The 115,343-nt window shown below is 35.1% G+C and carries 95 protein-coding genes, 3 tRNA genes, 1 other RNA gene and 7 pseudogenes (1 of these 106 running past the window's edge); 66 read left to right on the forward strand and 40 right to left on the reverse strand.

Translation table 11 applies throughout. The features are described from left to right. The 7 genes from glgC to sixA all read left to right on the forward strand — a co-directional run. Positions 1–1,106, forward strand: partial view of a glucose-1-phosphate adenylyltransferase gene (gene glgC / locus IPH11_01235; protein ID MBK6912357.1) — the 3' portion only. It extends 136 nt beyond the left edge of the window; 1,106 of the gene's 1,242 nt are visible here — the last part of the coding sequence; its start codon lies off the left edge, out of view; its stop codon occupies positions 1,104–1,106. Positions 1,107–1,124: 18 nt separating this feature from the next. Then, a complete protein-coding gene (locus tag IPH11_01240; protein MBK6912358.1) occupies positions 1,125–2,957 on the forward strand; it encodes an excinuclease ABC subunit C in 1,833 nt (610 codons plus the stop codon). After that, the gene (locus tag IPH11_01245) at positions 2,950–3,849 is read left to right on the forward strand and encodes a L,D-transpeptidase (GenBank protein ID MBK6912359.1); all 900 of its coding nucleotides are present in this window, start codon (positions 2,950–2,952) and stop codon (positions 3,847–3,849) included. The genes IPH11_01240 and IPH11_01245 overlap by 8 nt, the downstream gene beginning before the upstream one ends. Before the next feature lie 31 nt (positions 3,850–3,880). Then, positions 3,881–4,201, forward strand: coding sequence for a hypothetical protein (locus tag IPH11_01250; GenBank protein ID MBK6912360.1), 321 nt, complete (start codon positions 3,881–3,883; stop codon positions 4,199–4,201). Between the two features lie 320 nt (positions 4,202–4,521). Then, positions 4,522–5,112: a hypothetical protein gene (locus tag IPH11_01255; protein MBK6912361.1), complete on the forward strand. Its 591-nt coding sequence runs from the start codon at positions 4,522–4,524 to the stop codon at positions 5,110–5,112. Further along, complete coding sequence (locus tag IPH11_01260; GenBank protein MBK6912362.1) at positions 5,112–5,411, forward strand: hypothetical protein; 300 nt, start codon at positions 5,112–5,114, stop codon at positions 5,409–5,411. Before IPH11_01255 ends, IPH11_01260 begins: the two co-directional genes overlap by 1 nt. Beyond that, entirely contained in the window at positions 5,408–5,887 is a 480-nt protein-coding gene (gene sixA / locus IPH11_01265; GenBank protein ID MBK6912363.1) for a phosphohistidine phosphatase SixA, read from the forward strand. The genes IPH11_01260 and sixA overlap by 4 nt, the downstream gene beginning before the upstream one ends. On the opposite strand, the gene ffs is transcribed toward sixA, so the two are convergent. The 5 genes and pseudogenes from ffs to IPH11_01290 form a co-directional block, all read right to left on the reverse strand. Then, positions 5,886–5,979: signal recognition particle sRNA small type (gene ffs / locus IPH11_01270), an RNA gene on the reverse strand. The genes sixA and ffs overlap by 2 nt on opposite strands. Positions 5,980–6,019: 40 nt before the next feature. Then, a pseudogene (locus tag IPH11_01275) lies at positions 6,020–6,975 on the reverse strand (site-specific DNA-methyltransferase). A gap of 30 nt (positions 6,976–7,005) precedes the next feature. After that, entirely contained in the window at positions 7,006–7,359 is a 354-nt protein-coding gene (locus IPH11_01280; GenBank protein MBK6912364.1) for an Hpt domain-containing protein, read from the reverse strand. After that, positions 7,328–8,062, reverse strand: coding sequence for a response regulator (locus IPH11_01285; GenBank protein ID MBK6912365.1), 735 nt, complete (start codon positions 8,060–8,062; stop codon positions 7,328–7,330). Before IPH11_01285 ends, IPH11_01280 begins: the two co-directional genes overlap by 32 nt. Continuing rightward, entirely contained in the window at positions 8,063–10,444 is a 2,382-nt protein-coding gene (locus tag IPH11_01290) for a PAS domain S-box protein (protein ID MBK6912366.1), read from the reverse strand. It lies immediately after the preceding gene. A 393-nt stretch (positions 10,445–10,837) separates the two neighbouring features. Between IPH11_01290 and IPH11_01295 the strand changes: the two genes are divergently transcribed. The 12 genes and pseudogenes from IPH11_01295 to IPH11_01350 all read left to right on the forward strand — a co-directional run bounded on the left by IPH11_01295 (position 10,838) and on the right by IPH11_01350 (position 23,852). Then, positions 10,838–12,031, forward strand: coding sequence for an isocitrate/isopropylmalate dehydrogenase family protein (locus tag IPH11_01295; GenBank protein MBK6912367.1), 1,194 nt, complete (start codon positions 10,838–10,840; stop codon positions 12,029–12,031). A 53-nt stretch (positions 12,032–12,084) separates the two neighbouring features. Next, complete coding sequence (locus IPH11_01300; GenBank protein MBK6912368.1) at positions 12,085–13,719, forward strand: carbon starvation protein A; 1,635 nt, start codon at positions 12,085–12,087, stop codon at positions 13,717–13,719. 95 nt (positions 13,720–13,814) lie between these two features. Further along, positions 13,815–14,348, forward strand: a complete 534-nt coding sequence (locus IPH11_01305; protein ID MBK6912369.1) for an HD domain-containing protein — start codon at positions 13,815–13,817, stop codon at positions 14,346–14,348. A gap of 100 nt (positions 14,349–14,448) precedes the next feature. Beyond that, the gene (locus IPH11_01310; GenBank protein MBK6912370.1) at positions 14,449–14,745 is read left to right on the forward strand and encodes a GIY-YIG nuclease family protein; all 297 of its coding nucleotides are present in this window, start codon (positions 14,449–14,451) and stop codon (positions 14,743–14,745) included. 55 nt (positions 14,746–14,800) lie between these two features. Continuing rightward, the gene (lysF, locus tag IPH11_01315) at positions 14,801–16,813 is read left to right on the forward strand and encodes a homoaconitase (GenBank protein ID MBK6912371.1); all 2,013 of its coding nucleotides are present in this window, start codon (positions 14,801–14,803) and stop codon (positions 16,811–16,813) included. A 175-nt stretch (positions 16,814–16,988) separates the two neighbouring features. After that, a complete protein-coding gene (locus IPH11_01320; GenBank protein MBK6912372.1) occupies positions 16,989–17,510 on the forward strand; it encodes an ORF6N domain-containing protein in 522 nt (173 codons plus the stop codon). A gap of 230 nt (positions 17,511–17,740) precedes the next feature. Further along, a pseudogene (locus IPH11_01325) lies at positions 17,741–18,758 on the forward strand (virulence RhuM family protein). Between the two features lie 41 nt (positions 18,759–18,799). Next, positions 18,800–20,233, forward strand: a complete 1,434-nt coding sequence (locus IPH11_01330; GenBank protein MBK6912373.1) for an MmgE/PrpD family protein — start codon at positions 18,800–18,802, stop codon at positions 20,231–20,233. A 179-nt stretch (positions 20,234–20,412) separates the two neighbouring features. Beyond that, positions 20,413–20,712, forward strand: a complete 300-nt coding sequence (locus IPH11_01335) for a type II toxin-antitoxin system Phd/YefM family antitoxin (GenBank protein ID MBK6912374.1) — start codon at positions 20,413–20,415, stop codon at positions 20,710–20,712. Positions 20,713–20,717: 5 nt separating this feature from the next. Then, a complete protein-coding gene (locus tag IPH11_01340; GenBank protein ID MBK6912375.1) occupies positions 20,718–20,984 on the forward strand; it encodes a Txe/YoeB family addiction module toxin in 267 nt (88 codons plus the stop codon). After that, a complete protein-coding gene (locus tag IPH11_01345) occupies positions 20,977–22,200 on the forward strand; it encodes an HpcH/HpaI aldolase/citrate lyase family protein (GenBank protein MBK6912376.1) in 1,224 nt (407 codons plus the stop codon). The genes IPH11_01340 and IPH11_01345 overlap by 8 nt, the downstream gene beginning before the upstream one ends. A 96-nt stretch (positions 22,201–22,296) precedes the next feature. Beyond that, a pseudogene (locus tag IPH11_01350) lies at positions 22,297–23,852 on the forward strand (citrate lyase subunit alpha). Between the two features lie 104 nt (positions 23,853–23,956). Here IPH11_01350 and IPH11_01355 read toward each other — a convergent pair. Next, a complete protein-coding gene (locus IPH11_01355) occupies positions 23,957–25,831 on the reverse strand; it encodes a T9SS type A sorting domain-containing protein (protein MBK6912377.1) in 1,875 nt (624 codons plus the stop codon). Positions 25,832–26,068: 237 nt separating this feature from the next. Here IPH11_01355 and IPH11_01360 point away from each other — a divergent pair, with 237 nt between their 5' ends. Beyond that, entirely contained in the window at positions 26,069–26,842 is a 774-nt protein-coding gene (locus IPH11_01360; GenBank protein ID MBK6912378.1) for an AMP nucleosidase, read from the forward strand. Positions 26,843–26,854: 12 nt separating this feature from the next. Here IPH11_01360 and IPH11_01365 read toward each other — a convergent pair whose 3' ends face one another. Continuing rightward, entirely contained in the window at positions 26,855–27,451 is a 597-nt protein-coding gene (locus IPH11_01365; protein ID MBK6912379.1) for a phosphatase PAP2 family protein, read from the reverse strand. Between the two features lie 463 nt (positions 27,452–27,914). Here IPH11_01365 and bshC point away from each other — a divergent pair, with 463 nt between their 5' ends. Then, complete coding sequence (gene bshC, locus IPH11_01370) at positions 27,915–29,540, forward strand: bacillithiol biosynthesis cysteine-adding enzyme BshC (protein ID MBK6912380.1); 1,626 nt, start codon at positions 27,915–27,917, stop codon at positions 29,538–29,540. Position 29,541: 1 nt separating this feature from the next. On the opposite strand, the gene aroA is transcribed toward bshC, so the two are convergent. The 7 genes and pseudogenes from aroA to IPH11_01405 all read right to left on the reverse strand — a co-directional run bounded on the left by aroA (position 29,542) and on the right by IPH11_01405 (position 35,109). Then, a complete protein-coding gene (gene aroA / locus IPH11_01375; GenBank protein MBK6912381.1) occupies positions 29,542–30,825 on the reverse strand; it encodes a 3-phosphoshikimate 1-carboxyvinyltransferase in 1,284 nt (427 codons plus the stop codon). Positions 30,826–30,835: 10 nt separating this feature from the next. Beyond that, positions 30,836–31,423: an RNA methyltransferase gene (locus IPH11_01380; GenBank protein MBK6912382.1), complete on the reverse strand. Its 588-nt coding sequence runs from the start codon at positions 31,421–31,423 to the stop codon at positions 30,836–30,838. Positions 31,424–31,426: 3 nt separating this feature from the next. After that, the gene (locus IPH11_01385) at positions 31,427–31,648 is read right to left on the reverse strand and encodes a hypothetical protein (GenBank protein ID MBK6912383.1); all 222 of its coding nucleotides are present in this window, start codon (positions 31,646–31,648) and stop codon (positions 31,427–31,429) included. Between the two features lie 2 nt (positions 31,649–31,650). Continuing rightward, positions 31,651–32,312 (reverse strand): annotated as a pseudogene (gene deoC, locus IPH11_01390) (deoxyribose-phosphate aldolase). Positions 32,313–32,416: 104 nt separating this feature from the next. Continuing rightward, entirely contained in the window at positions 32,417–33,298 is an 882-nt protein-coding gene (gene folD, locus IPH11_01395; GenBank protein MBK6912384.1) for a bifunctional methylenetetrahydrofolate dehydrogenase/methenyltetrahydrofolate cyclohydrolase FolD, read from the reverse strand. Then, positions 33,295–34,302: a site-specific DNA-methyltransferase gene (locus IPH11_01400; GenBank protein ID MBK6912385.1), complete on the reverse strand. Its 1,008-nt coding sequence runs from the start codon at positions 34,300–34,302 to the stop codon at positions 33,295–33,297. The genes folD and IPH11_01400 overlap by 4 nt, the downstream gene beginning before the upstream one ends. A gap of 3 nt (positions 34,303–34,305) precedes the next feature. Continuing rightward, positions 34,306–35,109, reverse strand: coding sequence for a TIGR00282 family metallophosphoesterase (locus tag IPH11_01405; GenBank protein ID MBK6912386.1), 804 nt, complete (start codon positions 35,107–35,109; stop codon positions 34,306–34,308). 84 nt (positions 35,110–35,193) lie between these two features. On the opposite strand from IPH11_01405, the gene IPH11_01410 reads away from it, so the two are divergent. From IPH11_01410 to IPH11_01420, 3 genes are read left to right on the forward strand one after another with little or no spacing between them, the layout of a single operon-like run. Next, positions 35,194–36,906, forward strand: coding sequence for a GIY-YIG nuclease family protein (locus IPH11_01410; protein MBK6912387.1), 1,713 nt, complete (start codon positions 35,194–35,196; stop codon positions 36,904–36,906). Between the two features lie 7 nt (positions 36,907–36,913). Next, the gene (locus IPH11_01415) at positions 36,914–37,276 is read left to right on the forward strand and encodes a hypothetical protein (protein ID MBK6912388.1); all 363 of its coding nucleotides are present in this window, start codon (positions 36,914–36,916) and stop codon (positions 37,274–37,276) included. A gap of 45 nt (positions 37,277–37,321) precedes the next feature. Continuing rightward, positions 37,322–37,711 carry a hypothetical protein gene (locus tag IPH11_01420; GenBank protein MBK6912389.1) on the forward strand — a complete coding sequence of 130 codons (390 nt, stop codon included), beginning with the start codon at positions 37,322–37,324 and terminating at the stop codon, positions 37,709–37,711. On the opposite strand, the gene IPH11_01425 is transcribed toward IPH11_01420, so the two are convergent. From IPH11_01425 to IPH11_01450, 6 genes are all read right to left on the reverse strand, one after another. Continuing rightward, positions 37,708–39,060: an MATE family efflux transporter gene (locus tag IPH11_01425; GenBank protein ID MBK6912390.1), complete on the reverse strand. Its 1,353-nt coding sequence runs from the start codon at positions 39,058–39,060 to the stop codon at positions 37,708–37,710. The two genes, IPH11_01420 and IPH11_01425, sit on opposite strands and share 4 nt — an antisense overlap. Positions 39,061–39,212: 152 nt before the next feature. Beyond that, a complete protein-coding gene (locus IPH11_01430; protein ID MBK6912391.1) occupies positions 39,213–39,455 on the reverse strand; it encodes a hypothetical protein in 243 nt (80 codons plus the stop codon). Positions 39,456–39,472: 17 nt separating this feature from the next. After that, entirely contained in the window at positions 39,473–40,324 is an 852-nt protein-coding gene (locus tag IPH11_01435) for a T9SS type A sorting domain-containing protein (GenBank protein ID MBK6912392.1), read from the reverse strand. A 30-nt stretch (positions 40,325–40,354) separates the two neighbouring features. Continuing rightward, a complete protein-coding gene (locus IPH11_01440) occupies positions 40,355–40,942 on the reverse strand; it encodes a polysaccharide deacetylase family protein (GenBank protein MBK6912393.1) in 588 nt (195 codons plus the stop codon). Positions 40,943–41,155: 213 nt separating this feature from the next. Then, positions 41,156–41,243: transfer RNA gene (locus IPH11_01445), tRNA-Ser, on the reverse strand. A gap of 18 nt (positions 41,244–41,261) precedes the next feature. Beyond that, positions 41,262–42,002: a ZIP family metal transporter gene (locus IPH11_01450; protein MBK6912394.1), complete on the reverse strand. Its 741-nt coding sequence runs from the start codon at positions 42,000–42,002 to the stop codon at positions 41,262–41,264. A gap of 115 nt (positions 42,003–42,117) precedes the next feature. Between IPH11_01450 and IPH11_01455 the strand changes: the two genes are divergently transcribed. The 20 genes and pseudogenes from IPH11_01455 to selB all read left to right on the forward strand — a co-directional run bounded on the left by IPH11_01455 (position 42,118) and on the right by selB (position 64,686). Then, positions 42,118–42,207, forward strand: a tRNA-Ser gene (locus tag IPH11_01455). 385 nt (positions 42,208–42,592) lie between these two features. Beyond that, a pseudogene (locus IPH11_01460) lies at positions 42,593–42,865 on the forward strand (hypothetical protein). 72 nt (positions 42,866–42,937) lie between these two features. Next, positions 42,938–44,143, forward strand: a complete 1,206-nt coding sequence (locus tag IPH11_01465; GenBank protein ID MBK6912395.1) for a hypothetical protein — start codon at positions 42,938–42,940, stop codon at positions 44,141–44,143. Between the two features lie 103 nt (positions 44,144–44,246). After that, the gene (locus IPH11_01470; protein MBK6912396.1) at positions 44,247–44,885 is read left to right on the forward strand and encodes a response regulator transcription factor; all 639 of its coding nucleotides are present in this window, start codon (positions 44,247–44,249) and stop codon (positions 44,883–44,885) included. Between the two features lie 122 nt (positions 44,886–45,007). After that, positions 45,008–46,825, forward strand: a complete 1,818-nt coding sequence (locus tag IPH11_01475; protein ID MBK6912397.1) for a T9SS type A sorting domain-containing protein — start codon at positions 45,008–45,010, stop codon at positions 46,823–46,825. 316 nt (positions 46,826–47,141) lie between these two features. Then, a complete protein-coding gene (locus IPH11_01480; GenBank protein MBK6912398.1) occupies positions 47,142–49,562 on the forward strand; it encodes a T9SS type A sorting domain-containing protein in 2,421 nt (806 codons plus the stop codon). A 363-nt stretch (positions 49,563–49,925) separates the two neighbouring features. Further along, positions 49,926–50,327: a PEGA domain-containing protein gene (locus tag IPH11_01485; protein MBK6912399.1), complete on the forward strand. Its 402-nt coding sequence runs from the start codon at positions 49,926–49,928 to the stop codon at positions 50,325–50,327. Positions 50,328–51,264: 937 nt separating this feature from the next. Further along, positions 51,265–51,858 carry a hypothetical protein gene (locus IPH11_01490; GenBank protein ID MBK6912400.1) on the forward strand — a complete coding sequence of 198 codons (594 nt, stop codon included), beginning with the start codon at positions 51,265–51,267 and terminating at the stop codon, positions 51,856–51,858. Positions 51,859–51,894: 36 nt separating this feature from the next. Beyond that, entirely contained in the window at positions 51,895–52,761 is an 867-nt protein-coding gene (gene fdhD, locus IPH11_01495) for a formate dehydrogenase accessory sulfurtransferase FdhD (GenBank protein ID MBK6912401.1), read from the forward strand. A 39-nt stretch (positions 52,762–52,800) separates the two neighbouring features. Beyond that, positions 52,801–53,196: a hypothetical protein gene (locus IPH11_01500; protein ID MBK6912402.1), complete on the forward strand. Its 396-nt coding sequence runs from the start codon at positions 52,801–52,803 to the stop codon at positions 53,194–53,196. After that, the gene (locus IPH11_01505; GenBank protein MBK6912403.1) at positions 53,175–53,915 is read left to right on the forward strand and encodes a hypothetical protein; all 741 of its coding nucleotides are present in this window, start codon (positions 53,175–53,177) and stop codon (positions 53,913–53,915) included. Before IPH11_01500 ends, IPH11_01505 begins: the two co-directional genes overlap by 22 nt. 15 nt (positions 53,916–53,930) lie before the next feature. Further along, a complete protein-coding gene (locus IPH11_01510; GenBank protein MBK6912404.1) occupies positions 53,931–54,845 on the forward strand; it encodes a formate dehydrogenase accessory protein FdhE in 915 nt (304 codons plus the stop codon). Positions 54,846–54,889: 44 nt separating this feature from the next. Beyond that, positions 54,890–57,946: a formate dehydrogenase-N subunit alpha gene (gene fdnG / locus IPH11_01515; GenBank protein ID MBK6912405.1), complete on the forward strand. Its 3,057-nt coding sequence runs from the start codon at positions 54,890–54,892 to the stop codon at positions 57,944–57,946. Beyond that, entirely contained in the window at positions 57,943–58,737 is a 795-nt protein-coding gene (locus IPH11_01520; GenBank protein ID MBK6912406.1) for a 4Fe-4S dicluster domain-containing protein, read from the forward strand. The genes fdnG and IPH11_01520 overlap by 4 nt, the downstream gene beginning before the upstream one ends. A 4-nt stretch (positions 58,738–58,741) precedes the next feature. Beyond that, positions 58,742–59,212, forward strand: coding sequence for a polysulfide reductase NrfD (nrfD, locus tag IPH11_01525; protein ID MBK6912407.1), 471 nt, complete (start codon positions 58,742–58,744; stop codon positions 59,210–59,212). Next, the gene (gene nrfD / locus IPH11_01530) at positions 59,164–60,039 is read left to right on the forward strand and encodes a polysulfide reductase NrfD (GenBank protein MBK6912408.1); all 876 of its coding nucleotides are present in this window, start codon (positions 59,164–59,166) and stop codon (positions 60,037–60,039) included. The genes nrfD (IPH11_01525) and nrfD (IPH11_01530) overlap by 49 nt, the downstream gene beginning before the upstream one ends. Before the next feature lie 19 nt (positions 60,040–60,058). Beyond that, positions 60,059–60,577, forward strand: coding sequence for a hypothetical protein (locus IPH11_01535; GenBank protein ID MBK6912409.1), 519 nt, complete (start codon positions 60,059–60,061; stop codon positions 60,575–60,577). Positions 60,578–60,637: 60 nt separating this feature from the next. After that, positions 60,638–60,728: transfer RNA gene (locus IPH11_01540), tRNA-Sec, on the forward strand. A gap of 46 nt (positions 60,729–60,774) precedes the next feature. Then, the gene (selA, locus tag IPH11_01545; protein ID MBK6912410.1) at positions 60,775–62,163 is read left to right on the forward strand and encodes an L-seryl-tRNA(Sec) selenium transferase; all 1,389 of its coding nucleotides are present in this window, start codon (positions 60,775–60,777) and stop codon (positions 62,161–62,163) included. 54 nt (positions 62,164–62,217) lie between these two features. Next, positions 62,218–64,686, forward strand: coding sequence for a selenocysteine-specific translation elongation factor (gene selB, locus IPH11_01550; GenBank protein ID MBK6912411.1), 2,469 nt, complete (start codon positions 62,218–62,220; stop codon positions 64,684–64,686). Positions 64,687–64,732: 46 nt separating this feature from the next. Here selB and IPH11_01555 read toward each other — a convergent pair whose 3' ends face one another. From IPH11_01555 to IPH11_01565, 3 genes are all read right to left on the reverse strand, one after another. Next, positions 64,733–66,700, reverse strand: coding sequence for a cache domain-containing protein (locus IPH11_01555; GenBank protein MBK6912412.1), 1,968 nt, complete (start codon positions 66,698–66,700; stop codon positions 64,733–64,735). Between the two features lie 215 nt (positions 66,701–66,915). Then, positions 66,916–68,535: an NAD(P)-dependent oxidoreductase gene (locus tag IPH11_01560; GenBank protein MBK6912413.1), complete on the reverse strand. Its 1,620-nt coding sequence runs from the start codon at positions 68,533–68,535 to the stop codon at positions 66,916–66,918. Between the two features lie 13 nt (positions 68,536–68,548). Beyond that, on the reverse strand, positions 68,549–68,950 hold the full coding sequence (locus IPH11_01565; GenBank protein ID MBK6912414.1) for a hypothetical protein: 402 nt from the start codon (positions 68,948–68,950) through the stop codon (positions 68,549–68,551). Positions 68,951–69,137: 187 nt separating this feature from the next. Between IPH11_01565 and selD the strand changes: the two are divergent. Continuing rightward, a pseudogene (gene selD / locus IPH11_01570) lies at positions 69,138–71,341 on the forward strand (selenide, water dikinase SelD). 200 nt (positions 71,342–71,541) lie between these two features. Then, positions 71,542–73,311: a CotH kinase family protein gene (locus tag IPH11_01575; GenBank protein MBK6912415.1), complete on the forward strand. Its 1,770-nt coding sequence runs from the start codon at positions 71,542–71,544 to the stop codon at positions 73,309–73,311. A 343-nt stretch (positions 73,312–73,654) separates the two neighbouring features. On the opposite strand, the gene IPH11_01580 is transcribed toward IPH11_01575, so the two are convergent. The 5 genes from IPH11_01580 to IPH11_01600 all read right to left on the reverse strand — a co-directional run bounded on the left by IPH11_01580 (position 73,655) and on the right by IPH11_01600 (position 79,459). Beyond that, the gene (locus tag IPH11_01580; GenBank protein ID MBK6912416.1) at positions 73,655–74,680 is read right to left on the reverse strand and encodes a hypothetical protein; all 1,026 of its coding nucleotides are present in this window, start codon (positions 74,678–74,680) and stop codon (positions 73,655–73,657) included. A gap of 1 nt (position 74,681) precedes the next feature. Continuing rightward, positions 74,682–75,887, reverse strand: a complete 1,206-nt coding sequence (locus tag IPH11_01585) for a cytochrome c3 family protein (GenBank protein MBK6912417.1) — start codon at positions 75,885–75,887, stop codon at positions 74,682–74,684. A 1-nt stretch (position 75,888) separates the two neighbouring features. Then, a complete protein-coding gene (locus IPH11_01590; GenBank protein ID MBK6912418.1) occupies positions 75,889–77,016 on the reverse strand; it encodes a hypothetical protein in 1,128 nt (375 codons plus the stop codon). 186 nt (positions 77,017–77,202) lie between these two features. After that, positions 77,203–77,742 carry a cytochrome c family protein gene (locus tag IPH11_01595; protein MBK6912419.1) on the reverse strand — a complete coding sequence of 180 codons (540 nt, stop codon included), beginning with the start codon at positions 77,740–77,742 and terminating at the stop codon, positions 77,203–77,205. A gap of 130 nt (positions 77,743–77,872) precedes the next feature. After that, positions 77,873–79,459: a T9SS type A sorting domain-containing protein gene (locus IPH11_01600; GenBank protein MBK6912420.1), complete on the reverse strand. Its 1,587-nt coding sequence runs from the start codon at positions 79,457–79,459 to the stop codon at positions 77,873–77,875. 284 nt (positions 79,460–79,743) lie between these two features. Here IPH11_01600 and IPH11_01605 point away from each other — a divergent pair, with 284 nt between their 5' ends. Next, a complete protein-coding gene (locus IPH11_01605; GenBank protein MBK6912421.1) occupies positions 79,744–80,181 on the forward strand; it encodes a hypothetical protein in 438 nt (145 codons plus the stop codon). A gap of 1 nt (position 80,182) precedes the next feature. After that, positions 80,183–80,572: an SET domain-containing protein gene (locus tag IPH11_01610; protein MBK6912422.1), complete on the forward strand. Its 390-nt coding sequence runs from the start codon at positions 80,183–80,185 to the stop codon at positions 80,570–80,572. Positions 80,573–80,576: 4 nt separating this feature from the next. On the opposite strand, the gene typA is transcribed toward IPH11_01610, so the two are convergent. Together typA and IPH11_01620 are read right to left on the reverse strand one after the other, a co-directional pair. After that, the gene (gene typA / locus IPH11_01615; GenBank protein MBK6912423.1) at positions 80,577–82,418 is read right to left on the reverse strand and encodes a translational GTPase TypA; all 1,842 of its coding nucleotides are present in this window, start codon (positions 82,416–82,418) and stop codon (positions 80,577–80,579) included. A 101-nt stretch (positions 82,419–82,519) separates the two neighbouring features. Further along, a complete protein-coding gene (locus tag IPH11_01620; GenBank protein MBK6912424.1) occupies positions 82,520–82,810 on the reverse strand; it encodes an ATP-dependent Clp protease adaptor ClpS in 291 nt (96 codons plus the stop codon). 137 nt (positions 82,811–82,947) lie between these two features. Here IPH11_01620 and IPH11_01625 point away from each other — a divergent pair, with 137 nt between their 5' ends. Genes IPH11_01625 through IPH11_01635 form a run of 3 tightly spaced genes read left to right on the forward strand, consistent with a single transcriptional unit; the run spans position 82,948 to position 85,294 of the window. Further along, positions 82,948–83,700, forward strand: coding sequence for an electron transfer flavoprotein subunit beta/FixA family protein (locus IPH11_01625; protein MBK6912425.1), 753 nt, complete (start codon positions 82,948–82,950; stop codon positions 83,698–83,700). Between the two features lie 14 nt (positions 83,701–83,714). Then, positions 83,715–84,683 (forward strand): electron transfer flavoprotein subunit alpha/FixB family protein, encoded by a 969-nt coding sequence (locus tag IPH11_01630; protein MBK6912426.1) that lies wholly within the window; start codon positions 83,715–83,717, stop codon positions 84,681–84,683. Between the two features lie 14 nt (positions 84,684–84,697). Further along, positions 84,698–85,294, forward strand: a complete 597-nt coding sequence (locus tag IPH11_01635; GenBank protein ID MBK6912427.1) for a bifunctional nuclease family protein — start codon at positions 84,698–84,700, stop codon at positions 85,292–85,294. On the opposite strand, the gene IPH11_01640 is transcribed toward IPH11_01635, so the two are convergent. The 10 genes from IPH11_01640 to purN all read right to left on the reverse strand — a co-directional run bounded on the left by IPH11_01640 (position 85,291) and on the right by purN (position 95,381). After that, on the reverse strand, positions 85,291–86,769 hold the full coding sequence (locus tag IPH11_01640; protein ID MBK6912428.1) for a DUF2851 family protein: 1,479 nt from the start codon (positions 86,767–86,769) through the stop codon (positions 85,291–85,293). The two genes, IPH11_01635 and IPH11_01640, sit on opposite strands and share 4 nt — an antisense overlap. A gap of 252 nt (positions 86,770–87,021) precedes the next feature. After that, on the reverse strand, positions 87,022–87,837 hold the full coding sequence (pyrF, locus tag IPH11_01645) for an orotidine-5'-phosphate decarboxylase (GenBank protein MBK6912429.1): 816 nt from the start codon (positions 87,835–87,837) through the stop codon (positions 87,022–87,024). A 5-nt stretch (positions 87,838–87,842) separates the two neighbouring features. Continuing rightward, positions 87,843–89,072 (reverse strand): rod shape-determining protein RodA, encoded by a 1,230-nt coding sequence (gene rodA, locus IPH11_01650; protein MBK6912430.1) that lies wholly within the window; start codon positions 89,070–89,072, stop codon positions 87,843–87,845. 9 nt (positions 89,073–89,081) lie between these two features. Continuing rightward, positions 89,082–90,122, reverse strand: coding sequence for a hypothetical protein (locus tag IPH11_01655; GenBank protein ID MBK6912431.1), 1,041 nt, complete (start codon positions 90,120–90,122; stop codon positions 89,082–89,084). Then, the gene (locus IPH11_01660; GenBank protein ID MBK6912432.1) at positions 90,089–90,880 is read right to left on the reverse strand and encodes a hypothetical protein; all 792 of its coding nucleotides are present in this window, start codon (positions 90,878–90,880) and stop codon (positions 90,089–90,091) included. Before IPH11_01660 ends, IPH11_01655 begins: the two co-directional genes overlap by 34 nt. Continuing rightward, positions 90,877–91,365: a rod shape-determining protein MreD gene (gene mreD / locus IPH11_01665; protein ID MBK6912433.1), complete on the reverse strand. Its 489-nt coding sequence runs from the start codon at positions 91,363–91,365 to the stop codon at positions 90,877–90,879. Before mreD ends, IPH11_01660 begins: the two co-directional genes overlap by 4 nt. Positions 91,366–91,368: 3 nt before the next feature. Beyond that, the gene (gene mreC, locus IPH11_01670) at positions 91,369–92,202 is read right to left on the reverse strand and encodes a rod shape-determining protein MreC (protein MBK6912434.1); all 834 of its coding nucleotides are present in this window, start codon (positions 92,200–92,202) and stop codon (positions 91,369–91,371) included. Beyond that, positions 92,202–93,227, reverse strand: coding sequence for a rod shape-determining protein (locus IPH11_01675; GenBank protein MBK6912435.1), 1,026 nt, complete (start codon positions 93,225–93,227; stop codon positions 92,202–92,204). The genes mreC and IPH11_01675 overlap by 1 nt, the downstream gene beginning before the upstream one ends. Before the next feature lie 8 nt (positions 93,228–93,235). Further along, positions 93,236–94,759 carry a bifunctional phosphoribosylaminoimidazolecarboxamide formyltransferase/IMP cyclohydrolase gene (gene purH / locus IPH11_01680; protein MBK6912436.1) on the reverse strand — a complete coding sequence of 508 codons (1,524 nt, stop codon included), beginning with the start codon at positions 94,757–94,759 and terminating at the stop codon, positions 93,236–93,238. A gap of 16 nt (positions 94,760–94,775) precedes the next feature. Beyond that, positions 94,776–95,381 (reverse strand): phosphoribosylglycinamide formyltransferase, encoded by a 606-nt coding sequence (gene purN, locus IPH11_01685; GenBank protein MBK6912437.1) that lies wholly within the window; start codon positions 95,379–95,381, stop codon positions 94,776–94,778. 1,042 nt (positions 95,382–96,423) lie between these two features. Between purN and IPH11_01690 the strand changes: the two genes are divergently transcribed. The 15 genes and pseudogenes from IPH11_01690 (at position 96,424) to IPH11_01760 (ending at position 115,019) form a co-directional block, all read left to right on the forward strand. Continuing rightward, positions 96,424–99,168 (forward strand): DEAD/DEAH box helicase family protein, encoded by a 2,745-nt coding sequence (locus IPH11_01690; GenBank protein ID MBK6912438.1) that lies wholly within the window; start codon positions 96,424–96,426, stop codon positions 99,166–99,168. 152 nt (positions 99,169–99,320) lie between these two features. Further along, positions 99,321–99,743 (forward strand): endonuclease domain-containing protein, encoded by a 423-nt coding sequence (locus IPH11_01695; GenBank protein ID MBK6912439.1) that lies wholly within the window; start codon positions 99,321–99,323, stop codon positions 99,741–99,743. Between the two features lie 55 nt (positions 99,744–99,798). Next, the gene (locus tag IPH11_01700; protein MBK6912440.1) at positions 99,799–100,002 is read left to right on the forward strand and encodes a hypothetical protein; all 204 of its coding nucleotides are present in this window, start codon (positions 99,799–99,801) and stop codon (positions 100,000–100,002) included. Then, positions 99,968–101,233: a hypothetical protein gene (locus IPH11_01705; protein ID MBK6912441.1), complete on the forward strand. Its 1,266-nt coding sequence runs from the start codon at positions 99,968–99,970 to the stop codon at positions 101,231–101,233. Before IPH11_01700 ends, IPH11_01705 begins: the two co-directional genes overlap by 35 nt. Further along, positions 101,230–101,763, forward strand: coding sequence for a hypothetical protein (locus tag IPH11_01710; protein MBK6912442.1), 534 nt, complete (start codon positions 101,230–101,232; stop codon positions 101,761–101,763). The genes IPH11_01705 and IPH11_01710 overlap by 4 nt, the downstream gene beginning before the upstream one ends. Positions 101,764–101,768: 5 nt before the next feature. After that, entirely contained in the window at positions 101,769–103,277 is a 1,509-nt protein-coding gene (locus IPH11_01715; GenBank protein MBK6912443.1) for an SAM-dependent DNA methyltransferase, read from the forward strand. Between the two features lie 258 nt (positions 103,278–103,535). Beyond that, positions 103,536–104,885 (forward strand): restriction endonuclease subunit S, encoded by a 1,350-nt coding sequence (locus tag IPH11_01720; protein ID MBK6912444.1) that lies wholly within the window; start codon positions 103,536–103,538, stop codon positions 104,883–104,885. Positions 104,886–105,311: 426 nt separating this feature from the next. After that, the gene (locus tag IPH11_01725; protein ID MBK6912445.1) at positions 105,312–107,408 is read left to right on the forward strand and encodes a HAMP domain-containing protein; all 2,097 of its coding nucleotides are present in this window, start codon (positions 105,312–105,314) and stop codon (positions 107,406–107,408) included. Positions 107,409–107,485: 77 nt separating this feature from the next. Further along, positions 107,486–108,856, forward strand: a complete 1,371-nt coding sequence (locus IPH11_01730; protein ID MBK6912446.1) for a sigma-54-dependent Fis family transcriptional regulator — start codon at positions 107,486–107,488, stop codon at positions 108,854–108,856. A gap of 6 nt (positions 108,857–108,862) precedes the next feature. After that, positions 108,863–110,109: pseudogene (locus IPH11_01735) on the forward strand (hypothetical protein). Positions 110,110–110,414: 305 nt separating this feature from the next. Beyond that, entirely contained in the window at positions 110,415–111,215 is an 801-nt protein-coding gene (locus tag IPH11_01740; protein MBK6912447.1) for a prohibitin family protein, read from the forward strand. Between the two features lie 133 nt (positions 111,216–111,348). Then, complete coding sequence (locus tag IPH11_01745; GenBank protein MBK6912448.1) at positions 111,349–112,569, forward strand: hypothetical protein; 1,221 nt, start codon at positions 111,349–111,351, stop codon at positions 112,567–112,569. Next, on the forward strand, positions 112,556–113,482 hold the full coding sequence (locus tag IPH11_01750; protein MBK6912449.1) for a T9SS type A sorting domain-containing protein: 927 nt from the start codon (positions 112,556–112,558) through the stop codon (positions 113,480–113,482). Before IPH11_01745 ends, IPH11_01750 begins: the two co-directional genes overlap by 14 nt. 117 nt (positions 113,483–113,599) lie before the next feature. After that, the gene (locus tag IPH11_01755) at positions 113,600–114,061 is read left to right on the forward strand and encodes a hypothetical protein (GenBank protein ID MBK6912450.1); all 462 of its coding nucleotides are present in this window, start codon (positions 113,600–113,602) and stop codon (positions 114,059–114,061) included. Between the two features lie 4 nt (positions 114,062–114,065). Beyond that, positions 114,066–115,019, forward strand: a complete 954-nt coding sequence (locus IPH11_01760; GenBank protein ID MBK6912451.1) for a tetratricopeptide repeat protein — start codon at positions 114,066–114,068, stop codon at positions 115,017–115,019. The last annotated feature ends 324 nt before the right edge of the window (positions 115,020–115,343 follow it).

The following is a 115,343-nucleotide window of genomic DNA, read 5'->3' on the forward strand; positions in this document are numbered from 1 at the left end:
TTGATTTCGTTTTATCCAATTGTCTTAACTCCGGATTGAGACGGATTTATGTTCTAACTCAATATAAATCTGATTCATTAAATCAACATATTTTTGAAGCTTGGAGTATTTTCAATCCCGAGCTTGGAGAATTTATTTATTCGATTCCACCGCAGCGTAAGCTAAATAATGAATGGTATCTCGGAACGGCAAATGCAATCAACCAAAATATAAATCTCTTTTCTTCCGATAAAAAAGCAAAATGGGTGCTGTGCCTAAGCGGAGATCATATTTATAAGATGGACTACATGAGATTCTTACAATTTCATGTTGATAAAAAATCAGACCTGTCCATTGCCTGCATTGAAGTTCCTCGAAAAGAGGCAAGCCGTTTTGGTATTGTTGGAGTTAATGAAAATAACGAAGTTCAATCATTCATTGAAAAGCCCGCTGATCCTCCCGCTATCCCAAGCAAACCTGAATACTCATACGTGAACATGGGTATCTATGTTTTTAATGCTGAAGTTCTACGTGGAATATTTCAAGAAATGGAAGCAAAAAAAATTAGGAACTATGATTTTGGTCAGGACATAATTCCGTATATGATAAAACAAAACATGCAAGTGAATGCATATCAATTTTTCGATGAGAATAAAAAATCGCATCCTTACTGGAAAGATATCGGAACAATAGAAAGTTATTTTGATGCAAGCATGGATTTGATTTCGGTTAACCCGGATTTTAATTTTTACGATTTAAGCTGGCCAATGAGAACTTATCAATATCAATTTCCGCCTGCAAAAACGGTATCGCACGAAGGCGAGCGCGTCGGTCGTACTCTAAATTCTATTATTTGTGACGGGACTATTGTTTCTGGAGGATTGGTAGAGAAATCTCTGCTCGGTCCAGGTGTTAAGGTTAATAGCTTTAGCTACATCACTGATTCGATCATCATGAGTAATTGCAATATTGGACGACATTCGCGTATTCGAAAAACTATTATAGATAAAAAAGTAATTGTTCCTGAAAGCACAGAAATCGGTTTCGATCTTGAAAAAGATAAAAAAATGTTTACCATTTCTGAAACAGGCATTGTTGTGATCCCAAAAAATTATGTTTTTAAATAACATTATTTTAAAAATGTTATGAATCCTTCACTTGAATCTAAACTCAAAAACCTGCCGGATAAACCCGGTATCTACCAGTTCTTCGGCGATAAGACTAAAATAATCTATGTTGGTAAAGCAAAGAGTTTAAGGAATAGAGTTCGTTCTTACTTTCAGAAAAATCTTGAATCGCCAAAAACCCAGGCACTGGTGAATAAAATTAGAGATATTGAATTGATCGTAACAGATAGTGAGATCGAAGCATTAGTTCTCGAAAACAATTTGATTAAAAAATTCAAACCCAGATATAATGTCAACTTAAAAGATGATAAATCCTTTCCATTTATTAAAGTAACTAAAGAAGCTTTCCCAAGAATTTATTCCACCAGAAATTTAATCAGGGATGGGGCAAAGTATTTTGGACCATATACAGATGTAAAAAATATGAAAGCTTCACTCAAAATTATTAATGAAGTTTTTAGAATAAGAAGCTGCAGACTTGATTTATCTCAAGAAAATATTCAGAAGAAAAAATTTAAAGTTTGCCTTGATTACCATATCAAAAAATGCGATGGACCTTGCGAAGGCTTATATTCACAGCAAGATTATAACGAAATGGTTTCGGAAGCAATAAAAGTTTTAAAAGGTAAAACCGATGATCTGATTCAAGAGTTGAAACAAAAAATGGGGCAATTTGTTGAGGCGTTGGAATTTGAAAAAGCCGCAGAGTTACGGGATAAGATTGAAAAACTTTCAGTACTTTCTTCTAAACAAAAAATTGTAAGTGATGATTTTGAAGATAGAGATATTATCTCGGCTGCTTATGAAGGGAAAGATTCTTCCTGTTCAGTTTTCAATATTAGGAACGGGAAACTTATATCGAAAAAGCAGCTTAGACTTTCAGCAGTGGAAAATGAGGAACTGGCAGAAATATATTCCGCAGCAATAAAGTTTTATTATGCCGACCAAACAGAAATTCCTAAAGAAGTTGTTTTAGAAACCGAACCGGTTGATTCGCTTTTGCTTGAAGAATGGCTATCACAAAAAGCAGAACGTAAAATAAAATTATTTATTCCACAGCGTGGTGAATTGAAATCACTCGTAAAAATGTGTAAAGAAAATGCTATCCTTCAATTGAAAGAAATTCAAATTCAGAAAATGAAAAACCTTGGTAATGCTCCTTATTCTTTATCTGCATTACAAAGAGATTTACGTTTGAAAGTTTTGCCAAGAAAAATTGAATGCTTTGATATTTCAAACATACAAGGAAGCGACAGCGTTGCAAGCATGGTTGTTTTTGTTGACGGAAAACCCAAAAAGAATCTTTATAGAAAATTTATTATTAAAACGGTTGAAGGTCCCGATGATTTCTTAAGCATGCAGGAAGTTATTGGAAGAAGGTATTCAAAATTGATTGAACAAAAAGAACCACTACCCGATTTGATTATGGTTGATGGAGGCAAAGGTCAGCTTTCAAGTGCAGTAGAAATACTGAATAAACTTCAACTTAAAAATTTTAATATAATAGGACTTGCGAAGAGGCTCGAAGAAGTATATTTCCCGGGTAATTCAGAACCCGAATCTATTCCAAAAACTTCTTCCGGTCTAAAATTGTTACAGCAAGTACGGGATGAAGCTCATCGTTTCGCAATAACTTTCCATAGAAAAAGAAGATCAAAACGAACAATAAAGACAGAATTGACGGATATTAAGGGAGTGGGAAGTTCGACGGCACAAAAATTGTTAAAAGAATTAGGAAGTTTGGCAGCAGTCCGTAATTCTGAATTGGTTACAATTGCAAAAATTGTCGGAATGAAAAAGGCAAAACTTTTAAATGATTATTTCAAAATTGAAGAAGTTAAAAATGATTAGAATTTCAGCCGTAATAATTTTTATTTCATCGGTAATTCTCATTCAGAACGACTCTGAAAGAATTACTTCGAACAGTGATGAAGATACTGCAAAATCAAACTCAATTTTTCTTGTAACAGATTTTTCAGGGCTGCGTGATACTGTTTATACAGATAAGCCTTATTTCATCGAAGTTAATCTGAAGACGCAAATGGGTTATTTACATTCACTAAACGATTCAACGAAATCGTTCGGAATTTCGAGCGGAACTGATAGATTATTTGAAGGCGTTAATACTAAGGAAGGGCTTTTTGTGATTCAGTCAATGATGCCGCAATGGCACTCGAGGCAATTCGACAGCACTTTGATGCTTAATTGGATGGGGTTCAATTATGGAATTGGATTTCATGCTTTACTTGGCAAAAGATATTACAAATATCTCGGAGTAAAGCCAAGCTCGCATGGCTGCGTAAGAGTTGGGCGGGAAGATGCAAAAGAAATTTATGATAAAATTGAATTAGGAACCCCGGTGTTAGTCCATAGCGAAAATAATGCGATAACAGTCGCGTTTACAAACGAAAACGAAAAGTATTACCAGCCTGAATATGATTCGTTGAAGAAAATTCTCGACTTTCGTTATAATGAATTATACAGCGGCAGATATTTTTTACAAAGTCATGATAAATTATTAATTGACAGATCGAATGTAAATCATCCCGGAATTCCAGTTGGGGACTCAAAAAGAATTTCGAAACGACAATTGCTTTTACCGGTCTATAATTATGTTGGATTAATTATTCCAGGGATCAAAACACCGGAACAAATTGAGCCAAGGCAAAAAAATGGAAATAGTTTCTTGTTTAATACCACAACCAAATCAATTATTGATCCTAATACATTTCTTTCTGATTAATGTTTATTAATATTTTTTTAAAAAAATCCTGTTGACAAAACAGGGAAATTTTAGTCGTGCAGGAATTTTTTTATTGTTAGATTTGCTTGTGATGAAAAACATTTTTTATTTATTCCTGTTATCTATTTTTCTTATTACAGGCTGTAATTCAGAAGATGGCGATAAACCTGAAACTAAATTTAATAGTGCTCAAATAAGAGAGATAACTATTGAAGCTATTAAAGGAAATGAAGATAAAAATAATCTTCTTTCCGGTGTGATTGATCTTTCTTTGCCTGTCAATCAGAATTATAATAAGCTGCTAATAGATAGCTTGATGGCGGGCAAGAAAAATTCTACTCTCTTCTTTTAGAATTTTCTAACCCCATTTATAATTGTTTTGCTATTTATGACGAATATTTAAAATGTTATCTAATTGATGAATCCATCAATGGTTTTATCAGTACAAATAATTTCACAGTTGGAGACCATAATTTTATTTCGCTGATTGAAAATTTTTTAACAAAAGATACAATTGAAATTCAGCGTGTTTCGATTTATAGAATTAAAGAAGATTCAGTCGAAACTGTTTTTAAAACTTTTACAAAAGCAATATTTCCAAAAGAAGAAATTTCACAGGAGATAAAAACTATCTCGGATAATTTTATTTCAACCCTTATTCGCCAGCCGAATTTGGGTACGAATCCTGTTCTAGCGGATACATTTTTTTACGATCAGAAGCAAAAAAAGTATATCAGCCGGCAATTAAAATTCGAATCAATAATTTTAGAAAAAATTAATGACTATAATTCTTCAGCAAAAAAGAAATCAATCAACAGGTTTGAAGATATTGAATTACTAAGAAACGAGATTTCAAATACTTCTTTTCAACACAATAATAATGAATTGAAAGATTATTCGATAGATATTGATAGTACGTGGCAGGAGATTAATAATTTTTCAATTACTCAAAATTTGAAGAAGGAAATCAAAGGCACAAGGTATGTAAACAATAGATTGGGTACAACTATTTCAGTTGCCAAAATTAACGCGACTGATTCTGCGGAATCTTATTTCAACCAACCCCTACCCAACAAAACAACCGGTGAGTATTACGTACGCTTCAGTAATGCTTTTGAACAAGGTAAAAGCATCTTACTCTTCGTTGAGCATTCATGCAAGAATAAAAAATATATTATAATTCTCGAAGCACCTAAATTCACCTACGCAAAGTATAAAAGTTTATACGAAAATATTTTGAATTCTTTTTTTATAGAATGCTGATGTATAAACTTCTGATTTTCTTAAAAGTATCTAACGACAACAATTTACTTACTCACTTTAAGGAGACAACAATTCCATTGCTTTCTAAAATCGCTGGAGAAGAAGTAAAAATTGCAAAGGTTGAAAACTCTTTGATGTTTGATAGTAGATTTGATTACTTTTGCGAGGTAAGCGCTGAATCTAAAGATAAGATGGATGAAAAAATGGGTTCAAAATCCGGTAAAGAATTAATGCGTGATCTGGCAGATTTTCATAAAAATATTAATTTTCTATTTATTAACTATGAGGGATTAGAATGAATGTGTATCTAATCAGGCATGCGGAGGCTGAGAGAATTTCTCCTCTTATCAAAGACAGCGAGCGAAAGTTAACTGCCGAAGGTAAGTTGGCACTTGAAAACTCAATTAAATTCTGGAAAGCTGCAATTCCACAGATTGATATCTTACTTTCCTCCCCCTATCTGAGGGCCAAACAAACTGCTGAAATTATTTCGAATAACTTCAATTTAACCGATAAGTTTTTTGTTGACAATAAACTTGCACCGGGCTGCAAATCTAAAGATATAATCGAACTTGCTAACATGTTTAAAGTTGAGGACATTGCTTTTGTTGGTCATCAACCAGATTTATCCGAACATTTGGAACTGTTAATAGCAGATCAAAATATTAACATCAGCTTTAAACCTTCTACAATTGCAAAAATAAGTTTTGAGGGAAAAGTTAAACCTCAAAGAGGAACACTTAAATATTTACTCCCAACTAAATTCTTTAAATAAAAAAGGGAGCCAGCCACCCAAATCGCATGCTTACCGCTGCTTCCTTTCGAACCTGACGGAGTTGGGCACTAATTTGTCGACTGACACCCGTAATTATAAAAATTATGTTACAAAAGTTGCAATTATTATTCTCTATTCCAAATTTTCACTTTGTTTTTTTTTATCACTCCAAGAATTTCTTTCCCAAAAAACCCCATCCTGAAATCCCTGAATTGAATTATTTGTTTCGGCAATCTTTAGCCGCTTAAGCGAAATAGCAGCAAACTTTTCATCAAGTTCTACACCGCAAAAATGTCTGTTCATTTTTTTTGCGACCACCGCAGTTGTGCCGGAACCAAGGAATGGATCAAAAATTATATCTCCTTCATTTGAACTCGCTAAAATAATCTTAGCGAGCAACTTCTCCGGTTTTTGCGTAGGGTGATCCGTATTTTCAGGCATTGACCAGAACGGCACTGTAATATCTGTCCATAAATTGGAGGGTGAGTAATTCTAAACTTGCCTTGTGTTTCCTCGCTCCAATCTTTGGGTTTGCCATCGCTGCTTTTATATGGAGCCAAAACTTTTCGTTTGATTTTAACTGCATCAATATTAAATATATAATTATCGGAAACAGTAAAATACCAAATATCTTCCGTACAATTTTTCCAATTTGTTTTTGAACCTCTCCCCTTTTCTCTTTCCCAGCATATCCTATTTTTAACTTTTAAATATTTTGTCCCGATGTTAAAAATAGCTGCTGAAGTTTTCCAATCTCCACAGATGTAAACCGAGGCGGTGGGCCTGAGCATACGAATCATTTTTGACAACCAGGATTCCATCCATTGTTCATATTGAATTTGTGTAAGTTCTTTGAACTTAACAGAATTAAAATTTTTATATAAATTGTATGGGGGATCAATAAAAAGCAGATCTATGAAATTATCCGGTAAAAAATCAATTACCGAAAACAGATCGCCAACTATTATCCTGTTATTTATTTCTTCCCACCTTACCGGTTTATTTAGTCTCAAAAAATGATTTTTTAGCGACTCAAATTCCGAATCAGTAAGGTTGATTGTTCTATTGAGCGGCGCCCTTTTTTTCATCGGTGAGATTCAAGAATTGATATATATATTTCAGCAAACGGCTTTATATTTCTCTTTAAGCATTTCAAGTTCATTAATAAGAATTTCAAAATCATTTGTTAAGTTTTTAATTGAGTCTGATGTTTCTTCTGTAAAAGAATTACTCATTGCAGCTTTCTCTATCTGCTCACAAATTTTTGCCAAATGGTCAATGCCCAAACTTAAACTACTTCCTTTTAATCTGTGCGCATTAAATTTTAATTTTTGTACATCCTGTCTTTTATATGCATCAGTAATATTAGCGGTTGCTTTTGGCAAATCCTTTATGAAAATTTCAAGAAGTTCTACAAGAAAAATAGCATCTTCCTTGGTATTAATATCCGCTAAAAGACTTATTTTTTTCATCCAAAATAGTGGCGGGCAGCTCCTGTTTTTTAATCTGCTCCATTTCATTTGCACTCTCAAGATTTATTAATTCACCCCAATGAGAAAGTTTGGCAACAAGTTCTTCCGCTTTGATAGGCTTACTAAGATAGTCATCCATTCCGGCACGTAAACATTTTTCACGGTCACCTGTCATCGCGTTCGCCGTCATCGCAATAATCTTGGGTTGTTTTATTGACTTATCGAGCTTTCGAATAGCCCGTGTGGCTTCGAACCCATCCATTTCAGGCATAAGAATATCCATGAATATTAAGTCATACTGCATTTTATTAATTGTGTCGAAAGCTTCTCTGCCATTGGAAGCAACGTCAGCTTTGTAACCAATATTTGCCAACATCTTTGTCGCAACCATTTGGTTTACCACATTATCTTCTGCTAAAAGTATTTTGATTGAATATGTTTTGTTTTTTTTGTTCGCTTGTGGAACAGGAGATAAAAACTTTGTAAAAGAAACATCATCTGATTTGTAAATCGCCGATATTAGTGTTCTGAAAAGTTGAGATTGTTTGACTGGCTTCAAAATAAAAGCTGAAAGCTTTGCTTTTTCTAGTTCTTCAAGAGTATCCTTTTTCCCCAGTGAGGTAAGAATAACTATTGGAAGTTTTTCGCCCATCGGATAATTCCTGAACTCCATTGCCAGATGCAGTCCGTCAATATTAGGCATTTAATAATCAAAAATTACAATATCAAATTTTTCACCATCCTTAATTTTGATTAAACCATCCAGCGGATTATTTATGGCAGTTGGAATCATTCCCCAAGTTGTGGTTTGGATAGAAAGGATTTTTAAATTTGTAGGGTTATCATCAACGATTAAAATTTTTTTGCCGGATAATTCAGGCGATTTTCCCGAAAGATAAATTTTTGGAGGAGAAGGTACAGCTTCGGCTTTGATATTAAAATAAAAAGTACTTCCCTTTTCATATTCACTCTCAACGCCAATATCTCCACCCATAAGATTGGTCAATTTTTTACTTATCACTAAACCAAGCCCTGTGCCTCCAAAAATTCTTGTTGTAGAAGAATCCACTTGACTAAATGATTTGAACAGCCTATCCATTTTACTTTTCGGAATTCCAATACCTGTATCTTTAACGGCAAAGTAAAGTTCATAAATATTATCTTCTATCACTCTGGCATTTACAGAAATAAATACTTCCCCCTTTGATGTGAACTTGATTGCATTGCTGATAAGATTTGTAAGGATTTGTCTTAATCGTGTGATATCACCATTTATTGTGACCGGGACATTACTATCAACGAGATATGTGAGATCTATTCCTTTCTCGGATGCTTTTGAAGCCAGGAGTTCGAGTGAATCCTCCACGCACTCTCTAACATCGAAGGCTTGATTTTCAAGTTCAAGTTTTCCAGATTCAATTTTGGAAAAATCGAGAATATCATTAATGATTACGAGAAGCTGCTCACCGCTTAAGCGAATAGTGTTTACAAAATCCTTTTGCTCCTCATTCAAATTTGTATCCAAAAGTAACCCGGTCATTCCAATTACACCATTCATCGGAGTTCTTATTTCATGACTCATTAAAGCGAGAAATTCACTTTTAGCTTTTGCAGCGGCTTGAGCATCAATAAGTGCCTGGTCAAGCTCTTTATTTTTTGTTTTGAGTTCGTTATCAATTTTATTTCGCTTAAGAACAGCACCGATTGTAGATGCCATTGTAATTAAAAGGTCCTCTTCATTCTTTGTCCAAACCCGATCAGTGGTGCAATCATCAAACCCGATAAATCCCCAATAAACTTTATCAATTAATATTGGGACAAGAATTATAGATTTAATATTACTATCTATAAAAATATTTTGTTCAGACAAAGGAAGTGATTTTATCAGAAATTTTAGTGATTTACCTTCTGAAAAATTCTCGTAAAAATTTAATGATGCAAAGCGTGAATAAGATAACTTCTGCAGCATCGGGTTTTGTATTTGAGATTCAATTTTATTGGAAGAGTATTCGTATCTAATTCGGACGTACATTTCACCAGTGTCTTGATAAACCTGATGCTCGTAAATGTAAACTCTGTTAACACCAGCGGCTTTGCCTAATATTTCTAATGCTGCACTAAATCCAGATTCAATTTTTTGTGAGGCGATAAGCTTTCTCGTTGCTTCGGCAATACCATTTAACAAATTATCTTTTTGAGTTAAAAGATACTCTTGATTTTTTTTCTCTGTTACTTCTCTGAAAATACTAAATAAAAGCTTTTTCCCGCTTGAATCGTCAATGAATGAATTTGAAATTTCAACAATTATTTTTTTTTGATTCCATAATTCAACATTTGCTTCAAATTTGCTTCTGAAACCTTCTTCGGAAAATATCTCCCGAAAACGGCTTAATGCTTTTACCTGGAAATTTTCAGCGTATGCTTCGGAAAAATATTTTCCCTCTACCTCACTCTTTTCTTTTCCAATCATTGCTGCGTAAGCATTGTTACACATTTTTACAATTCCATTTTGGTCGGTTATCCGCAGTCCTTCAATTGAATTATCCCAGATTGATTTGAAAATATTTTCTGATTCGTTTAGTCGCTTTTGGTATTCAATTCTTTTTTCAATATTTCTAATTATTCCCTGCCCAACCTTTTTACCATTATCTTCAAATATTTTTCCTGTAATTTCGCACGGGATTTTTAGCCCGTCTTTGCGGACAAGATCAATATCGAATACTATAATTTCTTTATCTCTAAATAATTTTTGAATCAATTTAAAATATTTATCTAAATTTTCTTTCGGAATCACTTTAGAAAAGGGCTGACCAAGAATTTCCCCGGATTCATATCCAAGAAGATCTTTGCAGGATTGTGTAATGAATGAAATTTTGCCAGTCATCGAAATTCTAAAAATGACATCAATAGAAGTTTCGGAAATGAATTGAAGTTCTTGTCGTGATTTATCAAGTTCCTTCAAAAGATTCAGTAGTTGACGTGATTCTTCTTGAACATCAGAAGGCAGTAATTCATTTTCTGAATTAACTCTAAAAATTTCCGAATATTTGTAAATTTTTTCTATGCTGTAGTTGTTGATTTTCAATTCCAAATCTTTTTTGGTTTACTTTTCATCAAATATCGTGCTATTGTTTTTCAACTTAGGAATTCTTTTTTACCGGTAGATACTTCATATTTGGCAAAAAAAATAATAGCCCATCATCATAAGCGGACTTTTCTACCTGCCCACCAAGAAAAAAAGTAATAAGCAAGATCAATTTTACTGATTCGACTGACAGTGATAAAACTTCAGCTCAAAAATTTTCTTAACAATTCTTTGCTCTAATTGCGTGTTCATCATTAGTTAAGTAAGTTAAAAATCACACTTTTACAAAAATTAAACCTTAAGTCTATCTTAAAAACTTAATTACTTCCTTGCCTGATCAATTCTTAATATCTAATTTTGAAATAGAAATATTTAATAATGAAAAGGAAATTCATGAAGCGAACAATCGTTGCAATGCCCGGTGATGGCATTGGTAAGACAGTACTCCCAGAAGCAATAAGAGTTTTAAATGCAGTCGGTTTTGATGCCGAATATGTTCACGGAGATATTGGATGGGATTTTTGGTGCAGCGAAGGAAACGCACTTCCGCAACGAACAATTGATTTATTAGCTGAACATAAAATTGGATTGTTCGGTGCTATTACTTCTAAACCAAAAGATGCCGCTGATAAAGAACTTGATCCATCTCTTAAAGATAAAGGTTACGTTTACTTTTCACCTATCGTTTCTATGAGGCAGCGTTTTAATCTTGATATTTGTATTCGTCCCTGTCAATCATTCAAAGGAAGTCCATTAAACTTTATTCGCAAAGATGGCAAAGGTGGTTACGAAGAACCGATTGTTGATACCGTGATCTTCAGACAAAATACTGAAGGACTTTACGGCGGAGTTGAATGGACAAACCCTCCTAAACAAGTTCGTGATGCGCTTGAAACACATACTAAGATGAAATTCTTTAAAGATGTTCCAAGTGAAGATTTAGCCATCTCAACAAGAATAGTTACAAGAAATGCTTCACGCAGAATTATCCGTGCTGGTTTTGAGTATGCAAAAAAATATGGTTACACAAATCTTACTCTTTGCGAAAAACCAAATGTGCTACGCGAAACTTCAGGCATGATGTTTAAAGAAGCAAAAGAAATTGCAAAAGAATATCCGGGTATTGCGTTATGGGATACAAACATTGATGCACAAATGATGTGGCTTACAAAAAATCCTGAAAATTATGGAGTCATTGTTGCTGAAAATATGTTCGGTGATATTATTTCGGATGGATTTGCAGGATTAATTGGCGGACTTGGTTTTGCTTGCAGTGCAAACATCGGAGAAGAAGTAGCAGTGTTTGAACCAACACACGGCAGTGCACCAAAGTATCAGGAACTTAATCCATCAATCGTAAATCCAATTGCAATGATTATGAGTGCTTGCATGATGCTTGATCATATTGATGAAAAAGCAAAAGCTGATAGGATTAGAAAAGCAATTGCTAACGTTGTTGAAGAAGGCAAAGTTAAAACTTATGATATGATGAAGTTACGCGGCGGTGCAGATGTTTTTAAACACGGAGCGTGCACAACTCAGCAAATGACAGATGAAATCATAAGAAGCCTCCCCAACCCCTCCTAAGGAGGGGCGTTAGGAAAAGTCGATAGAAACTATTCAAATTTGACGGAGAAAAAATGAGCGGAATAGAATTAGTCCTCATCGCGTTAATAATGTTCGTTGCTGCATACAAGTTGTATGGCGGATTTTTATCCAAACGACTTGATGTAAACAACAGCAAAGATACTCCTGCACACACAATGTCTGATGGAGTTGATTACTGCCCAGCTAAAGCACCTGTTTTACTTGGGCATCATTTCGCATCAATTGCTGGCGCAGGTCCGATTGTTGGTCCTGTAATAGCAGCAGGATTTGGTTGGCTGCCGGTTTATCTTTGGGTGGTCTTCGGTTCTATTTTTATCGGCGGCGTTCACGATTATGCCAGTATTATTGCATCAGTTCGTCATCAAAGCAAATCCATTGGGTTTATAATTCAGCAATACATTGGAGTTAGCGGTAAAAAACTCTTCTTAATATTTGCCTGGGCAACTTTGATCCTCGTAATCGCTGTCTTTACAATTATCGTTGCAGATACTTTTACGCATATCCCGAGTGCAGGAACTTCATCAATTTTATTTATGGTACTTGCTGTGTTTTTTGGAATTGCAATTTATAGATTGAAAGTGCCGCTTTGGATTGCAACATTAGTTGGAGTAACATTACTTTTCCTATCGATTCCTGCTGGTAATTTATTTCCTATTCAACTTGATGGTTCTACTTGGCAGTTGTTTTTACTCGCTTACATTTTTATTGCATCTGTAACTCCTGTTTGGATTTTGCTGCAGCCGCGTGATTACCTAAACTCATTTTTTCTTTATTCATTAATGATTGGCGGATTAGCGGGAGTAATCTTTGCAGCGCCGACAATAAATATTCCTGCATTTAATTCTTTTTCATTAGATAAAGTTGGCTATCTTTTCCCTGCTTTGTTCGTTACAGTTGCTTGCGGAGCAATTAGCGGATTCCATTCAATCGTTGGAAGCGGCACAACTGCAAAACAGCTAAACAAAGAAACCGATGGAAAAATTGTTGGTTACGGCGGAATGCTGATTGAAGGAATGTTGGCTGTACTTTCTCTGATTGCAGTTGCATCGATGGTTAATAAAGAATTTATTGATATACTAACAACAAAAGGTCCTGTTCCTGCATTTTCACTTGGTGTTGCAAGATTTATTCACGCAATTCCAGTTTTTAATTTTTCTGTTGAATCAGCTCAAACATTTACAGCACTTGCTGTTTCTGCATTCGCACTTACTTCACTTGATACAGCAACACGTTTAGCAAGATTTATGTTTCAGGAATATTTTGAGGATAAAGAAAGTGAAAAGAAATCTATCTTCGTAACAAACAGATATGTTTCAACAGCGATAACGGTTGCATTTGGTGCAGCCTTAACTTTTAGCGGACAAACAATGTCAATCTGGCCTGTGTTTGGAAGTGCTAATCAATTACTTGCAGCACTTGCATTACTTGCACTTACAGTCTGGGTTGCTAATCTTAAAAAAGGATTTTTATTTGTTTTGATTCCAATGATTTTCATGTTTGCAGTTACACTTACTGCACTCGGAATGTTAATCTATACAAATTTTATAGCAACTAATTATACATTATCAATTATTTCAGTTTTACTTTTTACGCTTGCAGTCTTACTTGGAATAAAGGCTTATGGAGTTTTAACTAATGGAAAAGATTTAATTAAAGAAACAATTTAAAACAATAGAACGCAGATTTCGCAGGTGAAGCGGATCAGCGCAGATCAGCCTGATCTGAGTAATCTGCGTTCCATTGACCTAACAGAGGAAATCGGATGAAAGAAAAAGTTTTAAAGATATGGCCAGAAATTAATTGGATAGAAAATTCAGAATTAAGAGAAAAAGTTTTGAGTTGCTGGATTTATGCAATTGAAAACTCAGTTTTATCACCAGAAGATTTGGAAGTAATTCCATTTTCACTTCTCATTAAAGATTGTAAAATATCTTTTATGAATCATAAACGTACAGCGGTTCAACTATCTGTTGATATTGCAAAGCGAATGAAAGCAAATTTTGGCGAAGAAATAAAAATCGATATGAATATATTAATTGCTGGCGCAATTTTAATCGATATTGGAAAACTTATTGAGTACGATAAAATAGATGGAAAACTTGTAACAAGTAAAGCTGGTCATCTTCTTCGTCATCCATTCAGTGGCGTTTCGATTGCAGATCGTTTTGGTTTGCCTTATGAAGTTCAGCATATTATTGCTTATCATGCAAAGGAAGGTGATCTGGCAAAACGAAATGTTGAAGCAATAATTGTTCACCATGCAGATTTTGTAAGTTTCGATCCGTTTAAAGCGTGATTTCTTGATCGTCATTGCGAGTGAGTCTTCGAACGAAGCAATCTATCTTCTTGAATGTCATTGCGAACGAGTCCTCGAGTGAAGCAATCTATGATACAAAATGAAAAATTATTGCATATACATTTTAACAAATAAAAATAATACAGTTCTATATGTTGGTGTAACAAATAACCTTACTAGAAGAATTTGGGAACATAAATCAAAATTGATTGAAGGATTTACTAAGAAATATAACATTGATAAACTTGTATATTTCGAATCGTTTGATAATCCGAGGGATGCAATTAAAAGAGAGAAACAATTGAAAGCAGGATCAAGAAAAAAGAAAATTGATTTGATTAACAAGATTAATCCTGAATGGAAAGACTTATACAATTTTGAAATAATTTATTCATAGATTGCTTCTCCCGACTATCGTCGGGATCGCAATGACATTCTTATTGGAGAATAATATGGCTCAAACACTAATAGAAAAGATATCACAGAAATTCACAGTTGGATTAGGAAAAAATCACGAAGTTCACGCAGGTGATTATCTTTCAATCAAACCCGCTTATGTAATGACGCACGATAACACAGGTGCAGTAATTCCGAAATTCAAATCCATCGGAGCAACAAAACTTTTTAATCCACGACAAGTAGTAAACACTCTTGATCATAATGTTCAGGATAAATCTGAAAAGAATTTGGAGAAGTACAAAAAGATTGAAGAGTTTGCTAAATCAATGGGTGCGGATTTCTATCCCGCTGGGCGTGGAATTGGTCATCAAATAATGTGTGAAGAAGGTTATGCTTTTCCAGGTACGATGGTTGTTGCTTCTGATTCACACTCAAATATGTACGGCGGATTAGGATGTCTTGGAACTCCAATTGTTCGAACAGACGCTGCAGCAATATGGGCAACAGGCAGAACCTGGTGGCAAGTTCCTCCGATTGCAAAAGTTGAATTAAAAGGCAGCTTACGACAAGGCGTAACAGGTAAAGATGTTATCATTGCTTTGTGCGGCTATTTCAATCACGATGAAGTATTGAACCATGCAATAGAATTTGTTGGTGATGGAATTCGTTATTTAACAATCGATGAGCGATTAGCAATCGCAAATATGACAACGGAATGGGGTGCACTTGCCGGTGTCTTCCCTATCGATCTAGCAACAATTCTATGGTTAAAGAAACGAGAAAGATTTATTGAGCATCGCGAACTTTGGGAATCCATCACTTCGGGAGAAGGAGTTTTTTCTGATGCTGATGGGAAAGGGATTCATCCAAGAATAAATCATAAACGAATTGAAGAATTGGAACATAACATACCACAAGCAGATGCTGACCTGCCTGACGGCAAGGCAGGTGCTTTTTATGCAAAAGAATTAACAATTGATTTATCGACTGTAGAACCTTTTGTTTCTGGACCAAACACTGTAAAAACTTATGCTGCTGTTTCAGAACTAAGAGAAAAAAATATTACAATCAACAAGGCGTACCTTGTTTCCTGCGTAAATAGTCGTGTTGATGATATTGCAGAAGCTGCTGCAGTTGTTAAAGGTAAAAAAGTTAATCCGAATGTAAAGCTCTATATAGCTGCTGCATCGAGTGAAGTTCAGAAAGAAGCAGAACGCTACGGTTACTGGCAATCTCTGATTGAAGCTGGTGCAATTCCACTTCCGCCGGGCTGTGGACCTTGTATTGGACTTGGAACTGGTTTACTGGAAGATGGTGAAGTTGGAATATCTGCAACTAACAGAAACTTCAAAGGAAGAATGGGTTCTCCAAATGCACAAGCTTATCTTGCATCTCCTGCAGTTGTTGCTGCATCTGCAATTTCCGGCAAGATTGACTACGATTGGAAAAATAAAGAACATCGCGAACTAAAAGGCTCAATAAAGATCAATCAGAAAAAAACTGCAACAAAATCTTCTGTAAAAATTATTGACGGTTTTAAACCAGTTGTTGAAGGAGAATTAATTTTCTGTCATCAAGATAATATGAATACAGATGGAATTTATCCCGGCAAATACACCTACAATGATGATATGACTCCGCAGCAACAGGCAGAAGTTGTGATGGAAAATTACGACCCGGAGTTTGTGAAGATTACTAAGGCTGGAAATATTCTTGTTGGTGGATTTAATTTTGGAACAGGTTCATCCCGTGAGCAAGCTGCAACGGCGTTAAAGTATAAAGGTATTCAATTAGTTGTTGCCGGAACATTTAATGAAACTTATAAACGCAACGCACTAAACAATGGTTACTTGTTAATTGAGTGTCCACAGCTCGTAAATGATTTAAAAGCAAAGTATGGAAAAGAAAAACTAACTGTAAAATCAGGAATGAACATAAAATTAGATTTTAAAAATTCATCTTTAACATTTGATAACAAAACTTATTCTATCGATCCAGTTGGGGAAGCAGCACAAGAGCTTATTGTTACTGGGGGATTGGAAGAGTGGGTTAAGAAGAATCTTTAAGACAATAGCACGCAGATGACACAGATTTTGCAGATCAGCGCGGATCAGTCTCATCTGTGTCATCAGCGTGCCATTTTAAAAGAATGTGAGCTTGATGAAAATTCAGTTGTTCGGAATTTCCCTGCAACTTCATAATATTGGTTAATGAATCTAGAAAAAGGATAGTAAAATAGTTATGAAAAATAAATCCTTGATTCCTACTGAAAGTTTAATGAATAAAATTCTTGTAATCAGAAATCAAAAAGTTATTCTGGATAGAGACCTGGCAATATTATATGGAGTAGAAACCCGTGCATTAAAGCAAGCAGTTATTAGAAATGAAAAACGCTTTCCGTCTGATTTTATGTTTCTACTCAATAACAAAGAAATTGGGAAGATGGTATCACAAAATGTGATACCATCTAAAAGTTATTTCGGTGGAGCAAATCCAATGGCTTTTACAGAACAAGGAGTTGCAATGCTATCTTCGGTTTTAAAGAGCGAAAGAGCAATTGAAGTAAATATTCTAATTATGCGTGCATTCGTAAAGTTAAGAGAAATAATCTATACACATAAAAAAGTTGCAGATAAATTAAAAGAGTTAGAAAACAAATTTAAAGATCACGATGATCAGATAACTCAAATCATTCAGGTAATAAATCAACTAATGACTCCTCCTGATCCACCCAAAAAGAAAATTGGTTTTACATTAGATTAACTTTTAAGAAAAATAAAATATTAAACAATTCAACAATCAAACAATAGAAGTATATGAATAAATCAATCTTAAGAACAATATCGAAATTGAATATAAATTAAGAAATATAACATAAACATTAAACAAATAGATGGCATAACAAAATGTGATACCATTAATAATGGAAATCACTAATTGTGATGTCCAAAAAACAGAAAAACAATAAAAGAAGAAATAGCATCTCTTTAGATATGTCATTAGAACATAAACCAAACTCCGAAATAATCCTTTACCAAACTGAAGACGGGAAAACCAAAATTGAAGTCCGTTTGGAGAATGATACTGTTTGGTTAACGCAATCTCAAATAAGTGAATTATTTCAAAAAGCAAAATCAACAATTAGTGAACATTTAAAAAAGATTTTTGAAGAAGGTGAGCTTGATGAAAATTCAGTTGTTCGGAATTTCCGAACAACTGCCTCAGATGGCAAAAAATATGTAACTTCTTATTATAATTTAGATGTTATTATTTCGGTTGGTTATCGTATAAAATCATTGCAAGGCACAAAATTTCGCATTTGGGCAACACAACATCTTAAAGAGTATCTTATAAAAAGGATTTACGCTTGATGACGAAAGACTAAAAGCCGGTGGTTATCTATATAAATATTTCGAAGAACTCCTTGAACGTATTAGGGATATAAGAACTTCTGAAAAAAACTTTTATTATAAGGTACGCGAGATTTATGCTTTATCTGCTGATTATAATGCTAATGCTGAATTAACACAAAAATTTTTTGCTACTATTCAAAATAAATTTCATTGGGCAGTTCATCATCATACTGCTGCTGAACTTATTGTACAAAGAGTAAGCGTTGATAAACCAAATATGGGATTGACTACATGGCAAGGTGCTAAAATCCGTAAACACGATGTGATTGTAGCTAAGAATTATCTTTCTTTAGATGAAATTAAACAGCTAAACTTGCTCGTTGAACAGTTTCTTGCTTTTGCAGAGTCTCAAGCACATCAAAGAAAAGTAATGTACATGAATGACTGGATAAAAAAACTAAATGACATTCTTATAATTAATGAAAGAGAAATACTAGAAAGCCCCGGTAAAATATCAAAAGAAGAAGCTGATGAAATCGCTTTCAAAGAATTTGAAAAATATAAAAAGTTAGAATCAGCAGAAGAAATTAAAAGACTTAAGGTGTTAGAAAAAGAAATTAAAAAACTATCGACAACATCTAAGAAAAAGAAAAAATAATTAAGCAATAAAACAATTCAACAATCAAACAATAGAAGTATATGAATAAATCAATCTCAAGAACAATATCGGAATTTGCAGTTAATCTGCAATACAAAGATTTACCTCAAAATGTAATTCACGAAGTTAAAAGATTTCTCTACGATTCAGTTGGCTGTGCGTTCGGTGGCTATCATACAAAGGATGTTAGAATATTACGTAACATCTATCACGATATGGGCGGAACAGATGAAGCAACAGTAATAGGATTTGGAGATAAAATTCCTGCTGTTAATGCTACACTTATAAACTCGCTTATGATTCGTGCTTTAGATTTTAACGATATTTACTGGAAAGAAGATCCATCGCATCCATCCGATTTAATCCCTGCTGCACTTTCGGTGGCTGAAATGGTTGGTGCGCCAATGGAAGAAGTGATAACTGCAATTGTTCTTGCTTATGAATTTGAACAAAGACTTTGCGAGTTTGCTGTGCCGGGAGTTCGTGAGCGCAAATGGCATCACGCAACTTTAACACAATTTGTTTCTCCAATTGTTGCTGGAAAAATTCTCGGTCTAACTGTGGATCAAATGGTAAATGCAATTGGAATAAGTGGAAGCCACAGTCACACTATCGGCTGTCCAACTGCCGGCAAATTAACAATGATGAAAAATACTGTTGATCCAATGGCAACACAAGCTGGAGTTTTTGCTGCTCTGATGGCAAAGCGTGGCTACACAGGAACCGAAGCTGTGTTTGAAGGCAAAGAAGGTTTTATGGATTGCTTTCTTGGTTATAATGTTAAAGATCAAAAAATCGAACCGCAAAGTATGAAAGGTCGTGATGGAGTTTCTGAGTGGAAATGGAATATTGATAAACTTATCGGTGGACTCGGTGAATCTTACAAAATTCTTGAATGCGGAATGAAAGCATTTCCAACTGAAGCATTAACACATACACATCTTTCTGCAACATTAAATGTTATAACAAAAAATAATATTAGTTATGATCAGGTTGAAACTGTTACGCTTACAACATTAGCACAAGCGTATGATATTCTTTTTGATCCGCATAAATATCGCCCTGAATCAAGAGAAACTGCAGATCACTCACTTCCCTATTGTGTGGCTGCAGCTTTGGTTGATCATAAAGTAACTACGCAATCTTTTTCAGATGAAAAATTAAAAGACTCAAGAATCTGGGCGGTGAGAGATAAAATTAAAGGTGAGCCTTCGGTAGAGTTTGAAAAGATGTTTCCAGCAAAACAGCCAAGCAAGGTTATTGTTAGAACGAAAGATGGAAGAGAATTTTCTGAGTATCTTGAATATCCAAAGGGTGATCCACGTGAACCAATGACGATGGAAGACCTTGATAATAAGTTTGATGCACTTTCATCACAACTGCTTGTTGCAGGTAGAAGAAAAGAAATTAAGGATGCAATCTTCAAAGCTGAATTGATGTCTACGAGAGAGTTTATGAAGAAATTAATTGTTTAATTTTTTAATTGTTTAATTGCTTTACTACTTTTTTAACAATTTAGCAGTTTAACAATTCAACAGTATGACAATTTAACAGTTCATCAATTAAAAATTTGATTCTTTATATTTTAAGGTTTAATTTTCTGACAGAATAATGACATTTTTTGGCATAGCCATCGTTAAGCGAAAGGAATACAATGCAAGCAATTATATACACAGAAGCACGTAATAAGCTCAATAAACTTATAGACAAAGTACATGAAAACAGCGAACCTTATCTGATTGTTGGAACTAAAGGCAGAAAAGATGCTGTACTAATTTCAAAAGAAGATTATGACAACATGGTTGAAAATCTTTATATCGTTAGTAATCCCAAATGGGTTAAGAGTATTAATAAAGGATTGAAAGAGCTTGAAGAAGGTAAGGGAAAAAGATTAAACATCCACGAAGCCCTATCCATCAATAAAGACGGAAAGAAAAGTTGGAGAAAATCCTAGAAGTAATTTGGTCGCCTGAATCACTAAAACAGAGAGATGAAATTGAAGGAACGAAATCCCCTGACTTATGTGAGCAATACTTCGCAAAAATAATTTTATTGATTGAAGATATTAAAAAAAATCCTTTCCGCGGTTTAGGCAAACCAGAACATCTTAAGCATGAGTTTCCTCCTTGTTGGTCACGAAGAATAAATAAAAAAGATCGTTTGGTTTACAGAATAAAAAAAAATGAAATAGAAATAGTTTCAATTTTAGGACATTACAATGATTAAAAATTTAAATAAATCATCTGCAGGCAAACGCGGCGATTTGGTTCGTTCCGATTGCTATTTCGAAATCGAGTTAAAAAATTCTGGCGGAATAAAAATCGATTTAAAAAGTAAAGTAAATGTGATGTATGGAGAATCAATCAAACAAGTGATTCTTGATATGTCCAAATTCTTTGGATTGAAAGATGCGAAGATTTTGTGTGAGGATAATGGCGCTCTACCCTTTATTTTGGCAGCAAGATTTGAACTTGCAGTTAAACGACTACTTCCTGAATTGAAGAAAGAATATCTGCTTCCCTTCCACGAAAATAATTTATACTCAACAAAAAAAGATCAACTACGAAGGAGTAGATTATATCTGCCGGGAAATGAGCCAAAGTTTTTCGTTAATGCCGGTCTTCATTCTCCCGATGGAATTATTCTTGATCTTGAAGACAGCGTTGCACCATCTGAAAAAGGTGCAGCACAACTTCTCGTAAGAAATGCTTTACGTTCAGTTGATTTTTATAGCGCTGAAAGAATGGTTAGAATAAATCAACTTCCAAAAGGATTGGATGATTTAAAATATATTATTCCTAATAATGTAAATGTTATACTTGTTCCTAAATGCGAATCCGCAGAACAAATTCATCAACTTGAAAAAGAAGTAGAGAAACTTAAAAAACAAGTCAAAGTTGAAAACCAAATTTACTTTATGCCGATAATTGAAAGCGCACTTGGAGTTATCAAAGCATACGAAATTGCATCTGCTTCAAAAAATAATTGTGCACTTGCAATCGGACTTGAAGATTACACTGCGGATATTGGAACTCAACGTACAAACCAAGGACGTGAAAGTATTTTTGCACGACAAATGTTAGTTAATGCTGCAAAAGCTGCTGGCATTCAGGCTATCGATACGGTTTTTTCAGATGTCGCGGATATGGAAGCATTAAGACAAAGTGTTATTGAAGCAAAGTCTCTTGGGTTTGAAGGCAAGGGTTGCATTCATCCAAGACAAATAAAAGTTGTTCACGAAGCATTTGCTCCAACTGCTGAAGAAATCGAAAAAGCTAAAAAAATTGTGCAGGCATTTGAAGAAGCAGAGAAAAAAGGACTTGGAGTTGTTTCACTCGGCAGTAAAATGATTGATCCACCGGTGGTTAAGCGTGCTATAAATACAATTGATTTAGCCATCTTAAATAATTTGTTAGATAAAAATTGGAAGAAAAAACAATAGTACGCTGATGGAACTTATTAATTATGATTTTTTAAGATCATAATTAATCATAATCATCATAAAAATCAGTGTACCATTTCTTAAAGGATTAAAAATATGAAACTAGTAAAAAACGCAACAGGAAGATTCGTTCCAACAGAAGTAAACGGAGAAATTCAAATTCCTTTTAAAGGAGTTGATAAATACAAACCAACAGGAGTAAAGGCAAAGCCTCTTATCCGTACTTGTATTGATTATCCAGCAGATGGAAATAAAGTAGTTAAAGATTTAAAAACCGCTTTAAAAAAAGCCGGACTAAAAGATGGAATGACAATTTCAACTCATCATCATTTACGCAATGGTGATGCAGTTACAAATATGTTATTCGATGCGATTAAAGAAATGGGAATAAAAAATATTCGCTGGTTTCCGACAGCATCTTTTCCGGTTCATTCTCACTTGATAAAATATTTAGAAGATGGAACAATTCATCATATTGAAGGAAGTATGAACGGTCCGCTTGGAAGATTTACAACTGAGGGAAAAATGCGCGGCGTTGGAGTGCTTCGTTCACACGGTGGAAGATACGCTGCTATTCAGGATGGTGAAGTCCACATTGATATTGCTGTTATACTCGCCCCGACTGCAGACCCATTTGGAAATGCAACCGGCGATCGCGGAAAATCTGCTTGCGGATTAATTGGATTTTCACTCGCTGATTCTGAGTATGCAGATAGAGTCATAATTGTTACAGATAATCTAATTCCCTTCCCTTGCGTGCCCTGGCAAATACAGGGCAATAATGTAGATTTTGTTGTTGAGGTTGAATCACTTGGCGATCCAAAAAAATTGTTAGCGGAACAACTGAAGTAACAAAATCACCAGATCGATTATTGATTGCTGAGTATGTTGCGGATTTTATTGAAGCAGCTGGAATTATGAAAGATGGGTTTTCACTTCAAGCTGGTGCGGGCGGAACTAATCTTGCTTTTGTTCTTTTCCTAAAAGAAAAAATGAAAGCTAAAGGCGTTAAAGCCAGATTTATGCGAGGCGGCAGTACAAAGTATTTAGTCGAGATGTTAGAAGAAGGGTTAACAGATTATATTCTTGATGGACAAACATATGATCTTGAAGGTGTAAGAAGTATGCGTGAGAATGCAAACCATGTTAATACTTCCCCTTTTACAAGTTATAACTTCCATGGTAAAGGAAATTTTGCTTCAATAGTTGATACTGCTGTTCTTGGTGCAACAGAAGTTGATGTAAAGTTTAATGCAAATGTTGTTACGCATTCTGATGGATCTTTATTGCATGGAATTGGTGGATGGCAAAATTGCTTGTATTCAAAATGTACAATACTTGCTATTCCATCTTTCAGAGATCGCATTCCAGTTATCGTGGATGATGTTACTACTATTTGCGGACCTGGTGAATTGATTGATGTTATCATTACAGAACGAGGAATTGCAATTAATCCAAAACGAAAGGATTTATTGAAAGCAGTTAAAGGTTCTGGACTTCCAATAAAAGATATCAAACAAATCAAAAAAGAAGTTGATGAAATTTGCGGCGGTGCTCCAGCAAAACCAAAAGTAAATAAAGAAAAAGTTGTTGCAATTATTAAATGGGTTGATGGAACAGTTTTGGATTCTGTTTTTCAAGTTGAAAAATAAGACAATGGCACGATGATGACGCGGATTGAACAGATTAACACTGATAAAAAATAGCTGAATGGAGATGACAGATTTTATTACTGTCATCTCCAAAAATCAAAATATCATTTCATAAAAATCATACTTCTACTAAATTCAAGATCACCAACTTTCATTCTGTATAAATAAATTCCACTTGATAATTCTGATGCATCAAATTGAACTTCGTGAACGCCGGCAGTCTCAATTCTTTCCACTAATGTCTTAACTTCTTTGCCAAGCACGTCATAAATTTTTATCGTGATAAATTTTTTTTCAGGTAATTCATATCCAATAGTTGTCGTAGGATTAAATGGATTAGGATAGTTTTGATTTAATTTAAAATCAGTAGTACCTAAAAATTTAACTTCAACTTCTTTTGAATATTCGAACGAACCATCGTAATCATTTTGTTTCAAGCGATAAAAATAATTTCCACTCTCAAAAGGTTGATCAATAAATTCATAATTATGCTGTTCTGAAGTAGTCCCGTTCCCTTCAGTAAACCCAATTGTACTCCAGTTTCTTTTTGTATCGCCATTTGTTCCTTCGAAAGAAGTTGTTCTTTGAATTTCGAAGCCTCTGTTATTTTTTTCTGTTGCAGTCTGCCAGTCAAGATAAATTTTGCCGTCAATCGAAGCAGCCGTAAAACTCGTAAATTCAACCGGCACAGTAACGGTTGAATCATCAATCAATGCAGTCCAAACACTAAGATTGGAGCCATCAAGTCTCATCCAAATCGGGTAAACTTTTTTATTGAAAGCGGCAATATTAGTATAATCACCAAAGAAGATACCGGAATTAGGAGTGAAAGATGTTTCACTCACTTTAAAATTTTCAAAAGTATTTCCACCATCGGTTGAACGAGCAACGTAAACATCGGTTACAGAGCCTGTTGTATTTCTTCTATCATAAAAAACCGTATAGATTGCACCGGTAACCGGGTCAACAGTCATCCAAACAAAAAACTGATGCCGTGTAGTTGCGTCGTTATTTACACGAACAGGTGAGTTCCAGGTCTGCCCTTCATCGGTTGATTTGGCAATAAATATATCAGTATCACTTACCCCATTACTTTGATCTGACCAGCAAACATAAACATTCCCTCGGTAAGGTGAATGGCTGATATCGGCTGCAGTAATTGGCAATCCATTACTGCGCCAGATTCCAGGTATTGCATAGTCCCACCCGCCCGGAAAATCAGCAACAAAAATGTCCTGTCCAAAAGTTACTCCTCCATCGGATGATTTATCAAACATCAAGCCCAATGGACCAGCCCAGCTAACATAAATTTCTCCGTTTGGTCCAACTGCTGGAACTGCACCTTCAACCGTGTTATCGCTGTCAAAACAATCCCCCCCTCTGTCACTTAAACGAACAGGATCAGACCATGTGATTCCATGATCGGTTGAACGGGAGAATAAAATCCTCGAACTATCGCTCGAACTTCCGCTTCCATAATTATCAAACTCCGTCCAGCTCACGTACATATTATCACGATAAATGGATTGTGTCATATCAGTTGCAATCCATTCTTTATCCTGATTTTTCGGGTTGTTAAAACCAATGCCTGCGCCATCGTTCCATGTCATTCCATTATTTGTTGAACTTTGAATTACGATACGATCAATCCAGTAGCCGCTGTTTGGATTAGAAAGATGTCCATAATAAAGATTTCCTAAACTGTCGAACAGAACGCAGGGATCACCCCAAACGCCAAGCGTAGAGTTCATGAGGCTTTGCGTCCAGGTTTGTCCGCCATCGGTTGAGCGATAGAAGTAAGAAATGTTTGCACCTGCCGCAAGCACATTGGGATTAACTGGATTCACAGCTATTGTAACTTCCTCTGGATCAGTGCTGCCCGCATTATTGATTTTTACATTTTGGTATTGAGCGGTAATCGAACTCATCATTAAGATGGAAAATGAGAAAAGCAAAAATAATTTTGAAGAACTTTTCATAATATTTCTTTCATAAAATGGAGTGCCTAAAACTGAATTGCTTGTTGAAAAGATTTCAAATTTCTGAAAATATGTTCAGTTTGAATTATCAAAATATTTTTAACAAACAATCTTTTTTTTATAACGAAAAATAGCTGTACTCATTCAGTATTAAAAATTAAATATTTTTCCAGATTTAGCACTGAACGCATAAGAGATTATATTTACAACAAAAAATAATTATAAAAGGAAAATGCTTTGCAAACCAAACTTGATATTGCTAAAAACTGGCTGCCTCGTTATACAGGGACACAACTTGATGAATTCGGTGATTACATGCTGCTCACAAACTTTAATAACTATGTCGAAAAATTTGCAACAAAATTTACGTGTGATATTAAAGGCATTGGCAGACCAATGCAAACCGCGACAAACAGCAGTGGTTTGAGTATCATCAATTTTGGAATGGGTTCGGCAAATGCTGCAACGATTATGGATTTGCTCGTTGCTCGCCATCCAAAAGCTGTTTTATTTTTAGGTAAGTGCGGGGGCTTAAAGCATTCCACCGAAATAGGTCACTTTATTTTGCCGATAGCTGCAATCAGAGGAGAAGGCACAAGTAATGATTACGTACCAAAGGAGGTTCCAGCAATGCCATCTTTCAAATTGCACAAATTTGTTTCAAATAAAATTTGTGAAAAAGGTTTTGATTACAGAACCGGTGTCGTTTTTACCACTAACAGAAGGGTGTGGGAATGGGACGAAGAGTTTAAGGATTATTTAAGAAAGCTTTACCCGATTGCAATTGATATGGAGACCGCCACGTTATTTATAGTTGGGCTCGTTAACGAAATCCCGCGAGGAGCGCTACTCTTAGTTTCTGACGTGCCGATGATTCCTGAAGGAGTTAAGACCGAAGAGTCTGACAAAAAAGTTACTGAACAATTTTCAGACTTACACCTTCAGATAGGGATTGAGGCTATGACTGATCTTGGAGTTAATGGAGAGCAGATAAAACATTTCAAATACTGATTTAATTTTTTTTCACTTTAAAAATTTTTCACTTACGAAAGTCCAAAGGTATCCAGCCGCAAAACCGGCTAATACTTCAAATGGTGAATGAGCCCCCACTATTAATCTACTTACACCCACCATAACCGCAATTAATACTACTGATATAATTGTGAAATTTTTCCCTTTCGAATTAGAACTCATTGGGAAAATTAGATTAATAATATTGTAATACATTACAATCGCCATCATAGTATGTCCGCTTGGGAAACTCAATCCATCTATTGGTAATAAAGAAGTATCTGAATAGTTATCAGAAAAAATTATTTTTAATATTAATAAAAAAATCAAACCGCCGATAGAAGTAATCAAAAACTCCCTCAACTTGGATTCATATCTAATTAGATAAAAGTAAGAAGAGAAAAATATTATCTCCATTAGCACAACTGTTCTGCTGCCAAGAGCAGATATTTCATCAGCAATTGTAACGAGCCACTCCGGTCCAAAAGTCCCTGACCATTTGTTTGTCCTGCCAAATTGTTCTGTCATAAATTGGATAAATGCAGCGTTTGACTCACTGTCATTTAAAATATAGCTTATTAAAATGATAGCAGCACAGATTGCAATCAATGATAAATTGTAAACAGTCAGCCTATGATTCGTGGTTATCAAATGAAATAATAAATTATTATTAACTACGATTAATATAGGGATATCGCCTGGAAAAATTATTGCGGTTAATTGATCCGAACATCTGATAAATTCATTCTGTCATTCCAATGTAAACAAGAATCTATTGCTTACGAAGCAGATTCCCGCTAATACTAATGCTTATCCGATGCGACCTGAGCGAGAATGGCAGACGGATAGAGATTTTTTTTCAGATGTCGTCAACTCTCTAATTTAAGAGCTAAAAGATGACCCGAGTCACGCACTAAAGACTACTCAATATTGGCTAACTGTTATAATGGATTTTAATTACATATAGTAATCTTCACATGTAATAGAAAAAATTCCGATCGAGTAATATTCAATAAGATTGGTAAGCAGTCAACTTTTTCTTAGTTTTACTTAAAATAATTATGGAGAAATGATGTTCGTTAATTTCAAGGATATTCCCGGTCATACTAAATTATTCTTAGACTATTTATACAACTTTGAAAAGATTAATAAATTCTATGCTCGAAACCCTTATGATAAAGAAACATATTCAAAAGCATTCGAAGAAATAGCTTCTAAACGTCCTGTAAGCCGGGCAAATCTTGAAGCACTTATTCGCAATCAATATTCAGGCAAGACTTACTCAACTAAGACTCAAAAAAATATTGAACTGCTGGCAAAAGATTCAACACTTACAATTGTAACCGGTCAGCAGCTTGGAATTCTTGGCGGACCACTTTATACTTTTAACAAAATAATCACGACAATAAAATTAGCTAATCATTTAAAAGAGCGATTCGATTCATTTAATTTTGTTTCCGTTTTTTGGCTCGAAGGAGATGATCATGATTTCAATGAAGTAAGAAACATTAATATTATTGATAACTCAAATGAGCTAAAGAAAATTTCATACGGAGAAGAAATACCGGAAGATGAGATTAATCCAAGTGTAGGTCAGATTAATTTAGATGATAAAATAAATTCTTTTCTGCTTGATTTAGAACAACATTTAAGGCAAACTGAATTCACTCCGGAACTGATGAAACAAATAAAGAATTTCTATACTTCCGGTAAAACATTCAAAAAAAGTTTTGCGGAACTTATCCATTTATTTTTTGATCAACATGGACTAATAATTTTTGACCCGCAGGATAATGAAGTTAAAAACTATTTACGTCCAGTTTATAAAAAAGAATTACTTGAGTACCGTAATCGTTCAGAAGAATCAATACGTGTTAGTGCAGAGCTTGATGAGACTTATCATGCCCAGGTAAAGATCAAGCCGATTAATTTATTTCTGAATTACGAAAATGGAAGACATGCACTCGAACCTGATGACGAAGATTTTAAACTAAAAAGAAAGAGAAAACGTTTTACTAAAGATGAATTATTAAATTTAGTTGAGACTACCCCGCAGATCTTTAGTCCAAACGTTTTATTTAGACCGGTCTGTCAGGATTATATTTTACCTACAGCATTTTACATCGGAGGTCCAAGCGAGATCGCTTACTTTGCGCAGGTAATGCCGTTATATAAATTTTTTAATGTCCCACCACCTTTTATTTATCCGCGTTCATCAGCAACATTACTCGAAAAAGGTTTGAGTAATGCACTTGATAAATTCAACCTTCAAATAAATGAGATATTTTCTGACCCGGAAGCAGTGAAACAAAAAATAATAAAAAGTATAGATGAAACTCCACTTGAAGATTTTTTCATTTCAGCAGTTAAAGAAACTGAATTGATTTTTGACACACTGAAAGAAAAACTTTTTTCTATTGATAAAACTACTAGTGATTCTGTTCAGCGTTATCGTGAAAAATCATTAAATAATATCGAAGAATTAAAATCCAAATCATTGCAAGCCCAGAGGAAGAAATATGAAGTTTCGTTAAAGCAGATTGATAAATTAATTTTTATTTTGTTTCCTAACGAAAATTTACAGGAGAGGGAATTGAATTTTATTTATTTCGCAAATAAATACGGACCGGAATTCTTCAGAAAGATTTTTGATGAGCTCCAGATAAACAAATTTGAACATCAGATTATTGAAATTTAAATTAATAGTACGAAATAGATTTTAACTGAGTAATAAAATCAGGGTTTGATATTTTTACACATTCAAAATTATTTACCGCTGCACCTTCATCTAGCAGTAAGGATAATATTGAGAATGCCATTGCAATTCTGTGATCTCCAAAACTCTCAAAAATAACTTGTTGGTTTTGGATATCACCTTCTACTTTGAAGCCGTCTTCATATTCATTGACATTCAATCCAAGCAATCTAAAATTATAGCAGATTGAATTTATTCTGTCTGATTCCTTCTTTCGCAGCTCTGAGGCATTTCTGATTTCAAATGAAGAATCAGCAAATAATCCAGCAACAGCAAGTATCGGAATCTCATCAATAATATTTGGAATAATTGTGTTATCAATCTTTACATTTCGCAGCTCACTTGATTGAATAAAAACATCTCCCCTTTTCTCGCCATTTATAATGTTCTCATTTAATAATTCAATTTTTCCGCCCATTTCTTGAAGTACTTTTAAAATCCCTGTGCGTGTATCGTTCAACGAAATATTTTTAAGTAAAAGTTCACTTTGTTTAGTTAACAAGGTTAGCACAATAAAGAATGAAGCAGTAGAAATATCAGAAGGAATAAAATATTCATTGGATTCAGGATAGTTTTTTTTAGAAACAACAGAAATTATTTTTTTATTACTGTTAATTATTTTCAACCCAAGCATTAATTCTGTATGATTCCTTGTCGGAATATTTTCAATTACTTCCGTTGAACTACTGCAATGTAATCCTGCCAACAAGATTGCGTTCTTTACCTGAGCGCTTGCAACAGGCAGCTCGTAATTAATCGGAACTATTTCTTTAGGCGGGAAAATTTTTATCGGCAGAAATTGCTCCGATGCTGTTTCAGTTTTTACTCCCATTAAAGATAATGGTTCAATTACTCGTCGCATCGGTCGGGAGGATAAAGATTTATCACCGGTAATCACAGATGAAAAATTCTGTCCTGATAATATACCCATCAATAAACGCGCTGTCGTCCCTGAATTTCCGGCATATAATTCATTCTCGCTTTTGACAAAACCTTTATACCCCCTGCCAACAATTTCTACTGTATCTCCATTATCAATTATTGAAGCGCCCAATTGAGTAAAACATTTTTTTGTTGAGAGTACATCTTCGGAGTTAGAAAGGTTATGAATGAAAGACTTTCCTTTCGCAAGTGAAGCTAACATCACTGAACGATGCGAGATAGATTTGTCGCCCGGCAAAACTAATTCACCTTTAATTTTTTTTATCTTTTCAAATTTCTGAATCATTGCTGATCATTTATTTGAGTATCCATTCGTCTATCAAATCCATTTCCGCTGATTTGTTTTTCTTGAATGGATAAAGTCCTTTAATTTGTCTCTGCCGCATTGCTTCGTATAAAATTACAGCAGCAGCTACAGATACATTTAAACTTTGCACCATCCCATGCATTGGTATCATAAAATTATCATCAGCCAATTTTTGGGCTTCGGAAGATACACCTCGATGTTCATTGCCAAGAACTATTGCAGTATTCTCAGATAAGTCAAGATCGTAAAGTGATTTTGATTTTTCAGTAATCGAGGAAGCATAGATTTTAAATCCGCGTTCGTGTAAATTATTATAACACCCTGCAATAGAATTATATTTTTTACTTTTTACCCATTTGAAAGCAGATGCTGAAGATTTTTTCCCAATGCGCGGAAATTGTTCTGTGCTGTAAACTAAAGAAACTTCCGGAATGCCTACCGCATCACAGCTTCTGAATATTGCGCTAACGTTGTGAGGATCATGAATGTTCTCAAGTACAATATTAAAATCGAATTGTCTTGAAGCAGCAACTCTTAATATTTTTTGTTCACGGTTTTCAGTTCGACTTGATTTCACTTTTTACTTATCAAATACAAGTTTGTAAACTGTGCTATTATCTTCATTTCTTGCACGATCAAGTTTTATTTTTTTTGTATCAAGATTAAGATAGAATGCAGTTAGATTAAAAATCTTCCCAAGAACTGTATCTTCATCATGCGCCCAGCACTCGCATCCATTAATAGATGGAACTTCTGCAGTGAAACCATCATTAGTTTTTTTTACAATTAAATCTAATACCATTTTTAATAATTAGAATTAGAGGATATACCCTGCATAATTTTTACACCCGAACTTGTGCCAAGCCTATCTGCGCCTGCAGCTATCATTGCTTTTGCATCTTCTAAAGAACGAATACCGCCGGAAGCTTTAACCTTTAAAGAATCGCCAACGACAAATTTCATTAAAGCAACATCATGCAGAGTCGCCCCACCCTTAGAAAATCCTGTTGAAGTTTTTACAAAATCAGCTTTTGCTTTTTTACAAAGCAAGCAGGCACGTACTTTTTCTTCATCAGTTAAAAGGCATGTTTCTAAAATAACTTTAACCAAAGAATTAAATTTTTTGCAACTAAGACAACCGCTTGAATTTCATGCAGCTCGTATTCGTCGTCCTGTTCTTTTAGTTTACCTGAATTAATTACCATATCTATTTCTTCCGCCCCAGCCTTTATTGCTTCTTCAGCCTCAAAAACTTTTACGGATGAAAGAGTAGAACCAAGCGGAAAACCAATAACAGTACATACTTTCACATTGCTTTCTTTCAAAAGATCAAAACAGAATTCGGTATTGGATGAATTAACACAGACAGAAGCAAAATTAAATTGGAGAGCTTCTTCGCATAGAATTTTTATTTCATCCTTTGATGCCTCTGGTTTCAATAGAGTATGATCAAGGTACGAAGCGATATTTGCAGCATTTAATTCAACAGAGTTTTAATTTTTTGTTTCGCTTAAATTAAACTGATCTAAAAATTTATTTATTTCTTGTTCATAATAAATAGCCTTTGGATTCATTTGTTGCTCGCTGTTAAGAATGATTTATAAGTATTAGTTAGAAGCATTGCTATAGTCATCGGACCAACCCCTCCTGGAACAGGAGTAATGTATGAAGATTTCGGCGATACATTTTCGAAATCTACGTCACCGACAATTCGATATCCTTTCGCTGAATTGGTATCATCAATTCTATTTATTCCAACATCAATAATAACACATCCTTCCTTAACCATATCTGCTTTTACAAACTCAGGCTTGCCGATCGCAGCGATAAGAATATCAGCCTGCAAAGTAAATTGCCTTAAATCACGAGCAGCAGAATGGCAAATCGTTACGATTGAATTAGCAAAATTTTTTTTCTGTATTAATATATTTGCGATTGGTTTCCCAACTATATTGCTTCTCCCGAGCACAACAACATGTTTGCCTTTCGTAGCTATGTTATATCGTTTCAACAATTCCTGAATGCCGGCAGGCGTACATGGAATAAATGTATCTTTACCGATAACTAGTTTTCCAACACTTACAGGATGAAAGCCATCAACATCTTTATCAGTTGAAATTGCTTCGATAATTTTATCTTCATTTATATGTTTTGGAAGCGGAAGCTGAACTAATATTCCATGAAAATTATTATCTGAATTGTATTTTTCAACTGTTGCTAGTAATTCAACTTCAGAAATATTTTCAGGTAATCTTTCTACACGGCTGAGCATACCAATTTCTTCACAGGCTTTTGCTTTGCTCGAAACATAAATTTTTGATGCGGGATTTTCGCCTACCAAAATGGCGACTAATCCGGGAACTCTGCCTGTTTCATTTTTTAATTTAGAAATTTTTTCTTTCAATTCGTTTCGAATATCAAGTGCAATTTTTTTTCCATCAATAAGAATCATATTAAATAGGCCTTCAATGCAGTTGTTTTAAGTTCGGAATATTTTTTTTGTAAATAATTTTTAAGTGAATTATTTGATTCAATTTCTTTATAGAAAGGATTAGAGTTTTGCCAGCCTTTTTTGCGATTAGCTCTAAAATTTTCAATTCTTCTAATGGATATTTCACAAAAGACAGGATCAATATCTGCACAAAAACATTTTCGATTTAGTATCTCCGCAGCGAGCAATGTTGTTCCGGAATGTGAAAAGAAATCTATCACAACATCATTTTCAGAACTGCTTGCCTGAATAATTCTTTTAACAGCTTTTAACGGTTTTTGAGCAAAGCAGCCGTTTACATTTTCTTCCATTCGATAAAATACTTGTTGAACATCCACCCAAACATTTCCTGCACGAATAAACTGCGAATTACTTCTTTCAGAATTTTCTGTTACAACGCCATGAATTTCTTTGTAGTATCCTCTCAATATTTTAGGTATATCTGTGTACTCAGCATTTACATCAAAAGATGGAACGCCTTTGGTATAATACAATAGTTCCTGACGAATAGACATCCAATTTTTTTGAGTCCCGTAACCGCGTTGATTGCGCATTGTAATAAAACTCCGTGAATAAAAATCAGTCCCAGCCATCATGCTCATAAATTGCGGTAAAGGTTGAAAATGATTTTTTTGATCTGCTCCCAGCCAAATATATAACGAGCTGTTATCAGCCAATGAAAACGATGTAATATTCACCCACCTTTTTGACCATTCAATAAAATTATCCAATTGTCTTTGATCGAAGGCTATAAAATTATATGGCGGATCGTGCAAAGCAAGAGTTGATTTTTCTTCCCCCATTAATTTTTTAATTAATAAATCGTTTGTACAATCATCGCATAAAACTTTATGATGCTTTAAAGCGTCAGTCCAGATATCTCCACGCTTCAACCTGCAATAAGGAAGTAAATAATTTTTTAGTTCTTCATCATCATCAAGTCTTGGCAGCGGGAAATTTTCCATAATCTATTTTGAAGATTTGGTGAACTCGGGGAAAAATATTCGTTCGATATTATTTGTCTTTCCTGTATCTGTATCAACAGAAGCAAATATTCCGCATAGATGGACATCGTTTTCCGCCGTTTCATATTTCTGTGGAGTTTGAAAAATAAATCTATTCAGAGCTGCAACCGTTTTCATACCAATTACGGAATCGTATGGTCCTGTCATTCCAACATCAGTAATATAACCTGTTCCCTTTTCAAGAATTCTTTCGTCGGAAGTTTGCGTGTGAGTGTGTGTACCAAGCAATAGACTAACCCTGCCGTCAAGATGCGCAGACATCGCAATCTTTTCTGCCGTGGCTTCGGCATGGAAATCAACAACGATAACTTTAGTTTCATCCCTTAATTTAGTGAGTACCCAATCAGCAGTACGAAATGGACAATCAATACTTGCCATAAAAGTTCTTCCTTGTATATTCAGAACACCCACCTTGCCCTTTTTAGTTTGAGCGATGTAATAACCATTTCCATAAGTACCTTTTGGATAATTGCAAGGACGTATTGCTCTCGGCTCGGCTTTTAAAAAATCCTGCGACTGATGTTTATCCCAGGTATGGTTGCCGCCCGTAATCACATGCACTCCAAGATCGAAAAGAATTTTACCTTCTTTATCAGTACATCCTTTACCATCTGAAGAATTCTCACCATTGGCTATAACGAGATCAGCTTTATATTTTTGAATTAATCCAGGCAGCCAGGTTTGAACAAAATTTAATCCCGGTTTGCCGATGATATCCCCTATAAAAAGTATATTAATCACATTCATCTTTTGTTATTTTTGTTGTTAAATATATCTAAAATTGAAGTAAGAAAAAATTAGCAGTGATGTGTTATTAACGAAAATAATTTGATGGCAAAAGAAAATATTATAAAAATACTAACCGACACAGATTTTACTGTCGTGGATGTTGAAACAACTGGATTAAGCCCTTCAAATAATAGAATTATAGAAATAGCATTAGTCAAAATCCGGGATGGGGAAATTATAGATAACTTTCATTCATTCATTAATCCCGGTCGGGAAATTCCATACTACATAACTCAATTCACCGGAATAACTAATGACGATGTTTATGATGCTCCATTCTTTGAAGAGATAGCCGATGATATACTTTCGTTCATAGGGGCTTCAATTCTAACAGGACATAATTTATCATTTGATAAAAGTTTTTTAAGAAGAGAATTATTAAGCCTTGACAGAGAGGATATTCCGAATAAAGATCTGTGTACATTAAAAATTGCACGACGCTTATATCCGGAATTGCCGAGTAAATCACTCGGGGCAGTATGCAAATATCTTGGAATCAGAAATAAAAATTCACATCGTGCTTTATCGGACGCACAGGCTACGGCAAAAATATTATTCAAGATGATTGATAATCTTTATAAGAATTTTGAAATCACAACGCTCGATAAATTGCTTGATTTTCAAAAATCGCCTGACATAAAAAAGAAAATAAAAATTAAAAAATCACTTGCAGAAGATACATCAGTACTGCCAAATGCTCCTGGCATATATTATTTTCTAAATAGTAAAGGAAATATTATTTATATCGGGAAAGCCAAATCACTGCGTGACAGGCTCAACTCTTACTTTTCTTCATCAACACCACGCAAATCAAAAAAGATAATACAACAAGCTTCGCATTTAAATATTCAGATTACAAATTCCGAATTAACTGCTCTGCTGCTTGAAGCTGAGTTAATCAAACAGCTCAATCCAAAACACAATTCACAGTTAAAAAAATATGGTAATAAATATTTTTTAAGAATTACAAAAAATCATCCGGCACCTGCAATTGAAATTTCTAATTATTTTGATTTTGACGGTAATGATTATTTCGGATTATTTATTTCGAGAAAAAAAGTTGATTCGATTCGCGAGATGATTGATAAAACTTTTGCACTCCGTGAATGTACAGATAGAGATTTCTCAAAAGGGAAAAAATGTTTCCTTGCAGAAATTGACAGATGCATTGCTCCTTGCGAATTTTCCTATGGCGGAGAGTATCAAGAAGAACTTGAAAAAGTTTATGAATTTCTCTACGGCAAGAATCAATTCGCATTAAATCGCTTGCTTGGTAAAATGAAAAATTACTCCGAGTCACTTCAGTTTGAAAAAGCTGCAGAGATTAAATCTGTTATTGATTTGATTTTAGCACAAACTCATAAATCTTCACTGCTTGCCGAGCCTGTTAATTCAGCTAAAGTATTATTTGAAGTGAATGAAAAATTTGGAACTGATTATCTTCTTTTAATTGAGGGGAAAGTATTCGTTAAAAAATATGCACTTGAAAAAAGAGATACCTTTGAACAAGCGCTTGACGATTTCTATTCCGGTTCAATTCAAGTTGATAATTTCCCAACTGATGAAGATCTTGAAAAAATGAAAATCATTTTAAATTGGATTATTAAGAATCGGAACAAAGTAAAAATTTATTACTTGAAAAATTATGAGACTAAACGTTTACTCTTTGCTGCTCTCCAAAATCATTTCACTATAAATATTCCTCCGGCGGAATCTACATTCGATATAAAAAATTTTATGACAGAAAATAGTTAGGCTGAAAGTGAATAATTTAAACAATCAAGATCTACTTCTTCCGATATTAAATGATAAGCGATCCGGTTCCCAGGATTTGCTAATAAAGATCAATAAAATTCTTTTGATAAATATTAAGCGGCGCGAATCGCTCAACAGAATAATCTCAATCTTCAAAAAATCATTTTCTGAATTTCAGGTAATAAAATCAAATTTAGATAAGTACGAAAAACTATTGCAAAAAAATCAACTAAAACAATTAGAGAATTATTTGAAAGAATCGAGCCATTACTGTGAGGATACTTACCGCGCTATTTTCAAAAAACTTTATGCGTGCTATTCACAATCCGACTTTATATTTACTCTATCGAACAGCAGAACAATTATTTAAGTTTTAAAACTTTGGAAACATCAGAATAAAAATATTAAGGTTACAGTGTGTGAATCGCGCCCAAAATTTGAAGGAAGATTCGCTGCAAAAGAATTAGCAAAGCATGGACTTGATACAACTTTAATTACAGAAGCCCTGATGGCAAAATTTATTCCACAAGTTGATTTAGTTTTGATAGGCGCGGATAAAATATTAAAAGATGGAAGTGTGATTAATAAAACCGGCAGCTTATCCTCAGCAATAATAGCCAAATATTATAAGAAGCCATTTGTTGTTGCAGCATCAAAAGAAAAAATTTCACAGCAAACCAACTCGTTAATAAAAGAAGAAAACCCGAGAGAGATACTATCCGATCAGATAAAAAAATTAAACCCTGTCAATATTTATTTTGAAGTAATAGCCAAAAGTCTAATAACAAAAATTGTTACTGATTAGGTAGAATTGATATCAACGAGTTGCCTTGTCTTCTTGATAAATCTAACTGTCAGCATTGATGCGGAAGCCGCCAGGCTGATTAATAACCCCACCCAAATTCCAATAACACCCAAACCAAAGACAAATCCAAACAAGTAAGCTGACGGCAGTCCTATTATCCAGTAGGCAATAAAAGTAATAAGAGTTGGAATTTTAACATCGGTAAGTCCGCGCAATATACCGATACCGACAGCCTGCACGCCATCGAATATCTGGAATATTGCTGCAATAATAATTAATGAAGAAGCAATCAATATTACCTCATCATCCTTTATGTAAAGCGTTGGTAAATACCTATTCAAACTCATAAATAGGATTCCAAATAATGTCATTAACGCAACACCCAAAACTAAAGCCGTGATGCCGGCAGTTCTTACACCAACAAAATCTTTTTTACCGAGTGCATCTCCAACTCTAATTCCACCGGCAGAAGAGATACCAAGCACAATCATGAATGAAATTGAAGCAAGGTTGATTGCAATCTGATGAGCCGCAAGCGGCTTTGTACCTATCCACCCCACCATTATAACTGCAAATGAAAAAGCTCCCACCTCAAATAAATATTGGAACCCACTTGGCAAGCCCAGATTTAATATTTTTTTTATTGTTGGATAATCAATCGAATGAACGACCGGCAGCATATTATAACTTCGAAAGTTGAGAGAACGATTTGTATAAATAATTAATCCTACAGCCATGAAAATTCTTGACATTAAGGTAGCCCATCCGGCTCCATCAAGTCCTAATTGAGGAAAACCAAGATTACCATAAATCAATAACCAATTAGTGAATGCATTTACTAAATTAGCGAGTATTGAAAAGTACATGGCTGGTTTTGTGAAAGACAATCCTTCAATAAATTGCTTGTATGAATGGAACATTAAGACCGGGATGATAGAAAGTCCTAATATTCTTGTGTAAGAGGAAGCTTGATTCACCACCTCCTGCGGCTGCTCAAGATATTGAATAAAATATGAAATAATTACTATGACGGTTAAAGTTATTAGCCCAAAAGTGATGTTGACCAGTATAGATTGTTTAAAATATTTCTCGCACCCATCCTGATCTCCTGCACCGTTTGAAATTGCTACAAGCGGTGTGACTGCAATTGCCACACCAAGACTAACTATAAATATTACCATAGTTAAACTGTTCCCAAGCGATGCTGCTGCAAGCGGTGCTGCACCAATTTCCCCCACCATCAAACTGTCAACGACGCCCATCATCATAAACCCAAGTTGACCTATCATTACCGGATAGGCTAAATTTATGGTTTCTTTAATATTTTTTAAATCAGAAGATTCTCTCATTTCAAGTAATAAGTATAATGCAATTTAAGAAATAATTGAACTTCTAAATGAGTGCTGTTAATAGTGAATGTAGAAAGGAAGAGGTTTATTAATGAACGTGGAATATTAATAGAAATATGATGGGGGATACTAAATATTCTTAATCAATAATTTTAGTTGCTATTTTTTATAGAAGAAGTATTTCCTTTTAGAAAATTTTTTTGAGTAAAATACAAATTATTGTGAGCACTCAGACTATCTATCTGCCTCATAGATAGTTTCTTTATTTTTTCCAAGCCTAAACTATTAACAAGAAAAGCTGAGCTGTCTTTCTGTGCTTTGAAAATTTCAAGCGATGAGCCGAGAATTCCACCTAATAAAAAAAAGAATAACACAATTAGTCCAAATGTTTTCATATAAAATTTCCAAAAATTTATTTAGAAAGAATTAATTTTTTTACTTCTTGCTTATTGCCAACCAAAATTTTGTAAAAATAGATACCTGAAGCCAATTCCTTTGGATCGAATATTACTTCGTGAGCGCCGCTTTCAAACTCGCTATCAACTAATTTAGTAATTTCCCTTCCCAACATATCAAAGATTGACAATTCAACATGCGAGCGATTTTTCAAATCAAATTTTATTTTGGTTGAGGGGTTAAACGGGTTTGGATAATTTTGATGTAGGATAAAATCATCCGGCAATATTTCAGCAATTGATTCTACACTTGTTAAATGACTATTGTAAAGTTCAATCATTCCAGCATCAGGAATAACCTGAACTCTGACAATAAAATTGATTCCATCAAAAAAAGAATTGTAAAATGAAGTCGTGCTGCCTTGAATTAAAGTAATTTCATTCCAATTATCAGGGACGATTATGTCGGCTGTGATTGGGAAATTATAAATTGCATTATCAAGAGTATCTGATAGTTCAATTTGAATTTTATCTGAAGTGGCGCTGACTAAGTTCGTAAAATATGAATCGCGTTCTTTCATATATTTTGTAACATTAGCAACCGTTGCAACCCAAACATGATTATTAATTGTCTGATCATATATCCAATTACAGACAAGTTCAAACCACTCTGCTGCAACCGGTTCATATAAACCAGCTTGAATTGCATCTTGAAGTAAGGAGTAAGGAAGAGTTTCATGTGTTTGCATAATTGCCCAACCGTTTTGAGCCATGGAGGATTGAACCCAATCTTTAAAATCTTCAAATTCATCAAGGTCATCAAACAAGGAATCACGCGGTAGATCAAAAGTAAATGGAAAACTATTCAACCCAAACCAGGCTGAATCATTAAGAGAATATCAAGTAGATTCAGGTCCAACAGCCCTTGCTGATTGATAAAACAAACTTGTAAAATAATCCACAATACTGTTATGTTCTGAATAAGGATAAGCAAACGTGATACAATTTTTATCAGGCAGTTTAGAATCAATAATCTGTTTAGATTCATACAATTCGAACAACAATGAACCTTCCAATAAAGTATCTCCTATTTCGAGGTCGGGAAAATGAGGGTGGGTCATAGAATGTGATCCAATTTCATGACCGGAATCAGAGGCTTCAATGAATTCCCGCCAACTTCCATAACGCCAAATACCAGGTAATGAATCGGTTACATAAGGTGGAATTAAATAAAACGTTCCCTTAAATCCATAATGTTCAAGTATAGGAAATGCAAATGTGTATTGAGATAATAATCCATCATCAAAAGAAAAACTGAAGGCAGATGATTTATCATCCTGCCACCTTTTAACATCAACCTGCCCGATGAGTGTAGTATCATCACGAAGCACTGATTCAGGAATTAAATCTTTATAAAGAATATTTGGCAAAATACTTACCTGCGAAATAATCAAAGTAAATAATAATATTTTTAATCGATCACGCATTAGATTTCTTATGTTAAATGATTTAGAAAACACGATTTATGCCACAAACTTAAACAAAAGCATCTTAAATATCTCCAAAATCAAAATCTTATGAATTACTTCAGTCGAGAATAATTTCAAAAAAGGACAAGCAATAAAAAGTGAACCATAAAGAAACATCTTTTATTGAACGTATTTTATAAAATTGGAGAATAAAGAAGTGTTGAAATTCAGCGGAGAGAGAGGGATTCGAACCCTCGGACCGAAAAAATCGGTCAACGGTTTTCGAGACCGCCCCGTTCAACCACTCTGGCATCTCTCCGATAAAATATTTGGCTTATTAAATATACAATGTTGAAACTAATATTATCAGCGCACCAAATATAAAATTACTTAAAACTAAAACCGTATGATTTTTTAACATTTCACCAAAAATTGCATGAAATGATAAATAAATAAATCCGCCGGATATATGAGCAAGTAAAATTCCCATTAACAGCGGACTAACCCCTTCCTGCAAAAAGTAAAATCCCACTAAGCCCCCAATCACAGTTGTGACTTCTACTAACGCGACATATAATAAAACTTTAATTTTGGAATAACCTGCTCCAAACATCAAAGAAGCTAATGCCAGACCTTCAGGAAATTTATGAATTAGTATTGCCACAAAAACAGAACTTACTTTTTCAAAATGTTCTGCACTCGTAGTAATGGCAATACCATCGAGGAAAGAATGAAATGACAATGCAGTAAATAAAGTAAGAAATATTTCGGAAAATTTCTTAGTTGTTTTTTCGTCAAAGTGCGATGCTGAGCAAGCAGGACAAACGTGAGAATAATATTTACTAATGAAAAAAAATAAAAAATACCCCGACGATATGCTAAATGCAACTTCGATTAATGAAATACTATTTCCTGCTTCGGGAAGCAGCGCAAAAAGTGCTGCACCCATCAACGCCCCTGCAGAAAAAGAAATCAAGCTGCACAGCCTCCGATGATTAAGTTTAAGCATCGAAGTAAAAACTGCGCCTGAAATTGCAGATAGGAAAGCGATTATCGGCTGGACAAGAAACGAAATCATTATTTGAATAATTGAAATTTTATTACTTTGAAAATAACTCTCCAAACTTATTTCCCCAAATCGTGGCGAATTTTTGGTAGGCTAAACTTAAATAATTATATTTGCAACCTTAATTGGAGAGGTGCAAGAGTGGTTGAATTGGCTACCCTGGAAAGGTAGTGTACTCGTAAGGGTACCGTGGGTTCGAATCCCACCCTCTCCGCCAATAATAGTACTCATCACAACTTCAAGTTATTATAGAAATATTGACTAAATTATTTTAATACTTTTGTGATTATTAAGGAAGTGAAATTATTAAAATGTTTATTTAGTCTTTCATTATTTCTAACAAGATTTACCTCATAATGAAAATGAAATATTTAGTTTTATATATACTATTTCTGTTTTGCATTTTCATCCCCAAAAATTTCGCACAGAACCAATTAATTCTAAGAGATGGTCTTAACTCTTACTCTGTTAATTCATTTATATACACATTATTTGACAGCACAAAGATACAAACAATAAAAGACGTATCCCGGGATTCTGTGTTCAATTAATTTAAGAATCTAAAGCAGGAACAGTTAAATTTAGGATATCGCTCTGAAGTAATTTGGCTGCGGTTTACTATCAGGAATAATTCCAAGAAAACTAATTGGCTTTTAAGTTTAAATTCTGCTGGCATTGATAAAGCTATTCTTTTTACTCCATTAAGTAATGGAAGATTTAAGAAAGATAAAGCCGGACTCATTTTCCCAAGGGAAGCCCGGGAAAACAATAGCCGTTTTATAGTTTTTCAAACTAATTTAAATCTACAGGAAACAAAAACGTATTATATTCGGATTGAATCTGAGAAACCTATTCAACTCAACCTGGAAACCTGGCTGCCAAATTTATTTTATGAGAAAGGACAAAATGAATATATTGTCCTTGGTTTGTTTTATGGTGGTCTTGTAATGATGGCTGTTTATAATCTTTTCCTTTTCTTCTCTATAAAAGACTTTAGCTATTTTTTATTTTCCCTTTTTGTATCATCTGTTCTGTATTATCAAGGTAATCTTGATGGGATCTATTTTCAATATTTTACACCGGATAATCCACATTATAATTTAATTTCAGCAAATATTTCTGCCGCCTCGGTCTCATTTTTTGGATTACTCTTCGTCAGAGAATTTTTACAGCTAAAAAAATATTCGAATTTTTTAAATCGGTTGTGCTTGATTTTTATTTATTCTCTCGGATTGGATGTTTTATTAATCATAATTCTACAAGTCAGTAGTTCAATCTTTACAACACCTGTCGGAGTAATCTATATTCTTTTTTCTTTTGGAACCGGGGTATATTGTCTTAAAAAAGGAAATAAGAACGCAGCTTTTTTTTTAGTAGCAGCATCATTTTTTTTATTGGGGACATTATTTAGAGTGTTAAGCGTTTTTGCATTTGTCAACGAATCATTTTTATCTGAGTATGGAATGCAAATAGGAATTTTAATCGAAATGACTATTCTATCATTTGCTCTCGGGGATAGAATTAATTCTATAAAGCGAGAAGAAGAAATAGCAAAAGCATTAATTAGAAGCAGGATAGCAAGCGATCTTCATGATGAAATAGGCAGTAACCTCAGCAGTATATCAGTCTCAAGCCAAATCATTAAAAAGAGTGAACATCTAAATTCAGAAGAAAAAAATATGCTTGAAGAAATAATAGTGACCGCCAGAGAATCCGCTGATTCAATACGTGATATAATTTGGTTCATAAATCCCGATCACGATAACCAGGAAGATTTAATTCTGAAGATGAAGGAAACCACGGCAAAACTGCTTAATGGCATTGAATATTCATTCATTATGAATAAAACGGAAAAAATAAATATCAAGGATATGAAGTTTAGAAAAAATTTATTTTTAATTTATAAAGAAATTCTAAACAATATAGTTAAACACTCCAAGGCAAAGAAAGTTCTAATTTCTTTGGAAGAAAAATCAAAGTATCTTTATCTAAAAGTAATCGATGATGGATTAGGGTTTGATGAAACTGAGGTAATATTAGGCGATGGCATTAAAAATTTAAAACAAAGAGCTAAAGGAATAAATGGATTACTAGAAATTAATAGTAAGCCATCAAAGGGCACTACTATTACTTTGGCAGTGAAAAATAATTGAGTAATGAATTGCATTAATAAGTTAGCTGGGTTTCAGAAAAATTTATAAATCTTTCAATTTTATTAATAACCTGAATTGATTTACGGAAAGAGAAGTGAATTCATTGGATAAGATTACACTATGGATAATCGAGGATAATACTCACTATCGGCGAACTATATTTAAACTTATAAACCAGTCAACTGAATTCGTCTGCCGATTTGCTTTTTCATCATGCGAAGAAGCATTCCTAAAGCTGAACAAGGAGGCACCACCGGAGATTATTTTATTGGATATAAGCCTTCAAGGAATGAGCGGAATTGACGGGATCAAAGTATTGAAGAAAATTAGTCCATCTACTCAAATAATAATATTGACAATTCACGATGATGATAATTCTGTTTTTGAAGCGTTGTACTACGGTGCATCTGGTTATTTATTGAAAGATTCAACACCAGAAAATATTCTTGAAGCAATCAAAGAAGTAGGATTGGGCGGCGCTCCGATGAACACACAGATTGCCAGAAAAGTAATCGACCGATTCAAACTTTTGAATCCACCTCCGGGAAATTATGGTTTAACAGATAGAGAAAAAGAAATATTAAGTATGCTTATAGACGGATTAAACAAGAGTCAAATTGCTGATAAATTATTTATAAGCTTTCATACTGTAAATACTCACATTAAAAATATTTATGAGAAACTTCATGTTCATTCCAGAAGCGGAGTGATTTCTAAAGCCTTTAAAGAAAAATTGTTCTAATAATCCCCTTCCGTTTTCTTCCCTAAAATACCACGAACGTGCGATTGATTTAAGCTAATTAAAATATCATAATGCATATGAAATGTATGAAATGATATTTTTTTAATCTTAGAGGCTGCCTTATGAAAAACGTACTTTATTATGTTTTGTTTATTGTACTTTCGATTTCAATTAATGCACAAACTAATTATTATATTTCATCTTCTCTTGGGAACGATGATAATAATGGCTTATCTCCAGATAGTGCATTCCGTTCACTTACCCGTATTAACATTTTAGCCGAATCTGGGATATTTCAGGGGGGAGATTCAATTCTCTTCATGAGAGGAGACGAATGGAAAGGGGAATTTCTAGTGTTTGGAGAGGATACAAATGGAGATTATGATGATCCAATTACGTTAAGCTCATTTGGTTATGGTGCTAAACCCATATTTAATGGAGAAAATGAGTTTTCTGAATTTGATTCTTCAATTTCAATTGGAATATCAATTAGCTCGCCAAATTTCGTCATATCCAATATAGAGATAATGAATTATTCAAAAGATGGCATTCATGCAGATGTGGGATCAGGTAAAATTCTTAATCTCGTTGTTGATAGTGTTTTTATTCATAACACAGGCAGCACATATTTTACATACGTGTATGGGATTTACACTGAAGGTAAAAATGCAAAGATTTTAAATTCATTCATCACAGAAACTTATAACGATGGAATATTTATGCTGGGCGCTGATTGTGAATTAGGCTTTTCACAGATAATCAATGCTGGCAGCGGTCCAAGGGGTGATGCATTACAATTAAAATATGCAGATAATTTCTGGGTTCACGATAACGTTATGACCAGTGACGATTTAGATCATGGAATAGCCATAACCAAGCAAAAAGAGGGGGAAGGAGAACCGGAATTTATCGGCGGAATATTTGAAAGAAACTACTGCGAAGGTAATTTATGGGGTCTGGATGTGGGCGGTTATGGAACTATTGTGCGTTATAATCAATTTATTTCAAACAGAGCTTATGGTTTAAAGATAAGAGGTCATTATGTCAGAGCCTACGATAACTTCATTAAAAATACTGAACAAGGAATTGCATTAGGTACGCCATGGGTTACTGGCTTGGTTGGCCATATTGAATTATACAACAATACAATTGTTAATACTTCTGAGTTTGCACTTCTGCTTGCGGACTTTATAGATACAGTTTACGTGAGTTACATGAATAATATTTTTACTGAAATAAATGGCATCGGAGTAAAAAGAAGTCGGAATCATTTTTTAGTTCCAAAGCAATGCGACTACAATTTGTTTTATCCGGACGATAAGCCAGGTTTGTTCATTTCGGAACGTGACAGTTTTTCAACTTTACAGCAGTGGCAATTATCCTCAGAAGTGGATTTACATTCCTTATCAGAGGAGCCTCAATTAATTCGTGAATATTATCTTGATTATTCATCTCCCGCTATTAATGCTGGTATGGAATTTATCTTATTTAAAAATAAAGAATATAATCCCGACATATGTGGATATTTCCGTCCTGACAATAGTATTTGGGATTTGGGAGCTTGCGAATTTTCACAAAGTATTACTACAACTAATTCGCCTAAACCGGGAGAAACAGAAAATAGAAGAGATAAAACCGGAAGTTTTGTTGGCGTTGATAGATTTGAACTCTCGCAGAACTATCCGAATCCATTTAATCCAATAACAAAAATAAAATACACAGTTCCTTCAACTCCCCTCTTCTTTGGAGAGGGGTCGGCGGTGAGGCTACTTGTGTATGACATACTCGGCAACGAAGTAGCAACACTCGTAAACGAGCAGCAACAGCCCGGCACTTACGAAGTTGAACTTAATGCTTCAACTTTGGCGAGCGGAGTTTATTTATATCAGATAAACGCAGGTGCGTTTACATCTTCTAAAAAAATGTTGTTGACAAAATAGTATCAATTGCCCCTCGTTAATATTGACTAATGTTGTCATTGTAAATATGAGATAAGTGAAAACTAACAAAGGATGATTTGTACTACTACTATACCCTTTGAGTTTTTATAGTACATTTTATAATAACACCTTAAGTTCTGATCTGCTAAACAAGAGTAATTGGTTGACAACCTATTGAATAATAACTTTAAAACGAATGGCACTATTCGCATTTTTTTAACATTGATAATATTAATTTTTATTTAATAGTATATTTGAAGGCGAATTTTAAGTAATAGCCGCATTAAAGAAACAGAAATCATATTTGGAGAATATTATGAAAATATTTTACATAACCTGCTTATTATTAGTAATACTTCAGAGTAAATCTTTTGCTCAATACGAATGGGATTGGAACAATCCTCTGCCTACTCATAATTATTTATTATCAAATTTTTTTATTGACTCAATGACTGGTTGGGCAGTTGGGGGTGGAGGTACAATATTAAAATCAGAAGATGGAGGGATTAACTGGGTTTTGCAGCATGTACTTTCTGAGGATGTTGATGAAGCTCTTCATTCAGTTTATTTTGCGGACCAAAATAATGGTTGGATTGTTGGAGATGCTGGAACAATCCTAAAAACAACAGATGGAGGAGATACCTGGATTTATAAGCTAAGTAGTACATCTTATGAATTGCACTCTGTTCATTTTATTGATATTTATACCGGTTGGGCTGTTGGTTGCTTTGGTACAATATTAAAAACTACAAATGGGGGAGAAGATTGGTATGCTCAAATAAGTGGTACTGTACAGGTTTTGGATGATGTGTTTTTTACTGACTCAAATAACGGTTGGATTGTTGGGGGGACTGAAATATTTCATACGGTAGATGGAGGAGAAAATTGGTCGCCTCAACTTTTTTCAGGCAATGTTTTTTATTCGATATTCTTTGTTGATAACGCCAATGGATGGGCAGTAGGATTAACTGACGGTAAAATTCTAAGAACTACAAATGGGGGGATGAATTGGACTTTTTACAATATCGGTTTTGATTATAATTTCAAATCAGTTTATTTCATTGATAATAATAATGGGTGGTTAGTTGGTCTATTTAGCTCCATCTTCAAAACGACAGATGGAGGTGTGAACTGGATTCCATATACTACTGAAAATACGGGCTTTTTTGATTCAATTTTTGCACTTGACATCAATAATGTTTGGGCAGTTGGGAGTTTCGGTTCTGTATATAGATCAACAAACAGTGGAAATAATTGGGAGAGGCTATCAAAGTATTTTACAATTAACCATTTAGAGGAAGTATTTTTTGTTACTGAACAGATAGGTTTTATAGTTGGTGACCAAGGTGAAATATTTAAGACAATCGATACGGGTCTGAATTGGCAAATGATTTCTTTTTTATCCTTCCAAGTCCATTCTGCTTATTTTACTGATACTACAACCGGTTGGATCGTAGGTGATTCTGGCAACATTTTTAAAACAACTGATGGAGGAAATTCCTGGATATTTCAACAGAGTGGAATTAGTTTTCCATTGAAATCGGTTTACTTTATAAATTCACAAATTGGTTTTACTGTGGGCTGGGCTGGTACACTCTTAAAAACAACTAATGGAGGATTATTTTGGGAAATCATTTTGACTGGTAACAACTACATTTTAAATTCGATTTATTTTATTGATAGTAATATTGGCTGGACTGTCGGAACCTCAGGAACAATATTGAAAACAACTAATGGCGGAAAAGATTGGATTGCCCAGGTCAGTGGAACAAGTAATAATTTCACTTCGGTTTTTTTTATTGATAACAATACAGGGTGGGTTGTTGGAGAATCAGGTACGATTTTAAGAACTATTGATGGAGGAATTAATTGGGATTTCCAGGTAAGTCAATTACCTTATAAATTACAATCCGTTCGTTTTATAGATAATAGTATCGGCTTTGTTGTCGGAGATGAAGGTACAGTGCTGAAGACGACTGATGGAGGAACTAGCTGGATCGATCAGAGGATAAATACCCGTTGGGCTATTGAATCGATTTTTTTTACTGAAAACAAAACAGGTTGGTTAGTTGGGTTTTTCGGCATGGTATTAAAAAATATTTCGACCGTGATTCCCATAGAACTAACAATCTTTACAGCAGCAGTAAATCAAAACAAAGTCACTCTCAATTGGCAAACTGCAACGGAGACAAATAACAGCGGGTTTGAAATAGAAAGAACCTCACCCCTTCCCTCTCCTTACGAAGGAGAGGGTGGCGAAGCCGGGAGAGGTTGGAAAGTAATCGGTTTCGTTCCCGGCTTCGGTTCTATAACCGAACCTAAGAGTTATTCTTTCGTTGATGAGAATCTTCCAACAGGGATTTATCAGTACAGACTAAAACAAACAGATTTTGATGGAACATTCGAATACTCGAACACAGTTGAAGTTGAAATAACTTCACCAACAGAATTTTCACTTGAGCAGAACTATCCAAATCCGTTTAATCCAACAACAAAAATAAAATATACTATCCCTTCTACTCCCCTCTCCTTTGGAGAGGGGTTGGGGGTGAGGCTTCTTGTCTATGACATACTTGGCAACCAAGTAGCCACACTCGTAAGCGAGCAGCAGCAGCCCGGCACTTATGAAGTTGAGTTCAATGTAGGACATGCTATCAACCTGTCAAGCGGTGTGTACTACTACCAATTACAGGCTGGGGGACTTACTCAAACGAAGAAATTTATTCTTCTCAAATAATTAAGCAAACTTTATGTTGAGAGGCTTCTAAAAAATAAGAACTCACTGATAAACTCATTTGGCCCATCTGGATCAGAATCTACTATAGTATTCTGAATTGCAATGCTATCTGCATGATCGAGATAACGCAATTTTTCGGAAGTCTCTACAAACTAATAATCAATAATAAATAATAAATCCATAATATTGTTGCCATGCTTCTAAGCGGAATATCGAATCCCACCCTCTCCGCTCCATTTGGGAAAATGCACTTCAATTATTCTTCTTATTCAATTAACTTCTTTGGAAAACTCCGCTTTAACTGCCTGATTAATTAAACTATTCCACAGCATTATTCGATTATTCTATAAACGAAGAATTAAAATGAAAATTAAATCAATCTTTAGCCTTACTTATATTCTCATTTTTTATTTAACAGGTTGTGCGACAATCCTGAATACAACCACAGAAGATGTTGAATTAATTACATCTCCTGCGAATGCAAAAATTACCATTGATGGGAAAAAATTCGGAAACTCACCGCAAGTAGTAAATATAGAGCGAGGAATAAATCATACAATAAAATTTGAACTTGACGGTTTTGACCCTTACGAGACACAGCTAACAAGGAAAATTTCGTTTTGGTTTTGGGGAAATGTTTTAAATGGTTTACTGCCTGGAATGGTCATAGATTTTCTTACCGGCTCAATGTATAATTTGATTCCAGATAATTTATCGGTTGAATTGCTTCCAGCAAAAATTGAAACAAAAGTTAAGAAAAAGTAGTTTTTATTTTCTCTCTCCAGTTTTTAACCAGTTTTCTATTTTAGTCACCTTATGGGGTCAAGATCTGCGTTTAACTTGACAATAGGATAAGGTTGGGGTGAAGTATTTTTTAAATAAATATTTACATATTCACAGAAGATAAAACTGACTTGAATTAATTTTACAAAAGTCAATCTTATACCTTCGATAATTAGTTGAAATTCTTTTCCAATAAATAAAGCTCACGGCTTTTTAATGCCTACTTATTGGGGCAATAATCTCTTTCAGTCCCGTGACTTGATTGGGTAAAACTTCAAAATATTGTTTTAAAATAAGTGAGAGCCATTTTATGCTTAAGTCGAACAAATTATTTAATGCACTATAATGAATAAATACCAAAGCATTCTGTTCAACAACCAATAGTTTTTTTTTTGCTTGACATTAGAACAACACATAGATAAGTTTTAACTGTAGATTTTGATTTTGTTGAATACATTTATTTTATTGTATTCAAATTGCGGAAAAGATTTGTTAAAGGGGACATACAAGATGCTGTTGTTCAAATACTTATCGAACGCGCTTAATCGACTGCTTAGATCCAATCACTTGAAATACACCTCCCCAATATGTTTATATTTATTTAATAATTATATCATTAATATTATTCGCAATTTTCTTATATCGCATTCTGTCAAAATTCTAAATCACGCATTGTTTAATAGCAAAAGCAAAACTTTAATTCGAAGTGAAAATCATTCTCCCACTACCTTTAAAAATATAATACAAAATCTGAAGTACCATGTTTGTTTTGGAGCTCAAAGATATATCCATGTTTTGTTTCTATCCATAAAAATCAAAAAGCCTTATAAACATATTTTAATGAACAACAATGTCTTTGTTTTATGAAATGGATAAAATAAAAAAAATAAAATCGTTATCCTGAAAGGAAGTAAAAATTATGAAGCGAATAGAACTCTTTCTTTTATTAGTAGTAATCGGTTCTTTGTGGGGATTTTTCGAAATGTTGGACCTCCCTGTTTTTATTCAATGTGCTATTGGTTTATTTTTTCTCGTCACAGCCAGGCGAATAGTTAATATACCTGCAACGAGCATTATGATAGGGTTAATAGTTTGCATTTATAAAACATACAGTGATCATTTTTTTATTTGTCAGTGGGCAGGTGTAATGGCTCTTGCAGGATCATTCGACTTCTTTACCAGTGTAGTATTTAAAAAGCACTGGTTTGAAAAATATAATCCTGTAATTCTTGGAGTTCTGACAAATATTTCGGCAGCGATTGTGTTCCTGGTAATAGTAAATTATGTATTCATTGAACCTTACTGGCCGGAAGGCGGACTACAAAGAGCGATCGACTACTTGTTAACAAGAGGTTTGCCTGCTTCAGCATTGAGTGGTTTAATTACTGCACCACTTGGTGTTTATGCAGCAGAGAAAATGATGAAACGAAAATTTTCATTTAATAGAAGACTGACCCCTGGCTTCTACTTGTTTACAATAGCATCCCTTTGGCTTATTGCATCTATTTATTAAGAGAAAACAAAAGTTTATAAATCTGAATTGCAAAATATGATTGCTGAGAAAAGAAAAGTTATTAAATGGAATGAGACTCCAAACTTCATCCGAAACTTTCCTATTAGGGAAGAAGAGGAATGGATCGCAATAGAAATTAATTTAAAGATTAGTATTGATGGGAAAGAGCTAGTTAGATTTGCCTGCAGTCCTATTGATTGTGATGATCTTGCAATTGGATTTCTTTTTACAGAGGGAATTGTATCCAGCATTGAAGAAATTGATCATATCATCAAAAATCAAAATGAGCATAGAATAGATTTTATTCTTGCCGAAAAAAATAAAAGCATTGTGAAAGAGTGGGCTAATTCCCGAACAATGAGCTCTGGCTGTGGACAGGGAGTTATTTCAAATCTTGAGTATAGAAGAAAAAATCTGAAACCAGTTGATTATAAAGTTAACACAAATGTTAAATCACTCCCTGGATTGTTCAAGCATCTTGTGAATAATTCCGAATGGTATGACAGGACAGGATGCATCCATTCAGTTTCATTATTCTGTGAAGATGATAAAGTTATATTACGTGAAGATATCGGTCGGCATAACGCAGTTGATAAGGTGATAGGCTGCGCGCTTAAATGCAAGTACGAATTTCGTAATACGATTTTGTATTCATCCGGCAGAATCTCATCGGATATGATGCTGAAAGCTGCCCGTGCTCAGATACCTGTGGTTGTTTCTAAAACTGCTCCAACAAGTTTGGCAATTGACATTGCTGAGGAGTGTGGAATAACACTGATAGGTTTTGCAAGAGGTAGAAGACTAAACATTTATACGCACCCTGAACGAATCAACTTTGATGAAGAACAAAATAAAATTTTAGATAAAGAATTATTCGAACACGAATCATTAAACAATAAATAATATGTACGAAAAAAACTTAAATTAATTTCAGGAGCTTAAATGAAATCTTTATATGCAGTATTGTTCAGTTTAATTTTATCCGCTTCTCTACTTCCTCAAGGTCTGGAATTAAAGCCTTATGGCTTTGTTAAAGGAGATGCAGTCTATTCGTCTAATGGAGTTAACTCATTTGGTAATCCGAACCTTTCATCGCCTCAAATTGCGAATGGTGTGGACCAGGGTGCGTTAGGGTTTACCGCCAAACATACACGTTTTGGGTTGAAAGGAATATTCGGCGAGGATTTAAAGGTAGGGGGACTAATAGAACTAGATTTTTTTAGTGCTAACGGTTTTGATTCAAATGTAAACCCCCGAATTCGTCTCGCTTATGCTTCAGTAGCATTTGATAATTTTGAATTTCGATTCGGGCAGCAATGGGATATCTTCTCCCCTTAAATGCTGTTACAAACAATACCAATGGCAATCTTTGGTTTAGCGGTAATTTAGGTTTCCGTCGTGGTCAGATACAAATGGTGTACAAAATTCCTATAGAGGGATTTAAGCCTATGATCCAATTGGCATTAGCTGAAGCGACACGCGAAACAACTTCAGGTTTGGGTGATGATAACAAAGCACTTCTTCCAATGGTTCAAGGTCGTTTATCGGCAATGTTTATGGAGAATAAAACTATCGGCTTTTATTTCGTCTATGCAAAATTTTCCCCCAACCCTGATACTTCTGATTTCGATTATAACTCTTCCGGTTTTGGCGCTGACTTCACTTTGCCTTTTCATAAATACTTTGAATTACATGGCGAATTTAATGTTGGCACCAACTTGAATAACGCAAATCTTTTTACTGTCGCTGGTAACGGTAAAAACAATGATGAGAGAAAAAATCTTGGAGTTTGGGGAAACATTACTTCCAAAATAGATGACCATTTTAATCTGATTGTTGGCGGCGGTTTAGATAAAAATCAAACTGATAATCTTGCTGCCGGTGCCACTGCACAAAACTTTGTCATTTATGGCAATTTTGTTTTCCCGATAGTAAGTGGTTTCTCAATCTCACTTGAACTTGGAAATATTTCCACGACCTTGCAGGGTGACGAAGAAGTTGACGAAAAAACTAATTCAGCTTTGTATTTATTTCTTTCTGGAAAGGTTGCATTCTAATTTAATTGAAGAAGCATGAATAACGCGAAAACAAATAGTACTTCTGAAATGGAAGACAATATTAGAAAGTTAGAGTCGCTAGCCTCTGACCTGAAGATTTTTTTTGAAAGCTGTAAAACTTCTCCTCTCTTTAAGAAATTGCCATTGCGAGAGGATGTTGAAGAGAGAAAGCAAAGGCTCTCGGATGGGCATTATCTGTTTCGACCTTGTGGTGTTGAACTAAACAAAAATGAGTCAAATAGAATTGCTGTTGAACTTCTTGATCTGTTAAAGAAAAATCTCTCCGACCGTACAGAAGATTTAAATGACATTTCCGAAGCAATGGTTCAGGAAAAAATTAAAGCCAACGATCTTCTTCTTCAGATAATAAAAAATGAGGGCAACCATATAAGAAAAGTAATTCGTGATAATAATCTTGCTGAAGATATATTCACTTTCTTTGCAATTTATTTTGCTCGACCTTACAGACAGTTTGCTTCAGAATATTTATTAGAAGGATTAGACAAGCTGAACTGGTTCAGTGGATATTGCCCGGTTTGCGGTCACTGGCCCGGGATGGCTCATATCAATTCTGAAGTTGGTCAACGTACTCTCTGGTGTTTATGCTGTAATACGAAATGGAATTTCAAAAGAACTCAATGTGCTTATTGTTTAAATGAAGATCATAAATCGCTGCAAATACTAAACCCTGAAAGTGAAGAATCATACAGAGTGCAGGTTTGTAAAAAATGCAAACGATATCTAAAAGAAGTACGAGGCAATATTGAGTTAAAGGATTTTCCTTTCGATAAATTTTATCTTGGAACTCTTCCACTTGATATCATTGCAGCACAGAAAGGTTACATTCAGGAATCAGTGCTAACTGTAAGATATGATAACTCTGATGGAAATGAATTATTAATGTATCGTCAAAAAGTTGAATTCAACTAAATATGAAGTGACTTAAAATTGTAACTAAATAAAGGAATATAATTATGAAAATCTCAAGACGCGGATTTCTGGGTGCAGCCGGTGCAAGCACAATCGGAGGAGCCATCGGAGTTTTGGGCTTACCGAAAATTGCTAAGGCAGAAAGCATTCCGGAAATTAAAACTTTAGAGACTACAGAAAGCACAACCATCTGTCCGTACTGTGGCGTAGGTTGTGGTCTGATAGTTTCAACACGAGAAGGCAAAGTGATTAATATCGAGGGTGATCCTGATCATCCTATAAATGAAGGATCTCTTTGCTCAAAAGGTATGGCGCTTTTCCAGGTAGCGGTAAACGAAAGAAGACTTCAGAAAGTAAAATACCGCGCTCCCGGAAGCTCTGAGTGGGAAGAAAAATCCTGGGATTGGGCATTGCCGGAAATTGCAAAACGTGTAAAGAAAACACGTGATGCTACTTTCCTCATAAAAGAAGATGATAAAATTGTGAACAGAACAAACGGAATTGCCTGTCTTGGTGGTGCGTCACTTGATACTGAGGAATGCTACCTTCTCTCGAAGTTTGCGAGGTCAATTGGAATAACGTATCTCGAACACCAGGCGCGAATATGACATAGTTCTACAGTGGCCAGTTTGGCTGCTACGTTTGGAAGAGGAGCAATGACAAATCATTGGATTGATATGATCAATACAGATGTTGCAATGGTGATGGGCTCAAACATAGTTGAGAATCATCCGATTGCATCTAAATGGCTCACCCGTGCAAAGGAGAAGGGTGCGGTAATAATCAACTGCGATCCGCGCTATACAAGAACATCTTCTTTTGCAGATATCTACTGCAAGTTTCGCAGTGGTACTGATATCGCTTTAGTAAATGGAATTATTAATTATGCGCTTCAGAACGGTTTAATTAATAAAGATTACGTACTTAACTATACTAATGCTTCATTCCTAATTTCTGATAAATATTCATTCGACGACGGATTGTTCAGCGGGTACAATGTTGATAAACGTTCTTACGACAAAACAAACTGGGCTTATGAAGTTGACGGAAGTGGAGTTCCAAAACAGGATCTTACTCTGCAGCACCCGCGTTGTGTATTTCAATTAATGAAAAAACATTTTCAGAGATATGATATAGACACAGTTTGCAAGATTACCGGCGCTCCAAAAGATACTTATGAAAAAGTCTGCCGAACATTTACTTCAACCTGGGCTCCGAACAGAGTTGCTACCTGGCTGTATGCAATGGGAACAACGCAACATACACACGGAACACAGAACATCCGTACGTATTCAATTCTCCAGCTGCTTATGGGTAATGTTGGTCTTGCCGGAGGAGGAATAAATGCTATGCGTGGTGAGTCCAATGTACAGGGTTCAACAGATATGGGATTACTATTCCATCTTCTTCCGGGATATCTCGCTTCACCTACTAAAGCTGAGCAATCGCTTGAAGATTATAAAAAAACTTATACACCTAAAACCAACGATCCAAAATCAGCAAACTGGTGGGGCAACTATCCTAAATATATTGTCTCACTTTTAAAAGCATGGTACAGCGATAACGCAACTGCGGAGAACGAATTCTGCTTTAACTATTTACCGAAACGGAGTGCCGATTATTCTCACATATCTTTATTTGAAACTATGTATGCAGGTAAGCTAAAAGGACTTTTCCTTTTCGGTCAGAACCCTGTAGTAGGAGGTCCAAATTCAAATAAGGAAAGAAGTGCACTTGATAAACTAGAGTGGATGGTTGCTGTTGATATTTTTGAAACAGATACATCAGTGTTCTGGAAACGTCCGGGTGTAAACCCTGCAGATAATCAAACCGAAGTGTTCTTACTTCCAGCTTGTTCATCTGTTGAAAAAGAAGGAAGTGTTTGTAACAGCGGGCGATGGGCTCAGTGGCGCTACAAAGCGGTTGAACCTGTAGGAGAATCTCATTCGGATCTCTGGATATTAGACTCTCTGCACAAATCAATTAAAAAAGAATATCAAACAGGAGGGGTTTTCGCTGAACCAATAATTAATCTAAATTGGAACTATGGTAACGGTGAACTGATTGATCAGCATAAAGATCCTGATGTTCATCTTGTAGCTCGTGAACTTAACGGCTCCTTTCTTCAGGATAAAGAAGTGCTGGTTATGAAAGATCTTAAGTCTTTCAAAAAAGGCGATCAAGCACCTTCCTTTGCAGTGCTTCAAGATGATGGTTCTACAAGCTGCGGTTCATGGATTTATTGCGGTTCTTATCCCGGTCATACACCAGAGAAAAATAATATGGCTCGCAGGATAAAAAAAGATGCAATAAATGGTATTGGTCTTTATCCTCAATGGGCATGGGCTTGGCCTGTTAATAGAAGGATAATTTATAACCGCGCTTCGTGCGATATAAATGGAAAACCGCTTGATCCAAAGAGATGGGTGGTTCGCTGGAACGAAGCAACCGGAAAGTGGGAAGGGGATGTTCCGGATGGACCTTGGCCTCCGGCTGATAAGTATCCTTTTATAATGAAACCCGATGGTCATGCCTGGTTGTTTGCAGCTAATTTAAATGATGGACCATTACCTGAACATTACGAACCTTTGGAAAGCCCTGTAAATAATTTTATATCAAGTCAGCAGATCAATCCTTCGATAAAACTTTGGTATAAAACAAATCCTGAAGGAAACCCGGTAGGTGATGTTAAAAAATTCCCGATTATCGGAACAACTTATAGAGTCAGCGAACACTGGCAGGCAGGGGCAATGACACGTAACATTCCGTGGCTTGCCGAATTAGTCCCGGATGTATTTGTTGAACTTGGAACCGATCTTGCAAGAGAAAAAGCAATTTCAAATGGCGACAAAGTTGTTGTTGAAACTGCACGTGGTTCAATGAATGCGTATGCTCTTGTTACCAGAAGATTCCAGCCATTCCAATTAAATGGAAAGCTTGTTCATGAGATTGGAGTCATCTGGCACTTCGGTTATTATGGTCTGGCAAGGGGTGATAGTGCCAACTTACTTACATCTCATATTGGAGATGCTAATACAATGATACCAGAGTATAAAGTTTTTCTTTGTAACGTTTACAAAAAGAACGGAGGTGCAGCATGAAAGCTATGTTAATAGATTCAACTCGCTGTGTTGGGTGCCGTGCCTGCCAGGTAGCTTGCAAGCAATGGAACGAATTGGAAGCTGAAGAAACAACATTCTTCGCTGCGAAAGGTTATCAGAATCCACGCGATCTTTCTGCAAATACCTGGACACTTATTACTTATAATGAAGTCGAAGTAAATAATCGCTTCGACTGGGTATTTGGAAAACTTCAGTGCTTCCATTGCATTACTCCCGCCTGTGCATCTGCTTGTCCGGTCAGTGCACTAAAAAAAACAGAAGCAGGACCTGTTGTTTATGATGCTGCCATTTGTCTTGGCTGCCGATATTGTCAATTGGCATGCCCTTTTAAAGTACCAAGATTCGAGTGGAATAAAATTATTCCTGAAATAACGAAGTGTACAATGTGTGCTGATCGTATTGCTGCGGGTCTTGAACCGGCATGTGCAAAAGTTTGTCCAACTGATGCAATCGTTTTTGGCGATAGGGAGGAACTCATCACTGAAGCTGAAAGTCGTATCAGAAATAATCCAACTGGGTACGTTCACCACATCTTTGGAAAGGATGAAGCCGGCGGAACTTGCGTTATGCACATATCAAATGTTCCGTTTGAAGATATTGGTTTCGATACAAAAATCCCGATGGAGTCTATCGTTAGCAATGCGGAACATGCCATGAAACCTATTCCTTATGTTCTAACTGGTTTAGGACTTGTTCTTGGTGGAATATCATGGGTAGTCAATCGCAAGAAGCAAATCAGCCAGGAATCAGAAACAGGAAAGGAGAGTTAAGGAAATGTTGAAAGGAAAGATATCTAAAAAAAATGTAAATGACTTTGTAAGTAAACTCTCGTTTGGCGGTAAGATTGTTTGGGCTCTTGCATTATTCGGAATTATATTGGTGCTTTATCGCTATGTTATGGGATTAGGCGCTGCTACCAATCTTAGTGATGGATATCCGTGGGGGTTGTGGATAGGTTTTGATATCTTAGCAGGTATAGCGCTTGCTGCTGGTGGTTTTGTTATGGCTGGTACAGTCCATCTTTTTGGTGGACACAAATACCATGCATTGTCAAGACCAGCAATACTTACGGCACTGCTTGGTTACCTGCTTTTTATTTTCGGTTTGTTGTTTGACCTGGGACGCCCGTGGAATCTATGGCGAGCAATATATTCATGGAATCATCTTCTCCTATGTTCGAGGTTGCCTGGTGCGTTATGCTTTATACAACAGTTCTTATTCTTGAATTTCTACCAGTTGTATTAGAGAATTATAAACTTAATAAGCTGCTTGAACTTTGGCGGGCGTTCGTCCCCTGGATAATTATTTTTATGCTGGGAATGTTTACACTGGCTATGTCATATTCATTAGCCTGGGCATTGTTCATGGTTGTCATCCTACTGGTATGGGAAATATCTATGCGTGTAGGATGGATGCCGAGAGATAAACAAATGCCGATACTATTGATAATGGCAGGAGTAATGTTCTCCACTATGCATCAATCTTCACTCGGAAGTATTTTTCTACTTGCACCAACAAAGCTTCATATTCTTTGGTACACTCCTATATCACCGCTGTTATTCTTATTATCTGCAATCACAGTCGGACCAGCGATGGTAATATTTGAAGCGCTGATGAGTGAAAAAATACTAAAGCATAAAGCAAGGTTCGATCTTCTTTCTGATCTTGCAGGATGGATGCCTTACTTGTTAAGCTTCTATCTTCTTATCAAAGTTGGCGATCTTATCGGCAGGGATGCTGTACTTGCAGCATTCGCAGTTAATGTGCAAACCGTATCGTGGTGGATTGAAATAACAATTGGCGTTATCTTACCTCTAATTCTTTTCCTTACACCCGAAATTATAAAAACAAAAAGCGGTTTGCTGTGGTCTTCAACTTTGGTAATAATAGGTCTTGTTTGGAACCGGATTAATGTGGCTATAGTAGGAATAAAGGTTGAAAAATGGGAATCGTATTATCCATTTTGGACAGAAATATTTATATCTATCGGAGTTGTTTCTATCGGGTTAATTGTATTTAAGTGGGCAGTTGAAAACCTGCCGATTTACGAAAACAAAACTTTATCAACTTAATGAGGAAAGGAATAAGATCATGGAAAATAAAAATCATTTGTTAAGCCGTCTCCTCCCTTTCCTGCTGATAATTGTTACCGCAATTATAGTTGTATTCATTGCTCAAATTGTTCTTGATGTAAGAGCCGAATTAAAAGAAGTCAAAACAACTCTTCAGAAAATGGAAGATGAAAAAATTCAGAGTGTAACTTTTCAGCCCTTCAAAGCAATTCAGGAAAATTGTACTGATTGCCATAGTGAACGTAAGTTCATGGGTATTCACGGTGGCGAAGGGGAAATAAGTAATATTATTAAATATATGCAGCAAATGCCTGACGCTCACTTGTCGCCGAGTGATGTTGAGAAAGTTCATGGATCTCTCGGCTTATTAAAATGTGTACAATGTCACGATGAAAGTCAGCTTCAGGTTCTTGCCTCGCTAAATTCGACAAGACAGCGTGAAATTATTGAAAGAATGTCAAAAAAGAGTAACTCAAAAATTTCTCAAGATGAACTAAGTCAGATTCAAAAAGCTTTACTTGAAATCCAGGGTTTTTAATTTTGTTTTATTAACCCCGTTCTGATTAATCAGGATTTGGTATAGTTAGTTTGAAATTCTTAGAGAGGAAGAAACTGGTGTTTCAGCCGGTCTTCAAAATCGGTAACTGACGGATAAAACCGTTGGCGGCAGGTTCGATTCCTGCCCTCTCTGCTGTTTGAATAATATTCTCAGACTAGTATAATCGAGTTGACGATATGCAAAACGATGAATTAAGAAAATTACCAGGAGTTGATAAATTATTACTTGAACCTTCAACTTTACTTTTAAAAGAACAATTCGGGATTGAGCTTATTACTTATGCTGCTAGAATTGTTCTTGAAAAGGCAAGAGAAAATATTTTTCATGGTGCTAATGCAGAAAGCATAGAACAACTTTCCGCACAAATAAAGAAAGAAGTTGAAAAAATTGATGGTAAAACTTTAAAGCCTGTAATAAATGCTACGGGAATTATTATTCATACAAACCTTGGACGTGCGCCGCTAGGGAAAGAAATTTTTCATGAAATTGAACCGGTACTAAGCTGGTACTCTAATCTTGAATTTGATCTGCAAGCAGGAAAACGAGGGCAGAGAACTGATCATATCAGCGGATTGCTAAAGTTTATTACAGGTGCTGAAGATATTCTTATAGTTAATAACAATGCAGCAGCAATCTATCTTATTTTAAAAACGCTGTCCGAGAAAAAGGAAGTTATTGTCTCACGAGGCGAACTAATCGAGATTGGAGGCTCATTCCGTATCCCCGAAATTATGAAAGCAAGCGGCGCTCGAATGGTTGAGGTTGGGACAACAAACAGAACTCGTTTATCAGATTATGAAAATGCGATTACAAAAAATACCCGACTGATTTTCAAAGCTCACAAATCAAATTACTACATCGGCGGCTTTACAGAGGAAGTTGAATTAATTGAACTTTCACGTCTGGCAAAAAAACACAATTTAATATTAGTCTTTGATTCAGGCTCCGGCTTATTAAAGCGTCCGGTTTTTTCTAAACATTTTGAAGAACCCAATGTTCGCCAGAGCATTAGCAGCGGTGCAGACCTTGTGACTTTCAGTTGTGATAAGTTAATTGGCGCAACGCAAGCAGGAATCATTGCAGGCAAAAAAGATTTAATAAAAATCCTTGCTAAAGTACCGCTTATGCGTGCTCTTCGTGTGGATAAATTTACAATTGCTGTGCTATTTACAATATTAAATTTTTATCTTCGTGAAGAAGTGCTGATTAAAAAATGCCCCGTTTTTGCGATGCTTAATCGAAAAAAAACAGAGCTTTTGATCCTTGCAGAAAAAATTTTTAAGGGATTAAAATCTTATCAAATAAAAGCAGAGATTGTTGAAAGTATCGCGCAGTGCGGGGGCGGTGCACTGCCGCAACTTGAGTTAGAAAGTTATTCAGTTAAAATTTTACCCGATAAGGCTGATAAAAAATTTGCAGGTAAACTTTTTAAAAAACTACTCGCGGTAGATACTCCAGTGCTTGGAGTTTTAAAAGAGGGTGATTTTTTTCTTGATGTCTTTACAATTCGAGATGAAGAAGTAGATGCTATTGTTCAGTCTGTTTCTATTTGCATTCAGGATTAGTTGATATCTACTTCGTTTTGATATTATATCTTATTTATAGCAATTAAGAATATCATGGCTAGCTCAATCAAACATAATGTTTCCAACACGCAATTCATTATGGGAACTGCCGGTCACGTTGATCACGGGAAAACTGCATTGATAAAAGCATTAACCGGAATTGATTGCGATACTAATCCTGAAGAAAAACTCCGCGGCATTACAATAAATTTAGGTTTTTCTCATCTGGATTTTCCAAACGGAAACAGCATTGGAATTGTTGATGTTCCCGGACACAGGGATTTTGTCAATACAATGATTTCAGGCTCCTGCGGAATTGACTTCGTGATGTTCGTTATCGCTGCCGACAGTGGTGTGATGCCCCAAACTATTGAGCACCTTCACATAATGCAAATGCTTGGAATAAAATCAGGCATAATTGCATTAACAAAAATTGATCTTGCAGATGAAGAGATGCTGATGATAGTTGAAGATGATATTAAAGAATTGGTTCGTGATACTTTTCTGGATAACTGTCCGATATTTAAAGTCTCATCAAAAACAGGGGATGGAATTGATGAATTAAAAGATTATCTGTCACAAAATTCGTTATCTAAAACAGAAAACATTGACGAAGAATTTTTCAGGATGTTTATTGACAGAATATTTAGCATTGCCGGATTTGGAACGGTTGTGACAGGTTCAGTTATCAGCGGAAGTCTAAAAATTAATGATAAAGTATTTCTTCTTCCGGCAGAAAAAGAATTAAGGGTAAGACGTCTTGAAAAACATGGTAAAGAAGTTAAGGAAGTTGTTTTCGGAAACAGAGCTGCCATAAATTTGATTGGTATGAAAAAGGAAGAATTTAACAGGGGAATGGTTCTTTGTAATAAAATTATCACACCCACTACCTTGCTCGATATAAAAATTAAAATTATATCGAGCGGTAAAAAATTTGATTTGTGGTCACAGGTTATATTTTTAACCGGGACATATGAATCACAGGCAAAAGTTCATTTGATAGACGCTGATAATCTGAAATGCGGTGAAACTGCTTTCGCACAGATTCATCTTAACCAACCTCTTATTACGCAAATCGGGGATAAATTTATTATCAGAAATTCTTCCGGTGATAAAACGATTGGAGGGGGCGAAATTATAGATACATATCCTCTTCATCATAAAAGAAGAACAGAAAAAGTTATTTCACAGTTAAAAATTATTTCTGAAGGAGGATTGGCTGACCGCATTGCTGCCGAAGTTAGAAAAAGTCATTCACCTGTAACTCTTGATTGCATTGCAAACAATCTTAACCTTTCTGAAAAAGAACTTACAGGGTTCTCATCTGATTCGCTTCCGGAAGATATTGTTCATTTTGATTCGGAAGGTGCAACCTATCTAATACTTTCCGGACAACTTGAAAAACTGAAAAACCGCATAATCAAAATTCTTGAAAATTATCATAAGCGTAATCCCCTTGATGAAGAGGGAAAAACTTTTGAAGAATTGATGGGAATTTTTGGTGTTAACAGAAATTCAGCTTCTGATGGAGTGATGAAATGCCTTCTGCAACAAATGGTTGAGCGGAAGATTCTGAGAAAAATTAATTCTACCTGGTGTTTGTATTCACATCAGGTTTATCTAACCGAGGAAGACAAGAAGCAGATTAAGTTTGTGGAATCGTTTCACAAAAATTGTGGAATGAATGTACCTCTTATGTCTGAATTAATTCCTGCATCTTTGAAGAAGGGCATTTCGGAAACCCGGCTTAACCAGATTTTAATTTTGTTGAGCAAGAGAGAAAGGTTATACAGTATTGATGGAAATTATATTTTTAAAGATATAGTTGATGATTGCAGAAAAGTTTTATTAAAGTCATTAATAAATTCCTATTCCGCAAATAGTGACGATGCTGGTATTACGGTAGCTCAATTCAGAGATCTTGTTAAAGGCAACAGAAAAATTTGCTTATTGATGCTCGCTCAGTTTGACAGGGAAGGAATTACCAGCCGTGAAGATGACTTAAGATATCTGACTGATAAAGGGAAAGAATGGTATCATCAACGCTACAAAACTGAAATCAAGAAAGAAGAAAATATTTTTATTAATACAGGGTACACAGATATGGAAGAGAAGAAAAAAATACTTATGATAGACGACGATGTAAATCTTGTCAATGTAATTAAACTGGTTCTTGAAGCAAAGAACTTTGAATTTGCGGCTGCATACTCCGCTGCTGAAGGACTAACCAAAATTATTGAGTTTAATCCTGATCTTATAATCCTGGATGTTATTATGGAGGATTTCGTTGCAGGCTTCAGAGTTGTTAGTGAATTGAGAACAGGAGGACCAGATTCAAAGTATGCAGCTTATTCGAGCATCCCTATTTTAATGTTGACGAGTGTAACTACAAAATCAAATGTCAACTTCAGTGATAAGGTGGGAACAGCGCTTCTTCCAGTTGATGCTTTTATTGAGAAGCCCGTTAAGCCTGCAGAACTGTTAGGGAAGATTCAGGAATTGCTTGGTATTATATTGGAATAGAAGAATCTGAAAAATTCTTTATCTCTAAAAAACTATTGTTTATTTATTATGAAGATGTTGGCTGATTATCTAAAGGTATAGTAAAAGTAAACTTAGCCCACTTGCCCAGTTCGGATTCTGCCCAAATTGCTCCATTATGTTTCAGGATAATATTCTTAGTTACAAACAAACCAAGTCCTGTTCCAGATTTAGTACTATAGTTTGAAGCATTGAATCGTGAAAATTTGGTAAACATGTTCAAACGGTCTTCATTACTGAAACCACTGCCTTCATTAAACACAGATATTTTCACCAATCCATCCGATAACTCAGAACTTATTTTTATGTTTGTTCCCTTGTATCCATATTTAAGTGCGTTCGAAATTAGATTTTGAAAAACGGAAGTCATCAAATCTGGGTCGCAATCTATCTGTAAATCTTTCGGAACATTGATATCAAAATCCATTTTGTTATCTGCTGCAATTTCCTGAAGTCTGTATACAGCGGGCTCAATAATACTCTCATTCAAACTAACATTACTTATTTTTAGTTTTAGTTCACCTTCTTCGATACGACTGAGATTTAAGAAGTTAGCAATAGTGGAATTCAGATAGTCAGCGCTGCGGGCAGATGATTTTAGTACATCTTCCTGTCCCTCTGTTAATGATCCGAGAAGTTTATCCCGAAGAGAACCAATTCCAAATACAATTGAAGCGAGTGGAGACTTTAATTCGTGAGTAACGAAACCGAGCATTTCAAGGTAAGCACGGTTTTTTTCATCGGCTTTTATATATGCTCTTTTAAGATTGGCAGAAGCTTCGTTTAATTGTTTGCTGTCAGTTTCAAGAGATGCCGCCATTGAATTAAAGGACTTCGCCAATTCTGAAATCTCATTAATTTTACCAATATTTGTTACACGAGTATCGAGTTTACCGTTAGAAATTTCTCGTGTAGCATCCACCAATTTTAAAATTGGTCTTCGAACTTTCCTAGATAAATAATTGGCTAATAGCACTGCAATGAATAGAGCAATCAACCCAATGCCCATAAACTCAATAGTTAGTTCCTGACCATAAGCGGTGTATTTTTTTTCTAATAAACCAACATACAGAATTCCGATTATATTTCCTTTTGCATCAAGTACGGGATCATAAGCAGAGAGATACCAGTCATTCACAACAAAAGCTCTATCTGCAAATCTTTCTCCACGTTCCAAAACTTTTTTATAAACTTCATCAGACACCAGTGTTCCAATTGCTCTTACACTATCTGCGGTAATTACATTTGTTGCTATTCTTGTATCCTCAAGGAAAAGAGTTACGGTACCTAAAGGTTTGCCATCAAAATAGTCATTACCAAAGACTGTACTTCTTATTCTATCGACGAGATCGAATCGTCTATTTAACAGAATTCCACCATAGATTAATCCGTAAACCTCATTTTGTTCATTGAGAATTGGAACGGCAGTCTCCAGAATCATTCCTCGATCTTCAACAGTTCTTCCTGTAGGTTTAGCTCTTTCTGTCTGTAAGACCGGGATGTATGCTTGCTCTGCGAGTTCATTACTTTTTAGTAAAAGATTTTCCCTCGAGATCAAAGAAGTTCCGCTGGTAACATTTCCCAGGAAAGCTTCTTCAATAACAGGGTCATTTCTCACCTCTCTTTTCAATGCTTCAGGTTTACCGGAAGTGCCAATTATAATTCCATTCCTGTTTACAAGGTTCAGAAAATCCAGCTTATATTTTTCTCTTAGTTCATCCAGCAGCCTGCTCACTTTCGGATTTGTGCTATTATCATTTAGTGCTCTCCTGAAAAGTTCATGCTGCGCAACAAGACTTACGTTCATTTGCAGCAGTGCTTTATCTTCTTTATATGCTGTCCATGCAGAGTTAAGATCCATTTGTACTTTAAGCTTTGCTTCTTTCATGACCGTATCGTTGATAAAAGATAGTCCGGCAAAAATTGTGAATGTTCCCATCAGGATTACAACAACCGTGTAACCAAAAAGCTGTGTGTTTCTTAAACTTATTTTCATAGTTGAGTAAATTTTCACTCTAAAGATAATTTTGTTCCTATATTGCCAAACTGTTCATCCCAAAAAAAGAATTTAAAAGGAAGTTGTGTCAAAAATCGATTTTGGTCAACCCGAACTGGTTTCAGGTTCTCATTTATTTTGAAAATCGAAGAATAAGATTCCGCTGGCATTGCCACGGAATGACACTTATGAGACAGCCTCTTTGGGTGAGGCTTTCATTTACGATTCACCAGACAATTCCATATTGTTTCTTCAAGCAGCTTTCTTGATTCATTCTGATCAGCAGTAAGCACTTCTTCTTCTCTCTTTTTTTCTTCCGGAGGTTTAAACTGAAATGATTGAAACTGCTGCTCGGCTTCGTCAAGTCCAAACTCAATTGGTAAAGTTATATAGAAGTAAAATTCCTTCTCAAACTTTTGGAGTTGGCTTTGTGATTTAAGATATCCGATTACTTCATTGTTTATTGTTTTCAGTAGAAAAGTCATTTCATTAAGAATGTATCCTGCTCTAAACCTGCTGATTCCTGAAACCACAAAGTAATTTTGTATGAGTAATTTGTTGTTTGTATTTATAGAAGTTAGAATGAGCCGGTAAATAAGTTTTATAAACCATTTCAGTTCTGCCTGATCCAGGTTTTGAAGATGAGAATACAAAATCAATTCAGGTGATCTGAAAACAGAGCTCAATATCTTTTCAACAATTACATCTTCTTCATCAACGAGTGCTGAATAAATGTTAAAGTCAATTCTTTCAGTGGTTTTTCTTAGAATAGATATGTTTTTCATCTGCCATGTTAAAGATTCGCTTTTCATTCTTTCTATAAGGAATGGAAATCTCTTTTCTATTTGCAGCCGAGCGCTTGGTTCCCAATTAATCAATTCCGGAGTCTTGTTAAGCTTGACATTTAGTCTCTTATCAATGTATTTTATCATCCATGGCTGTTCAAATATTTCTTGATTAAATAAACGTTTGAAAAAGTTAATAATATAAATTCCGAAAGCACACATAATTTTGGGCATAAAAACAGGTTTTGTTTCATTGCCAATGTAGTAACGTGTTGTTAGTTTATATAAATCAAGATGTGAGGTAGAACCCTCTGTCGAAGCGATCAGGATTTCGCCCGAATTAAAAGAGTGATAATTATTCAAGATTTGGCGGAAAAATCTTATAACGTCACGAATGTGAATATAAGCAATAGCAGAATTTCCTTTACCTGCAAGAATCCTTGCTCTCCAGGATTTTCCAACCCACGTATTGATAAATCTGTAGAGAGGTGCATATTCACACCAATCACTGTAAACAGCTCCAAGTCTGAATATGCAGGAAGGTGTTTGCTTTGAAAACTCTTTAACCATTTCTTCTCCAGCACGTTTACTTTTTGCATAGATATGCAAACCATCTGCAGGTGAGTCCTCATCGATAAAACTATCAGGTTCCGGAAAGGAACATGCAGCTACTGAACTTGCAAAAAGAAAAAGTTTCAGATTAAGATTTTTCGATAACTCTAAAACATTTCTTGTTCCGTTGATGTTTGTTCGTTCATAATCAGGATGATATTCATTTACAAAATCATAATATGCGGCTAGATGAATAAAATAATCTGCACCGCCGGCTGTGGTTATTTCTCTGAAAGCTTTGGAAATGCTATTGAGATTTGAAACATCGGCTCTTAGCCATGCAATGTTCTGATGCCTGGGCGCATTACATTCTTGTTGTGAACGTCTTGCAATTGCAAAAATCCTGAAATCATTTTTAAATTCATCAAGAAGATATTTACCAATTAAGCCGGAAGCTCCGGTTAGAATTAAAGTTGGTATTTCCAAACTTGCTGACATGACTTTATTACTTTTAGTCTCCTTCTGTCTTTAATTCGGAGCACTGATAAAGTATAAACAAAATTAATCCAATCAAACCATCACCTATTCCCGATAAAAGAATTAACCATGCTGCTAAGACAAAATAGAAGTATACAATAAGAAATACGAATGCGATAAATTTTACAGTTATGATAAATTGAATAAGTCTTATTGATTTTGTGACTTTTAAACCTGCCATTGCGTATGCGACACTCATTGCAAAATGAAATACTCCACCCTGAGCCTGAAAAAAGCTTTCTTTGCAATTAACTAAACCAAAAAAATCCAGGATGGTAGGGGGAAGGAATAATAGCCCAACCCCAACAGCAAATGAATGTATGCCAATCAAGAATAGAAAATAAGATATGTATTTGTTATAATCAGAATGTTTCATAACAGAAAAATTTCTCTGAAAATTACAATCGAAATTTACTCATTTACTTACTGTGATACCATTTACCTCCTCATTCACAAACTGTTGTTGAACAACAAACATAAATAGAAAAAGAATTATTAGTCAGAATTAATCTTTAGTTTTGTAACAGATATATAAATCTTTTTAAAGATAACGAGATCCGAATATGAATAAACCAGTTTATCTCGATTATAACGCAACCACTCCAATCGATCCTGCAGTTGCAGAAACAATGATGCCTTTTATCAAAACACACTTTGGAAATCCTTCAAGCAGTCATCTTTTCGGAATAGAAGCAAAACGTGCTGTTGAAAAAGCAAGAAAGCAAGTTGCCGGTATGCTTGACTGCGGAGTTGACGAAATTATTTTTACGAGTGGAGGAAGCGAGTCAAATAATTATGCAATCCGGGGTGCTGCATTTGCAAATCGTAATAAGGGAAATCATATTATTACTTCTTCTATTGAACATCCCGCAGTTTCAGAGGTATGCTTGTTCCTGGAAAGAAACGGATTTAACGTAACCTATCTGCCGGTTGATGAATACGGAATGGTTGATCCTCAATCTGTAATAGATTCAATCACTCCTCAAACTATTTTGATTACGATCATGCATGCAAATAATGAGGTCGGTACAATCCAGCCAATTTCTGAAATTGGAAAGATTGCTCGAGAGCATGAAATAATTTTTCATTCTGATTGTGCACAGTCAGTTGGTAAAGTTCCAGTAAATGTTAATGAGATGAATGTTGATCTTCTCTCTATCGCAGGACATAAATTTTATGCACCCAAAGGAATAGGTGCTTTGTATATTCGTTCTGGAATAAAGCTTGAAAAATTAATTTATGGTGCCGATCACGAAATGAATCTTCGTGCAGGTACAGAAAACGTTATTGAAATAGTTGGATTAGGTGAAGCATGCAGAATTGTTTCTGAAAAACTAAATCTGTTTCACGATCATTTAAAGAAAATGCGTGACCGTCTTGAAACAGGTTTGAAAGGAAATTTTTTGGTTTAAGAATTAACGGACATCCTGAAAAACGGCTGGCTAATACACTTAGTATTAGTTTTAGAAATCTTGAGGCAAACACAATTGTTTCAGAATTGGTTGATGTTGCTGTATCTGCTGGTGCTGCCTGTCATAGCGATAGCATTGATATTTCAACAACACTTAAAGCTATGAAAGTTCCTAAAGAAGATGCGATAGGTACAATTCGTCTTTCAACAGGAAGGTACACTACTTCCGATGAAATTGATTTTGCTGTTGAAGAAATATCTTCACTCGTTGAAAGACTTCAGCCGCGGGAGTCAATTATTTCTATAAATGAAAAAGAGAAAATTAAGCTAACAAGATACACTCACGGGTTAGGCTGCGCTTGCAAACTTCGTCCTCAACTTTTAGAGGAAGTATTGAAAAATATTCCCATACCTTTAGACAAAAATATTCTTGTCGGTGCAAACACTTCTGATGATGCTGCTGTTTATAAACTCGATGACAAAACTGCAATTGTTCAGACGGTGGATTTCTTCACTCCGATTGTTGATGATCCTTTTGACTTTGGTGCAATTGCTGCTTCAAATTCATTAAGTGATATTTATGCAATGGGAGGTAAACCTTTGTTTGCTCTTAATGTTGTTGGCTTCCCAAGTAACAGACTTCCGATGAAAGTTCTTGAAGAAATTCTTAAAGGCGCTCAGCATATTGCAGAGAAAGCAGGCATTCACATTATTGGCGGACACACTGTTGATGATATTGAACCAAAGTTTGGCTGGTCTGTAACAGGAATAATTCATCCTGATAAAGTGATTAAAAATAATTCAGCAAAACCTGGCGATGTTCTCATACTAACGAAACCAATTGGGACAGGAATTCTTTCTACTGCTCTTAAGCAAAACCTGCTTGATGAAGAAACTATTTCTGAATTGAAGAGTACTATGATTGAGCTGAACAAAGATGCTGCAGAAGCAATGTTAGAGATTGGAGTTAATTCCTGCACTGATATCACCGGTTTTGGTTTGCTCGGTCATTTACTTGAAATGATGAATGCCTCAAACACTTCCGCAGTAATTGAATTAGAAAAAGTCCCGATGTTGAATAATGTTTTGGAATTTGCATCTTCAGGAATAATTCCAGGTGGGACAAAAAGTAATTACGAGCATACATTAAAACACGTTAAGTATTCGAATGATATTTCGGAAATTAAACGACTAATTCTTAATGATGCCCAAACATCCGGCGGATTGTTAATATCTGTTCCTAAATCTAAGCATAGATCTTTGTTAATATCGTTGCAAGAAAGAGAAGTTTCGGAAGCAATAGTAATTGGTAATGTAGTCGAATTTGAAAGTCACAGAATAATTGTGAAGAAATAAAAGTGTATATCAATTAAGAGCTATGATCAATTCCAAATTTTTATTTTCGTATTGTGTTGCCACTGATTACACTAATTTCCACGAATTTTAATTCCGTAGTACCTCTTAATGATTTACTGATTATCTATTAAACTGGGAGTTCAACGGATTTGTTGATTATTTTTTTATAATTTTGACACTCGAATAGTTACATTTTTAAAATGATACTGAATAAAAAATTTCTATTAATCTGCACTTTAATTTTTTACTTAAGTTTTTATGAAACTCAATTCTGTGTTAGTGGGGATCAACTCGTCTCACCTGATTCAATATTTGATTTCACTTCTTCTAATCTCCCAATCTTTATTATTAATACAAATGGACAGCCAATCCCGAGCGATGAAAAAATAGAAGCCGATCTCGGCGTAATTTATAATGGTGAAGGAGTTCGAAATTTCCTTACCGACCCATACAATCATTACAATGGTAAAATTGGAATTGAAGTTCGCGGTTCGACTTCGCAAATGTTTCCTAAAAAATCTTATGCAATCGAAACACGTGATTCACTCGGAGATGATTTAGATTTTCCTTTGCTCAATTTCCCTTCAGAAAGCGATTGGGTTTTATATGCTCCTTATAGTGATAAATCTTTAATAAGGGATGTACTTGCTTATAAATTATCTAATCTAATGGGGCATTACGCAAGTAGATTTAAGTTTTGTGAAGTTGTACTGAATGGCGACTATGTTGGTATTTATGTACTTTTGGAAAAAATAAAGCGCGATAAAAACAGAGTTGATATAAAAAAACTTGAGCCTGCTGATTCAACAGGTGATGCACTAACAGGCGGATACATAGTAAAGATTGACAAATTTGATGGCGAAAATAATGATGGATGGATATCCCCCTTCCCCCCATTTGAAGGTGCATGGCAAAGAATTCCTTATCAATTTCATTATCCCAAACCGGATTCAATTACACCTGCTCAAAAAATGTATATCCAGAATTACATCTCACAATTTGAAGCGTTAATGTTTAGCAGCGATTATAATCATCCTGATTCAGGATATTATGATTTAATTGATATGGCATCTGCTATTGATTATGTCTTGATAAATGAACTAGCAAAAAATGTTGATTCATATCGTTTAAGTTTTTTTATGTACAAAGATAGAAACAGCGTTAATGACAAACTTTTTTTTGGTCCTGTTTGGGATTACAACATCTCTTTTGGAAATGCGGATTATTACGATGGCGGTTATTCAGACGGCTGGATGATGGATTTCCTAAGTACAAATCAGGAGTTTTTAAATTATGATAATTTTCAAGTCCCGTTTTGGTGGAAGAAAATATTTAATGAAACAGTTTTTCAAAATAGTGTGAACACACGCTGGAGGGAATTAAAGCCGCTGATATTTAACTCAAATTTTATAAATGGTTTTATAGACAGTCTTGTTATTCATTTTGATGAATCGCAGCAAAGAAATTTTGAAAGATGGCAGATACTTGGCACTTACGTTTGGCCTAACTTTTTTATTGGCGAAACTTATGAAGAAGAAATTAACTTCTTGAAAAGCTGGATCCAGGAGCGATTGCAATGGCTGGGGGATAATATGATTGGAACCCCGACAGAGATTCACTATGAAAATTATATTGATAAAGATTTTACTCTATTTCAAAATTATCCAAATCCATTCAACCCGCAGACAAAAATAAAATACACAATCCCAGCCTCCCCACAATCCCTTCCGTCGCAGGGAAGGGAAGCGAAGCAAGGGTGGTTTACTGTGTTAAAGGTCTTTGATCTTTTAGGAAATGAGATTGCAACTTTAGTGAATACAAATTTAGAACCCGGAGAATACGAAGTTGAGTTCAATGTGGAAACGATGCAAGCTACCCCCCTGCCAAGCGGAATTTACTTTTATAGCTTATCTATTGCAAGTGGAGCAGATAATTTTATTCAAACAAAGAAGATGTTGCTTTTAAAATGATTTTATTGCCCTGCACTTGAACTTGAACTTGAGCCTGAACTTGACCTTGAACGCTTGAGCTCTTCTTAACAATTTCTTCATCTTAACTTCACATTACGTTAATATTCCAGAGCTACCTTTGCGCGATAAAAATAATTTAAGGTGATTTATGTTATTTGCAATTTCTGGATATCTACTGTTCACTATGATTGCGGTTATAGTGCTTGCAAGTTTAGTGGCAAAGGCTCCACACGGAAATGAAGATGAAGATGGATTCCGATTCGTCTGATTTTCTAATAAACCAAATGAAACGAAAATAAAAAAGCCGCCACAAAGACGGCTTTAGAATTACTTATCTGATTATCTAATTTCCATAAACGTTTGAAATTCCGTTTATGTGTTTTGTACTGTCTATAATATTTCCAGCATCATCCACAATTCCAAAATGACAATTCTTACATTCGTTTAATGCTGCATTAAGATGTCCAATTGGTGGTAAACCATGACAGCTTCCACACACAGCTTGTGTCCCATCTACTTGATTCCACTTAACTGAGACATTGTTTCCAATCATTTTATCTTCAGTAAAGATAAATGAATAATCTGATGAATCTTTCGATAGTTCAAAAGCGCCGTGACAGTAAACATTGGCACAAGTGTTAGAACTGAAATCATAAACAGCATCCATTCCATTTTGTGATGCAGCAAGAGTGTTAAAGATAATATCTGCATTACTATCTCCATCAATATGACCGGAGGAATTAAACTGTGCAGGTACTGTGTGACAATTCGTGCAAGAAGCACTTGCGCTCAATGAATTTATAGTAAGATGAGTTAGATGAGCACCTACACCCGGAAAATTAGTAGTTAAATTTCCATCAAGATCACGTGGGGGGAAAAATTCAGATGAATTATTAAAATTGCCATGACAAGTGTTGCAAGCTTCCGGACCTTCCGGCTGTGTATGGCAAGTTTTGCAGGAGGGGCTCGAAACTCCACCTGCGTAAGATACACCATGACATTGTTGGCACTGAAGCAAATTCCAACTGCTGTTTGCAATAAACTTTCCATGAAAATCTGATGCTCCCACGGTAACAATCCCTTCAGTATGAACCTGAATTGCAATATGACAATTCTTGCAGTCTACTTCAGCAGTTCCGCCGGAAAAATCACCTGCGTGACACTGCCGGCAAAGATCAAAACCTTTTCCGTTTGTTCCAACTAACTTTCCATGAAAATCATCCGAAGCTGGATTTAGCACACCTTCCTTATGAATTGTTAAAGAAGGGGGAGTTGAAAGATTTGTTTCAAGTTCGCTGCACGATGAGATTAACAAAGTTGAAACGGTCAATATGAAAACGATGTAATATAAATTTTTTAGATTTTTCATTTTAATTATCTCCTCCATCTGTACCGTGACAATATCCGCAGAACCCTACTCCGGCGGGAGTTGAAGGTGAAGCTGTTGTATGACAATTATAACAAACCGATGCAGGACTATCATGCCAATCGCCATGTGTATCACTCATAAATCCGCCCGGATGAGTTTTGGGATTTGTACCTTTTATACCATCTGTATCTGTATGACATGTGATGCAAGTTGGATCAGCGCCTTGAACATCGTGACAAGATACACAGCTTTCAATATCACGTCGTGCAAGAATAGAATGCTCACCCCCGCCTGTACCAACACCAATTGTGATGAAATTAGATTTTAGATGAGAAGTGGGAACAATTCCGCTGAATGCAAAATCACTACTTTCAGATTGATGACAATCGCTGCAAAATGTTTCTATCTGATGGCAACTCTGACATTCAGAAGTTTTACCTTTAGAATCTATTCCATGAATAAATCTGTAATTCAATTCGTGAACTCGGGTGATTTGCTGCTGCTTGACTCCATCAGTAAAATTATTTGGAACATAAGGCTGATAAAAATCAACTGGATTGTTTGCTTCCGTAATCATTGTTGTACCAACATGACACTCCTGACAGGATGAATTATCATGACACATTACACAATTTGCTTTGAGAGATGACGCATCAAATTTATGCGATCGTGAGAAGTCAGCTACTTTATGATTTTCAGGGATGAGGTTTACAGTTGAGATATGGCAGCTTTCACAAGCATTACTTGCTGTGGATTGTCCGTTATGACAGGAATAACAATTCTCCATAATTGGAAAAGACTGTGCAGCCTGAAAGCTATAATCAACATCTGCAAATCCTTTGTGACAATTATCGCACTGAAGTTTTTGATCGTTCAAATGAAAACTATGATTGAAATAAACTTTACTTTCTTTCTCTTCGAAGCCTTCATAATTTCCATTTAAGTGACAAGTCGTGCATGTTTTTTCATCTTCAACATCGTGACAAACTGAACAATTATCATGATTAGGCAGCAGTCCACTTTTTAATTCAGTACTTTCTATAACCGCCGTGTGACAGGATGCGCAATCCGTAATTTCAATGTGAAGTGAATGAGAAAATTTAATATTCGGGATCTTTTCATCTTCCGGATTAGAAGTGAATGCTGATATTCCTAAAAATCCAAGAATGACGAAAAAGAAAAACAGGTAAATGTATTTTATTTTCATATCATAATAAATTTAGATTAGTGTTAAACCAATAATTCAATTTCAAGAAGAATCTGAAATCATTTTTGTAGATTTCATTATTCATGAATTGCCCTTGAAGATCAAATGATAATGCACTCCAGGGTCTTATGTTTACACCTCCAAGCAAGGTAGTGAGATTATTTTTCTCATCAGCTTCAGATAGTTTGTAACTTGTAAAAGCTATGCCGAGGCTTGGAGTTAAAAATCCTTCAAGAAAAGTATATCCTGTATAAAATGATAAAGCATCTAACTCACCCGAGTAGCCAAGGTTTTTTCTGTAGTTAATTGTTCCATAATTGGTAATTAATCCGAGAGTAATGCGTTGTGAATTATCATCTTTATAAATAACATTTCCAACTTCGCCAAGAACAGAATAATTTTCATTGATTTTATAATCTGCACCAAGTTCAATTTCCTGAGTATTGCCATAATCAAAAACTGAAAAGATTGAATTGTAACGAATCTTTGGCTGTCTGTAATTATAATAAACATTCAATCCAAGATTCTCGATATTTGTAAAGCGACCCACAGCTTCAAATTTAGAAGCTGTTTCAAAATTCAAATCATAATCGAATCTTGTATCTATTGAAAATATATTCTGAAGTGAGTAATCAACTTCGGCAGAAGCAAATTGATATTGATTAGAATTATTTTCAATTAATATATTTATAGGATTAAGATTTTCATCCAACCTCAAAGCATAATAATCCTGAGGCTTAAAATTCTTATTGATATAACTCAAAGCAATTCGAAAATCTTCGATTGCTTCGGTAGTAAATTTTCCACCGGCAATATAGTTATCGCTCCAGTTTTCAGTAAGTTCAAATTTCTGATAAGCAGGAACGTTGCCGCCATAATAGCCGCTAAGTTTGAAATCCTCGTTTTTAAGATCGAGGTTGACACCATCAAACAATCCACCAGCAACACTATTAAATAGAGGCTGTCTCCCAAGTTTAACTGTAGCAATGTCGAATAGATTTCTTGCTTCTAAATAAAGATTGTAGAATCTGAATCTTGGATCGTTTTGCATTTCCTTTGCAAAATCATTTTCAAGATTAAAGTAGCTTCGGAGAGAAAAATTATCCTGATTAATATTCAGGTTAAGCATTTGAAACGATCTGATTGAATTTGCTGACGTTGTCGGAGTATCAAACCTTTCAAATGAATAAATACTAGATGAAAATCTGCCGTTAATAATTTGAGCTTGCAGAAATGCAAGCCCAAAAATACCAAAGCAAATCAAAAAGAATTTTTTATTCATGATTTTAACTTTGTTTAATTAAAGAATATGAATTTACATTTGTGGTTTTGGATGTTTGATCTTTTCCCACATAGAGTCAAGCTTGAATTCTACAAAAGTCGGACTTTCGGGGTTGTGGCAGCTTACACAAAATTCTTCTTTATTTTCATGCATAACTAATCCGTTTGCAATTGCATCTGCTTTGTTTTTCATGATCTTAAGATTTTTATACTCTGAACCGGCACCGTGACAAGTTTCGCACTGCACCCCATCCTCAACTTTGAATTTTTCACCTTTTAAGGACGCATCTAAATTATAACCTGTAGCATGGCATTTTAAACATGCTTCTGTTTCAACTGCTAATGTTGTGTGACCCAGACTTTTTGCAATTTCATTTGCTTTATCAGTCTTTAAAGTATTATATGCCCCGGCATGTTTGCTTGCCTGCCAAACGGCAAGTTGATTACCCTGCTTCTCTGCTTTGTGACAGGTTCCGCAAGTTTGAACACCTACATAGGTAAAAGTTTTTTCTTGTGGTAAAATTGAAATGAACGGGACGAGTAAAAATGAGATAAAAAGAACTAAATTTTTCATAACTCCACCTTATTTTTAATAAGAAATATAAATCATTTTGAATGACAGTAATAAATTACGCATTTAAAAAGAAAGAGTCCAACAAAATTTTTTTTGCTGGACTCTTGAAACATTGAAATCTTGTTTAACTTTATTTTAACAATATCATCTTCTTTACCTGGCTAAAGTCTTTCGCTTCAAGTTTGTAGTAGTAAATTCCTGAAGAGAAGTTTAGAGCATTCCAGGTGATAGAATAATTTCCAACATTTTTATAACCGTCAAGTAATACTGCAACTTCATTTCCGATTGCATCATAAACACTTATCCTAACATTTGATGATTTCGGAATAGAGAATTTGATTTCAGTAACAGGGTTAAATGGGTTTGGATAATTCTGGCTAAGTGAATAAACCTGTGGAATAGTATTCTCGTTTTTAACATCAGTCGGATTGAATTTTTCAATTGCATCTTCGAGAAGTTTGTGAGTTAAGCTTGTATTATGAATTCCGCGGCTGCCTTCACTTTGTGCTGCTTCATAATTATAAAGTGCGGCATTATAATCAAAACCGTAGGCAGAATCGTGAGCAAGATCCGGATCAACAATTGCAAGCTTTGCTTCGAGTACTGCAAGTAAACTATCCGTTGTTGTCTGAACGAATTCTAAATTGAAATAGGAATCAACGTTGGTTGTATCAATTCCAGGTTCAGAATAGAAATCTTCACCATGGCAACCGGCATCTGCGCAAGCCTGGAATCTTGGATTGAATGAATGTCCCGTAGCATAACCAAAATCTCCAACACCAACATTATTTACGTGGCAATTGATACATCTTTCAGTAGCGACAAATGTATGTGGTGAATTAGAATAAGTCTCACCTGGATACTGATATCCAAAATTGGCTGTGCCGCTCAAACACTCCGATGTAGCATGGTGGGGAGTTTCATAAATATTAACTTCTTCGGTTTCAACAGTGTGGCATTCATCGCAAATTACGTGAGAGCCGGTGATAGGTAAGCGAAGCTGTCCCTCGTTCTGATTGCTGTGCGGATCGTGGCAGGCAACGCAAGTGATGTTTTGCAAATCACCATCAGGTTCAAATGTGTAAGGATCATAATTTGGATCATCGAGGTAAGCAACAAAATCCTGAGCGTGATGGCAGCGATAGCAAGCGCCCATTGCAGAACGATCTGTCCAATTTCCAATAAATGAAGGGAACTCAGCATGTTTGGAAGTTTCCCATTCGTCATAAGTTGGATGATGAGAATCAGTGTGACATCTTCCACAGTTTTCGGCAGAATAATCAGGAACATTTACAGACACATTCCAGTGATCGCCGCTAAGAGTGCGCGAAGAAGTTCCGAGTGGATCGTGGCAAGTTTCGCAGCCAACATTTTTCACACGCGCAAAATTGTCCGGATCAGTAATTGTATAGCCTCCCCCATCAATCGAGTCCACATATTCATCAGCACCATAATTGACTATTGATCTATCCCAGCCGGTATTATGGCATTGTAAACAGTCATATCCATAGTAAGGAAGATTCATGGAATCCTGTGCAATTCCATGCTTGGTATAAACCCAATCGTTATAAACCGGTGGTGCGCCACCAGTGTTGTTATGGCAAAATGCACAAGTATTTGCCTGCCCGGGAACACCTGTTCCAAGGTAATAGTTTTGTGAATACGCTGTACTGAAAAGCAGTGTACTCACAAAAAGAATCGTAAAAAATTTTTTCATTTATAGCTCACTCATTTAATGAAACATGTTAATTCAATTTCTCATATACAAATCATGAACCAACATTGAAAGTTCCAATTTGGAAAATATTGGCTAATTCATTTTCAAAATGGAGAATATTTGAAAACAATTTTCTCTAATGATAGAAACAGATAATTGATGATCATTAAGAGTTTTCAATCGTGAATTACCATCCATTAAAAGTCAAGTCAGCAATCCTATCAAATTTTTAGATCGGGTAAAATTATTTAACTTAACACAATAAAAATGAAAGATTAATAAAAATGAAGTTTCAGTTAACCTTAATGGCATTACTCATTATGACAATGGTTGTGCCAGCACAGGATCAACACAGATGGAAACCTCTGCTCCTAAATGCAAACGATAAGCTTTGGTACGATGCTTCAAATCTTGATACTGCGAATACTCAAGTGATGAATGTTTGGATACTTCAGCTCCATAAACCGCCGTTACAATTCGAAGGCATTTCGGGCGATGTTTACCGTTCAAAAACTCTTTACACTATTGATATGACCACTGTAAAATATGGAATTGCAAAAGTTGTGTACTTTGATGTGGAGAATAAAGAAATATATTCATATGATTATGAGCTTGAATCTGCGCCGTTAGAAATTAGATTTCCATACCCTGTTTTAGAGGGTTCATTTATGAATGAACTAATCAAAGAATATTTTAAATTAAAGGGAGAAGATATAGAATAGTATGGGGACTTACATGGATGGAGCAATTTTAGTAAAACAGTCAGAAATTCATGGCTATGGAATTTTTGCTGCTGTTGATATACCGGCTGATTCAATAATTTTGAAAATTAAAGGCGAAGTTATTTCGGAGGAAGAATGCATTTTAAGAGAAGAGCGCGATAATAATGTTTACATATTTTGGTTAGATGAGAAAAGATATATAGATACGGTTAATTCCGAGAAAATAAAATACATAAATCACAATTGTTCGTGTAATTGCGAAGTAATTGATGGTGATGATAAATCTCTCCTGCTAATAACATCTACCGATATTACAGCAGGAGAAGAATTAACAATTGATTATGGATACGAAGAAATTTATGCGAACTGTCAGTGCCCAAAATGCGCATAATTCACTAAACTGATTCTGCTTCTTTTTGCCTATCAGCAAGTTTTGCTGCCTTCTTCTGTATATCATTTAAATATTTTTTTCTTAAACGAATTGAATTCGGAGTAACTTCAACAAACTCATCGTCATTTATCCACTCGATTGCCTGTTCCAAACTTAAGATTCTGGGAGGTTCAAGTCTTATAGCTTCGTCTGCACCTGAAGAGCGCATATTCGAAAGCTGCTTGGTTTTTGTTACATTAACTCCCATATCATTGCCGCGGGAATTTTCACCCACTATCATGCCCTCATAAACTTGAGTACCAGGTGCAATAAAAAAAACAGCACGCTCCTGAAGCTTGAACATTGCATAAGCGGATGCCACTCCCCTCTCCATTGAAACCAGCGCACCTTTTAATCTTTGAGTTATTTCACCTTTGAATGGTTCGTATCCATGAAAATTATGATGCAGTATGCCTGTGCCTTTAGTATCAGTCATAAACTCAGAGCGATAACCAATTAAGCCGCGAGCAGGTATAATGAATTCAACCCTTGTATTGTTGTTGAATGTAATCATATTTTTCATATCTGCTTTTCGCTTGCCCAATTTTTCAATTACAATTCCGACAAATTCATCGGGCACATCAATCAGAACATGTTCCATTGGCTCGGAAACTACATCGGCTATCCTTTTTAATATTACTTCTGGCCTGCTAAGCTGAAGTTCATAATTTTCACGGCGCATATTTTCAATAAGAATAGCAAGGTGAAGTTCACCTCTGCCGCTTACTTTAAATACGTCTGTGGAATCTGTCATTTCAACTTTGAGACTAACATTTGATTTCAATTCTTTGCTTAATCTTTCGTTGATATTTCTTGTAGTAACGTATTTACCTTCTAATCCCGCAAAGGGTGAGTTATTCACCATGAAGTTCATAGCGAGTGTTGGTTCATCAATAGTTACAAAATGTAATTGGACAGGATTAGAGGGATTTGTAATCGTATCACCGATATCAACGTCTTCTATGCCGGCAATAGCGCCAATATCTCCGGCGGTAAGTTCATCACACTCAATTCTTTTTATATTATCGAATGAGTAGAGTTTAGTGATCTTAGCATTAAATTTATCTCTCTCGTGGGGAATTACAAGAACGTTGTCTCCAATTTTCAGTTTACCGCTGTTCACCCTGCCTATTCCAATTCTGCCTAAATAATCGTTGTAATCAATTGCAGAGATCAGCATGGCAAATGGTTCTTTTGAAGTATCTAAGGGGGAAGGAATTCTTTTGGTAATTACTTCAAACAAAGGTTTTAAATCAGTACTCTCTTCTTCAAGAGAAACTTTCGCTATTCCCTGCTTAGCAATTGTATAAACAAAAGGGAAATCAAGTTGTTCGTCACTTGCACCAAGTGCAATAAATAAATCAAAAACTTCATTCAGAACTTCATTTGGCCGGGCATCTTTTCTATCAATTTTATTAATTACGACAATTGGTTTTAATCCTAATTCAAGTGATTTTTTTAAAACAAATTTTGTTTGAGGCAAAGGACCTTCGGCAGCATCAACAAGCAAAAGCACTCCATCAACCATTCTTAAAGTGCGCTCAACTTCGCCGCCAAAATCAGCATGACCGGGAGTATCAATAATATTTATCTTTATATTTTTGTAATGAACACTGAGATTCTTTGCAAGAATTGTTATGCCTCTTTCACGCTCGAGTGTGTTCGAATCCATAATTCTCTTTTCGACTTGCTGATTTTCCCGAAAAGCACCGGTTTGTTTCAACATAAAGTCAACTAATGTGGTTTTGCCGTGATCAACGTGCGCAATTATAGCTATGTTTTTTATATCATTTCTTCGTTTAGTCACAAATTTTCCTTGTAATAATTTAAGTGAGGTGCAAATATAAAGATGAATCGCCGGGTAACCAATTCAATTGCAGATATGTAATCCGGGAAAAGTTTAATTTGTTAACTCAGTATTTCAGTATGAAGTGCAATTTCTTCAAGTATAGATGAAACCTTTAAACATTCCTGCATACTTCCTGAATAAACAATAGCCATCCCTTTAACGTGAACTTCAAAAGCAAATGAACGGGCTTTCTCAAAAGTACATAGTGTGGCTTTTATTAATTGAATTATGACTTCGTCAAATGAATGCCAATCATCATTGTACAATGCTACGCGTGATGCCAACCCAATATCAGTCTGCTCATCCGTGATGATTTCTATTTTAGGTGTTTCAAATGTTTTCGTCGGCATTTAGAAGTAAAATAATTTTTTTTCGTAAAAATATTAAATCTCACTTATAATTTATCTATAATGACTACAGATTAATTGATTTTTCAATCTTCTATAACTATATTTTTTTTCAAAAATAAAATAAAATTGGAGTTCTAATGAAAATAGCAGTTTGTATTAGTCATGTACCGGATACAGCAGCAAAAATAAATATCGGCTCTGATCAAAAATCTATTGATCAGAACGGAGTAACTTATATAATTAACCCTTATGACGAATTTGGAATTGAAGAAGCATTAAAGCAAAAGGAAAAATTTGGAGGTGATTCCGAAGTAATTATTCTTAGTGTCGGCGGCGATGCAAATAAAGAATCAATCCGCAAAGCACTTGCCATGGGTGCTGATAGGGGAATTATTCTGAAAGATGAAAACCCAAAAGATTCATTTTCAATTGCTTCAATTCTTGCAGATGAAATTAAAGCTCTCGGATGTGAACTTGTTTTTTTCGGGAAACAATCTGTTGATTACGATAATTCCATAACGGGACAACTAACTGCCGAGCTGCTTAACTATTCTTGTATCTCTGTAGTAGTCAGTTTGAATATTGATGGTAATAAAGTTTTTGCGGAAAGAGAAATTGAAGGGGGTAAGGAAATAGTCGAATCAAAATTGCCTATTGTTATCACAACTCAAAAGGGGTTGAATGAGCCGCGGTATGCCTCGTTGAAAGGTATTATGTCTGCAAAGAAAAAAGTAATCGAAGAAAAACCCGCTTTGGCTGTAAACAATTTGACCGAAGTAATTAAAATGAGCCGTCCCCCCGCAAAGAAAGCCGGCAGAATTCTTGGCTCAGATAGTTCTGCAGTGCCCGAATTGGTCAAACTCTTACACGAAGAAGCAAAAGTAATTTAAAGGAAATAAAATTTATGATAAAAAATATTTTAGTAGTAATTGAACAGAGAGACGGCAAAATTAAAAAATCTTCTCTCGAAGCTGTAAGTACTGCATCTAAACTTGCATCTGAAACAAATTCGTCAGTACAATCAATTGCTCTCGGCAGCGAAATCGAAAACCTTTCTTCAATAGCAGAGTATGGCGTTTCAAAGATTAATCATTTCAAGAATAGTGATTTACATTCCTATTCGCCATCTGCCTACACAAAAATCATTTCAGAATTTGCAATTCAAACCGGTTCAGATTTAATAATTATTCCCAATACATCTTTTGGAAAAGATCTGGCGCCGCGAATTGCTGCAAGAATTTCTGCAGGTTGTATTATGGATATTATTCATTTCGAAATTTCTGCAGATGAGCTAATCTGCCGAAGGCCTATCTATGCAGGCAAAGCAATGCTTGATGTAAAATTTTTAAGCGAGAAAAAAGTATTGACTCTGCGTCCTAATGTTTTTAAAGCAGAAAAACTTCCCGGATTGTCTGCGGAAATAACTCTGAATGAAGTTACTTCACCTGACCTGACAACACGCGTGACCGAAATAAAAAAATCCGAGGGTAAACTTGACGTTGCTGAAGCAGATATAATTGTCTCCGGAGGACGTGGTGTAAAGGGACCAGAAAATTTCCATTTGATTGAAGAACTTGCTGAAACGCTTGGCGCAGCGGTAGGTGCATCTCGTGCGGTTGTGGACGCAGGCTGGAGATCTCATGGAGAGCAGGTTGGGCAGACAGGGAAAACAGTTTCCCCATCCCTTTATATTGCTTGTGGAATTTCAGGAGCCATTCAACACCTGGCAGGCATGTCTTCTTCAAAATATATTGTAGCAATAAATAAAGATAAAGATGCTCCTATTTTTTCCGTTGCTGATTATGGAATCACCGGAGATCTATTTGAAGTACTGCCAAAATTAACAGAAGAAATAAAAAAGTTGCGTTCATAAAAATTGGAAGAAGATTGCATAAAATTCAATGTGAAATATTAGGTTTATCCACCAGCTCCAATGCTGGTGGAGCGTATGGTCTGCTTTTAAAAGAGATAAATGGAAATCGAAGACTTCCTATAATCATCGGACCTTTTGAAGCTAATGCAATTGTTCTTGAACTTGAAGGCAGCAAACCGCCCCGTCCATTAACTCATGATTTAATCAAAAACTTAATTGATAATCTAAGCGCTTCCGTCCTCGAAATTGTGATTGATGAATTAAAAGACAATACTTTCTATGCAAAAATAGTACTTGAAATTGCAGGTTTGACTAATGAAATAGACTCACGACCAAGTGATGCAATCGCGCTTGCACTTAGAGCAAAAGTTCCGATTTATGTTAACGAAATTGTAATGGAGAAGGCATCGTTCATGCCCACAGAAGAGATTGAAGGTGAACAAGAACCAGAAGATTTATATGATACAGAGGACAAAGCAAAAACTCTAAACTCAAAAGAAGCCAGGATTGCAGCCTTGCAGGATAAATTGCGTGAGGCATTATCAAGTGAAGATTATGAACGAGCCGCCAAAATTAGGGATGATATAAAAAAGCTAACGAGTAATAATTAAAATACTTGCTTCCCGATCTCACACAGTGGACACTTTTGCTTTGAACAATAGTTCCTGAAAAGTTCGATCATTCCCTGATGCAGAATTGTTCGTTTTGAGGCATCCGTTAGTTTAAGTGTATTAGCTACTTCATCCACTAAATGATTATCACTGCCTTGGAAATAATTTGAAAAAACTTTTATCACTTTTTCTGATAAATCTTTTTTTCCGAAAATTTCGAAATAAGATGAGAGAATCGGAAGAATTACATTAACAATTATTTCATCGGCGCGTGATAATCCAATGAAATAATTAATCGGAACTTTTGCAGGTTTATTAAAAACATAATGCTCTCTCCAAAATCCACCGGCTTTTACTATAACGAGTTCTCTTAAATTAGAGGCAATTTGTTTATTTGAATGAGCATGTTCAATGATGCTAATGATACGTGGAAAATAGTTTTCACTAATTATTCGTTTAACAATTTCAGCACCGCCTGCAAGCCTGATAGTTGGAAAATTTTGAGGTCGCAGCTTAAAGAAATGCCATTGATCTTCATTAAAAATCTGACCATCATATTGAAGTTTTACCCCATCCCAGTGCTCTTCAATTTTTCTAAAATACACAGAAGAACTTTCATCCGGCATTTCATAAGTTTGCGGAATAAGTCCGCTAACTTTGAAAAGTGCCGTTTGGATAATTTCAATAAAAAAAGGTGAAGAGGAGAAATTTCTAATTATCGAAAGAGGAAATGCTCTTGCAAGTCTTACCATGATATCTTTATTTTTAGAATAGCCGAGAGCTTCGAAAATACTCTCATACAGAAGCTGTTCCCAATCACTTTTATCAGCGAAATCTTTGTGAGTAAAAGTTTTTTGAAAAAATTCTTCGTCAAGATTATATCTTATGACAGGTTCTCTAATATGCATTTCTTTAATGTAAACTATTTCTTTAAGTCTATTAACATGCTTTACGCATTTTGACTTAAATCTTTCCAGCCCAAGCTGATAAAGAAAATCAAGTTTTTCAGATTCAGATAGTAAAGAATTATCTTCGATGCAGGGCATTTTATCAAGTCGGAAACTTCGCTCATTGACTATTGCCTCTTGAATTTTATTCTTAATACTATCTTCCAAAAAATCCTCAAAGCAAATAGATTGGACTTTTCGCCCATCCTGGGTTACAACATAATTAAGTTTTTTTTCGGCTTGCAGTGTCGCATGCAAAATCACTCTGTTATAGCGATTATTAATATGATGCTTATGAGATTTCCAGTCGGTGTAATTTTTATCAATCTCAACATCACCGGTGAAAGTAAGGTTTCCAATTTTTATTTTTGCATTCTTAAAATCAGGTCCGGCAAGTTCTCTATTTTCCTCGCCGCAATTAATTACTTCAATTTGCTCACCGTCTTTTGTCATTAGGGGTTTGCTGAATTTTTGTGACTTCCAAATTTCATAAAGAAATTTTTCCAGAGTTTTAGATTTACTATCCATTACTTTTTCTCATTAAAATGAAATACTAAATGAATGCTAACTAAAATTAGTAAAATAATTTTCAACTTTTTCATGTGACAATAACGTATCGTTTCAAAATCAAATCACAAATCTCAGAGAATAAACACAGCTAAATACCAACCCATTTTACTATTTCGAACGAGTGAATTTTTCAATTTATATTTCATAAAAATATTTTCAGAAATATTTATAAATTTTAAATAGATAGCATAAAATTGAAAACTCGTACTTCTATTTATCGAACAATATTTTATTTATTTGATCATTCATTTTACATAATTCCTGATTTGCGGCAGAAGCAAAATCAACTCCTGTGCTTTTATAAATTATTCCACGGCTGACATTGATTAAAAAATTAAAACTTAAAACATTCTTAAACTCACGAACAACTTCTGCCAAACTCCCACCCTGCGCTCCAACGCCCGGCAGCAGGACATAAAGATCATCAAATGAATTAATGTTTTCCTTTAATTCACTTAATTGAGTAGCTCCGAATACTATCCCGATATTTTTATTTTTATTCCAATGATTTGCTTTTTCGATAATACGCTGATAAACAAACTGCCCGGAATCAAGTTTTAATTTTTCAAAATCACTTGCCCCGTGATTTGAAGTGAGTGCGAGAAGAAAATTGATTTTATTCGTATAATTCAAAAATGGCTGCAATGAATCCTCCCCCATTAATGGATGGAGTGTTGAAGCATCAAATCCAAAATGATCATAAAGAGCTTTAGCATACATATCAGAAGTATTTCCGATGTCTCCTCTTTTTGCATCTCCAATAATTAGTATGTCTTTAGGGATTTCATTAACCGTTCTTAACAGAGAATCAAATCCTTTTGAGCCGTACCTTTCATAAAATGCAAAATTAATTTTATAAGCTGCTATATTTTTGTAAGTGGCTTCAATTATCTGTTTGTTGAATTCAAATACTGCATCCTTCTTTTTTTTTATATGATCAGGAAGTTTATCCGGATCGGTATCTAAACCGACACAAATGAACTTCTTTTCAATAATATTCTTTTTGAATTTTTCTTGAGCAGTCATTTTTTTTAAGTATAATTTTTTCTTGTTCGATAAACATTAGCGATAATCCCGAGCATAATCATATTGACAAGCAAAGAACTTCCGCCATAACTTACGAAAGGCAGCGGAATACCTATGACAGGCATTATTCCAAGCACCATCCCAACATTTATTATGAAATGAATGAGATAAACAGAAAGGAATCCGATTATTATCAAACTTATAAATTCATCTTTTGTAGATGAAGCAATTTTTAAAACGCGGTAGATTAAAATGAAATATAAAATCAGCACGATAAAACTTCCAAAGAAACCAAATTCCTCGCCTATCACGCAATAAATGAAATCCGTCCATTGTTCAGGAATAAATTGCAGTTGGGTTTGATTGCCATGCAAAAATCCTTTACCAAAAATTCCACCGCTGCCTATTGCAACTTGCGCTTGAATTGCATTGTAGCCGGCACCTAAAGGATCAGAGTTGGGATCAATAAATGATTTAATTCTGTTTTGCTGATGAGGGCTTAGTGCATGATAAACCACGTCGGTAAAAAATCCTGCACCAAGATTTAAGGCAAATATCGAACCGCTAAAAAAAATATCCTGCTTAAAGAAGATTAGAAGTGCTACAACTATTATAATTGCGCCAATGAAAAAGTAATTTCCAAACAAAGATGACACAGCAACAAAGCCCGGTGATAAAACTACGAATAAACCGAATACACTTATTCCTTTCCAAAAAATCATCATCAATATTAGTCCGCAGAATACAATCGAAGTTCCCATATCAGGTTCAAGAAGAATAAGTGCAACAGGAAATAGACCAATTGATAATGAGATCAGAATATCTTTGAAGGATTCTATGTTTGATTGTTGACGGGAAAGGTAAGCAGCCATTGCCAATATGGTTCCAACTTTTGCAATTTCCGAAGGTTGAAAACCAACTGATCCGAACCCGAACCAGCTCTGTGCGCCTGAAACTTTTTTGCCAACAACGAAAACCAGCATCAGAAGGAGGATGGAAAGTATATATGATGGAACCGCTGCTATTTTAAAACTATTAGTCGGAAGCGAATAAATAATAAAAAAACATATTAGTGAAATAATTGACCAGGTTAATTGTTTATCGAAATTGCCACTCGCAGTCGGATGGTTTACAGTAGAGCTGTAAATCACAATAAGACCTATTCCAATCAGCAATAAAGCAGAACCGAATATGCCAAAGTCAAAACGATCTCCAATTTTATAATCAATTTGCATTGTTCAACTTTAATTTTTTACGCTGTCGGACTTGACAATATTTTCAGCATCCTTTTTTAACTTATCCTTCATCAAATATGCTTCAATCATTTTTTTTGCTATCGGTGCCGCCCAGGTTCCGCCAAAGCCAATATTTTCAACAACAATTGCAAAAGCTATTTTGGGGTTTTTATAAGGTGCAAAGCCGATAAAAAAAGCATGGTCCTTTCCATGAGGATTTTGAGCTGTTCCTGTTTTACCTGCAATTTCAATTTCACTCATCCTGATACTTGTTGCCGTTCCACTTCCATTAACAACAAGAAACATCCCTTCCTTTACAAGATCAAAGACCGATTGTTTAACCCCCGTATTAATCTCCTTGAATTTGTAAGGAATTATTTTTTTGGTTTTCTCATCAAGATAACCTTTAACAACATGCGGCTCAAAAGATTTTCCATTATTTGCAATCAATGCTACATATTCTGCAAGCTGCAAAGGTGTCACGCTTACCTCTCCCTGCCCGATTGCAAGACTTGCCATAATACTTCGAGGCCATTTTTCGCCATAAATTTTTTTATAATAATCTTCATCTGGAATAAAACCTGCGACTTCCTCACCGATATCAATACCCGTTTTGTGACTGAAGCCAAATTTTTTAGCGTAGGCATTCCATTTATCCAACCCTATTTTATAAATAAGATTGTAGAAAAAAGTGTTACAGGATTTTTCGATTGCATGAACTACATTTAAACTTCCGTGTGAACCATGACACTTGAAGAATCTGCCGAAGGTAAAACCACCGCCGCAATAAATAGTAGTTTCGGAGGTAATAACTCCTAAATCAAGCGCAGCAATTGCAGCAAGAATTTTAAAAGTTGAACCCGGAGGTTTAACAGACAAAGTCGCGCGATTAAAAAGTGGAATTTCAGGATCATTGTATAGTTGATCAAGATATTCTTTGCTTGTAACATAAGAGAATTGATTCAAATCATAACCGGGGGAACTAACGAGTGCGAGTATTTCACCTGTGGAAGGATCTATTGCAACAACAGCCCCCTTTTTCCAATCAATTCCTGTTCAGCAACTCGCTGCACATCAGCATCAATTGAAAGAACAAGATCATGCCCCTTGATAGAGTTAACATCATCCTGCCCATCATTAAATTTTCCAATTTCTTTTCGCTTTGAATCAACGAGTATATATTTATCTCCTTTAATTCCTCTTAATTCTTTCTCGTAAGTTTTTTCTACTCCTGTATAACCGATGTAATCGCCGGGGTTGTAGTATTCATTTTCTTTTTCAAGCAGCTTTGCCGAAATTTCTTTAGCATAGCCAAACAGATGAGAACCAGCTACACCGGCAGGATAACCGCGCTGCATTTCAACTATGTAGTCAACACCCGTTAGATGCTCGCTGTTTTCTTCATACCATGAAATAACCTCGAAACTAACCCCCCGTTTCACTCTTATCGGTACATACTTTGAATAAATACGATTATTGTCCAGAATTTTATCAATATAACCAGAATCAACCTGAAGTATCGCTTCGATTGTTCTACTTAATTTTCTATCATAATCAGCAGGAGTTATTCTTAAGGTGTAGGCAGGGATATTATCAACAAGTACTTTTAAGTTGCGGTCAAAAAACACACCACGAAAAGGAATTTGCTCGATTGCCTTAATGCTATTGCCGGCTGATTTCTGATCGAATTCCTTTTGATTCAAAATTTGCATTTGAAAAAGTCGAAAACTAAGAAAACCAAAACATGCTATGATAATAAAATATAGAATCGACTTGCGATGAGAAGAGCCAAAATTTATCTCGTTCATCTGATACCGCCGCGTGGAGAAAATAGAAGCAAAATGGTTGATATAATGGAAGTGTACAAAGCAGGCATCAATCCCTGCTCAAATAATAGCAGCAAAACATTACTGCTTAAATCAATACTCGAAAAGAAAGAATAGATTATCGAATCTACTGATGCACAAAGAAGAACAATCAGACAAAATAAAAACGATCTTAAATATTGATCTCGTTGTGTCTCTTTAGAAAAATAACCGGCAGTAAATCCGGCAATTGTTTTGGAGATCATTGCACTTCCAATTAATCCGCCGGTAATCAGATCGAATAAAAAACCGAAAATAAAACCTAATACTGTCCCATAAATTTGCCCATGCTGAAGCGTATAATAAACAAGTATGATCAGTAGTAAGTCCGGTACGCTGCCGTTAAGCGAAAATAACGGAACAACCGTAACCTGAATTAATAGAAGTGGAAAGAATAAGATAACTGGAAGTATATAGCTTAATCGCATAGGTTATTTACGATTATAAAAATTCATTTCGAGATATTCCTTTTCTTTACTTTGAACTATCCCAAGCACAAACACATTTTCTGTTTTGTCGAAATCCACAAATGATTGAATTACAATTTCGTTAAATATGCCAGTCTCCAAATTTTTTAACCCCTTCACAACACCGACCGGAATGGCTGCCGGAATAATCGAGCTTAAATCTGATGTGATTATCCTATCCCCTTCCTTAAAATCGTACGTCTTTGGTACATTAACGATTGCAAATTCAGATCCATTCCATTTCATTACACCATCCACCCGACTTCTTTCATCTTTCACTGTAATTTTAAGGTCAACATTCTTCAATGTCCGAACGACGGAATAATTATCCGAGACTAAATAAACAATCCCTATTAATCCTGCATCATTTAAAACAGGCATTCCAACTTTAACCCCTTTTTCATTTCCAACATTTAAGGTAAAAGATCCCTGAAATTGATTTAGAGACTTAGAAATTATCGCGGCAGGAATTAGAGGTTGATTAGCTGTATCTTTTAATCCAACAAGACCTTTCAATTCTTGATTCTGAATTCCATACTGCCTCAACTTGCTTACTTCGAGCATAAGATCAGCATTCTTGAATCTCAGCCTCTCATTTTCATTTCTAAGAGATGAAGTGTTGATAATATCTGAGAAAATTGAGGAGACAGCAGCGAAGCTTCCGAATGCCACAGCCCGGACATTTTGCAATTCAGCCTTGTTGTTAAGGGATAGTGTGATAAATGAAATGACAAGTAATAAAATTAGAATGAAATATTCTTTGAAATTAGACCATAAATATGATATCAGTCTGAACATTAATATCTTCTATTACGTATTAAAACCTTCGAATAATGATTAAGATTATCTATAACTTTTCCTGCACCTCTAACAACTGCGGTTAATGGATCTTCAGCAACGTGCACGGGCAGATTAGTTTCCATTCTGATTCTTTCATCTAAACCTTTTAAGAGGGCACCACCCCCTGTTAACATCACACCTCTATCAAGAATATCTGCAGAAAGCTCCGGAGGCGTGCGCTCAAGAGTTCTGCGGACAGCATCAACTATTTGAGTAACAGCTTCGTTTAAAGCTTCGCGAATTTCTACCGAGCTGACCTCAGTTGTCTTTGGAATACCCCCGACCAGGTCTCTGCCTTTTACTTGTATAGTAATTTCTTCTTTCAACGGAACAGCCGAACCAACTTCACATTTAATGGCTTCTGCTGTTCTTTCGCCAATTAAAATGTTATGATTTTTTTTAAAGAATTGCATTACGGCATTATTCATTTCATCGCCCGCAATCCGAATGGATTCTTCATTCACTATTCCTGATAAAGCAATAACTGCTATTTCAGTTGTTCCACCTCCTATATCAATTATCATACTTCCAACAGCAGCTTCGACATCGATTCCAATTCCGATTGCCGCTGCCATTGGCTCAGCAATCAAATGAACTTCTTTAGCACCGGCATGTTCGGCGCTGTCTCTAACTGCTCGCTTCTCAACTTCGGTAACACCGCTCGGAACTGCCACAACAATCCTTCTGCTTGCTATTGCCCCTGCCCTGACTTTCTTAATAAAGGCACGAATCATTCCTTCGGCAATTTCAAAATCTGCAATTACTCCATCGCGCATTGGTCTGGTGACTTTTATCTCCTTGTGCTCTCTGCCTTGCATTTCCTTTGCTTTGTTTCCAAGAGCAATGATACGTTTTGTATTTTTATCAAATGCAACGATCGAAGGTTCGTTCAACACTATCCCCTTCCCTTTGACATAAATAAGAGTATTGGCTGTCCCCAAATCAATTGCAATATCAGTAGAAAATAAATCGAAAATTCCCATTAGTCCTCTTAATGTTTAAAGTGTCTTATTCCTGTGAATACCATTGAAATTTTATTTTGATTAGCTGCATCTATAACTTCTTTATCCCTCACCGAGCCTCCTGGTTGAATAACTGACACAGCTCCGCATTTAATAATTTCTAGAAGTCCGTCTGCGAATGGAAAGAATGCATCGGATGCAGCAACCGAATCTCTTAAATCAAGTCCATGCTCTTTTGCTTTGATCGCGGCTATTTTCACCGAATCTAAGCGGGACATTTGCCCTGCCCCAACAGCAAGGGTAGTTTTATCTTTTGCAAAAACTATTGCATTCGATTTTGTGTGTTTAGAAACTATCCACGCAAATTTAAGATCTTCCATTTGCTTTGCAGTTGGCTTTACATCAGTTACGGTTTTTAATTGATTATCTACTAAGCTAATACTATCAGAATCCTGAGCGAGCACTCCGCCGGGAATATTTTTATAGTTCATTTTTGGTGATGAGTGTGACACAGGTTTTAGCTGCCTGATCAGCCGTCTATCTTTTTTCTTAAGTAAAATATTTACTGCACCTTCGGTAAATTCGGGCGCACAAACAATTTCTAAAAATATTTCATTTAGCTTTAAGGCTAAATTTTCATCAATCACAAAACTTGTAACTACAATTCCACCAAAGGCAGAGACCGGATCACACTTTAAAGCTTTTACGTAAGCATCAAGGGGGTTGTTTCCAATAGCTGCACCTGCAGGATTATTGTGTTTAATTATTGCGCATGAATTTCTACCAAGATCTTCGGTCAGTTCAACCGCTGCTACCAAATCTAAAATATTATTGTAAGAAATCTCTTTGCCATGGAAAACATCGAAGTAAGAATTAAATTCTCCAAAGATTAAAGCCTGTTGGTGGGGGTTTTCTCCGTAGCGGAGGTCTTTTTCTTTTTTATAATTTATTCTAAAATAAGATTTCGGCAGTTCAAATTTATTTTCGAGGAAGTTTGCAATGTGAGTATCGTAATTTGCTGTGTGCGAAAAAGCTTCAACTGCAAGTGCCCTTTTTGTTTCAAAACTTACCTCACCCTTCTTCAATTCTTTGATGAAAGAATCATATTGATCAGGATTCGTAAGTACTGAAACAAATTTATGATTTTTTGCCCCCGCTCTGATTAGACTTGGACCGCCAATATCAATATTTTCAATACATTCTTCCAAAGTAACATTTGGTTTCTTAATTGTCTCAACGAAAGGATAAAGATTAACACAGACAATATCAATTGGATTTATATCAAATTGACTAATCTGATGCAGGTCGTTTTTATTATCTCTTCGATAAAGTATTCCGCCAAATATTTTAGGATGAAGAGTTTTAACACGACCGTCAAGAATTTCAGGAAAGCCCGTCAGGCTGCTTATCTCGATCACTTCTATGTTTGCCGAAAAAAGTAATTTGGCGGTATTTCCTGTCGCAATGATTTTATAACCTTCAGAGATTAATGCTGTGGCAAGCTCAAGTATTTTTAATTTATTGGATACACTTAGTAAAGCAAACTTTTTCAATTTAGTTCCATTTTTATCAATAAGTTACTTGAACTCTTCCGTTCTCAAAACGGATTCGATTTTCGTAAAACATTTTTATTACATTCGGTAATAGTTGGTGTTCAACTTCTAAAACACGTGCTGCTATTTCTTCCGGAGATTTAACATCCGAAATATCAACACATCTTTGAGCAATAATTTTTCCAGTATCATAAGATTCATCAACAAAGTGAACGGTAGCTCCCGATACTTTGCAAGATGAATCAAACACTGCTATGTGAACTTTCATTCCATACATCCCCTTCCCACCAAATGAAGGAAGCAATGCCGGATGAATATTAATAATTCGATTCTTGTAACTGTTTGTTATTTCAATTGGAACAATTTTAAGATAGCCTGCAAGAACAATTAACTCAATATTGTTTTGGTCGAACAAATTTAAAAGTTCATCAATCGCTACTCCCCCCTGCTTGGTTCCTAAAGTGTAATGAGGAATAGAATTATTTTTTGCTATTTCAAACGCCGGACAAAAAACTTTATCGCTGATGATTAAAGCAACTTCAACTTTATTCTTTAATTCTGCGGAATTGATAATTGCATTTAGGTTAGAACCTCTGCCGGATACAAAAACGGATATTTTCACTAATTATTTTTACGAATTAAAAGTGATCAAAATTACTTAATTGAAATACAATAAGCAATGAATTATAACCTTTTTCAAAGATTTTATTTATTTTTTACTATTTATTCTTCTATTAGGAGAAGGAATATCTACTATAACCACAATGCATATTTAACTGTTTAATTTCAGAAAATTTTTGAATTTACTTAAGCAGTTCGATTACACCTTCTAAGGGAGGCTAAATATTATTTTTAGTAGGGAAAATTAATAGTACCAAATTTTTTATCATAATAGAGACTAATTATCAATGCCCGCTTTTGGGTCCAACATTGAATGTGTAACATTAGTGATATAATTATTCTTAGAGACTTCTGAAAATTTAGATCAATAGTTCTTGTCATTCCCATGCCAATGCCACGGGAATCCAGGAAGAAATTAATAGATTTCCGTTTTAACGGAAATGAAATTTTGTATCAATGCCATCAGAGTCTCTCTTTATAAATAACCAAATTTAATGCTTTGAGGTATCTTAAGATTTTTGATTTTATTTTTGCAGGGAAATGACAATCCAATTCAATGGTGCTGAGCTAAGAAGCATCACTGAGAACAATGGCACGGAAGACATCAGATTAGAAGCGACTTAGATAATTATTAGCAGCGTAAGATTAGCGTATCATTAGCGTATGATTAGCGTTTCATTAGCGTAAGAATAGCGTATGATTAGCGTATCAATAGCGTATGTTGAATGTATATACTTTTGGTTCTCAATATAATTCATTGTGAACAAGGCAGGGAAAGAACTTTAACAGAAAAAATAAATTTCTATTAATAATTACTCTTTAAATATACAATTTTGCCATCTCTAGTAAAAATTATTTCAGAATCATTTCTTTGAATCAATTTGAACTATCTTTATTTTTCCCGCAAAGGTTGGTAGTAAATAGTCAACCGGATTTTGTAAATATGTTTGATAAACCTTTTTGTGGATAAAACATTTAAGTTGAAGTAAAAAATGATGTTAAGTTTAAAAGTAATAATTTAATATTTGAGAAAAGATAATGTTTTGAGCCCCTTAAACATCAACGAAAAAGAAACCCGTTACTCTATTATAGACCCGCTTCTAACAAAAGCAGGCTGGAACCTCGCCGATCATACCCAGGTTGGATTTGAAATCCCCGTTCAGAATTATGACAAAACTCGTGTAACTGGATTTAGTGATTACTGTTTGTTTAAAGCTAATGGTGATATTCTTGCTGTAATTGAAGCTAAAAGGACCAGTCGTGATCCAAGAGTAGGTAAGCAGCAAGTACTTGAATATGTTGAGGAGTTAGAAAAGAAACAATCGTTCCGCCCATTTGCATTTATGAGCAATGGTGACGATACTTTCTTCTGGGATTCTGAAAACACTGCTGAAAGACACGTTGCCGGATTTTTCTCTCGCAAGAATCTTGAACGACTGTTACATCTTAAACAGAATCGTAAACCACTTAACTCAATCCAGATAAAAGAATCAATTGTAAATCGTTCATACCAGGTTGAAGCTATAAGACGAATAGCTGAAGCACTTGATGTTAAAATGAAACGTAAAGCTCTTCTTGTAATGGCTACAGGTACAGGAAAAACCCGTACTATTATGGCTCTTATTGATGTTTTACTTAAGGCTAATGCTGCACAGAAGATCTTATTCCTTGCCGACAGGGATAGTTTAGTAACTCAGGCTCTTACTGATGGATTTAAACAGCACTTGCCAAATGAGTCAAGAACCAGGATTAGAACTTATGACCTTTCGACTGATGCTCGTGTGTATGTTTCTACTCTTCAGACGCTAGAGCTTTGTTACAATAAATTTACTCCCGCCGATTTTGATGTTATTATCTCAGATGAATGCCATCGTTCCATCTATAATAAGTTTACTGATGTGCTTGCATACTTCGATGCTGTACAAATAGGATTAACTGCTACTCCTGCTGAGTTTATTGAACGTGATACTTTTAAGTTCTTTGACTGTGATGGTAAGACCCCTACATTCCTTTATCCCTTTGATGATGCAGTTAAAGAAAAATACCTGGTGGATTTTAATGTGTATGCTGCTCAAACTAAGTTCCAGAGAAAAGGCGTTAAAGGTATTGATCTCTCAGAAGAAGAAAAATCAATATTGCGTTCAAATGGAATTGATCCGGATGAACTAAACTTTGAAGGTACTGATCTTGAAAGAAAGGTAACTAACAAAGATACTCTTCGTGCCCAGTGGGAAGAGTTTATGGATAATTGTTTGAAAGATAAATCAGGACAATACCCAGGTAAGACAATTGTCTTTGCAGTTACCCATAACCACGCAATGAGATTGTCAGAGACATTCAACGAAATGTTCCCGCAATTTCCTAATCTCGTTCAGGTTATTGATTCCAAAATGGAAAGGGCAGACGTACTGCTTGAAAAATTCAAGAAAGAAGATATGCCCCGGATTGCAATCTCTGTTGATATGCTTGATACCGGAGTTGACATCCCCGAGATAGTTAATCTTGCTTTTATGAAACCTGTTAACTCTCAGATTAAATTCTGGCAGATGATTGGCAGAGGTACAAGAAGCCACGAAGCTTGTAAAGTTTATGACTGGCTACCAAACGGTATTAAGGAAAGCTTTTTAATTATAGACTACTGGCAGAACTTTGAGCAAGTTAAGATTGATGATACTAATAAACAGGTTCCGATAAGAGTTACAATTTTCAATACTCGTCTGGCTAAACTCCAAATGTTTTTAGGTGATCAGGAAAGTGATGATGCAAAACGTATTATAAATAACTTACGTTCTGATATAACAGATATTCCTCTCGATTCATTCTCGGTGCATAAGGTGTATAAAGATGTTAAGGATGCCTGGCAAAATGATTTCTGGAATTTTATTACTCGCGATAAGATCGAATTTCTAAGATTAAAAGTTGCGCCGCTTTTAAGATTTGTTCCGGGAATGAATAACGATGAAGCTTTCTTTATTAGCAAGATGGAAAGACTTGGACTGAACTTCCTGCAAAGAAAAGATTTGGCTACTGCAATTGATTCAATCAAAGAAGATGTTTCGATGTTGCCAACAAACCTTGCGCAGGTTGCTCAACATATCCGTGTTATAAATGATTTATTAACCAATAAATTCTGGCAGGAAGCTAACCTCACTAAGATTGATGAAACTAAAGAAACTCTCGCTCCGATAATGAAATACAAAATGCCAAGACCTTCTTTGGTTATTGAACTTGGACTTGATGATATTATTGAATCACGCCGCTGGGTAATACTCAGAAAAGATAACCAGAAAGTTTACATTGAAGAATATAGAAAACGAGTTGAGGCAAAGATACTTGAACTTGCAGAAAAGCATCCTGCAATTATAAAACTTAAAAAGGGTGAAGCTCTTGGTATTGATGACCTGCTTGATCTTGAACTTACACTTAGCAAAGAATTAAAAGTAGAAGATATTTCTCTTGATGAAGAAAATATGTTAAAAGCTTATGGAGTTAAAGTTGGCAGCTTTGTTGATTTCTTAAAGCACGCATTAAACATTGAGAAGATACCAAGTTATGAAGATGTTGTTAAAAAAGCTTTTGATGCTTTCATACTTGAACACAATTACAATGCAGATCAATCTCGTTTCTTAAGGGCAGTGCAGAATGTATTTGTTCAAAGAAGAAAACTTGAACCGGCAGATCTATACGAAGAACCCTTCACAAACTTTGGAAGTAATGCAGTTGATAAATTATTTACTGAAGATGATGTAAATGAATTGGTAGTGTTAACTAAGAAATTGGTGGCTTAAGGAACTCACCCTAAATCCCTCTCTTATAAAGAGAGGGACTTGTTAGTGGTAATGACTTTATATTTTATTTGCCGACAGGAGAAATTGATGTTACGTTTTAAATTGATTATAAGCCTCTCTCTTACTAAGAGAGAGGTTGGAGTGAGTTAAAAATGAGCTTAAATAGCAGAAAAAAATTAGTTGAAGTTGCAAAGGTTGTTTGCAGAGATTTAAGAAAACGAGCTACGGATTCAGAAGAAAAACTTTGGGAACAGTTAAGGAACAGACAATTATTGAATAAAAAATTTTACAGGCAGTATCCGATATTTTATGATTTGACCGGCAGAGAATCTTTTTTTGTAGCTGACTTTTATTGTTATGAAGAAAAATTAATAATTGAACTCGATGGTGAGTATCATAAATATAGATTGACAGAAGATATTGAAAGAACACTTATATTAGACAGGCTTGGATTAAAAGTAATAAGGTTTAAGAATAATGAGGTTGAAGGAAATATCAATGCTGTTTTGGGAAAAATAACAGAAGAATTATTAACTCATCCCAGCCCTTCTCTTAGTAAGAGAAGGGCTTATTAGAGAACATGACAGAAAATCGTATATGCTGACAGAACAATTAATAAAAAGTTTTATATTGACAACAAGTCTCTCTCTTGGCAAGAGAGAGATTAGAGTGAGTTCGAACCCATTTACAAACTTTGGAAGTAATGCAGTTGATAAATTGTTTACACAAGAAGATGTGAACGAGTTGGTTGAATTGACAAGGAAACTAGTAGAAAAAAATATTATTGGAGTGCTTAAAGATGAAAAAAAACACCATATTTATTTTAGCACCTGAAGCGAAACAACCACCTAAGCCCATTCAATCATTGATTGATGATTATAGAGAATCCATTGAAACTCTTGAAAGTGAGTTTAATACTCCATTCACCCTATTTCAAGATGGAAAAAGTGAGGCATATTATATCGATTGCCATATCTCAGCTTTGACAGTTAAAGACAAACTTGACTATGAAGCATCTCTGGATCCCGACGAGCAAGATGAAATTAAAGCGAATCGAGAGTTTCTCCCTCTTCACAAGTTATTCTTAAAAATGCAAGATGATGCTAAAAACGGTCGGCAGTTTAATGATATTATAGTGGAATACATACCAAATAGTCATCGTCCAGAAAAACCATTAAAAATTTATGGAGGACAACATAGGTCTCTGTCGATAGAGGAGTCTATAAAACAAGGTCTTAACCGATATCACGGATTTAGAGTTTATTTTGCTCTCTCTGTTACTCAGCGTAACGAAATTGCACACGTCTCGAATGCGAATATTAATGTCCCATTAGATTTATTAGATAGGATGCAAGAGACTGTAATAGGACCAGAGCTTAGGAAGTGGTGCAAAAAAATAGGTTTGCTTTCTAAAGATTTTGCTGAAAAGAAAAATAATGAAGGTATTATAACAGCAAGACTTGCACGAACTTTTGTTGTGAACTATTTCTTAGGTGCCTCTCAAAATGTAATCGAGAATCGAGTATATAGTAGTCTAATTGGAAATGAAGTTAACGATGTTTACCTCAATTGGGACAGAGCAAAGAGGATATCTAATCTAAATGATTCTAAATTATTGGAAGCGGGTGAGCAATTTACAAGACTTCATAAAAAGCAAATTGATAAAGTGAAGAAGGATGCTGAACTTTCAAAAACTGCTGAATTTAGGACTAAGGCCCTAACCCCAAGTATAATTTCTGCTTGGGCATATGTGGCCGGTATACTCCAAACAGATCGGAAGAGATTAGAAAAAGTCTTTAAACTACCTGATAAAACGAAGAGCACTAATCCACTATCCGCAAAAGAAATGTCTGAATATAAGCATCAATCCGACCCTAAAACTTATAGGGGCTTAGGCACGCGAACTGATAAAAAGGAACGTGGTAAATTAATACAACTGTTTTTATTGTATTCGGAAAAGCAAGAAAATTCTCTTACTCCAAACCTTATTGATGCAGCTGTATCGACATTTCTAACTCAATCGCTGGCGGAAGAAGCCAAGAAAAAAATGGCAAAAGTAAAATGATTAAAAAAAGTTATAAAGTCGTTGATTTAATTTTTTCATTGTTTGAGGACAGTAAATTCTTTCTTAATCAGGCTAAAATAAATAATGCTAATGATAATATATCTGAAAGGTACTCTAGAGCAAGTGTAATTGTATCTTGGGCGGCATTCGAAGGATGGATCAATAAAACTTGTGATGATTTTGCTGAAACAAGTACAAGCTTATCTGTTTCAGAGTCTGGTTTTTTAAAAGAAAAAAAAGTTGAACTAAAAAACGGTGAGTTTGTAGTTAGTAGAATTGATAAATATGAAACAACTGAAAATAAATTAGAATTTCTACTCAGGAAATTTACGGATTCTAAAATAGATAAATCGCAGATATACTGGCAAAATTACAAGTTTAGTAAAGATCTACGAGATAGTATAATGCATCCTAAAAAAAGTAAATCGGCTTTTATAGATATTCAATCCGCGGAAACAAACTTCAATACACTTAAATATTTCATTGACCTATTATCAAGAAAATTATATAACAAAAAATTCTATTTATAATTCCCATGCTCACCAACTCCACAACACTAAAACAAAAAATAGATGCACTCTGGGACAAGTTCTGGTCTGGTGGAATATCAAATCCACTTACTGCTATTGAACAAATGTCTTATCTGATATTCCTAAAACGGCTTGAGGATAATGATAATACAAATGCTGCAATGGCAAAGAGACGAAACGAAAAATTCATTTCCGTATTCAAGGGTAATGAAAAATGCAGATGGTCTTATTGGTCGCAATTACCCGGCGATCAGATGTTAAAACATATTCGCGATACAGTTTTTGAATTCCTTCGTAATCTTGGTTCTGAAACGAGCACATTTACACAGCATATGCAGGACGCATATTTTGCTTTGCCAAAAGCTTCTTTATTACAGGAAGCAGTAAGTATAATTGATGATCTTCATATCACTGAGCAAAATATCGATGTTCAAGGTGATCTTTATGAATATCTTCTCGGACAACTTGCAACTGCTGGCAAGAATGGACAGTTCAGAACTCCGCGCCACATCATTAGAATGATGGTTAAACTTGTTGATCCTAAAATCGGTGATAGGGTTTGTGATCCAGCCTGCGGTACTTCGGGTTTTTTATTCAACGCCTATATGCACATACTGGAACAGAATACAAGCAAAGATGTTCTTGATTATGATCAAGAGGGAATACCGCATCATTTAATCGGTGACAAGATTACTGATAAAAAGCTTTTTAAATTTCTAAAGACCCACGCACTTACTGGTTATGATTTTGATTCTACTATGACACGTATCGGTGCTATGAACTTAATGCTTCACGGAATTGATAATCCAAACATTAGATACACAGATACACTTTCTAAGTCATACAATGATAAAGAGATATACGATATTGTTTTAGCTAATCCGCCGTTTAAAGGTTCAATCGATGAAACAGACGTAAACCCAAGATTTAAAACCAAAACTAAAAAGACTGAACTTCTTTTTGTTGAGTTGATTTACGATCTGCTTGTAACAGGTGGAAGAGCAGCAGTTATCGTTCCCGATGGAGTATTGTTTGGAACAAGCACCGCCCACATTGATGTACGTAAAATCCTGATTGATAAATGTAAGCTCGAAGGTATTATCTCTATGCCTTCAGGAGTATTCAAACCATATGCAGGTGTATCAACTGCAATTGTAGTTTTCCAGAAAGGTGGCATTACTGATAATGTTTGGTTCTACGATATGGAAGGTGATGGATTTACTCTTGATGATAAGCGAAATAAATCCGATAAGAATGATATACCCGATATTATTAAACAGTGGCAGAATAGACACACCCCTAACCCCTCTCGAGAGGGGAATAAGAAAATAGTTGTTGTTGATGTTAAGGATATTAAAGCCAATAAATACGATCTCTCAATCTCCAGGTACAAAGCTGTGGAGTATGAAGAAGTTGTTTATGAAAAACCTGACGTGATAATGGAAAAGGTTTTGAAGTATGAGACAGAAATTGCCAAAGATATTTCTGAGATAAAGAAATACTTAGGTAAATAAGGAACTAATCCCAACCCTTCCCTTGCAAAGGGAAGGGCTTATTAGAAAAGATGACTTTACATTTTATATGCTGACAGAAGAATAAATGAGATGTTTTATAATGAAAATAAGTCTCTCTCTTTTTAAGAGACAGATTAGAGTGAGTTCGGAGATTTACTTTGGTTAATAACAACTGGCAAAATATAACTTTTGTGTTCTTGTTTTACTCCCATCTCTTTGCAAGAGAAGGGCTGGGGATGAGTTCCCTGAGAGACAAATATGAGTAGCTTACCAAACAACTGGCAGATTAAATCTTTAGGTGAGGTTGCTTCTATTACTGCTGGACAAGGTGCTCCTCAGGGTGATGAAAACTTTTCAGATAAAGGTTATCCTTTTATTCGGGCAGGTTCATTAGAAAATTTAATGAATGGAAGTAACTACGATCAATTAGAAAAAATTGAAGAAGAGAAAGCGAAAAAACATCATTTAAAACTTTTCTTAGAAGGATGTATCCTTTTTGCTAAAAGTGGAATGTCTTCAATGAAAGATCGTGTTATTGTTTTAAAGTCATCTGCTTATGTCGTTTCGCATCTTGCTGTGATTCAACCTAATGAAAACTTAGATTCAAAATATTTGGCTCATTGGCTGGGTTTTTTTAAACCAAGTAGATTAATTAAAGATGAAAGCTATCCTTCAATTAGTTTAGATACTGTCTCAAAGATTAGTGTGCCATTCCCACCACTCCAAATCCAAAAACAAATTGCTGAAATATTAGAACAGGCAGACAAAGCAAAACAAAAACGCAAAGAAGCAAACAAACTAACAGATGAATTTTTGCAATCAGTCTTTATAGAAATGTTTGGAGATCCGGTGAAGAATCCGAAAGGGTGGGAGATAAAATCATTCGATCAACTAGTTGAGAAGTTTCAGTATGGAACTTCAATAAAATCTTCTCTGGATGGTATTCCAGTACTTAGGATTCCTAATATCATTCAAGGAGTTCTTGACTTAAGTGATTTGAAGAATGTTAAGCTTTCAGAGAAAGAAATGCATTCATTAGTTCTTAATATCAATGACATTTTGTTTGTTCGAACAAATGGTAACCCTGATTTTGTTGGACGATGCGCATTATACAATTTAACTGGTAAATACGTATTTGCATCTTACCTTATTCGAGCAATAGTTAGAAAAGAAAATGTAAACTCAATGTTTTTAGTTTATTTGTTAGGCAATTCAGATTATAGAAATGTAATTAGAAGTAAGTGTTCAACAACAGCAGGACAATTCAACATTAATACAAAAGGTTTAGGTGGTTTGCCAATAATTTTACCTCATATTTCTCTCCAGCAACAATTTGCAGAGATAGTAAACAAAACAGATGCATTAAAAGAAAAACAAAAACAATCAGAGCAGGAGTTAGGAAATCTTTTTCAAAGCTTAATGCAAAAGCATTTAAAGGGGAGTTGGTGTGAACTCATCGCGTACCCTTCTTCCCGAAATCGAGATCTTCGACTTCGAAGAGAAGGGATTATTGGTTTTGCTGTCGCAACATTTTGTATGATGTCAGAGGAAATAATTGAAAGTTTTATAATGATAACAAGACTCTCTCTTTTCAAGAGAGAGATTTAGAGTGAGTTCGGAGTTATATAATGTGCAGTTTCCCAAACAGCTGACAGGTCAAATCTTTGGATGAAGTTGCCGGTAAAGCCGGGTTAATGAATGATGGCGACTGGTTGAATCAAAAGATCAAGATCCAAAAGGTGAAATAAGACTAAATAAACGGGCAGCATAAATAATAAATTTCATTCCAATATTTATTTTTTGCATAAAATTTGTTCGGATTATTTTTTTACCACAAATTGGATACTGAAGTTTATTACTATTGCTTTTCATTTTACTGCCATAATGCTTTAATTTGTATTAGACTTTTTATAAAAAACATTTTACTTATCCCAATAATAATTTAGAAAAATAGTAGATAAATAGAGTGTTGATTTAAGGTATTTTAATTAGCTTAAATTTATTTTAAGCATTTAAAAATAATTTGAAGACATTATGGTACTGCTTACACATTCAATATTAGAACTTGATTTTACGCAATCCATCTTTTTGCTTGCTACAATTATTGCTGCTTTAGGATTAATCATTATCATTTATTCCCGGAACCGAGAATCAATCAAGAGTCGTTTGTTCATCCTTATTTTATTACTTGTAATTGGTTATTTAATATCACACGCATTTCATTTTTTGATAATGCATTCTTCCGATGTAACAATATTAGATCGCTCATGCCACTCTTTTCTTCTCTTGATAATATTAACAATAACATTCTTTACCTGGAATTTTCCACATCCCCAAAAATTAGGAATTATCAGAAGCTTGTTGTTAATTCTTCCTTCGATATTACTTTTAGGATTTCTATGGAGTGGATATTTTATTGAGGAATCCTCTGCCCATCATACTATGTTCAGCGTGCACTATTCTTCATCTTATCCAATATTTTTATTATGGTATGCATTCTTAGTTGCACTTAATTTTTATTGGCTTCTCAAAAGATTTTATTCCGAAAGAAATGCCAATCAAAAAAAACAAATACTATTACTGTTTTTAGGTTTGATAATTACAAACCTTGCTTCTTTTGTGTTCGGTTTGTTTCTGCCCTGGTATCTTGGATTTTACTATCTGGTTGAAATCAGTCCCCTCTCATTTTTAGTCGGCGTAATCCTTTTCACATCAGTAGCTGTAAGCAGATATGATATGTTCCAAGCCTCGATGAAAAGAATCCATAATTTCAGTATAACAAAGAAAATTATCTTAAGCGCTTTGATTCTTGTACCAATAATAATTCTATTGGTGCAAGTACCTCTAATCAGATTTATTTTTCAACCTGAAAGTAACAAAGAGCTTTATAAGTTTTTTGCAATAAGTGTATTTGGTGGATTAATAGTAAGTGTAAGTATCGCCTTCGTGATAATAAAAATCATCTCAAATCCATTAAACAAGCTGAAGAATAATGCTCTTGAAATAGAAAAAGGCAACTACGGTACAATGATTGATTTTTCGTCTAATGATGAATTTGGTGATTTGACAAAAGCTTTTAATAATATGTCTGAAACTTTACAAAATAATTCAGCCGAGTTGATAAAAAGAGAAAACAGAATTTCCCTTTTACTGAATGCCTTCGAAGAATCTTCCACTGCAATTGCAATAGTTGATGAAGGATTCAGAATTATCGAGGCTAATCCTCAGTTTTCGGAAATAGTTGAAAAAGACAGAAGTGAAATATTAAATAAGAGTATAGTGGACGTTCAATTTAAAGATGATTTTAATGAATATTTTAATATGATTAAAAATGAACTCCAGTTGTATTCAAAGTTTAGAGGGGAATTAAATTATGCCGAAAAATTTCTTTTAATATCTGTCACTCCCTCAACAACCGGTAGTAAATTCAATGGGTTTTTATTTATTGAAGTAGACATAACCGAACAAAAAAAATTAGAGGAACAATTAGTTAAATCCGAAAAGCTTGCCGCACTTGGAAAGATGGCTGCTGTACTTGCACACGAAATTAAAACTCCTTTAACCTCCATTAAAATGAATGCTGATATTATTGCAGAAGAATTAAAGTTGAATGAATCTGAAAAAGAATACCTTACAATTATTCAAACCGAAATAAACAGAATGAATAATTTGGTAAAAGATGTTTTGCAGTTTTCAAGACAAATGGAATTGGATTATTCATTGTTTGATCTTTTCGATATGATTGAGAATATTAAATCTCAATTGCTCAACAAACTAAAAACAAAAAATATTTCTTTTATTAACAACATTGATAGAATTGAGTTAACTGCTGATGAATATAAATTAATGCAAGTATTTTTAAATTTAATTGATAATTCGATAGAAGCGGTGGGTAATAATGGTAGAATAGAATTAACATCTTCGGTTGATGAAGCACTTAATAATATTAAAATCTTAGTCTCAGATAACGGCACGGGAATAACTGCCGGCGCGAAAATATTCGAACCATTTTTCACAACTAAATCATCCGGAACCGGGCTTGGATTATCGGTAGCGCAAAAAATAATTGAACAACATAAAGGAACAATTCGACCTTTATCATCCAAACCGGGAAAACTGTTTTTGAAATAATATTACCAATCAGGCAATCAGAGAATAATAGTAGTAAAATTTTTTGCAGAAGGGAATGAGTTTTGACTGAAAATAAAATGCAAAACACAAAAGATAAAATTTTAGTAATTGATGATGACCAATCAATTCGAAAAACCCTTTCGAGCTATCTGAAAAAATTGAATTATGAAGTCTATTCGGCAGAGAACGGAATTCAAGGAATTGAAATTGCAAAATCTGAACTGCCCGACTTAGTAATCACTGATATAAAAATGCCTGAGGCGGACGGATTTGAAGTTTTAAAAAGAGTAAAAGAAATTGACAGTCATATTCACGTAATTATGATTACCGCTTTTGATGATATGCACAGTACTGTTAAAGCGATGCAGCAAGGCGCATACGATTATATAGAAAAGCCTCGCGAAATTGATAAACTAAAAATTACTATAAATCGTGCTCTTGAAAATAAAAGGATGAGCGAAAAGCTTTCTTCTTTTATTCTTGATGAATCTGATGAATACAAATTAGAGAATACTTTAATTGGTAAATCATCATCCATGAAAAAGGTTTACAAAAAAATCGGACAGACATCATCAAGCCGGGTAACTGTATTAATCGAAGGCGAAAGCGGTACTGGAAAAGAATTAGTTGCCAGAGCCATTCACTACAGCGGAATTACGAAAGATAATCCCTTTATTCCTGTTAACTGCACAGCACTAACTGAATCTTTATTAGAAAGCGAATTGTTTGGACATGTAAAAGGTGCATTCACCGGTTCGATAAGAGATAAAAAAGGAAAGTTTGAGTTAGCAGAGAAAGGGACAATTTTTCTTGATGAAATTTCCGAAATATCTCCCAACCTTCAAGTGCAATTGCTTAGGTTGCTGCAGCAGAAAGAATTTGAACGAGTGGGAGGTGAAACTTTAATCCCGATGAAAGCAAGAATTATTGCCGCCACTAATAAAGATTTGCACAAGCTTGTTCAGGAAGGAAAATTTCGAGAGGATTTATACTTCAGGTTAAAAGTAGTATCGATAAATCTTCCTCCACTTCGTGAACGGCTTGAAGATATTCCTCTTTTAGTCAGTCATTTTCTTACAAAAATTAATAAAGAACTTCACAAAAATGTTACTAAAGTTCCTGACGAAGTTATGGAAATGCTGCAAAATCATTACTGGGTCGGAAATGTTCGTGAATTAGAAAATACTTTAATGCAGGCAGTTGTGCTTTCCAGTGATGATGTATTAAACAAAGAAAATATTTTGCTCCGAAAACCGGAAACTGGCGAGATAAATGAAGGAGTAAATTTTATAACCCTGTCAGAAAATGAAAGAAATCATATAAAAAATATTCTCGATGCTGTTCAATGGGATAAGAATAAAGCGCACAAACTTTTAGGTATATCTTTACCCACTCTTTACAGTAAAATTGAGACTTATAAACTCTCACCGTTTGAGGACAAAGCCTGATTGAATATGGAAATAAATTTTAACTCTATCATTAAACAATATAAAGATGACAAGGAATCAGTTTATAACACCTGGTTTATCAATAATGAGGATAGACTAAAAGCCTTTCGCTCCATCAGGCGAGGTGTAATACAAGTAGTTGAAGACATCAAACAAAAAAATTTGGCAATGATTTTAAAGGTAGTTCGCTTGAATTTGTTCTAACTTGCATTACTGAACAGAAACAAGTTTTTGAAGGGGCGGCACATCCTTTTTACTGGAAACCAAAGTTGAGAATTCCTGATATTTACGAAAATGAAAATAATAAAATAACCTTTGGTCAATTCCTGGGAAATGTTCTCTGCGCTGCAAAAGAAGAACAAGTAATTAAAGAAATAATCAAAATAGACACTTGTAAAATTAAAGGTCTTGGTCCGGCAGTAGCCAGTATTTTATATTTTCTTCATCCGACATTTATTCCTCCATTTAACACGGCAATTATTAAAGGGTTCAATTATTTATTCAAGGATAAAAAGAAACTAGGTTCTTGGGAGGACTATTTAAAAATCCGGGAAGTAATAGTTGAAACTAATAAGATGTATCAACAAGAATTTTCTCTTGATTTGGGAGCGTTTGCGGGATTATTATATGAAATTGGGACACAAAGACTTTTAGTGGGAAGTGATGAATATATTACAGATGATGAACGAAAAAAGTTAGAATCGCTTTTTCATAAACGACAAAAAGAAATTATTGAAGAAAAGAAAGAAGAAAGCTTGCATTCCGAAATGCAATATCATTTACTAAAAATAGGGAAAGCTCTGGGATATGATGTAATTTGTGCCAGAAATGATTTATCGAAATCTTACATAGATTCAAAATTTTCATTCCTATGTTTGAATACATTCCCAATTATTTCAGTAGATAAAGAAACTCTAAATACAATTCAATTGGTTGATGTTCTTTGGTTTAAAAAAGACACTAACAATATTGTTGGAGCTTTCGAAGTAGAAAAAAGCACAAGTATATATTCGGGGATTTTAAGACTAACAGATTTGGCTTACTCAATTGCAGACGGGGATGAAGTATTTTATATAATTATCCCCGACAGCAGGGAAAGGGATGTTATTTTACAGCTCAGCAGACCTTCAATAAAAAAAATATCTGTCCCTTTAAAATATATTTTGTTTTCTGAACTGAGAGCAAATTGTGATGCAATATGCAAATTTGGCGACACACATTTTATTATGGAAAAGATTGCAAAGTCTGTATGAAATTCTCCATCGCCAAAGAAATAAATTTCTTCCCTGTTTAGAATAATAAATTTATCTTCATTTACTTTAAAAAAGATTATACGCTCTCCAAAAAAAATTTAAGAGTTTTAAAAATATTTAAACTCCTTAAAATCTCCTTCTAAAAATCTAGCCTAAAAAGTTCTATTTCATTTCAATAATACAATAATTCACTTTGGCATTATACTTTCATATAAAAAATTAAGTAAAAACAAAAACTTCTGTAAGAAATTGTTCACTTAGTAGAACATAGCAGAAGTAAAATTTTACTCGAAGGAGAAAAAACAATGAAAGCACAATCATTGATTGTCATTAGCCTGCTTGCAATAGTTTTGACGGTAGGCTGTGGAACAACAATTCCTGACGGTTACGAGGGACTCTATTGGGGACACTATAGTGGTGTGGATACTACAGTTTACAGTAACGAGTTCAAGTGGGCTTGGGTATGGAATAGTGTCATTTTGTATGACGTCCGATGGAAAACACAGAGTGAGAAGGTTGACATTCTTTCACTAGACGATCTACATATGGAGGTAGAGGTTGCTCTTCGGCTACGACCTATCCCCTATGAGTTGTATTTATTACATAACGAGATTGGTCAAGAGTATTACACTGAAGTTGTTCAACAGCAATTTCGTTCTATCGCAAGAGCGGTATTCTCTCAGTACAGTTACACGGATATACCGAAGGAGAGCCTCAAGATTCAAAATGCGATCTTAGCTCAGCTCAAAGAGAACCTTAAGAACAAGCATCTTGAACTGGATGCTGTAGAAATCAAGCATGTAGACTATCCTGAACTAGTTAAACAGGCTGCAGATCTAAAACTTGCAACTGAACAGAAACTGCTGCAGAAGGAATACGAGCTAAAGATTGCCGAGAAAGATGCTACAATCAAAATCATCGAGGCAAAAGGTCAACAGACGGCTCAGAAAATAATTGACAGCACGCTGACCCCGACCTATTTACAATATCGCGCTCTTGATATTCAGAAGGAATTAGCTAAAAGTGGTAATTCGTCTTTCTATTTTGTGCCCGTAGGTGTCAATGGTATTCCCATTATTCTTGAGACGGGAATGGAGAAAAAGTAATAGTGCGGTGTTTACAAAATTTTTGCAGGACGCAATCCGTAAAACATTGCGCCCTACCTTAAATAAATCATAAACCAACCGCCTCTCTTATTGCCACGGTTGGTATCATTTAAAAATAAATACGGAGTTTGTTATGAATAAGATTGCTTCTTCCATGTGGGGAATCAACAAAGGCTCTTTAGCTATAATAATCTTTCTGATTGCAGGAATGACTTCTACATTCGCACAAATAGCAAATATAGTTACAGAAGCTGTTTCTCCCTACAAACTTCAAACATTGGGTATAAATACTAATTCGGTTTCTTCCGGATTGAATAATGTTCCTAATGGAACTTATGTTTATCTATCTGCAAAAAATATTGGTAATATTGAACCTATAAATTCAGCTGTATTTGAAGTGTTATCGCAACCGCCCGGTTCCAATATTGCTCTTGAAATTATTAATCCTATATGGGTGCAATTCAGACCTGAGGTAAAAGGTCCATATATAATAAAGTTAACAATTACAACATCAGGCGGTACGGACGATACAACTAAGACAATTTACGCTGCGGATTTTATAGGGGTAGGAAATTTCGAGGGTATATCAGGTCAGTTCCCGAAATGTATGACTTGTCATCAGTCATCGCCGGAATTTTCTGAAATGTTTGATCGCTGGCAGGTTTCCGGTCACGCACAGATGTTTAAGCTAATGATTACCCAAGGTCCTTCTAATTATGGCACTTCGTGTTTTAACTGCCACACCACCGGAACTGATAAATACATTGCAACTAATAACGGCGGTTTTGATGATATGGCTGCTGCACTGGGTTGGGTATGGCAAGGACCACCAAGTCCAGGTAAATGGGATTCGCTTAAAACAGATTATCCCGACTTAGCTAATCTTGCAACCATTGGGTGCGAAAGCTGCCACGGACCAGGAAGTGAGCATGCATTTAATGGTGGAAATACTGACATGATTCAAATTTCCATTGACGCAGGAAATTGTGCTCAATGTCATGATAATCCTGCGAGTCAAAACAAAGTTGCTCAGTGGGAGAATTCATTGCACTCAAACCTTGTTTGGTCAAGTTCATTTGCACAAGGTTCTGAATCTCAAACAAATGACTTGAATAATTGTATCAGATGCCATGACGGTCAAGGCTTTGTTAATTTTACCAAAGAGCAGGCTACAAATACAACTGAGATGATACAAGCAAATCAGAAGATGATCACCTGTGCAGTTTGCCACGATCCCCATGGTAACAGTAACGAATATTCTTTAAGATTTACACCGGCTGGCTCCGATACATTGGGGAATGGTTATCGCTACACCGAGGGAGGTAGGGGGCCAAACATGTATGAATTGCCATAAATCCAGAAGAGATAATATTACTTATGTTCAAACAAACCTTACTTCAGCATATTGGGGACCTCACGAATCACCTCAGACGGATGTTTTTTTGGGACAGAATGCTGCGGAATTCGATTCTCCTTTTCTATCTAGCCCGCATAAATTCGCTGTAACAAACGCTTGCGTCGACTGCCACATGGTTGCGACACCCGATACTGGAAATGTCAATCGTGATCTGGTAGGCGATCACACCTGGAATCTTCACAATGAAGAAAACAATTATTACCACACAACTGGGTGTACAAGCTGTCACGGGATTATAACCAGTTGGGATGATTTTATTGCTGCTGAAGATTATGATAATAACGGAACAATAGGCAGCATTCCTGAAGAAGTAGAAGGGCTTGAAAGCAATTTGAGAATTGCCTTGCCTCCGGTTGGAATAGATTCTATCTCTTGGGAATTGATACGTGATATAAATGACTTAAGCACTAAAAAAGCATATTGGAACTACCAATTGGTTACTAATGATGGAAGCGAAGGTATGCACAACGCTATGTTCATAATTGATGTACTGGCTAAGTCTATTCAGGCGGTTAAAGGAATAAGTTCCGCAGATGATGAACCAGAAACTCTGCCAAAGAATTATGTCCTTTTACAGAATTATCCTAATCCATTTAACCCTTCAACGACAATTAATTATTCACTTCCTCACGAAAGTAAAGTTAGAATTATAGTTTATGATATTAATGGGCAAATTGTTGCTGAATTGATAAATGGAGTTAAACAATCTGGGAATTATGAAATAACTTTCAACACAAACTCCATTGGAAGAAGTATTGCCGCAGGCGTTTACTTCTATTCAATTGAGGCTACTGCTACTGATGGAAAACAAGCATTCAGAGAAACAAAGAAAATGGTTCTCTTGAAATAGTGCCAAATGGCATATTGATAAATAATGACAAATGATGTAATAAGAAAATAAATCATTAACCAGCCGTCACGTTTGTTGCGACGGCTGGAATTATTAAAAAATAAATATGGAATAAAAATGAAAACATTGAAAGTAGCAGAATTATTATTGGCAGGTATATTTTTTTTCTCATTTCAATCAAATCTATTTGCACAACATGATCACGGAACGCAGCAGCAGGGTCAAATGAATATGCAAATGAATCAAATGCAGAATGTTGTGAATAGAATGGATGATATATCAAAGCGCATGGATGATATGATGCAGCAACATCAGAATATGGGGACGCAACAGAATATGCAAGGTATGAAGCACGAAAATATGATGTCCATGATGAAATATATGGACCAGATGTCAGGTGATATGAAAAATATGACCCAGCAAATGAAATATATGATGGATGATAAAGAGCTAATTAATAACTACGAATTCAGAGACATGTTGGGAGACTTGATAGATAATATGGATGAGATAATGGATAATTTCGAAAATATGATGGATAATATTGATGAAACTCAAAAACTCATGCAAGAAAGGTAAAAAAATGAAAAACAAATACTTATCCCTTGTTATACTTTCCTTCTTTTCGGTAGGAATGTTTGCACAGAGTGATAAAAACGCCGAAGCCTTATTTAACCAAGGTGAAGCTTATTTCCAGGAAGACAATTTTAATGAAGCCAAAAAAGTGTTTATAGATTACCTTGAAGAATCCCCCGAAGATATCAAAGCCTTAATATACCTATCCCAAATAGCTATGTCACAGCAAAATATTCCTTCCATAAAATTTTATAATGAAAGGATTCTCAGCTTAGATATAAAGAATGTGGATGCGTTAATTATCCTTGGAGTGATCTATTCTATCCAAATGGATTTTAATACAGCTAAAGATTTTTTGAATAAGGCAATAACAATTCAGCCCGACAATGCATCTGCACTTTTTAATCTTGGGATTGTTTATGGTACAGCAGGTGAATTATATAATGCAGTAATTGCTTTGAATAAAGCGGCTGAAATAGAACCTGGAAACGGGAAGATATTTGAAGCACTCGGGATGTTCTATCTTCAAAATGATCTTACTGATGAAGCTGAAATCTATTTTAAGAAATCTTTAGTTATAAGCCCGAATTTAATTGAAGCAAGAAAAGGACTAATCATTTTATACCAGAGTCAAAACAAGCTGGAAAATTCTATGCTTTATATTCAGGAGCTTGAAAAACTTTCACCCGATCTGCCTCAGTTATATCTTATTAAAGCTAATCAGGAATATCTCGTAGGAAGATATAAAGACGCTGTAAAATCTGTAATGATTGAATTAGAAAAATATCCTGATGACGCAGATGCTTATTATTTGCTTGCTAATTTATATGAAATAATGGGTGATAAATCCAAATCGAGTGAAGCCTTCTCAATTGCAGAAAAATTATTAAATCGGAATCCTGGTTTTTTTGAAAGTGCTTCGCCCTTAAATATGTATTTGGGTAGTTCTTTAAATAAGTAAACTTTCTTCGAGGTATTATCCGGAAAAGATTGCGCTTACATTAAATCGGATTTGTATTGGGAAAAATGTATGGATAAGATTTCATTATGAGGATCGAAATGATGAATATGATGATGAAAAAATGTAAAGAAGGCAATGATGGAGATGTATAAAACGATGATGGGTAATCCTGAAATGTATGAAATGATGATGAACATGATTAACGGTGAAAGTAGTAAGATGAAACACGATATGATGAAGAATTCGACTAATGAATCAGAGCATAAATCTTAGCATCATTAATTGCTTACAAAAGCTAATTAATTGAGCTGCATTAGTGCCGGT

The sequence above is a fragment of the Ignavibacteriales bacterium genome (genome assembly GCA_016709155.1).
In the GTDB taxonomy this organism is placed as follows: Bacteria; Bacteroidota; Ignavibacteria; order Ignavibacteriales; family Ignavibacteriaceae; genus JADJEI01.

Bases quoted from the DNA above. Each gene is read 5' to 3' on its own strand.
- IPH11_01465 (MBK6912395.1), top strand. From the start codon at position 42,938: ATGATGGCTGTTTATAATCTTTTCCTTTTCTTCTCTATAAAAGACTTT.
- folD (MBK6912384.1), bottom strand. From the start codon at position 33,298: ATGATTCTTATTGATGGAAAAAAAATTGCACTTGATATTCGAAACGAA.
- bshC (MBK6912380.1), top strand. From the start codon at position 27,915: ATGTTCGTTAATTTCAAGGATATTCCCGGTCATACTAAATTATTCTTA.
- IPH11_01715 (MBK6912443.1), top strand. From the start codon at position 101,769: ATGCTCACCAACTCCACAACACTAAAACAAAAAATAGATGCACTCTGG.
- IPH11_01555 (MBK6912412.1), bottom strand. From the start codon at position 66,700: ATGAAAATAAGTTTAAGAAACACACAGCTTTTTGGTTACACGGTTGTT.
- mreD (MBK6912433.1), bottom strand. From the start codon at position 91,365: ATGCGATTAAGCTATATACTTCCAGTTATCTTATTCTTTCCACTTCTA.
- IPH11_01695 (MBK6912439.1), top strand. From the start codon at position 99,321: ATGAGCTTAAATAGCAGAAAAAAATTAGTTGAAGTTGCAAAGGTTGTT.
- IPH11_01260 (MBK6912362.1), top strand. From the start codon at position 5,112: ATGTATAAACTTCTGATTTTCTTAAAAGTATCTAACGACAACAATTTA.
- IPH11_01705 (MBK6912441.1), top strand. From the start codon at position 99,968: ATGAAAAAAAACACCATATTTATTTTAGCACCTGAAGCGAAACAACCA.
- IPH11_01300 (MBK6912368.1), top strand. From the start codon at position 12,085: ATGAGCGGAATAGAATTAGTCCTCATCGCGTTAATAATGTTCGTTGCT.
- IPH11_01385 (MBK6912383.1), bottom strand. From the start codon at position 31,648: ATGGTATTAGATTTAATTGTAAAAAAAACTAATGATGGTTTCACTGCA.
- IPH11_01720 (MBK6912444.1), top strand. From the start codon at position 103,536: ATGAGTAGCTTACCAAACAACTGGCAGATTAAATCTTTAGGTGAGGTT.
- IPH11_01730 (MBK6912446.1), top strand. From the start codon at position 107,486: ATGCAAAACACAAAAGATAAAATTTTAGTAATTGATGATGACCAATCA.
- IPH11_01595 (MBK6912419.1), bottom strand. From the start codon at position 77,742: ATGAAAAATTTAGTTCTTTTTATCTCATTTTTACTCGTCCCGTTCATT.
- IPH11_01620 (MBK6912424.1), bottom strand. From the start codon at position 82,810: ATGCCGACGAAAACATTTGAAACACCTAAAATAGAAATCATCACGGAT.
- IPH11_01740 (MBK6912447.1), top strand. From the start codon at position 110,415: ATGAAAGCACAATCATTGATTGTCATTAGCCTGCTTGCAATAGTTTTG.
- IPH11_01565 (MBK6912414.1), bottom strand. From the start codon at position 68,950: ATGAAACATTCTGATTATAACAAATACATATCTTATTTTCTATTCTTG.
- IPH11_01675 (MBK6912435.1), bottom strand. From the start codon at position 93,227: ATGGGAATTTTCGATTTATTTTCTACTGATATTGCAATTGATTTGGGG.
- IPH11_01505 (MBK6912403.1), top strand. From the start codon at position 53,175: ATGGGATATCTTCTCCCCTTAAATGCTGTTACAAACAATACCAATGGC.
- pyrF (MBK6912429.1), bottom strand. From the start codon at position 87,837: ATGACTGCTCAAGAAAAATTCAAAAAGAATATTATTGAAAAGAAGTTC.
- IPH11_01580 (MBK6912416.1), bottom strand. From the start codon at position 74,680: ATGAAAAATCTAAAAAATTTATATTACATCGTTTTCATATTGACCGTT.
- IPH11_01410 (MBK6912387.1), top strand. From the start codon at position 35,194: ATGGCAAAAGAAAATATTATAAAAATACTAACCGACACAGATTTTACT.
- IPH11_01510 (MBK6912404.1), top strand. From the start codon at position 53,931: ATGAATAACGCGAAAACAAATAGTACTTCTGAAATGGAAGACAATATT.
- selA (MBK6912410.1), top strand. From the start codon at position 60,775: ATGCAAAACGATGAATTAAGAAAATTACCAGGAGTTGATAAATTATTA.
- IPH11_01330 (MBK6912373.1), top strand. From the start codon at position 18,800: ATGAATAAATCAATCTCAAGAACAATATCGGAATTTGCAGTTAATCTG.
- IPH11_01745 (MBK6912448.1), top strand. From the start codon at position 111,349: ATGAATAAGATTGCTTCTTCCATGTGGGGAATCAACAAAGGCTCTTTA.
- aroA (MBK6912381.1), bottom strand. From the start codon at position 30,825: ATGATTCAGAAATTTGAAAAGATAAAAAAAATTAAAGGTGAATTAGTT.
- IPH11_01660 (MBK6912432.1), bottom strand. From the start codon at position 90,880: ATGAACGAGATAAATTTTGGCTCTTCTCATCGCAAGTCGATTCTATAT.
- IPH11_01485 (MBK6912399.1), top strand. From the start codon at position 49,926: ATGAAAATTAAATCAATCTTTAGCCTTACTTATATTCTCATTTTTTAT.
- IPH11_01725 (MBK6912445.1), top strand. From the start codon at position 105,312: ATGGTACTGCTTACACATTCAATATTAGAACTTGATTTTACGCAATCC.
- mreC (MBK6912434.1), bottom strand. From the start codon at position 92,202: ATGTTCAGACTGATATCATATTTATGGTCTAATTTCAAAGAATATTTC.
- IPH11_01750 (MBK6912449.1), top strand. From the start codon at position 112,556: ATGAATTGCCATAAATCCAGAAGAGATAATATTACTTATGTTCAAACA.
- IPH11_01600 (MBK6912420.1), bottom strand. From the start codon at position 79,459: ATGAAAAAATTTTTTACGATTCTTTTTGTGAGTACACTGCTTTTCAGT.
- IPH11_01400 (MBK6912385.1), bottom strand. From the start codon at position 34,302: ATGGAAAATTTCCCGCTGCCAAGACTTGATGATGATGAAGAACTAAAA.
- IPH11_01560 (MBK6912413.1), bottom strand. From the start codon at position 68,535: ATGTCAGCAAGTTTGGAAATACCAACTTTAATTCTAACCGGAGCTTCC.
- IPH11_01640 (MBK6912428.1), bottom strand. From the start codon at position 86,769: ATGGATAGTAAATCTAAAACTCTGGAAAAATTTCTTTATGAAATTTGG.
- IPH11_01305 (MBK6912369.1), top strand. From the start codon at position 13,815: ATGAAAGAAAAAGTTTTAAAGATATGGCCAGAAATTAATTGGATAGAA.
- IPH11_01295 (MBK6912367.1), top strand. From the start codon at position 10,838: ATGAAGCGAACAATCGTTGCAATGCCCGGTGATGGCATTGGTAAGACA.
- IPH11_01280 (MBK6912364.1), bottom strand. From the start codon at position 7,359: ATGAAAAAAATAAGTCTTTTAGCGGATATTAATACCAAGGAAGATGCT.
- IPH11_01630 (MBK6912426.1), top strand. From the start codon at position 83,715: ATGATAAAAAATATTTTAGTAGTAATTGAACAGAGAGACGGCAAAATT.
- IPH11_01590 (MBK6912418.1), bottom strand. From the start codon at position 77,016: ATGCTTAACCTGAATATTAATCAGGATAATTTTTCTCTCCGAAGCTAC.
- rodA (MBK6912430.1), bottom strand. From the start codon at position 89,072: ATGCAAATTGATTATAAAATTGGAGATCGTTTTGACTTTGGCATATTC.
- IPH11_01430 (MBK6912391.1), bottom strand. From the start codon at position 39,455: ATGAAAACATTTGGACTAATTGTGTTATTCTTTTTTTTATTAGGTGGA.
- selB (MBK6912411.1), top strand. From the start codon at position 62,218: ATGGCTAGCTCAATCAAACATAATGTTTCCAACACGCAATTCATTATG.
- IPH11_01245 (MBK6912359.1), top strand. From the start codon at position 2,950: ATGATTAGAATTTCAGCCGTAATAATTTTTATTTCATCGGTAATTCTC.
- IPH11_01320 (MBK6912372.1), top strand. From the start codon at position 16,989: ATGAAAAATAAATCCTTGATTCCTACTGAAAGTTTAATGAATAAAATT.
- IPH11_01310 (MBK6912370.1), top strand. From the start codon at position 14,449: ATGAAAAATTATTGCATATACATTTTAACAAATAAAAATAATACAGTT.
- IPH11_01760 (MBK6912451.1), top strand. From the start codon at position 114,066: ATGAAAAACAAATACTTATCCCTTGTTATACTTTCCTTCTTTTCGGTA.
- IPH11_01355 (MBK6912377.1), bottom strand. From the start codon at position 25,831: ATGAAAAGTTCTTCAAAATTATTTTTGCTTTTCTCATTTTCCATCTTA.
- IPH11_01240 (MBK6912358.1), top strand. From the start codon at position 1,125: ATGAATCCTTCACTTGAATCTAAACTCAAAAACCTGCCGGATAAACCC.
- IPH11_01605 (MBK6912421.1), top strand. From the start codon at position 79,744: ATGAAGTTTCAGTTAACCTTAATGGCATTACTCATTATGACAATGGTT.
- IPH11_01585 (MBK6912417.1), bottom strand. From the start codon at position 75,887: ATGAAAATAAAATACATTTACCTGTTTTTCTTTTTCGTCATTCTTGGA.
- IPH11_01480 (MBK6912398.1), top strand. From the start codon at position 47,142: ATGAAAATATTTTACATAACCTGCTTATTATTAGTAATACTTCAGAGT.
- IPH11_01285 (MBK6912365.1), bottom strand. From the start codon at position 8,062: ATGCCTAATATTGACGGACTGCATCTGGCAATGGAGTTCAGGAATTAT.
- lysF (MBK6912371.1), top strand. From the start codon at position 14,801: ATGGCTCAAACACTAATAGAAAAGATATCACAGAAATTCACAGTTGGA.
- IPH11_01535 (MBK6912409.1), top strand. From the start codon at position 60,059: ATGGAAAATAAAAATCATTTGTTAAGCCGTCTCCTCCCTTTCCTGCTG.
- IPH11_01450 (MBK6912394.1), bottom strand. From the start codon at position 42,002: ATGATTTCGTTTCTTGTCCAGCCGATAATCGCTTTCCTATCTGCAATT.
- IPH11_01440 (MBK6912393.1), bottom strand. From the start codon at position 40,942: ATGCGTGATCGATTAAAAATATTATTATTTACTTTGATTATTTCGCAG.
- IPH11_01625 (MBK6912425.1), top strand. From the start codon at position 82,948: ATGAAAATAGCAGTTTGTATTAGTCATGTACCGGATACAGCAGCAAAA.
- sixA (MBK6912363.1), top strand. From the start codon at position 5,408: ATGAATGTGTATCTAATCAGGCATGCGGAGGCTGAGAGAATTTCTCCT.
- IPH11_01755 (MBK6912450.1), top strand. From the start codon at position 113,600: ATGAAAACATTGAAAGTAGCAGAATTATTATTGGCAGGTATATTTTTT.
- IPH11_01610 (MBK6912422.1), top strand. From the start codon at position 80,183: ATGGGGACTTACATGGATGGAGCAATTTTAGTAAAACAGTCAGAAATT.
- nrfD (MBK6912408.1), top strand. From the start codon at position 59,164: ATGCTTTATACAACAGTTCTTATTCTTGAATTTCTACCAGTTGTATTA.
- IPH11_01490 (MBK6912400.1), top strand. From the start codon at position 51,265: ATGAAGCGAATAGAACTCTTTCTTTTATTAGTAGTAATCGGTTCTTTG.
- IPH11_01425 (MBK6912390.1), bottom strand. From the start codon at position 39,060: ATGAGAGAATCTTCTGATTTAAAAAATATTAAAGAAACCATAAATTTA.
- IPH11_01520 (MBK6912406.1), top strand. From the start codon at position 57,943: ATGAAAGCTATGTTAATAGATTCAACTCGCTGTGTTGGGTGCCGTGCC.
- IPH11_01405 (MBK6912386.1), bottom strand. From the start codon at position 35,109: ATGAATGTGATTAATATACTTTTTATAGGGGATATCATCGGCAAACCG.
- nrfD (MBK6912407.1), top strand. From the start codon at position 58,742: ATGTTGAAAGGAAAGATATCTAAAAAAAATGTAAATGACTTTGTAAGT.
- IPH11_01345 (MBK6912376.1), top strand. From the start codon at position 20,977: ATGATTAAAAATTTAAATAAATCATCTGCAGGCAAACGCGGCGATTTG.
- IPH11_01710 (MBK6912442.1), top strand. From the start codon at position 101,230: ATGATTAAAAAAAGTTATAAAGTCGTTGATTTAATTTTTTCATTGTTT.
- IPH11_01475 (MBK6912397.1), top strand. From the start codon at position 45,008: ATGAAAAACGTACTTTATTATGTTTTGTTTATTGTACTTTCGATTTCA.
- fdhD (MBK6912401.1), top strand. From the start codon at position 51,895: ATGATTGCTGAGAAAAGAAAAGTTATTAAATGGAATGAGACTCCAAAC.
- IPH11_01500 (MBK6912402.1), top strand. From the start codon at position 52,801: ATGAAATCTTTATATGCAGTATTGTTCAGTTTAATTTTATCCGCTTCT.
- IPH11_01575 (MBK6912415.1), top strand. From the start codon at position 71,542: ATGATACTGAATAAAAAATTTCTATTAATCTGCACTTTAATTTTTTAC.
- IPH11_01335 (MBK6912374.1), top strand. From the start codon at position 20,413: ATGCAAGCAATTATATACACAGAAGCACGTAATAAGCTCAATAAACTT.